The organism is Streptomyces sp. NK08204 (genome assembly GCF_020400585.1).
Classification (GTDB): domain Bacteria; phylum Actinomycetota; class Actinomycetes; order Streptomycetales; family Streptomycetaceae; genus Streptomyces.
In genome coordinates this window covers 1-115,343 of the sequence record NZ_JAINVF010000013.1, presented here as the reverse complement: position 1 = coordinate 115,343, position 115,343 = coordinate 1, and the positions used below count along the sequence as shown (strand labels likewise).

At 71.2% G+C, this 115,343-nt stretch carries 92 protein-coding genes and 5 pseudogenes (1 of these 97 running past the window's edge); 40 read left to right on the top strand and 57 right to left on the bottom strand.

Going from position 1 to position 115,343, the window contains the following annotated elements; all coding sequences use genetic code 11:
• Window positions 1-211, top strand: the 3' portion of a protein-coding gene (gene cobI / locus K7G59_RS20920) for a precorrin-2 C(20)-methyltransferase (protein WP_225836399.1). It extends 521 nt beyond the left edge of the window; the window shows 211 of its 732 coding nt (coding positions 522-732); its start codon lies off the left edge, out of view; the stop codon is at window positions 209-211.
• A 41-nt stretch (window positions 212-252) separates the two neighbouring features.
• Here the strand turns inward: cobI and K7G59_RS20915 are convergent, their stop codons facing one another.
• Window positions 253-981, bottom strand: a complete 729-nt coding sequence (locus tag K7G59_RS20915; protein WP_225836397.1) for a ZIP family metal transporter — start codon at window positions 979-981, stop codon at window positions 253-255.
• A 154-nt stretch (window positions 982-1,135) separates the two neighbouring features.
• On the opposite strand from K7G59_RS20915, the gene cobM reads away from it, so the two are divergent.
• From cobM to cobC, 6 genes are read left to right on the top strand one after another with little or no spacing between them, the layout of a single operon-like run.
• Window positions 1,136-1,954, top strand: coding sequence for a precorrin-4 C(11)-methyltransferase (cobM, locus tag K7G59_RS20910; RefSeq protein WP_225836396.1), 819 nt, complete (start codon window positions 1,136-1,138; stop codon window positions 1,952-1,954).
• Window positions 1,951-3,198 carry a precorrin-6y C5,15-methyltransferase (decarboxylating) subunit CbiE gene (gene cbiE / locus K7G59_RS20905; protein ID WP_225836394.1) on the top strand — a complete coding sequence of 416 codons (1,248 nt, stop codon included), beginning with the start codon at window positions 1,951-1,953 and terminating at the stop codon, window positions 3,196-3,198. Before cobM ends, cbiE begins: the two co-directional genes overlap by 4 nt.
• Complete coding sequence (gene cobJ / locus K7G59_RS20900; RefSeq protein ID WP_225836392.1) at window positions 3,195-4,910, top strand: precorrin-3B C(17)-methyltransferase; 1,716 nt, start codon at window positions 3,195-3,197, stop codon at window positions 4,908-4,910. The genes cbiE and cobJ overlap by 4 nt, the downstream gene beginning before the upstream one ends.
• 5 nt (window positions 4,911-4,915) lie before the next feature.
• Window positions 4,916-5,506, top strand: coding sequence for a precorrin-8X methylmutase (locus tag K7G59_RS20895; RefSeq protein ID WP_225836546.1), 591 nt, complete (start codon window positions 4,916-4,918; stop codon window positions 5,504-5,506).
• Complete coding sequence (locus K7G59_RS20890; protein WP_225836390.1) at window positions 5,503-6,423, top strand: sirohydrochlorin chelatase; 921 nt, start codon at window positions 5,503-5,505, stop codon at window positions 6,421-6,423. The genes K7G59_RS20895 and K7G59_RS20890 overlap by 4 nt, the downstream gene beginning before the upstream one ends.
• The gene (cobC, locus tag K7G59_RS20885; protein WP_263976564.1) at window positions 6,413-7,459 is read left to right on the top strand and encodes an Rv2231c family pyridoxal phosphate-dependent protein CobC; all 1,047 of its coding nucleotides are present in this window, start codon (window positions 6,413-6,415) and stop codon (window positions 7,457-7,459) included. Before K7G59_RS20890 ends, cobC begins: the two co-directional genes overlap by 11 nt.
• Window positions 7,460-7,485: 26 nt before the next feature.
• Here the strand turns inward: cobC and K7G59_RS20880 are convergent, their stop codons facing one another.
• The 5 genes from K7G59_RS20880 to K7G59_RS20860 form a co-directional block, all read right to left on the bottom strand.
• A complete protein-coding gene (locus K7G59_RS20880; protein ID WP_225836389.1) occupies window positions 7,486-8,394 on the bottom strand; it encodes an SCO1860 family LAETG-anchored protein in 909 nt (302 codons plus the stop codon).
• A 143-nt stretch (window positions 8,395-8,537) separates the two neighbouring features.
• Window positions 8,538-9,629, bottom strand: coding sequence for an amidohydrolase family protein (locus tag K7G59_RS20875; RefSeq protein WP_225836388.1), 1,092 nt, complete (start codon window positions 9,627-9,629; stop codon window positions 8,538-8,540).
• Window positions 9,630-9,671: 42 nt separating this feature from the next.
• A complete protein-coding gene (locus K7G59_RS20870) occupies window positions 9,672-10,466 on the bottom strand; it encodes an amino acid ABC transporter ATP-binding protein (protein ID WP_225836386.1) in 795 nt (264 codons plus the stop codon).
• Window positions 10,463-11,296: an amino acid ABC transporter permease gene (locus tag K7G59_RS20865; protein ID WP_225836385.1), complete on the bottom strand. Its 834-nt coding sequence runs from the start codon at window positions 11,294-11,296 to the stop codon at window positions 10,463-10,465. Before K7G59_RS20865 ends, K7G59_RS20870 begins: the two co-directional genes overlap by 4 nt.
• A complete protein-coding gene (locus K7G59_RS20860) occupies window positions 11,293-12,138 on the bottom strand; it encodes a transporter substrate-binding domain-containing protein (RefSeq protein WP_225836384.1) in 846 nt (281 codons plus the stop codon). Before K7G59_RS20860 ends, K7G59_RS20865 begins: the two co-directional genes overlap by 4 nt.
• Window positions 12,139-12,603: 465 nt before the next feature.
• Between K7G59_RS20860 and ectA the strand changes: the two genes are divergently transcribed.
• From ectA to thpD, 4 genes are all read left to right on the top strand, one after another.
• Entirely contained in the window at window positions 12,604-13,122 is a 519-nt protein-coding gene (ectA, locus tag K7G59_RS20855; RefSeq protein ID WP_225836383.1) for a diaminobutyrate acetyltransferase, read from the top strand.
• Window positions 13,123-13,135: 13 nt separating this feature from the next.
• On the top strand, window positions 13,136-14,407 hold the full coding sequence (ectB, locus tag K7G59_RS20850; RefSeq protein WP_225836382.1) for a diaminobutyrate--2-oxoglutarate transaminase: 1,272 nt from the start codon (window positions 13,136-13,138) through the stop codon (window positions 14,405-14,407).
• Window positions 14,408-14,498: 91 nt separating this feature from the next.
• Window positions 14,499-14,903 (top strand): ectoine synthase, encoded by a 405-nt coding sequence (locus tag K7G59_RS20845; RefSeq protein ID WP_225836381.1) that lies wholly within the window; start codon window positions 14,499-14,501, stop codon window positions 14,901-14,903.
• A gap of 6 nt (window positions 14,904-14,909) precedes the next feature.
• The gene (gene thpD / locus K7G59_RS20840; protein WP_225836380.1) at window positions 14,910-15,800 is read left to right on the top strand and encodes an ectoine hydroxylase; all 891 of its coding nucleotides are present in this window, start codon (window positions 14,910-14,912) and stop codon (window positions 15,798-15,800) included.
• A gap of 138 nt (window positions 15,801-15,938) precedes the next feature.
• On the opposite strand, the gene K7G59_RS20835 is transcribed toward thpD, so the two are convergent.
• The 14 genes and pseudogenes from K7G59_RS20835 to K7G59_RS20780 all read right to left on the bottom strand — a co-directional run bounded on the left by K7G59_RS20835 (window position 15,939) and on the right by K7G59_RS20780 (window position 46,705).
• Window positions 15,939-16,979, bottom strand: a complete 1,041-nt coding sequence (locus K7G59_RS20835; RefSeq protein WP_225836377.1) for a ketoacyl-ACP synthase III family protein — start codon at window positions 16,977-16,979, stop codon at window positions 15,939-15,941.
• A 192-nt stretch (window positions 16,980-17,171) separates the two neighbouring features.
• Entirely contained in the window at window positions 17,172-18,551 is a 1,380-nt protein-coding gene (locus tag K7G59_RS20830; protein WP_225836375.1) for a cytochrome P450, read from the bottom strand.
• A 485-nt stretch (window positions 18,552-19,036) separates the two neighbouring features.
• Window positions 19,037-20,116 carry an alpha/beta hydrolase gene (locus tag K7G59_RS20825; RefSeq protein ID WP_225836373.1) on the bottom strand — a complete coding sequence of 360 codons (1,080 nt, stop codon included), beginning with the start codon at window positions 20,114-20,116 and terminating at the stop codon, window positions 19,037-19,039.
• Complete coding sequence (locus K7G59_RS20820; protein WP_225836371.1) at window positions 20,113-22,407, bottom strand: thioester reductase domain-containing protein; 2,295 nt, start codon at window positions 22,405-22,407, stop codon at window positions 20,113-20,115. The genes K7G59_RS20825 and K7G59_RS20820 overlap by 4 nt, the downstream gene beginning before the upstream one ends.
• Before the next feature lie 35 nt (window positions 22,408-22,442).
• Entirely contained in the window at window positions 22,443-33,008 is a 10,566-nt protein-coding gene (locus K7G59_RS20815; protein ID WP_374114258.1) for an SDR family NAD(P)-dependent oxidoreductase, read from the bottom strand.
• 75 nt (window positions 33,009-33,083) lie between these two features.
• Window positions 33,084-33,371: pseudogene (locus tag K7G59_RS35395) on the bottom strand (hypothetical protein); the annotation flags it as partial.
• 165 nt (window positions 33,372-33,536) lie between these two features.
• A pseudogene (locus K7G59_RS35390) lies at window positions 33,537-36,443 on the bottom strand (beta-ketoacyl synthase N-terminal-like domain-containing protein); the annotation flags it as partial.
• A gap of 133 nt (window positions 36,444-36,576) precedes the next feature.
• Window positions 36,577-38,280: a fatty acyl-AMP ligase gene (locus K7G59_RS20810; RefSeq protein ID WP_225836367.1), complete on the bottom strand. Its 1,704-nt coding sequence runs from the start codon at window positions 38,278-38,280 to the stop codon at window positions 36,577-36,579.
• A 2,066-nt stretch (window positions 38,281-40,346) separates the two neighbouring features.
• Window positions 40,347-41,408, bottom strand: a complete 1,062-nt coding sequence (locus K7G59_RS35085; protein ID WP_225836366.1) for a LuxR C-terminal-related transcriptional regulator — start codon at window positions 41,406-41,408, stop codon at window positions 40,347-40,349.
• A gap of 570 nt (window positions 41,409-41,978) precedes the next feature.
• Window positions 41,979-43,040 (bottom strand): aminotransferase class V-fold PLP-dependent enzyme, encoded by a 1,062-nt coding sequence (locus K7G59_RS20800; RefSeq protein WP_225836364.1) that lies wholly within the window; start codon window positions 43,038-43,040, stop codon window positions 41,979-41,981.
• A 114-nt stretch (window positions 43,041-43,154) separates the two neighbouring features.
• Entirely contained in the window at window positions 43,155-43,871 is a 717-nt protein-coding gene (locus K7G59_RS20795; protein WP_225836362.1) for a DsbA family oxidoreductase, read from the bottom strand.
• Window positions 43,872-43,937: 66 nt separating this feature from the next.
• Window positions 43,938-44,453, bottom strand: a complete 516-nt coding sequence (locus K7G59_RS20790) for a GNAT family N-acetyltransferase (protein ID WP_225836360.1) — start codon at window positions 44,451-44,453, stop codon at window positions 43,938-43,940.
• 84 nt (window positions 44,454-44,537) lie between these two features.
• Complete coding sequence (locus K7G59_RS20785) at window positions 44,538-45,146, bottom strand: DUF1349 domain-containing protein (RefSeq protein WP_225836359.1); 609 nt, start codon at window positions 45,144-45,146, stop codon at window positions 44,538-44,540.
• A gap of 29 nt (window positions 45,147-45,175) precedes the next feature.
• On the bottom strand, window positions 45,176-46,705 hold the full coding sequence (locus K7G59_RS20780; RefSeq protein WP_225836358.1) for an aldehyde dehydrogenase (NADP(+)): 1,530 nt from the start codon (window positions 46,703-46,705) through the stop codon (window positions 45,176-45,178).
• A 191-nt stretch (window positions 46,706-46,896) separates the two neighbouring features.
• On the opposite strand from K7G59_RS20780, the gene K7G59_RS20775 reads away from it, so the two are divergent.
• Window positions 46,897-47,670, top strand: coding sequence for an IclR family transcriptional regulator (locus K7G59_RS20775; protein WP_225836357.1), 774 nt, complete (start codon window positions 46,897-46,899; stop codon window positions 47,668-47,670).
• A 66-nt stretch (window positions 47,671-47,736) separates the two neighbouring features.
• Window positions 47,737-49,191, top strand: coding sequence for a penicillin-binding protein 2 (locus tag K7G59_RS20770; protein WP_225836356.1), 1,455 nt, complete (start codon window positions 47,737-47,739; stop codon window positions 49,189-49,191).
• 25 nt (window positions 49,192-49,216) lie between these two features.
• On the opposite strand, the gene K7G59_RS20765 is transcribed toward K7G59_RS20770, so the two are convergent.
• The 4 genes from K7G59_RS20765 to K7G59_RS20750 form a co-directional block, all read right to left on the bottom strand.
• Window positions 49,217-50,668: an NCS2 family permease gene (locus tag K7G59_RS20765; RefSeq protein ID WP_225836354.1), complete on the bottom strand. Its 1,452-nt coding sequence runs from the start codon at window positions 50,666-50,668 to the stop codon at window positions 49,217-49,219.
• A gap of 385 nt (window positions 50,669-51,053) precedes the next feature.
• Window positions 51,054-51,851, bottom strand: a complete 798-nt coding sequence (locus K7G59_RS20760) for an HAD family acid phosphatase (protein ID WP_225836352.1) — start codon at window positions 51,849-51,851, stop codon at window positions 51,054-51,056.
• 223 nt (window positions 51,852-52,074) lie between these two features.
• Window positions 52,075-52,341: a GlsB/YeaQ/YmgE family stress response membrane protein gene (locus tag K7G59_RS20755; protein ID WP_225836350.1), complete on the bottom strand. Its 267-nt coding sequence runs from the start codon at window positions 52,339-52,341 to the stop codon at window positions 52,075-52,077.
• A 277-nt stretch (window positions 52,342-52,618) separates the two neighbouring features.
• Window positions 52,619-54,001 (bottom strand): NAD(P)/FAD-dependent oxidoreductase, encoded by a 1,383-nt coding sequence (locus K7G59_RS20750; protein ID WP_225836349.1) that lies wholly within the window; start codon window positions 53,999-54,001, stop codon window positions 52,619-52,621.
• Window positions 54,002-54,518: 517 nt separating this feature from the next.
• Between K7G59_RS20750 and K7G59_RS20745 the strand changes: the two genes are divergently transcribed.
• The 3 genes from K7G59_RS20745 (at window position 54,519) to K7G59_RS20735 (ending at window position 58,367) form a co-directional block, all read left to right on the top strand.
• The gene (locus K7G59_RS20745; RefSeq protein WP_225836348.1) at window positions 54,519-55,058 is read left to right on the top strand and encodes a TetR/AcrR family transcriptional regulator; all 540 of its coding nucleotides are present in this window, start codon (window positions 54,519-54,521) and stop codon (window positions 55,056-55,058) included.
• Between the two features lie 134 nt (window positions 55,059-55,192).
• Complete coding sequence (locus tag K7G59_RS20740) at window positions 55,193-56,689, top strand: protein kinase (protein ID WP_225836347.1); 1,497 nt, start codon at window positions 55,193-55,195, stop codon at window positions 56,687-56,689.
• Between the two features lie 172 nt (window positions 56,690-56,861).
• On the top strand, window positions 56,862-58,367 hold the full coding sequence (locus K7G59_RS20735; protein ID WP_225836346.1) for an APC family permease: 1,506 nt from the start codon (window positions 56,862-56,864) through the stop codon (window positions 58,365-58,367).
• Window positions 58,368-58,548: 181 nt separating this feature from the next.
• Here the strand turns inward: K7G59_RS20735 and K7G59_RS20730 are convergent, their stop codons facing one another.
• Both K7G59_RS20730 and K7G59_RS20725 read right to left on the bottom strand, forming a co-directional pair.
• Complete coding sequence (locus K7G59_RS20730; protein WP_225836345.1) at window positions 58,549-59,301, bottom strand: MBL fold metallo-hydrolase; 753 nt, start codon at window positions 59,299-59,301, stop codon at window positions 58,549-58,551.
• Window positions 59,302-59,412: 111 nt separating this feature from the next.
• Window positions 59,413-60,003: a TIGR03086 family metal-binding protein gene (locus tag K7G59_RS20725; protein ID WP_225836344.1), complete on the bottom strand. Its 591-nt coding sequence runs from the start codon at window positions 60,001-60,003 to the stop codon at window positions 59,413-59,415.
• Between the two features lie 99 nt (window positions 60,004-60,102).
• Here K7G59_RS20725 and K7G59_RS20720 point away from each other — a divergent pair, with 99 nt between their 5' ends.
• Together K7G59_RS20720 and K7G59_RS20715 are read left to right on the top strand one after the other, a co-directional pair.
• Window positions 60,103-60,501, top strand: a complete 399-nt coding sequence (locus tag K7G59_RS20720) for a nuclear transport factor 2 family protein (RefSeq protein ID WP_225836343.1) — start codon at window positions 60,103-60,105, stop codon at window positions 60,499-60,501.
• Window positions 60,502-60,577: 76 nt separating this feature from the next.
• Window positions 60,578-61,819, top strand: coding sequence for an MFS transporter (locus K7G59_RS20715; RefSeq protein WP_225836342.1), 1,242 nt, complete (start codon window positions 60,578-60,580; stop codon window positions 61,817-61,819).
• Here K7G59_RS20715 and K7G59_RS35385 read toward each other — a convergent pair.
• A pseudogene (locus K7G59_RS35385) lies at window positions 61,708-62,442 on the bottom strand (hypothetical protein); the annotation flags it as partial. The gene K7G59_RS20715 and the pseudogene K7G59_RS35385 sit on opposite strands and share 112 nt — an antisense overlap.
• Window positions 62,443-62,744: 302 nt before the next feature.
• Between K7G59_RS35385 and K7G59_RS20710 the strand changes: the two are divergent.
• Entirely contained in the window at window positions 62,745-63,554 is an 810-nt protein-coding gene (locus K7G59_RS20710; protein WP_225836340.1) for an NAD(P)-dependent oxidoreductase, read from the top strand.
• A 78-nt stretch (window positions 63,555-63,632) separates the two neighbouring features.
• On the top strand, window positions 63,633-64,829 hold the full coding sequence (locus K7G59_RS20705; protein ID WP_225836542.1) for a TerD family protein: 1,197 nt from the start codon (window positions 63,633-63,635) through the stop codon (window positions 64,827-64,829).
• Window positions 64,830-64,953: 124 nt separating this feature from the next.
• Here the strand turns inward: K7G59_RS20705 and K7G59_RS20700 are convergent, their stop codons facing one another.
• Window positions 64,954-65,520 (bottom strand): TetR/AcrR family transcriptional regulator, encoded by a 567-nt coding sequence (locus K7G59_RS20700; RefSeq protein ID WP_225836338.1) that lies wholly within the window; start codon window positions 65,518-65,520, stop codon window positions 64,954-64,956.
• A gap of 153 nt (window positions 65,521-65,673) precedes the next feature.
• On the opposite strand from K7G59_RS20700, the gene K7G59_RS20695 reads away from it, so the two are divergent.
• On the top strand, window positions 65,674-67,125 hold the full coding sequence (locus K7G59_RS20695; RefSeq protein ID WP_225836336.1) for an MFS transporter: 1,452 nt from the start codon (window positions 65,674-65,676) through the stop codon (window positions 67,123-67,125).
• Window positions 67,126-67,446: 321 nt separating this feature from the next.
• On the opposite strand, the gene K7G59_RS20685 is transcribed toward K7G59_RS20695, so the two are convergent.
• Both K7G59_RS20685 and K7G59_RS20680 read right to left on the bottom strand, forming a co-directional pair.
• The gene (locus tag K7G59_RS20685; protein ID WP_225836539.1) at window positions 67,447-68,886 is read right to left on the bottom strand and encodes an alkaline phosphatase PhoX; all 1,440 of its coding nucleotides are present in this window, start codon (window positions 68,884-68,886) and stop codon (window positions 67,447-67,449) included.
• Window positions 68,887-69,101: 215 nt separating this feature from the next.
• Window positions 69,102-70,529: a hypothetical protein gene (locus tag K7G59_RS20680; protein ID WP_225836334.1), complete on the bottom strand. Its 1,428-nt coding sequence runs from the start codon at window positions 70,527-70,529 to the stop codon at window positions 69,102-69,104.
• Between the two features lie 266 nt (window positions 70,530-70,795).
• Here K7G59_RS20680 and K7G59_RS20675 point away from each other — a divergent pair, with 266 nt between their 5' ends.
• On the top strand, window positions 70,796-72,622 hold the full coding sequence (locus K7G59_RS20675) for an endonuclease/exonuclease/phosphatase family protein (RefSeq protein WP_225836332.1): 1,827 nt from the start codon (window positions 70,796-70,798) through the stop codon (window positions 72,620-72,622).
• Between the two features lie 17 nt (window positions 72,623-72,639).
• On the opposite strand, the gene K7G59_RS20670 is transcribed toward K7G59_RS20675, so the two are convergent.
• From K7G59_RS20670 to K7G59_RS20660, 3 genes are read right to left on the bottom strand one after another with little or no spacing between them, the layout of a single operon-like run.
• On the bottom strand, window positions 72,640-72,852 hold the full coding sequence (locus tag K7G59_RS20670; protein ID WP_225836330.1) for a hypothetical protein: 213 nt from the start codon (window positions 72,850-72,852) through the stop codon (window positions 72,640-72,642).
• On the bottom strand, window positions 72,849-73,541 hold the full coding sequence (locus K7G59_RS20665) for a hypothetical protein (RefSeq protein WP_225836328.1): 693 nt from the start codon (window positions 73,539-73,541) through the stop codon (window positions 72,849-72,851). The genes K7G59_RS20670 and K7G59_RS20665 overlap by 4 nt, the downstream gene beginning before the upstream one ends.
• Complete coding sequence (locus tag K7G59_RS20660; protein WP_225836326.1) at window positions 73,538-73,678, bottom strand: hypothetical protein; 141 nt, start codon at window positions 73,676-73,678, stop codon at window positions 73,538-73,540. The genes K7G59_RS20665 and K7G59_RS20660 overlap by 4 nt, the downstream gene beginning before the upstream one ends.
• Before the next feature lie 177 nt (window positions 73,679-73,855).
• Between K7G59_RS20660 and dapA the strand changes: the two genes are divergently transcribed.
• The 3 genes and pseudogenes from dapA to K7G59_RS20645 all read left to right on the top strand — a co-directional run.
• Window positions 73,856-74,758: a 4-hydroxy-tetrahydrodipicolinate synthase gene (gene dapA, locus K7G59_RS20655; RefSeq protein ID WP_225836325.1), complete on the top strand. Its 903-nt coding sequence runs from the start codon at window positions 73,856-73,858 to the stop codon at window positions 74,756-74,758.
• A 163-nt stretch (window positions 74,759-74,921) separates the two neighbouring features.
• Window positions 74,922-75,641, top strand: coding sequence for a VOC family protein (locus tag K7G59_RS20650; protein WP_225836324.1), 720 nt, complete (start codon window positions 74,922-74,924; stop codon window positions 75,639-75,641).
• A 135-nt stretch (window positions 75,642-75,776) separates the two neighbouring features.
• Window positions 75,777-75,903 (top strand): annotated as a pseudogene (locus K7G59_RS20645) (IS110 family transposase); the annotation flags it as partial.
• Between the two features lie 277 nt (window positions 75,904-76,180).
• Here K7G59_RS20645 and K7G59_RS20640 read toward each other — a convergent pair.
• The 3 genes from K7G59_RS20640 to snpA all read right to left on the bottom strand — a co-directional run bounded on the left by K7G59_RS20640 (window position 76,181) and on the right by snpA (window position 77,791).
• Complete coding sequence (locus K7G59_RS20640) at window positions 76,181-76,744, bottom strand: SMI1/KNR4 family protein (RefSeq protein WP_225836323.1); 564 nt, start codon at window positions 76,742-76,744, stop codon at window positions 76,181-76,183.
• Between the two features lie 139 nt (window positions 76,745-76,883).
• Window positions 76,884-77,018: a hypothetical protein gene (locus tag K7G59_RS34745; protein ID WP_263976563.1), complete on the bottom strand. Its 135-nt coding sequence runs from the start codon at window positions 77,016-77,018 to the stop codon at window positions 76,884-76,886.
• A 50-nt stretch (window positions 77,019-77,068) separates the two neighbouring features.
• A complete protein-coding gene (gene snpA, locus K7G59_RS20635) occupies window positions 77,069-77,791 on the bottom strand; it encodes a snapalysin (RefSeq protein WP_225836322.1) in 723 nt (240 codons plus the stop codon).
• Window positions 77,792-78,453: 662 nt separating this feature from the next.
• Between snpA and K7G59_RS20630 the strand changes: the two genes are divergently transcribed.
• The gene (locus tag K7G59_RS20630; RefSeq protein ID WP_225836321.1) at window positions 78,454-78,870 is read left to right on the top strand and encodes a hypothetical protein; all 417 of its coding nucleotides are present in this window, start codon (window positions 78,454-78,456) and stop codon (window positions 78,868-78,870) included.
• Window positions 78,867-79,010 carry a hypothetical protein gene (locus K7G59_RS20625; RefSeq protein ID WP_225836320.1) on the top strand — a complete coding sequence of 48 codons (144 nt, stop codon included), beginning with the start codon at window positions 78,867-78,869 and terminating at the stop codon, window positions 79,008-79,010. Before K7G59_RS20630 ends, K7G59_RS20625 begins: the two co-directional genes overlap by 4 nt.
• 422 nt (window positions 79,011-79,432) lie before the next feature.
• Here the strand turns inward: K7G59_RS20625 and dapD are convergent, their stop codons facing one another.
• The 12 genes from dapD to K7G59_RS20565 all read right to left on the bottom strand — a co-directional run bounded on the left by dapD (window position 79,433) and on the right by K7G59_RS20565 (window position 90,180).
• The gene (dapD, locus tag K7G59_RS20620; protein WP_225836319.1) at window positions 79,433-80,419 is read right to left on the bottom strand and encodes a 2,3,4,5-tetrahydropyridine-2,6-dicarboxylate N-succinyltransferase; all 987 of its coding nucleotides are present in this window, start codon (window positions 80,417-80,419) and stop codon (window positions 79,433-79,435) included.
• A gap of 73 nt (window positions 80,420-80,492) precedes the next feature.
• Window positions 80,493-81,029 (bottom strand): TetR/AcrR family transcriptional regulator, encoded by a 537-nt coding sequence (locus tag K7G59_RS20615; protein WP_225836318.1) that lies wholly within the window; start codon window positions 81,027-81,029, stop codon window positions 80,493-80,495.
• Window positions 81,029-81,352 (bottom strand): multidrug efflux SMR transporter, encoded by a 324-nt coding sequence (locus K7G59_RS20610; protein WP_225836316.1) that lies wholly within the window; start codon window positions 81,350-81,352, stop codon window positions 81,029-81,031. The genes K7G59_RS20615 and K7G59_RS20610 overlap by 1 nt, the downstream gene beginning before the upstream one ends.
• A gap of 100 nt (window positions 81,353-81,452) precedes the next feature.
• A complete protein-coding gene (locus K7G59_RS20605) occupies window positions 81,453-83,486 on the bottom strand; it encodes an NAD(+) synthase (protein ID WP_225836314.1) in 2,034 nt (677 codons plus the stop codon).
• Between the two features lie 90 nt (window positions 83,487-83,576).
• On the bottom strand, window positions 83,577-83,909 hold the full coding sequence (locus K7G59_RS20600) for a metal-sulfur cluster assembly factor (RefSeq protein ID WP_225836312.1): 333 nt from the start codon (window positions 83,907-83,909) through the stop codon (window positions 83,577-83,579).
• Window positions 83,906-84,373: a Fe-S cluster assembly sulfur transfer protein SufU gene (gene sufU / locus K7G59_RS20595; protein WP_225836310.1), complete on the bottom strand. Its 468-nt coding sequence runs from the start codon at window positions 84,371-84,373 to the stop codon at window positions 83,906-83,908. The genes K7G59_RS20600 and sufU overlap by 4 nt, the downstream gene beginning before the upstream one ends.
• A 15-nt stretch (window positions 84,374-84,388) precedes the next feature.
• Window positions 84,389-85,645 (bottom strand): cysteine desulfurase, encoded by a 1,257-nt coding sequence (locus tag K7G59_RS20590; protein ID WP_225836309.1) that lies wholly within the window; start codon window positions 85,643-85,645, stop codon window positions 84,389-84,391.
• On the bottom strand, window positions 85,642-86,406 hold the full coding sequence (gene sufC / locus K7G59_RS20585; RefSeq protein ID WP_225836307.1) for a Fe-S cluster assembly ATPase SufC: 765 nt from the start codon (window positions 86,404-86,406) through the stop codon (window positions 85,642-85,644). Before sufC ends, K7G59_RS20590 begins: the two co-directional genes overlap by 4 nt.
• Window positions 86,407-86,413: 7 nt before the next feature.
• The gene (locus K7G59_RS20580; RefSeq protein ID WP_225836305.1) at window positions 86,414-86,731 is read right to left on the bottom strand and encodes a non-heme iron oxygenase ferredoxin subunit; all 318 of its coding nucleotides are present in this window, start codon (window positions 86,729-86,731) and stop codon (window positions 86,414-86,416) included.
• Window positions 86,728-87,948 (bottom strand): Fe-S cluster assembly protein SufD, encoded by a 1,221-nt coding sequence (gene sufD / locus K7G59_RS20575; RefSeq protein WP_225836303.1) that lies wholly within the window; start codon window positions 87,946-87,948, stop codon window positions 86,728-86,730. Before sufD ends, K7G59_RS20580 begins: the two co-directional genes overlap by 4 nt.
• A gap of 61 nt (window positions 87,949-88,009) precedes the next feature.
• Window positions 88,010-89,431, bottom strand: coding sequence for a Fe-S cluster assembly protein SufB (gene sufB, locus K7G59_RS20570; protein ID WP_225836302.1), 1,422 nt, complete (start codon window positions 89,429-89,431; stop codon window positions 88,010-88,012).
• Window positions 89,428-90,180, bottom strand: coding sequence for a metalloregulator ArsR/SmtB family transcription factor (locus K7G59_RS20565; protein WP_225836300.1), 753 nt, complete (start codon window positions 90,178-90,180; stop codon window positions 89,428-89,430). The genes sufB and K7G59_RS20565 overlap by 4 nt, the downstream gene beginning before the upstream one ends.
• Window positions 90,181-90,362: 182 nt before the next feature.
• On the opposite strand from K7G59_RS20565, the gene K7G59_RS20560 reads away from it, so the two are divergent.
• Genes K7G59_RS20560 through K7G59_RS20545 form a run of 4 tightly spaced genes read left to right on the top strand, consistent with a single transcriptional unit; the run spans window position 90,363 to window position 94,022 of the window.
• Window positions 90,363-91,175 (top strand): aminoglycoside N(3)-acetyltransferase, encoded by an 813-nt coding sequence (locus K7G59_RS20560; RefSeq protein ID WP_225836299.1) that lies wholly within the window; start codon window positions 90,363-90,365, stop codon window positions 91,173-91,175.
• Between the two features lie 31 nt (window positions 91,176-91,206).
• Window positions 91,207-92,184 carry an ABC transporter ATP-binding protein gene (locus K7G59_RS20555; protein ID WP_225836297.1) on the top strand — a complete coding sequence of 326 codons (978 nt, stop codon included), beginning with the start codon at window positions 91,207-91,209 and terminating at the stop codon, window positions 92,182-92,184.
• Window positions 92,185-92,237: 53 nt separating this feature from the next.
• Entirely contained in the window at window positions 92,238-92,963 is a 726-nt protein-coding gene (locus K7G59_RS20550; protein WP_225836537.1) for an ABC transporter permease, read from the top strand.
• A gap of 48 nt (window positions 92,964-93,011) precedes the next feature.
• On the top strand, window positions 93,012-94,022 hold the full coding sequence (locus K7G59_RS20545; RefSeq protein WP_225836293.1) for a heme A synthase: 1,011 nt from the start codon (window positions 93,012-93,014) through the stop codon (window positions 94,020-94,022).
• Between the two features lie 18 nt (window positions 94,023-94,040).
• Here the strand turns inward: K7G59_RS20545 and K7G59_RS20540 are convergent, their stop codons facing one another.
• The 3 genes from K7G59_RS20540 to K7G59_RS20530 all read right to left on the bottom strand — a co-directional run bounded on the left by K7G59_RS20540 (window position 94,041) and on the right by K7G59_RS20530 (window position 96,641).
• The gene (locus tag K7G59_RS20540) at window positions 94,041-95,153 is read right to left on the bottom strand and encodes an amidohydrolase family protein (protein WP_225836291.1); all 1,113 of its coding nucleotides are present in this window, start codon (window positions 95,151-95,153) and stop codon (window positions 94,041-94,043) included.
• Window positions 95,154-95,251: 98 nt separating this feature from the next.
• Window positions 95,252-95,572, bottom strand: coding sequence for a hypothetical protein (locus K7G59_RS20535; RefSeq protein ID WP_225836289.1), 321 nt, complete (start codon window positions 95,570-95,572; stop codon window positions 95,252-95,254).
• Between the two features lie 79 nt (window positions 95,573-95,651).
• Window positions 95,652-96,641, bottom strand: coding sequence for a heme o synthase (locus K7G59_RS20530; protein WP_225836535.1), 990 nt, complete (start codon window positions 96,639-96,641; stop codon window positions 95,652-95,654).
• 381 nt (window positions 96,642-97,022) lie between these two features.
• Here K7G59_RS20530 and tkt point away from each other — a divergent pair, with 381 nt between their 5' ends.
• From tkt to K7G59_RS20500, 6 genes are all read left to right on the top strand, one after another.
• A complete protein-coding gene (tkt, locus tag K7G59_RS20525) occupies window positions 97,023-99,110 on the top strand; it encodes a transketolase (RefSeq protein WP_225836287.1) in 2,088 nt (695 codons plus the stop codon).
• Between the two features lie 33 nt (window positions 99,111-99,143).
• Window positions 99,144-100,262, top strand: coding sequence for a transaldolase (tal, locus tag K7G59_RS20520; protein WP_225836285.1), 1,119 nt, complete (start codon window positions 99,144-99,146; stop codon window positions 100,260-100,262).
• A 1-nt stretch (window position 100,263) separates the two neighbouring features.
• Window positions 100,264-101,802 carry a glucose-6-phosphate dehydrogenase gene (zwf, locus tag K7G59_RS20515; protein WP_225836283.1) on the top strand — a complete coding sequence of 513 codons (1,539 nt, stop codon included), beginning with the start codon at window positions 100,264-100,266 and terminating at the stop codon, window positions 101,800-101,802.
• Entirely contained in the window at window positions 101,799-102,881 is a 1,083-nt protein-coding gene (gene opcA / locus K7G59_RS20510) for a glucose-6-phosphate dehydrogenase assembly protein OpcA (protein ID WP_225836281.1), read from the top strand. The genes zwf and opcA overlap by 4 nt, the downstream gene beginning before the upstream one ends.
• On the top strand, window positions 102,878-103,660 hold the full coding sequence (gene pgl, locus K7G59_RS20505) for a 6-phosphogluconolactonase (protein ID WP_225836279.1): 783 nt from the start codon (window positions 102,878-102,880) through the stop codon (window positions 103,658-103,660). Before opcA ends, pgl begins: the two co-directional genes overlap by 4 nt.
• A 206-nt stretch (window positions 103,661-103,866) precedes the next feature.
• Window positions 103,867-104,361, top strand: a complete 495-nt coding sequence (locus tag K7G59_RS20500; RefSeq protein WP_225836277.1) for a lamin tail domain-containing protein — start codon at window positions 103,867-103,869, stop codon at window positions 104,359-104,361.
• Between the two features lie 42 nt (window positions 104,362-104,403).
• Here the strand turns inward: K7G59_RS20500 and K7G59_RS20495 are convergent, their stop codons facing one another.
• The 5 genes from K7G59_RS20495 to K7G59_RS20475 all read right to left on the bottom strand — a co-directional run bounded on the left by K7G59_RS20495 (window position 104,404) and on the right by K7G59_RS20475 (window position 111,038).
• Window positions 104,404-105,243, bottom strand: coding sequence for a carbohydrate ABC transporter permease (locus K7G59_RS20495; protein ID WP_225836276.1), 840 nt, complete (start codon window positions 105,241-105,243; stop codon window positions 104,404-104,406).
• A complete protein-coding gene (locus tag K7G59_RS20490) occupies window positions 105,240-106,592 on the bottom strand; it encodes an ABC transporter permease subunit (RefSeq protein WP_225836274.1) in 1,353 nt (450 codons plus the stop codon). The genes K7G59_RS20495 and K7G59_RS20490 overlap by 4 nt, the downstream gene beginning before the upstream one ends.
• Window positions 106,593-106,600: 8 nt before the next feature.
• On the bottom strand, window positions 106,601-107,926 hold the full coding sequence (locus tag K7G59_RS20485; RefSeq protein ID WP_225836273.1) for an ABC transporter substrate-binding protein: 1,326 nt from the start codon (window positions 107,924-107,926) through the stop codon (window positions 106,601-106,603).
• Window positions 107,927-107,980: 54 nt separating this feature from the next.
• Window positions 107,981-109,597, bottom strand: coding sequence for a glycoside hydrolase family 13 protein (locus tag K7G59_RS20480; protein ID WP_225836270.1), 1,617 nt, complete (start codon window positions 109,595-109,597; stop codon window positions 107,981-107,983).
• 169 nt (window positions 109,598-109,766) lie between these two features.
• On the bottom strand, window positions 109,767-111,038 hold the full coding sequence (locus tag K7G59_RS20475; protein WP_225836268.1) for an ABC transporter substrate-binding protein: 1,272 nt from the start codon (window positions 111,036-111,038) through the stop codon (window positions 109,767-109,769).
• 123 nt (window positions 111,039-111,161) lie between these two features.
• On the opposite strand from K7G59_RS20475, the gene K7G59_RS20470 reads away from it, so the two are divergent.
• From K7G59_RS20470 to K7G59_RS20460, 3 genes are read left to right on the top strand one after another with little or no spacing between them, the layout of a single operon-like run.
• The gene (locus tag K7G59_RS20470) at window positions 111,162-111,677 is read left to right on the top strand and encodes a PadR family transcriptional regulator (protein WP_225836265.1); all 516 of its coding nucleotides are present in this window, start codon (window positions 111,162-111,164) and stop codon (window positions 111,675-111,677) included.
• Complete coding sequence (locus tag K7G59_RS20465; RefSeq protein ID WP_225836262.1) at window positions 111,674-112,426, top strand: ABC transporter ATP-binding protein; 753 nt, start codon at window positions 111,674-111,676, stop codon at window positions 112,424-112,426. Before K7G59_RS20470 ends, K7G59_RS20465 begins: the two co-directional genes overlap by 4 nt.
• Before the next feature lie 51 nt (window positions 112,427-112,477).
• On the top strand, window positions 112,478-114,760 hold the full coding sequence (locus tag K7G59_RS20460) for an FtsX-like permease family protein (RefSeq protein WP_225836260.1): 2,283 nt from the start codon (window positions 112,478-112,480) through the stop codon (window positions 114,758-114,760).
• Between the two features lie 20 nt (window positions 114,761-114,780).
• On the opposite strand, the pseudogene K7G59_RS20455 reads toward K7G59_RS20460, so the two are convergent.
• Window positions 114,781-115,343 (bottom strand): annotated as a pseudogene (locus K7G59_RS20455) (glucose-6-phosphate isomerase); the annotation flags it as partial.

Genomic DNA, 115,343 nt, shown 5'->3' with positions numbered 1-115,343 from the left:
CGTGGCGTACAAGTTCGGGCGGCAGGCCGCCGAGGTCGCCGAGGCGCTGCGGGAGACCGGGCGGATCGGGGACGCGGTGTGGGGGTCGGCGCTGGGGCTGGAGGAGGAGTCCATCCGGCCCGCCTGCGACCTCGACGGCGGCCCGCTGCCGTACCTCTCCACGCTGATCGCGCCGCCGCGGCGCGACGGCGGGCGGGGCGGGAAGCTGTGACCCACGTCCGGGACCGGGTCGTGACCCATGTCCGGGGACGGTCAGCCGGTGATGCCGACCACCAGCCAGATGAACGCCGCCCCGGCCACCGTGCACAGCAGGGTGGAGCGGGCGGGGTGCTCGTGGTGCGCCTCGGGGAGGATCTCGGCGGCGGCGAGGTAGAGCAGTACGCCGCCGAAGAGGCCGAGATAGCCGCCGAGCACCGGTTCGGGCAGATGGAAGAAGGCGGTCGACAGCGCGCCCGCGAGGGGTGCGCAGGCATCGGCCACGAGCATGCCGATCGCCCGGCGGCGCGCGTTGCCGTACAGGCTGGTGATGGTGAAGGTGTTGAAGCCGTCGGCGAAGTCGTGCGCGATCACGGCCAGCGCGACGGCCAGGCCCATGTCGCTGCCCACCTGGAAGGCCGCGCCGATCGCCACGCCGTCCATGGCGCTGTGGCCCACCATCGCGCCGGCCGCCGTCAGTCCCACCTCGGGCGCCCGGTGGTGGTGCTCGTCGCCGCCGTGCGCGGCCTGGCGGGCGGCGAGCAGACGTTCCACCAGATGGGCCAGCAGGAAGCCGGCGACGAAGAGCAGCAGGGCCACCGGTACGCCGAAGACCACGTGGTTCGCCGCGTGCAGCGCCTCCGGCAGCAGGTCCAGGCCGACCACGCCCAGCATGAGGCCGCCGGCCAGCCCCAGGACGAGATGGCGACGGTCGGTCACACGCTGTGCCGTCCAGCCGCCGGCCAGCGTCATCAGGAACGCGCCGAGCGCGACGAAGACCGCCATAGGCCCTTGCTATCCGATGGAGGCGGCTGTGCGCACATCGGACGCCGTCGCCGTCCGCCCAGACCCTGACGTTCCGCCTGTTCCCCCTGTTCCGCCGATCTCCTGTTCCCCAGTCGAGTCACATTCGACGCCCCGCACGAGAGGACCACTTCCCATGGCCGATGCCCCCACCGGCAAGGTGACGTTCGTCGGCGCCGGCCCCGGCGCCGCGGACCTGCTGACGTTCCGCGCCGCGCGCGCGATCACGGAGGCGGACGTGGTGATCTGGGCGGCCAGCCTGGTCCAGGCGGAGGTCCTCGAACACGCCCGCGAGGACGCGGAGATCCTGGACTCGGCGGCCATGTCCCTGGAGGACGTCGTCGCCGTCTACCGGCGCGCCCACGCCGAGGGCCTGAAGGTCGCCCGCATCCACTCCGGCGACCCGGCGCTGTGGGGCGGCACGCAGGAGCAGCTCGACCGGTGCGCGGAGATCGGGATCGCCACCGAGGTCGTACCGGGCGTGTCGTCCTTCTCGGCGGTCGCCGCGCTCGCCCGGCGTGAGCTGACCATTCCCGAGGTCGCGCAGTCCGTGGTGCTGACCCGGCTGGGCGGCGGCAAGACGCCGATGCCGCCGGGCGAGGAAGTACGCGAGTTCGCCCGGCACGGCACCACCATGGCGATCTTCCTGTCGGCGGCGCGCAGCGGCCAGCTGGTGCGGGAGCTGCTGGAGGGCGGCTACCCGGAGACCACTGCGGTGGTCGTCGCCTACCAGGCGACCTGGCCGGAGGAGCTGATCGTGAAGTGCACGATCGGCACGCTGGAGGAGACGGTCAAGGAGCACAAGCTCTGGAAGCACACGCTGTTCCTGGTCGGCCCGGCCCTGGACGCCCACGGGACACGATCGCACCTGTACCACCCGGGTCACTTCCACGGCTTCCGCAAGGCGGACCCCGAGGCGCGCAGGGCGCTGCGCGAGCGGGGCGCGAGCACATGATCACCGTGGTGGGTACGGGCACGGGCGGGCCGGTGCCGCAGGACGTGCTCGCCGGCGCCGCGCTGGTCGTCGGCGGGCGGCGGCACCTGGAGGCGGCGGGGCTGCCGGAGGGCGTGGAGCGGGTCGTGCTCGGACCGCTGGCGCCCGCGCTGGACGTGGTCGCGGAGTACATGGGCAAGGACCTGCCCGTGGTGGTGCTCGCCTCGGGCGACCCCGGGTTCTTCGGGATCGTGCGGGTGCTGGCCGAGCGGTTCGGGGCCGGACGGCTGGACGTGCGGCCCGGGGTGTCCTCGGTGGCGACGGCGTTCGCCCGGCTCGGGCTGCCCTGGGACGACGCGACCGTGGTCAGTGCGCACGGCCGGGACCTGCGCACGGCCGTCAACGTCTGCCGGGCGCGGCCCAAGGTCGCCGTGCTGACCGGGCCCGGGTCCGGGCCCGCCGAACTGGGTGCCGCGCTCGCCGGCCACGACCGGGTCCTCGTCGTGGCGAGCGCGCTCGGCGATCCGGAGCGCGAGCGCGTGGAGCGCGTGACGCCCGCCGAGGCCGCGGCCCGGGACTGGGGTACGGCGGTCAGCGTCGTACTGTGCCTGGACGAGGACCGGGCGCTCGGTGCCGTGCGCACGGTCGCGGGCCTGCCGGCGCACCCCGGGCGATGGGCGCTGGACGAGAGCGGGTTCGCCCACCGGGACTCGATGATCACCAAGTTCGAGGTGCGGGCCCTCGCCCTGGCCCGGCTCGGGCCGCGCCCGGGCGACCTGGTGTGGGACGTCGGCGCGGGCTCGGGCTCGGTGGCCGTGGAGTGCGCGCGGCTCGGCGCGGCCGTCGTCGCCGTCGAGAAGGCCCCGGACGGCGTCGAGCGGATCCGGGCGAACGCGCGCGCCCACGGCGTGGACGTGCGGGTGCTGCACGGTGCCGCGCCGAAGGCGCTGGCCGGGCTGTCCGGTCCGCACGACGACCCCGACGCCGTGTTCGTCGGCGGCGGGGGGCGCGAGCTGCCCGCCATCGTCGCCGCGTGCGCGCGGCGGGCGCGGCGGAGCGTGGTCGTGGCGATGGCCGCGCTCGACCGGGTGCCGGCGGCGCGCGAGGCGCTGACCGGTGCCGGTTTCCGCTGCGACGGAGTGCTGCTCCAGTCGTCGCGGCTGGCGCCGCTGCCGGGGGATGTCACCCGGCTCGCGGCGACCAATCCCGTGTTCCTGCTGTGGGGCGTCAGACCCACGGCGTCGAGTGAAGGAGTTTCCGAGTGATCGGCCTCATTTCCGCCACCGCGGCGGGGGCGGCGGCGCGCGACCGGCTGGCCGCGGCGTGGCCGGAGCGTACGCGGGTGTACGACGGGCCCGTCGGCGAAGCCGTGCGGGCCGCGTTCGCGGAGTGCGAGCAGCTGGTGTGCTTCCTCGCCACGGGCGCGGTGGTCCGGCTGCTCGCCCCGCTGCTCGGTGACAAGGCCGCCGACCCCGGTGTGGTGTGCGTGGACGAGGGCGGCCGGTTCGCGGTGTCGCTGATCGGCGGGCACGGCGGCGGCGCCAACGAACTCGCCCGCGAGGTGGGTGCGGTGCTGGGCGCCGGGCCCGTGGTGACGACGGCGACGGACGCCGTCGGGCTGCCCGGTCTGGACACGCTCGGTCTCCCCTTCGAAGGCTCGGTCGCGGCGGTCTCGCGGGCCCTGCTGGACGGCGAACCGGTCGCCCTGGAGGTGGAGACGGCGTGGCCGCTGCCGCCGCTGCCGACGTCCGCGCAGGGGTCGTACACGATCCGGCTGACCGACCGGGACGTCGCGCCGGGCGAGCGCGAGGTGCTGCTGCGCCCGCCGTCCCTGGTGGTCGGCGTCGGCGCCTCCAGGGGCGCGCCGGTGGACGAGGTGCTGGGGCTGGTCGGGGACGCGCTGCGCGAGGCGGGCCTGTCGCCGAAGTCCGTGGCCGAACTCGCCACCGTGGACGCCAAGGCGCAGGAGCCGGGCATCGTGGCCGCCGCAGAGCGGCTGGGGGTGCCCCTGGTGACGTACTCCGCCGAGGAGCTGGCGGCCGTGTCGGTGCCGAACCCCTCGCACGCGCCGCTCGCGGCGGTCGGGACCCCGTCGGTGGCCGAGGCCGCCGCTCTGGTGGGCGGTGGTGAACTCCTCGTTCCCAAGCGGAAGTCGGAGCGTGCGGACGGGCAGCCCGCGATGGCGACCTGTGCGGTCGTCCGGCGGCCGGGGCGCGGACGGCTCGCGGTGGTCGGCCTCGGGCCGGGTGCCCGGGATCTGCTCACCCCGCGTGCGGCGGCCGAGCTGCGGCGGGCCTCCGTGCTGGTGGGGCTCGACCAGTACGTCGACCAGATCCGCGATCTGCTGCGGCCGGGCACCCGGGTGCTGGAGTCGGGTCTGGGCGCGGAGGAGGAGCGGGCCCGTACGGCGGTCGCCGAGGCCCGCAAGGGGCACGCGGTGGCGCTGATCGGCAGTGGGGACGCGGGCGTGTACGCCATGGCCTCCCCCGCGCTCGCCGAGGCCTCCGACGACATCGATGTGGTCGGGGTGCCCGGGGTCACGGCCGCGCTGGCCGCCGGGGCGATCCTGGGTGCGCCGCTGGGCCACGACCATGTGTCCATCAGCCTGTCCGATCTGCACACGCCGTGGGAGGTCATCGAGCGGCGGGTGCGCGCGGCGGCCGAGGCGGACCTCGTCGTGACGTTCTACAACCCGCGCTCCCGGGGCCGCGACTGGCAGCTGCCCAAGGCGCTCGGCATCCTCGCCGGGCACCGGGAGCCGACGACGCCCGTGGGTGTCGTCCGCAACGCCTCACGGCCGGACGAGTCGAGCCGGGTGACCACGCTCGGCACGCTGGATCCGGCGTCGGTCGACATGATGACGGTCGTCACCGTGGGCAACACGGCGACCCGGAACATCGCGGGCCGCATGGTGACCCCGCGCGGCTACCGCTGGCAGGAGAGCACGCAGGTGAGCACGGAGGAGGGCGCCCAGTGAGCAGTGTGACCCGTGTGGTCCATCCCATCGAGGAGGAGTCCTTCCGGCGGCTGCGCGCCCGCCTGGACACCTCGCATCTGCCGCCGCTGACCCGGGCGGTGACGGAGCGGGTCATCCACTCCGCCGCCGACCTGGAGTACGCCTCCGATCTCGTCATGGACGAGGGTGATCTGGTGAAGGCGCACGCCGCGCTGCACGCCGGGGCGCCCGTCGTCGTGGACGTCGAGATGGTGGCCGCCGGGATCACCCGGCGCGAGACGGTCTGCCGTCTGGCGGACGCCAGGTCCGGTCCGGGGCTGACCCGTTCGGCCCATGCCGTCCGGCTCGCCTACGAGCAGGTCGGGCCGGGCGCCCTGTGGGTGATCGGCTGTGCGCCGACCGCCCTGGAGGAGCTGCTCGTCCTGGACGCCTCCCCGGCGCTCGTGATCGGCCTGCCCGTCGGCTTCGTCGGTGCCACCGAGTCCAAGGCCGCGTTGCGGACGAGCGGGCTGCCCGCCGTGAGCAACGTGTCCGAGAAGGGCGGCTCGGCGGTCGCCGCCGCCGCGCTCAACGCCCTGCTGTACCACCCCGTTTCACCGTTCGAGGAGACATCGTGACCACCCCGCCGCCCGCCCTGCTCATCGCCGGCCACGGCACCCGGGACGAGGCAGGAGCCGAGGCCTTCCGCGACTTCGTCCGGGAGCTGGGCCGCCGCCACCCCGAACTGCCGGTCGCGGGCGGCTTCATCGAGCTGTCCCCGCCGCCGCTGGGCGAGGCCGTCACCGAGCTGGTCGAGCGGGGCGTACGGCGGTTCGCCGCGGTGCCGCTGATGCTGGTGTCCGCCGGGCACGCCAAGGGGGACATCCCCGCCGCGCTGGCCCGCGAGAAGGAACGGCACCCGGGCATCTCGTACAGCTACGGCCGCCCGCTCGGCCCGCATCCGGCGCTGCTGAGTGTGCTGGAGCGGCGGCTGGACGAGGCGCTCGGCGGCGGTCCCCGGACGCCCGCGGACCGGGCCGATGTCACGGTGCTGCTCGTCGGGCGGGGCTCCACCGACCCGGACGCCAACGCCGAGGTGTACAAGGCGGCGCGGCTGCTGTGGGAGGGCCGCGGGTACGCCGGCGTGGAGACGGCGTTCGTGTCTCTGGCGGCGCCGGACGTACCGAGCGGCCTGGACCGGTGCGCGAAGCTGGGTGCCAAGCGGATCGTCGTCCTGCCGTACTTCCTGTTCACCGGCATTCTGCCGGACCGGGTGCGGCAGCAGACGGAAGACTGGGCGGCGGCCCGTCCGGAGGTCGAGGTGCGCTCGGCGGACGTCATCGGGCCCGAGCCGGAGCTGCTGGACCTGGTGATGGAGCGGTACGAGGAGGCCGTCAAGGGCGATCTGCGCATGAACTGCGACTCGTGCGTCTACCGGATCGCGCTGCCGGGCTTCGCGGACAAGGTGGGGCTGCCGCAGCAGCCGCACTTCCACCCGGACGACGACGGCCACCACCACCATCACCACCACGGTGGGCACTCCCATGCCCACTGAGCACGATCTGCGGCACCACGGGGACGTGGAGGTCCGCGACGGCGGGGCGGCGCTGGTCGACCTCGCCGTCAACGTCCGCGCGGACACGCCCCCGCGGTGGCTGCGGGAGGAGATCAGCACCTCGCTGTCGTCCCTCGCGGCCTACCCGGACGGGCGGGCCGCGCGGGCGGCGGTGGCGGCGCGGCACGGGCTGCCGGTGGAGCGAGTGCTGCTGACGGCGGGCGCGGCGGAGGCGTTCGTCCTGCTCGCCCGCGCCCTGAAGGTGCGTCAGCCGGTTGTGGTGCACCCGCAGTTCACCGAGCCGGAGGCGGCGTTGCGGGACGCGGGGCACACCGTGCAGCGGGTGCTGCTGCGGGAGGAGGACGGCTTCCGGCTGGATCCGGCGGCCGTTCCGAAGGACGCCGATCTGGTGGTGATCGGCAACCCGACGAACCCGACCTCGGTGCTGCATCCGGCCGGGGTGATCGCCGCACTCGCCCGTCCGGGGCGGACGCTGGTGGTCGACGAGGCGTTCATGGACGCGGTGCCGGGCGAGCGGGAGGCGCTGGCCGGGCGGACGGACGTGCCCGGCCTGGTCGTGCTGCGCAGCCTGACCAAGACCTGGGGTCTGGCCGGGCTGCGCATCGGCTACGTCCTGGCCGCACCGGACACCATCGTCGGACTGGAGCGGGCCCAGCCGTTGTGGCCGGTGTCCACGCCGGCGCTGGCCGCGGCGGAGGCGTGCGTGGCGCCGCGGGCGCTCGCGGAGGCGGCGCACGCGGCGCACCGGATCGCCTCGGACCGGGGTCACCTGGTGGCGGGGCTGTCCGCGTTCGCCGACCGGGGTGTGCGGGTGGCCGGTCCGGCGGAGGGGCCGTTCGTCCTCGTCCGTATGCCCGGGGCCGCCGGGGTACGGCACCGGCTGCGCGAGCTGGGCTATGCGGTCCGGCGGGGGGACACGTTCCCCGGGCTGGACGAGGACTGGGTGCGCGTGGCCGTACGCGACAGGGCCACGGTGAACGGATTCCTGGCGGAGCTGGAGCGGGCACTGGGCTGACCCCGCCGGGAGTTCCGGGGGCTCTGTCAGCCCTTCCTGCGGCGGGCCAGTGCCGTCACTCCCCCGCCCACCAGCAGCAGTGCCACCGCGCCGCCGGCGATGTACGGGGTCGCCGGGCTGCCGCCCGTCTCCGCCAGGTCCGCCTGGGCGGGAGCACCCTGGGGGCGGACGTCGGCCGCCGGGTCGTGGCTCGGCACGGGGTGCCCGGTGGGCGGGGCCGCCGGTGTCTCGCAGGTCGCCCTGGCCAGGGTGACCGTGCCCTCCACGTCGGCGACGTTCAGCTTCAACGGGTTGACGGAGACCTTGAGTTCGAGGGCGGTGGCCGCTGCCGTGAAGGTCGCGGTGCGGCGCTGGGCGAGGTCGAGGCGGACCTCGCCGACGCCGGGCACCTTCACCTCGGTCGGGCCGCCGGCGGTCAGTGTGATGCGCTTGCCGAGGACCGTGACGGCGCCGAGGACGTCGGCGGAGGCGACGGGCCGCTTGCCGACCTCGCAGGTCGCGCGGGCGGTGACCGCGTCGGCCTCGATCAGGGACAGCAGGGGCAGGCCGGGCACGTGCAGCCTGGCGTGGAGGAGCCGGACCGAGCCCTCGGCGCGCCGGTCCGTGACCGTGGCCCTGGCGCTGGCGACGTCCGCGCCGAGCACGGTGAAGGGTTTGCCGCCGTCGACGCCGTCGAGGCGGGCGGACAGGGCCGTCCGGTTCGCGCTCTGCGGTGCCCGGACCTCGTTGAGGGAGACCGCGAGCGGGACGTCCACGGTCTTGTTGAGCAGGGACACGTCGAGACCGGTGCGCAGGACGACGGCGGAGGCGCGACCGTGGTCGGTGGTCGCGTGTGCGGCGCCCGCGCCCAGGACCGCGGGACCGGCGGCCAGGGCGGTGACCGTCGCGACGGTGGCGAGACGGCGCGCGGGCATGCGGAAGTTGTCGGTGTTCAAGGTGGTGGGACCCCCAGACGGAACGTGCTTGGGACCCGTCAACCATGTACGCACTGTGGGTGAACGGTCAGCGATCCTGGGTTACTTCACTCGAACGTGGACATTCCGCACGCCTCTTCGAATCGCCGGGTACTGGTGTTCCCCTACTCGACCACGACCCCGTTGAGCACGACCCGGCGCGGAGCCGCCAGCACCCGTACGTCCTGCCGCGGATCGCCCTCGTAGACCACGAGGTCGGCCGGTGCGCCCTCCTCCAGGCCGGGGCGGCCCAGCCAGGCGCGGGCGCCCCAGCTCGTCGCGGACACCGCGTCGACGGACGGTATGCCCGCGGCGACCAGTTCGGCGACCTCGGCCGCGACCAGGCCGTGCGCCAGCGAGCCGCCCGCGTCCGTGCCGACGTACACCGGGATCCCGGCGTCGTAGGCACCGCGCACGGTGTCGTAACGCCGCTCGTGCAGCCGCCGCATGTGCGCCGACCAGCGCGGGTAGCGGTTCTCGCCGCCGGCCGCGAGCGTCGGGAAGGTGGCGATGTTGACGAGCGTCGGGACGATCGCGACCCCGCGCTCGGCGAAGAGCGGGATCAGGTCCTCGGTGAGGCCGGTCGCGTGCTCGATGCAGTCGATGCCCGCCTCGACCAGGTCGCGCAGGGAGTCCGTCGCGAAACAGTGTGCGGTGACGCGGGCGCCGAGCCGGTGGGCCTCGGCGATGGCGGCCTTGGCCGCCTCGTGGGGCCAGCAGGCGGCGAGGTCGCCGAGGTCGCGGTCGATCCAGTCGCCGACCAGCTTGACCCAGCCGTCGCCGCGCCGGGCCTCCTGGGCGACGTACGCGACGAGTTCGTCCGGCTCGACCTCCCACGCGTAGTTGCGGATGTAGCGGCGGGTGCGGGCGATGTGCCGGCCGGCCCGGATGATCTTCGGGAGGTCGTCGCGGTCGTCGATCCAGCGGGTGTCGGAGGGCGAGCCCGCGTCCCGGATGAGCAGGGTGCCGGTCTCCCGGTCGGTCAGCGCCTGCTTCTCGGCGGCCTCCGCGTCGACCGGTCCCTCCGCTCCCAGGCCCACGTGGCAGTGCGCGTCCACCAGGCCGGGCAGCGCCCAGCCCTCGACGGTCGTGATGTCGCGGGCGCCGGCGGGACGGTCGTAGCAGACGCGTCCCCCCACCACCCACAGCTCGTCACGGACGTCTTCGGGTCCCACCAGGACCCGGCCCTTCACGTGCAGCACCGCGCGTTCGCTCATGTACGGCACCTTAGTGAGCCGGGCCGGTGCCTGGTGAGTGAGTTACGCCTCGGTCTTTCCCACCTGGTCCGAGGTCTCCTCCTCCACCTCGGCCATCGCCGGGTCGAGCAGGCGGGAGAGGAAGTGCCGGGTGCGCTCGTGGCTCGGGTTGCCGATGACCTGCTGGGGGCTGCCGTCCTCGACGATCACGCCGCCGTCCATGAAGACGACCCGGTCGGCGACCTCGCGGGCGAAGGTCATCTCGTGGGTGACGACCATCATGGTCATGCCCTCGTCCGCGAGCATGCGCATCACGGCGAGGACGTCCCCGACGAGTTCGGGGTCGAGCGCGGAGGTCGGCTCGTCGAAGAGCATCACCTCGGGCCCCATGGCGAGGGCGCGGGCGATGGCGACGCGCTGCTGCTGGCCACCGGAGAGGGAGGAGGGGTAGGCCTCGGCCTTCTCGGTCAGGCCGACCCGGGCCAGGTTCTCGGCGGCGGTCCTCGCGGCGGTCGCCCTGTCCCGCCCGAGGACCCGGCGCTGGGGCAGCGTGAGGTTCTCGGTGACGTTCAGATGCGGGAAGAGGTTGAACTGCTGGAAGACCATGCCGATACGGCGGCGGACGGCGTCGATGTCGACGTCCGGGTCGGTGACCTCGGTGCCGCCGACGAAGACCTGGCCCTTGGTGGGCTCCTCCAGCAGGTTGACGCAGCGCAGCAGCGTCGACTTGCCGGAGCCGGAGGGGCCGATCACGCAGACGACCTCGCCCTGGCCGATCTCCAGGTCGATGCCCTTGAGGACCTGGTTGTCGCCGAAGGACTTGTGCAGGTCCCGGACGCGGATCTCGGGGCGGGTCACTTGATCTCCTTCTGGGCCTTGGCCTCCAGACGGCGCACGACGAAGCCGAGCGGGATGGTGACCAGCAGGTAGCACAGGCCCGCGACCAGGATCGGCGTGGAGTTGGCGGTGGTACTGGCCAGGTCCCGGCCGAACTTGGACAGTTCGCGCTCCTCCAGGGTCACGCCGAGCAGCAGCACCAGGGAGGAGTCCTTGAAGAGCATGATCAGCTCGTTGGTGAGCGGCGGGAGGATGATCCGGAACGCCTGCGGGATGATGATCGAGATCATCGCGCGGGCAGGTGAGAAGCCCAGTGAACGGGCCGCCTCCATCTGTCCCTTGGGCACCGCCTGGATGCCGGCGCGGAAGGTCTCCGCCATGTAGGCGGCGCCGATCAGTCCGAGGCCGAGGGCGGCCTTCCCGTAGGTGCCACCGGGGATCTCCGTGCCCGGGAAGGCCAGCGGTACGGCCACCGCGATGAAGACGAAGATCAGCAGGGCGGGCAGGCCGCGGAAGATCTCGATGTAGAGGCCGGCCAGCCAGCGGTACGGGCCCACGGAGGACAGCCGCATCAGTGCGACGACGAGGCCGAGCGCCAGTCCGACGGCAAAGCCGGACACCGTGTACAGGACGGTGTTCTTCAGCGCCAGGGTGATGACGTCGGGCCACATCTGCCGGGCGATGTCGCCCTGGGCGAACTGGTTCTGCAGCCGGCCCCAGTCCGCCGTGACCGCCAGGGCGGTCACGGCGGCGACGAAGACGACGTACTGCACACCGCGGGACAGACGGCGCTTCTGGCGCCGGGTCAGGCCCTTCTTCTTCGGCTGGAGCCGGACCTCGGTGTCGGTCATGACGCGGCGGGAGAGGCCACGGAGGCGTCGTACGGGCCGATCCACTGCTCGTAGATCTTCTTGTAGGTGCCGTCGGCCTTGGCGCCCTTGATCGCCTTGTTGACGGCGTCGAGCAGCGCCTTGTTGCCCTTCTTGACCGTGAAGCCGTACTGCTCGCCGGTCTTGAGGTTGTCGACGATCTTGAACTTGTCCGCGTTGGCCTTGTCCTTCAGCCAGCCCTGGACCACCGGGTAGTCGATGACGACGGCCTGGACCTGGCCGGTGCGCAGGCCGTTGAGGACGGCGTCGGAGGACTCGAAGGAGACCGGGTCGAAGCCCTTGCCCTTGACGTAGTCCTCGCCGGTGGTCTGCGCCTGGGCGCCGAGCTTCTTGCCCTTGGCCTTGACGTCCGCGAGCGAGGTGAGGCCGCTGTTCTTGTCCACGAGGACGGCCTGGGTGGCCTCGAAGTACGGGTCGGAGAAGTCGACGTGCTTCTTGCGCTCGGGGGTGATCGTCATACCGGCGGCGGCCAGGTCGCACTGGCCGGAGTTGAGGAACGCGCCGGTCTTGAAGTTCTCGAACGGCGTGTCGAGGATGTCCTGCTTGACGCCGAGGTCCTTGGCGACGAGGTCGATGAGGGAGACGTCGAAGCCCTGGACCTTGCCGTTCACCTCCGACTGGAACGGCGGGTACGGCAGGTGGGTGCAGGTGGTCAGCTGACCGCCCTTTGCCAGGTGAACCCCCTTGACGGTGGTCTTGCCGCTCCCGCTGTCCGAGGAGCAGCCGGCCACGACGAGCGCGAGCGCGGCGGTCGCGGTGGTGGCGGCCAGGAAGCGGGTCCGGCGCCCGAGCGGCGTATTCATGGGGGTCTCCTATGAGTGAACTGTGGGTTCCGATTATAAGGAAAGATTTGAGTCTCTCAAATCAAACCCATGGTTTGAGGCCCGTGTGACCTGAGAACGGTGGAATTGATCATGCGGCGACCCCCGCCGGGGGTGGAGCCTGGGCCGGGGACGCGTCCGCCCGGCCGCGGCGCGCCGCCGGAACCGCCGGCCCTGGAATTCAAACCAGCTTCACCATTCCCGACCGACTTTATTGCCGTCGATTCACCTATTGATTGACGACAGCTTCCCGTTTTCTTCTGCCCGCTTTTTCGGAGGCTAAACGGGGGAGATTTCCAGCGGATTCAGAGGCTGTGACACGCTCCACAACGGAGGGGTTTTGTCCCGATTTAAGCTGGGGCAATCCAGGCATTCCGCATTGGATCACGTCCGTAGCGAGAACCCCGCTCGTGCATTTCTGAATCCCCCTCGCTAAATTCGTGCCGCATGACTGCCGCACCCGCAGACCTACTCATCGACCGACCGACGGTGTCCGACGGAGCCGCGCTCTGGCGTCTCGCCAAGGACTCGAAAACCCTCGACCTGAACTCGTCGTACAGCTATCTGCTGTGGTGCCGGGACTTCGCCGGCACCTCCGCGGTGGCGCGCGGGGCGGACGGGGAGCCGGTCGGTTTCGTCACCGGGTACGTGCGGCCCGACCGGCCCCGCACCCTGCTCGTCTGGCAGGTGGCCGTGGACCTGGCCCAGCGGGGCCGCGGTGTCGCCGCCGCACTGCTGGACGGACTGACCGCACGGCTCGTCGCCGAGCGCGGCATCGCAGAGGTGGAGACGACCATCAGCCCTGGCAACACCGCCTCCGAGCGCCTGTTCACCTCGTACGCCGCCCGCCACGGCGCGAACGTCAGCCGCGCGGTGCTGTTCCCGGCCGGCCTTTTCCCGGACGGCCCGCACGACCCCGAAGTCCTTTACCACATCGGCCCGTTGACCCCCCGTACCGCGCACTGAGGAGCAAATCACCGTGACCATCACCCAGCCCGACCTCAGCGTCTTCGAGACCCTGGAGTCCGAGGTGCGCAGCTACTGCCGCGGCTGGCCCACCGTGTTCGACCGTGCGCAGGGCAGCCGGATGTACGACGAGGACGGTCATGCGTACCTCGACTTCTTCGCCGGTGCCGGCTCACTCAACTACGGCCACAACAACCCCGTCCTCAAACGGGCGTTGATCGACTACCTGGCGCGGGACGGCGTCACCCACGGCCTGGACATGTCGACCACCGCCAAGCGGACCTTCCTGCAGACCTTCCAGGACCTGGTGCTGCGCCCGCGCGACCTGCCGTACAAGGTCATGTTCCCGGGGCCGACCGGCACCAACGCCGTCGAGTCGGCGTTGAAGCTGGCCCGGAAGGTGAAGGGGCGCGAGGCGATCGTGTCGTTCACGAACGCCTTCCACGGCATGTCCCTGGGCTCCCTCGCCGTCACCGGGAACGCCTTCAAGCGGGCCGGCGCCGGTATCCCGCTGGTGCACGGCACCCCCATGCCGTTCGACAACTACTTCGACGGAACCGTCCCGGACTTCCTCTGGTTCGAGCGGCTGCTGGAGGACCAGGGCTCCGGCCTCAACAAGCCCGCCGCGGTGATCGTGGAGACCGTGCAGGGCGAGGGCGGCATCAATGTCGCCCGCCCCGAGTGGCTGCGCGCCCTCAAGTCCCTGTGCGAGCGGCAGGACATGCTGCTGATCGTCGACGACATCCAGATGGGCTGCGGTCGCACGGGGGCCTTCTTCTCCTTCGAGGAGGCGGGCATCACGCCCGACATCGTCACCGTGTCCAAGTCGATCAGCGGCTACGGGCTGCCGATGTCGTTGTGCCTGTTCAGGCCCGAACTGGACGTCTGGGACCCGGGCGAGCACAACGGCACCTTCCGCGGCAACAACCCCGCGTTCGTCACGGCGACCGCCGCGCTGGAGACGTACTGGACCGACGGCTGCGCCATGGAGAAGCAGACCCGCGCCCGGGGCGAACAGGTCGAGCAGGGGCTGATCTCCATCACCGAGGAGAACCTCGCCGATGTGTCGGAGTACCGCGGGCGCGGTCTGGTGTGGGGCCTGGAGTTCCACGAGAAGGCGCGGGCCTCGCGGGTCGCCCGGCGGGCCTTCGACCTCGGGCTGCTCATCGAGACGTCCGGCCCGGAGGGCGAGGTCGTCAAGCTGCTTCCCGCCCTGACCATCACCGCCGACGAACTGGACGAGGGCCTGAGCGTCCTCGCCCGCGCCGTCCGCGAAACCGTCTGACCGGCCGGGACCGACAGGCCCGACCGACAGCACCGACAGCACCGACAGCACCGACAGCACCGACAGCACCGACAGGAGAGAGCACAGCACTGTGATCGTCCGATCGTTCAAGGACATCGAAGGCACCGACCGGCATGTCAGGGCCAAGTCCGGCACCTGGGAGAGCAAGCGGATCGTCCTCGCCCGGGAACGGGTCGGCTTCTCCCTGCACGAGACCGTTCTGTACGCCGGCACCGAGACGTCGATGTGGTACGCCAACCATGTCGAGGCCGTGGTCTGCGTCGAGGGCGAGGCCGAACTCACCGACCACGAGACCGGGCGGACGTACACGATCACGCCCGGCACCCTGTACCTCCTCGACGGGCACGAGCGGCACACGCTGCGCGTCAAGGAGGACTTCCGCTGCATCTGCGTGTTCAACCCGCCGGTCACCGGACGGGAGGACCACGACGAGAACGGCGTCTATCCCTTGCTCACCGAGCCCGAGGAGGTGTGACATCCCATGACCACGACCGTCAGCGATCTCTACCCCACCCGCGGCACCACCGAGGTGACCGTGCCCCGGCAGGACCCGGTCGTCTGGGGCTCCCCGGACACACCGGGGCCGATCACGACCGCCGGCCTGCAGGCGTACGAGCGTGACGGCTTCCTCGCCGTCGACCAGCTGATCACCCCGGACGAGGTCGAGGTCTACCGGCGGGAACTGGACCGGCTGGTCACCGACCCGGCGGTCCGGGCCGACCAGCGCTCGATCGTCGAGCCGAAGTCGAAGGAGATCCGCTCCGTCTTCGAAGTGCACCGGCTCAGCGAGGTGTTCGCGAACCTGGTGCGCGATCCGCGGGTGGCCGGCCGCGCCCGGCAGATCCTCGGCTCGGACGTGTACGTCCACCAGTCCCGGATCAACGTCAAGCCGGGCTTCGGCGCGAGCGGCTTCTACTGGCACTCGGACTTCGAGACCTGGCACGCCGAGGACGGCCTGCCGCACATGCGCACGGTGTCCGTCTCGATCGCGCTGACCGAGAACCTCGACACCAACGGCGGGCTCATGATCATGCCGGGCTCGCACCGGACGTTCCTGGGCTGCGCCGGGGCCACGCCCGAGGACAACTACAAGAAGTCGCTGCAGATGCAGGACGCGGGCACCCCGTCCGACGAGGCGCTGACCTCGCTGGCGGACGAGTACGGCATCCGCCTGTTCACCGGCAGGGCCGGCTCCGCGACCTGGTTCGACTGCAACTGCATGCACGGCTCCGGCGACAACATCACGCCGTTCCCGCGCAGCAACGTCTTCATCGTCTACAACAGCGTCGAGAACACGGCGGTGGAGCCGTTCGCCGCGCCGGTGCGCCGGCCGGAGTTCATCGGGGCCCGGGACTTCACCCCCGTGCAGTGAGTCCACACCACCGCGTCCGCCGCTGATCCGGCGGTGCAGCGGCGGCGCCCCGCCCCCATGCGGGCATGCCCCGGCCGGTATCCGCCTGTCGGGGCATGCGCGCGGTGGGGCGGCCGGGTGCCGAGGCCCGGTGCGGGCTCATGCCCAGGCCGGAACGTCCAGGATCTCCAGCACCGCCGCGCTCCAGGTGAAGCCGAGACCGACCCCGAAGACCAGCACGAGGTCACCGGCAGCCGGCCGGCCGCTCTCGACGAGGTGGTTCAGGTTGACCAGCTGGTCGGCGGCGCCGATGTGCCCGATCTCGCGCCCCCACTCGTAGACGGTCTTCGTGTCGTCGATGCCGAGCAGCTTGTAGAAGCCGTTCTCCACCAGACGCGCGCCGGTGTTGGGGTGAAGCACGTACGCGATGTCGGCGAGCTCGACGTCGGCGTCCCGCAGCGCGGTCTCGACCATGGCGAGCAGATTGCCGCCCATCCGCGCGATGATCGTGCCTTCCGCCCCCTCCTCCATCGTGGCGGCATAGGCGACCTTCCGCTCCCGCAGGTCCACCGGCCGGCCGCCCAGGAACGGTCCCGCCGACCAGCCCGCCGTGCCGCGGTAGATCGGCTCCAGCGTGGCGTCGGAGAGCGTGGCGGTGGAGCGCACCCGGGCGAAGCCGGTACTGGAGGTGAGCACCACGGCGCCCGCGCCGTCGCCGAAGACCTGGGAGTCGTCGCTGGTCCAGCGGTCGAAGTACGGCAGGCGGAAGGAGTCCCCCGCCGTCACCAGCGCGGCGCTGCCCGGGCGGGCGGTCACCCAGGAGGCCGCCAGCTCGAAGGCGATCAGCGAGCCGTTGGACCCCTGGCGCACCTCGGCCACCGCACCGGTGCCGCCCACCGAGTTGTCCTGGACGTATGAGGCCGGCTGCCAGAAGTCCTGCCCCTGGTGGCCGAAGCAGGCGTGCACCACCAGCCCGAACTGCGCCTCCTCGCACCCCGAGCGGGCCACCGCCTGGCGCGCCGCCGCGGCCGCCATCACCGGCGGTGCCTCGTCCGGCCGGGCGACCCGGACCGCGCGAATTCCGTTCGCTTCCGCCGCATCGGCGGCGTACAGGCCGGCGGCGACGGCGGTTTCCGCCTTCTCGACCGCTTCGGGAAGGTACGCGCCGACTCCGGCGATGTAGAGCTGCTCCCAACGCATGGGTACCTCTGATCGTGCTAGATGGTGGGTGGTCGACTCCACCTCGGGTGGAGTGCGGCCGCTCGCGCGAGACCGTCGGGCGCGGCGATCTCGCGGGCCGGGCCGAGTACCGCTACCGAAGACCTGACAGGCCTCCGGTCGGACTTTCCGTGCGCGCCCGGACCTCGGACGCGCGCACGGACGAAAACCGCGCTATGCGGGACGCAGCCGGCAGCGGACGGGGGTCTCCGTGCGAAGAGTGACCCCGTAGGTGACGGGAACGTGTTCGTCCACCGCGTCCAGTTCGTACTGCCGCAGGATCATCGCAAGGGCCGTCACCGCCTCCAGCATGGCCAGATGCTTGCCGATGCATGCGCGCGGGCCGCCGCCGAAGGGGAACCAGGCATAGCGGTGCCGGGCTTTCTCCCGCTCCGGTGTGAACCGCTCGGGATCGAAGCGTTCCGGCTCGTCCCAGTAGCGCGGGTGCCGCTGCGTCACCCAGGGCGAGACCAGCACCTCGGCTCCCGCGGGAATCGTGTAGCCGTCGATCTCGGTGGCGGCGACTGCGTTTCGCGTGACGAAGGCACCGGCCGGGTAGAGACGCATCGACTCCTTGACCACCCAGCTGAGGTAGCGGAGTTCGTCCATGTCGGAGGAGACGGGCGCACGGGTCCCCAGCACGCGCCGGGCTTCCTCGCGGGCGCGCTCCTGTGCCTCGGGGTGCCGGGCCAGCAGGTGCAACGCCATGGCGAGCGAGGTCGATGTCGTCTCGGTGCCGGCGAGCAGGAACACCAGTGCCTGGTCGCGGGTCTCTGCTGCGTCCAGCTTGCCGTCCTCCGCGTTCTGAGCCTGGACCAGCAGTGTGATCATGTCCTCCGCCGCCGACGTGTCCGCCTCCGCTCGCCGCTTTCCGATGACCCGGTCGCACACCGCGTACAGCTCTTCCGTGGCGGCGGCGGCCCTGCGGTTCATGGGCGTCGGCCAGGTGCGCGGCACACTGACGAACGAGTAGCTCCGACGCTGGATGTAGTCGCCGATGACGGGAAAGCAGCGTGCCACGACATCGAGGGCGGCCTCGAAGTCCGCGCCGAAGAGGATGCGGACCGTGATGCGCTGGGTCAGCCGCGACATGTCCTCGACCAGTTCCACCGTGTCGTCCGGCGCGTTGTCCCAGGCGGTGAGCAGTGCCTGGGTCTCCTCGGCGATCTCCGCGGCGTAGCTGTCGACCCGGCGCTGTGTGAACAGCGGCTGCAGCAGCCGACGCTGACGCTGATATATGGCGTCCTGACTGGTCAGCAGGTTGTTGCCCGCCGTCTCCCGGACCTCCTGGTAGAAGCGGCTGTCCTTGCGGAAGTTGGTCGCCTCGGTCGCCAGGACCTGCTGGGCGCCCTCGGCGGAGAAGACCGCGTAGATCTCCTTGCGCAGCCCGGGCGGCCCTGCGGTGAAGCGGACCAGGTCACCGTAGTCGCGTCGCGCGTCCAGGAAGAGATCGAGAGCGCCGCGCCTGAGTTCGAGCATCGAGCCGAGCAGCGGCGAGCCCGCGGGCCCGGGTACCACTGCGGACGTCTTGCCGGGCGGAACGGTCGTGGACATGAGAGTGCACTCCTAGGGAGGGAGGAGCGGTCGCGCCGGATTTCGCGCACGCTCGGGATGCTGGGTGAGGCGGGCGCTACGGGGTGACGGACGCGCCGGCCGAGAGGAGTCGGTCGATCGCCGACGTCACCGCGGCGGGTCTCGCCACCGGCGGTTCGTGACCGGCGCCGACGAGGCGGACCACGGCGTCCGGGCAGGTGCCGTCTCCTCGATCGTGTGCGCCCTGCCGTCGCTTTCGCCGTACCCACGCAGATCCGGCCGGGTCACCCGTCGCTGCGCGGCGAGGTGAGCCATCCGGTGGTCCCAGCGGTGTCGGCCGGCCGTCCATCGGTGGACGAGCACCGGCGGGACACCGTCGTGGCGGTCCTCGTCGTCGAACGTCGGCCGGGCGCGTCCGACTTCGCATCGAGCCATGGCGTCGTGCCCTCCTGCGTCGTGATCGAGGCCGGCGTGGGAGTGCGGGTCCTTCGCTCGGTCACCGACGCTCAGTCACCGGTCCTGCCGAGGAAGTCGAGGACGTGTCCGAACACGTCGAGCGCCGCGCCACGACCGATGAACATGTCGAGGTGGCCGTAGCCGGGGACCTCGGTGTAGGTCACGTCCAGCTGCGGCTGCCTGGCGGTCAGCACCTCGTGGCAGAGCTCCTGCGAGTTCAGCCAGAGTCCGTTCTCGCTGCCGGACAGCAGCAGCACGGGGCAGTCGATACGAGAGGCCTGGTCGAGGGCGTTCGCCGGCAGCGCGCGGTAGCGGTCGTCACCGTGGTGCCAGCGCACGACGCTGCGCGCCAGTGCGATGCGCCGCAGATGCGGCCAGATCCACAAGGGTGCCGGGCCCATCAGCTCAGCCAGCCGGTTGTGCGTGGCCGCCGAGAGATTCTCGTGCACGAACAGCGAAGCCCCCATGCCCCAGGCGGAGTTGTGCAGGATCTGGCAGGTGGGGTCCGGACAGGTCGCCTTGCGGGAGGCCAGGGCGAACAGCAACGTGTGACGCGACCGGAAGCCGACCTTGCGGAAGTCCACGGGTACGTGGTCCATGCGGGACCGCAGCAGCTCGCTGCCCAGGGTCATGCGCAGCGAGGTCCGTCCGGCCAGCTTCGGCGTCAGGAACACGCCCTGCGCCACCACGCCGGCGAGCCCGGGCACCAGGCCCGCGGTCATGCTCATCGACAGCGCGAGCGCGCCGATGCAGTGCGCCACCACGAACAGCGGCCGGGTGCCGATCCGCTGCCGGATGCGCGCCACGGCCTCGGGGATGTCATACAGGGCGACGTCGTCATAGGTGTACCGACGCCCCGTCTCGTTGTAGGGAAGGCGGCAGCTGCCGCGCCAGTCCAGCAGCCACGGCTCGTAACCCGCGTCCAGCAGTACCTCGACCAGGTTGCGGGTCTCGGGCAGCAGGAACATGTCGGACGAGGCGGTGTGGCCGTGCAGCAGCAGTACGGCGGGCCGGTCGGTGTCGTCGGTGGCGACCCGGGTCAGGCCGAGCCTGAACCCGTCCTTGGTGACGAACGGCATCTCTTCCACGCGCGCCTCCGCGAGGCGTGCGTACAGCGGTCGCAGGGTCATCGCGGGCGCTCCGTCAGTGTCAGGTTCCGGCGTATGTCGAGCAGGTCCGCACCCACCCGGGTGAACGGGCCGAGCAGTCCGATGCCGATTTCCCGGCCGAACCAGAGCAGCCACGTCAGCTTGGCGATCCGCTGCTCCTGGGGGGACAGGCGCGGGTTCACACGGATGCCGTCGATCTGTTCGCGCAGGTAGCTCTCGGCCGGCACGACGACCTCACCTGCCAGGTGGGCGGGCTCGCCCGCACGGCCGATCGCCACGGTCAGTGCTCGCGTCTGCCGCCACAGATCACGCCGGGCGCGGGCGAACTTCCGGCCCTCCAACCACCAGCGCTGCCCGTCTGCGTCGCGCAGCGTCAGCCGGTACCTGAGCAGCGGGTGGCGCAGGCCGTGCCGCTCCGGGATCCCCTCCTGCGGCCGGACCCAGAGGTCACCGTGCTCCACCACGAGCGGCTCCGCATGCATCAGAGTGCAGCGGAGCTCGCCTGCGACGTCGACCCGACGCTCGCGGATGAGCTGGTACATGCTGGCGATCGACAGGGTCAGCGACAGCGTGCAGGCACTCTCGGCGGGTTGGCCCGCAGGACCCAGGCTCCCCTCCATCGTCTCGGAGAACCAGAGGTACGGCGTGTCGGCCCGCTCGGGCAGCCGGGCGAGACCGTCGTGCGCCAGCCTCTCGAACGTCTTCAGCTGTGCCTGGGTGTCGTACCGCGCGGCGGGTGTGAGGCCCTGCGCGGCCACGAAGGCCTCGGTGCGCCTGCCCGTGGCCGCGGGTCCCGTCAGCGTCGCTTCGCACAGCTTCAGTGCCGTCGGGCTCTGCAACACCCGTGTCAGGAAGTCGAGTTCGGGTATCGGCTCGGCCTCGAGACGGGTCAGGGTGTCGGCTCGCCACTCGTCCCAGTCCTGCACCCGGACGTTCATGCCGCCCAGGCTCATGTCCCGCACGACGTCGTCGAGGGTGTTCGGGGTGCCGGTCAGGTTGTAGTTGTATCCCCAGGCGCTGGGCTCACAGATGACGGCCACCGCCACTCGGCTCACCCAGTCCACGGGGGCGGCGTTGAGGTAGCGGAACGCGGGGACGCTGCGGAAGCGGCTGAAGGCCGAGAGCAGCCCGCTGCTGAGGTCCTGGGAGTTGTAGGCGCCTGTCCTGGTGTGCCCGCCGATACCGCCTGGCCGCAGTACCGTGACCACCAGACCGTGATCACGGGCCCGCCGCAGTGCGGCCTCCGCGGCCCACTTCGACTTGTCGTAGCCGGCGACGAGGCGGTCGATGTGCGCGAGGGGGTCGTCCTCGCCCATGGAGGCGATGCCGACCTCGTTGAACACCGCGATCGACGAGATGTGGTGCAGCGGCTTGGGCCGTCCGGCCGCCGCCAGTTCCGCCAGCGCGAGCGCTCCCAGCACGTTGCTCTGCCGCAACGACGGGTAGCCGCGCAGGAAGTCCACCGCCGCGCCCACGCTCACGACCGCGTCCAGCTCCTGGGCCAGCTCGTTCCATCGATCGGCCGTCAGGCCGAGGTTCGGCTTGCGGAGGTCGCCCGGCAGGACGCTCACCCGCCTGCGGATCTCGGCGGACCACGGCAGTGAGTAGCCGGTCAGCGCCGCACCGAGGCGCTGGAGCCCTTCCGACTCGTCGCCGGCGCGCACCAGGCAGTACACGTGCGCGTCGCTGTGCCGCAGCAGATCGAGGAGCATGTGGCCGCCGAGGAAACCCGTCGCTCCGGTCAGCAGCACGCGGCGGGGCGGGACGGGCTCCGGGGGAGCCGCCCACGGCAGGTCGTCGGCGAGGGCCAGGTCGGCCAGGATGAGGTCGAGGTCGTCGTCCCCGGTGCTGGCACGTACGGCGCGGGGCGCGGGCGTGGGCCGCTTGGAGTCGTCGGCTCCGTTGGCTGCGAGCCAGCGCTCGGCGAGACGCCGCGGCCGGGCGTCGGCGAACACGTCGTCCAGGGTGAGCTCCACCCCGAGCTCGCGGGCCACTGACGCGACCAGTTCCACTGCCCCGACGGACGTTCCGCCCGCCTCGAAGAAGTCGGTCTCCGGCCCCACCGCCGCCTCCAGGTGGCGGCCGGCCAAGGTGGCGATGGCCGCGGCCAGTTCGTCCGCGTCTTTCGGCCGTGCGACCTCCGCGGCTGTGCGCGCCGCCGGTCGGGGGGCCGCTGGGGCCGCTGAGGGGAGCACTCGTGCGAGCAGGTCCGTCACGCTGAGCGCGGTTCCGCCCCGCTCGATGGCCTCGCCGATCAGCCGCTGACCGGGATCTGCTGCCCGAGCCGGCCTGTCCTCGTTGTTCTGCTGCACGGGGAGCCCTTCGCCGTGTGTGTCTGTGTTCGCCATCACTGCTGCCAGGACCGGAACGCCCGCAGGTGCTCCGGAGTCGTCACGAGTTCCAGGAGCCTGCTGTCCTGGTCGCCGCCGCCGAGCGCGGCCACCAGGCGCCGGGCCGGAATGTTGCGGGGCGTCTGCGAGGCCGTCAGGCGCACCTTGCCGCAGTCGAGGTCGTCCGCCCGGTCCGCCAGCCACTGCAGGAACCTCTCCTCGGCGCCGCGCCCCAGTACCCGGCAGCTGAGCATCCAGGCGAGGACGTCCAGCTGGTCGCCGTCCTGGCGGACCGCGACCAGCCCGATCTGGCCGTAGTCTCCGAACCGGTCGCGGGCTGCGGCGATCCACACCTCGCCCTGCTGCCGCCAGCGCTCCAGGTCGCCGTCGTCGCCCGACCGGGCGTGCAGGGTGAACTGATTGGTGCGGCGGACGAGTTGTGCCGCACGCGGCACGTCGTCACCGGTCAGCGGCCGGATGTCGACCTCCAGTCCCAGCTGGTCGAGGAACTCCTGGAAGCCGGCCTGCCCACGCGCCGCCTCACGCTGCTGCTCCTGCTCGTAGAACGCGGCGCGCAGGGAGTCCTCGGCGGTCGCCGCCGCCGGGACGAGCGGCCACAGCCGGGACAGGAAGGACTCCAGTTCGTCGACGGCAGGGCAGGTCACCGAAAGCACCTCGGGCAGTGCCGAACGCACGGCGGCGATCTCGACCGGGTTGTCGTCGAGGAACAGGAAACTGTCGACGCCCAGGTTGAGCGTCCGCGCCGCCTGCGCCAACCGCTCGGACTTACGACCCCATTCCGCGGAGATCACGCTGAAATGCTCAGCCCGCAGAACGCTCTCCGGGCGGTCGAGCACCGCTCGCACCGTGGCTTCGTCGTTGTTGCTGACCAGCATCAGCAGGGTTCCGGCGTCCCGCCACTGGAGCAGTCGGCGGGCCAGCAGCGCGCGGGCACCCCCCAGGTCCACGCCGTCGGGGCCGCTTTCCCCGGCCACACCGCTCCACAGCGTCTCGTCTCCGTCCACGGCGATCACCTTCGGCGGCGTGCGGCGCACGGCCTCGGCCGTCTCGGCCAGCGTGAGCGCAACCGCCGCCTGGAACTGCGGCGTGAACGGCAGATGCGCCAGCTGGTCCGTCCTGTCGTCGAAGACTTCTGCGACCTCGTGGTGCCGTGTCCAGTCGTCGGGCAGCAGGAGCGCGAAGCCGGGAAGCTCCGACAGCTCGGACGCCACGTCACGCTCCCAGCGCTCCAGCCGCTCGTCACGGTGTGCGCTGGGCAGGAAGCCGACGATCAACGGCTTCCTGCTCCGCTCGGACAGGGCCCGCAGAGCGGCGGGATACTGCGTGCGGAGCTCGGCGAGAAGGGCGTCGTCCACATGGCCGAACCGTTCCAGGTCGGCCGCCCTGAGCAGCACCACGCCCAGCGCCGTCGACGGGTCGGCGAAGACCCCCGAGGGGTCCTGCAGGCTTGCCAGCACCTGGTGGTAGGGCGCTTCCGCGACCGAGACCGGCGCCGCCCCACCGCCGTCCGCCCCGTCGCCGCCCGCCCTGTCGCTCAGCGCCATCTGGCACAGCAGGGGCAGGTTGCCCAGCGCGAACGTCGCCGCGACGGCGACACAGAGCTGAGCGGGTGTGGTGTCCGGGCGCTCGGGCGCCGGGCCCTCCACCATGGCTCCGGTACGGGCCGGGGCGGTGGGATCCTCGGCGGCCTCGGCGAGCAGCCGCAGGAAGTCCTCCCCGAGCGCCGTGCTGGTGGCCTCGTCCAGGATGTCGAGGCTGTAGTCGAGCCGGAGCCGGCCGGCGTCCGGTGTCATCGTCACCATCAGGTCGAGATCCGAATAGCCCGTGCCGGCCGGCAGGATCTCCAGATTCGTGAGCCGGACCGCCGAGGACCGCACGTAGTTGAAGTACACCTCGACCAGCGGCGCGTTCGGCCGGTACAGCCCCTGCGCGACGAGTGTCGACAGGGTGTCCGAGAACATGGCGCCCTTGGCCAGGACTCGCTCGAGGTGACGGTCGCTGCGGCGCAGCACATCCTGGACGGCCTCGTCGCCGGCGGCCTGTGCCGGGAACGGCACCGGCACACCGAAGAACCCCAGCGCACCGTCGGCGTCGGCATGGATCCGGGTGTCGACGGGGACAGCGAGGACGAACCGGTCGCGTTCCTGCCGCCGGGCGAGCAACACGGTCAGTACGCCCAGACAGAACGCCGCCGGCGTGATCGCGAGCCGGCTCGCCTGATCCGACACCCGTGCCATCAGCCGGTCGGGCAGCGTCAGGGTCACGCTGCCGGCCCGGTACGAGCGTTCGGCAGGGCGCTCCTTCGCGAGGGTCAGGTCGAGTCGGGCGGCACCGATGAAGGACTCGTGCCAGTCGTCCGTCGTGCCGTCCGAGCCGTCCGAGCCGTCCGAGCCGTCCGAGCCGTCCGAGCCGTCGGCCGGAGCCTGCTGGGTCTGGGCTTCGAGCAGCAGGTCGATGTCGCGGTTGGTCACGGCGTCCCCCAGCGTCGCCCCGGCGAGCTCCGCGTCGATCTCGGCCGTCACCAGGAGCAGCGACTGCAGATCGCTCACGCTGTGGTGGGCGCAGAAGAGCAGCGTCTGGCCCTCGTCCCCGCCGTCGAGCAGCTCGAAGCGCCACAGCGGAGCGGTGGTGAGGTCGAACGGCTGCTCCACGAGCGCCCGCAGCCTGGCGTCGACATCGAGTTCCGCGCCGTCGCCCAGCTCGGTCCAGCGCAACAGCCGCGACGCGGGCACGTGCTTGTCGATGCGCAGCTGCTGCTCGCGTCCTTCACCCGCGACGATCGCGGTGCGCAGGGCCGCGTGACGTGCGGCGAGCCGGGTCAGCACGCCGGTCAGGCGTTCCTGGGTGGCCTGCGCTCCGAGTCGGACGGCGACGCCGACGGCGTGGGCGGAGCCCGGTGTGCCCTGCTGTGCGCTGCGCACCAGACGGGTCACGTCACGGGGCGCGGGCCGCAGCTCGGTCTCGGGAACGTCGCCCGCCGGCTGCCGCTCGTCGGGAGCGGTGGCGGGCCTGGCCGGGCTGCCCTGTGCCGTCAGCGCGGAGAGCAGCAGCTGTGCGAGGCCTCGGATGTCCGCGGCCGAGAAGGCCGCAGTCGTGGGCAGCTCGACGCCGAGATCACGGACGAAGGAGTTGCGCAGCCTCACCGTCATCAGGGAGTCGAGACCGAGCGCCTTGAGGGAGGCGGTGGGGGTCGCCTGCGGCAGGCCGCCCACCACCTCGCCGACCATCTCCCGCACATAACCCTCGAGCAGCTCCCGCTGCTCACCGGCGGTCGCCGCGCCGAGCACCCGGGCCACCAGTTCGTCGGAGTCCGGCCCAGCGGCCGGCGAGGTGATCAGCCCCCGCAGCATCGGCCGCGACCGGGCCACGTCCGGATCGAGTGCCAACGCCTCCCAGTCGAGCCGGGCGGGAACCAGCTGACGGAGTCCAGTCATGGACAGCACGCGCTCGAACAGGTCGCCGCCCTCCTCGGGGGAGAAGGCGACGAGGCCCGACCGGCGAGTGCTCTCGGTCCGGGTCGCGGACTTGGTGACCAGGCCGACACCTGCCCAGGCGCCCCAGTCGAGGCTGAGAGCCTGCCGGCCCGCCAGGGCGAGGTGGTGCGCCCAGGCGTTCTGGAAGGCGTTCGCCGCGGAGTAGGGGCTCTGCCCTGCCGAGCCGAGGACTCCCGCCACCGAAGAGAACAGGACGAGGCTCTCCGCCTCGGGCACCAGCCGGGTGAGCAGAACCGTGCCCAGCACCTTCGGGGCGAGCACCCGCAGCACCCGTTCGTCGGACAGGTTCGCCACGGTGGCGTCGTCGACGACACCGGCGGCGTGCACGATGCCGGTGATCGGACCCAGCTCGCGGACGCGGTCCAGCGCCGCCGCGAGGCCCTGCGGATCCGCGACATCGGCGCGAGCCAGGTGCACGGTGACGCCGCGCGCACGCAGTTCCTCGGCCCAGCTCTCCGCCTCGGCATCGGGCGCGGAGCGGGTCATCAGGGCCAGGCGGCGTACGCCGCGGTGTACCAGGCGCTCGGCGGCGACGCGGCCGAGGCCGCCCAGTCCTCCGGTGATCAGGAACGTACCGTCAGTCGCCGGTTCGCCGTGCCCGACGCCGTCCTGGCGGCTGCGCACGAGGCGCGGCACGAGGCGACCGGACTCGCGCAGTGCGACGAGGTATTCGTCGTCCGCCTGCAGCAACTGCGTGAGCAGGGCGTCCACCCCACCGGAGGGCGGCAGGTCTATCAGCGTCGTCGCCAACTGGGGGTACTCCTGGGCCAGGGCCAGACCGAACCCCCAGGCGAGCGCCTGCTCAGGCGCGGTCACCTCGCTCCCGCCGGCAGGCTGGGTGCCCCGTACGACCAGGAAGAGGCGCGGCACCCGGCCACGCCGGCCCTGCGTGAGCACCCGGGCGAGGTGAAGGGTGCTCAGACACCCCAGTGCCGCGGCCTCCTCCGCTGTCTCGACCGAGTCGACCCCAGGGGCGTCCAGCGAGAACAGGTGGACCACCTGCTCGGGCCCGCCTGCGGGGAAGGCCTCGTCGAGCAGCCGGGTCAGGTGCTGCGGGTTCTGCGGATCGATCCGGAACCGGCCGGGAGCCTCGGCGGCGAACGTGTCACCCTTCACCGCCACCACATGGGGCAGCGGGCCGAGCAGCGCGCTCAACCGAGCTCCCACCCCGCGGTCGTCGGCGAGGATCAACCAGGGACCCTGAGCAGGCTGCGCCTGCGCGGTGGGCCTCGGCTGCCATTCCACTTCGTACAGGGACGCGTCGAGCGGAGACAGCGCGGACAACTCGAACTCCTCGATGCGCAGTACTTCCTGCTCCTGCTCGTCGAGCAGCAGCAGGTCCAGCGTGACGGCGTCCCGGTCCACGGCCCGCAGTCGGCAGGCCACCCAGGCAGGTGCGGTGCGCGGCTTCGAGAACCGCAGACGCCCCACGCCGGTGGGTACCAGTGCGCGGCCCTCGGGCGCGCCCAGCGGCAGCGCGGCCGTGTGGAAGGCCGAGTCGAGCACCGCGGGATGCAGCAGGTACCCGCCGCGCGGTGAGACGGCCAGCCTGCCCAGCGCGGTGGTTTCGGCTTGCCAGCCCTGCTCCAGACGGCGGAAGGACGGACCGTAGTCGATTCCCAGCGCGGTGAGCGCGGCGTAGACACCAGACAGGTCGGCTTCGGCGGGGCACTGCGCGCGCAGCGCTTCGAGGGACCCGTCCCACGCGTCGCCGGGCCGGGTGCGGGTGCCGGCGCCCTCCTCGGCAGCGGCGCCCAGGACGACACGCCCGGATACGTGCCGTGTCCACCCGGACCGCGACTCGCTCGGCACCGTGGAGGCGATGGTGAAGTCCCGGCCGGCGTCATGTTCCGGCTGCAGGACCAGCTGCAGCCGGACACCCTGCCCGGCCGGCAGCTTCAGGGGTGCCTCGAACCTGACGTCGGCCAGCCGCACCTCCTCGCCGTCCCGGAGACCGGAGGCCGCCTCGAGCGCCATCTCCAGGAAGGCGGCCGCGGGCAGCCACACCTCGCCGGCCACGCGGTGATCGAGCAAGTAGCCGAACTGGCTGTTCTGCGTGTCGAGATCGGTCTGGAAGATGTGCCGGCCTGGCGCGTCACTCGCCTCGATCCGCGTGTCGACGAGCGGTGTGCGGCCCGCACCGGAGGGCAGGGCCGGGGCAGCCGTCAGCCAGTAGCGCTCCCGCTCGAAGGCGTAGGTGGGGAGTTCGGCGAGGGCACCGGTGGGATGCTGGGCCGACCAGTCGGGCTCATGTCCCACGCTGTACAGCCGGCCGAGATGACGCAGCAGACTGTCCCGGCCGCCGGCGTCGCGCCGCAGCGAGCCCACGCTCACCGCGGCGACTCCGCTCTCCTGCGCGACCGACTCGATGGCCGCGCCGAGCGTCGGATGCGGGCTCAGTTCCACGAAGTACCGGTAACCGTCCTCCAGCATGCGGCGTACGGTGTCGGCGAACCGCACCGGTCGGCTCAGATTCGCGTACCAGTACTCCGCGTCGAGCCCGTCACCGGCGGTGGGCTCCGCAAGGACCGTGGAATAGAACGGGATCGACGTGTGCCTGCCTCGCACCTCCGACAGTTCGGAGACCAGCTCCGCACGCAGCGGAGCCATGAGCGGGCTGTGCGACGCGAACGGGGTCGTCAGGCGCCGGACGGGGACCCCCTCCTCGGCGAGCTCGCCCTGAAGGCCGGTCAGCGCATCGATGTCGCCGGACACCGCGATGGACCCCGCGCTGTTCACGGCACCGACGAACAGCCGCCCCTGGTAGGCGGTGAGACGCTCCTCGACCTCGGACAGCGGCAGTTCCACGGAGATCAGGCCGCCCCTGCCGGCCAGCGGTACGACGGCACGAGCGCGCCGGGTCACCACGGCCGCGGCGTCGTCGGCACTCAGTGCGCCGGCCGCGTATGCGGCTGCGATCTCGCCCAGGCTGTGGCCGACCACCGCGTCCGCAGAGACTCCGAGGGACTGCCAGGCCGCGGCCAGAGCCGCGTTGAAGGCGAACAGTGCCGGCTGCAGGATGTCGGTGCGTTCGAGATCGGGGGCCTTGGCCGCTCCGCGCAGGGCCTCCAGTACCGACCAGCCGGCGTGCCGGCGGATCGCATCGTCCAAGGCCGACAGCGCTTCCCGGAACGCCGTCGACTCGGTCAGCAGCTCGCTGCCCATGCCGGGCCACTGACCGCCGTGCCCGGAGAAGACGAACGCGACCTTGCCCGCCGGTGTCTCCCGCGCGGGTGACCGTATGACGTCCGGGTGGACACGGCCCTGCGCCACCGCGTCGAGGCCGGCCAGGAGACCGTCCCGGTCGCTCGCCAGCACCGCCGCGCGGCGCTCGAAGTGGCTGCGGCGGCGGGCCAAGGTGTAGCCGATGTCGCGCAGTGCCGGCCCGCTGGAACCGAGTGCGCCCAGGTGAGCGGCGAGACCGGTGGCCTGGCCGCGCAGGGCGGCGTCGTCGCGCGCCGACAGCACGAACAGCTGCCGGGGCGCGGTGCCCTCGTCCGTTCCGTCGGACGGATCGGACTGGTGGGCCGCCGTCTCCTCCCGGGCTTCCTCGACGATCACGTGCGCGTTCGTGCCGCTGATCCCGAAGGCGCTGACGCCGGCCCGCCGCAGTCGCGGGCCCGACGGCCAGGCCACATCCTCCTGGAGCAGCTGCAGTTCACCGCTGTCCCAGTCGACGTGGCGGCTGGGTCGCTCGGCGTGCAACGTGCGCGGAAGACTCCCGTGCCGCAGCGCCAGCACGACCTTGATCAGGCCTGCGACGCCCGAAGCCGCTTGCAGGTGGCCCATGTTGGACTTGAGGGAACCCAGGTACAGCGGGCGGCCCGTGGGGCGGGAAGCGCCGAACACCGACATGAGGGCGTTGGCCTCGATCGGGTCGCCGAGTGTCGTGCCGGTTCCGTGCGCCTCGATGTAGTCGATGTCCGCGGGCGCCAGCCCGGACAGATCCAGGGCCTTTCGAATGACCTGTTCCTGGGCCGGGCCGTTCGGTGCCGCGAGGCCCTGACTGCGCCCGTCCTGGTTGACCGCGGTGCCACGCAGCACCGCGAGCACCTGGTCGCCGTCCCGGCGCGCGTCCGTCAGCCGCTTGAGCACGACCATGCCGGCCCCCTCGGCCCAGACGGCTCCGTCCGCGTCGTCGGAGAACGACCGGCACCGGCTCGTCGGGGACAGCCCTCGCAGGCGGCTGAACTCCACGAAGGTCTGCGGAGTCACCATCAGCGTCACACCGCCGGCCAACGCCAGGTCGCACTCGCCCGAGCGCAGCGCCTGCGCGGCCAGGTGCACCGCCACCAGTGAGGAGGAACAGGCGGTGTCCACGGTCAGGGCGGGGCCATGGAGCCCGAGGGTGTAGGCAAGCCGGCCGGAGGCCACGCTGAGGGCGGATCCGGTGCTGACGTAGCCGTCCAGCTGGTCGAGACGGGAGCCCGCCAGGTAGTCGCTGCCGAACATGCCGACGTACACGCCGGTCGTGCTTCCGGAGAGCTGGGCCGGCACGATCCCGGCGCGCTCCAGCGCCTCCCACGTGGTCTCCAGCAGCAGGCGCTGCTGCGGGTCCATCGCCGCGGCCTCGCGCGCGGTGATCCCGAAGAAGGCGGCGTCGAAGGTCTCGATGTCCTGCAGGAACCCGCCCTCCCGGGCGTAGGTCTTGCCTTCGGCCTCCGGATCGGGGTCGTAGAGGGACTCGACGTTCCAGCGCTGCGCGGGGAACGGGCCGACGACATCACGGCCGTCTTCGAGTACCTGCCACAGCACCCCGGGATCGTCGGCACCGCCCGGCAGCCGGCAGGCCATGGAGACCACGGCGATGGGCTCGTCGGAGGTGGACTCCCGCCGCGTGGGGTCTGCCGCCCGCCTGCTCTCCTGGGCGTCGGACCTGAGCACGGTGCTCACCAGGTGGTCCGCGAGCCGGACCGGCGTCGGGTGGTCGAACAACAAGGTGGCCGAGAGCCGGGCGCCGATCCGGGCGCCGATGCGGTTGCGCAGCTCGACGGCCATCAGCGAGTCCATCCCCCGCTCGCTCAGGGGCTGGTCCCCGCGCAGCTCGTCGGGAGAGCGGAGTCCCAGCACGCGTGCCGCCTCCGCACACACCACGGCGAGCACCCGCTCGATCCGCTCGGCCTGGGGGAGCCTGGCGAGCCGGGCCGCGAATGCGTCGTCCCGTCGCGCGGGCTTCTCGGGAGGCAGCAAGGACCGCCACAGCGCGGTCGCGCCGCCCTCGCGGGCCAGCGCATCGCGCAGCCCTCGCTGGTCCAGAGCCCACGCGACCAGATGCGGCGCCCGGCGCAGCAGTGAGCGTTCGACGAGCCCGCACGCCTGATCCGGCGACAGGGCGCCGTGGCCGAGCCGCGCCATCCGCTCGAGATCGGCGTGGTCGGCCGCCAGGCCGGTGCCGGCCCATGCGCCGAACGAGACCGAGACCCCTGGCAGGCCGAGCGCCCGCCGGTGGTGGGCAAGTCGGTCGAGGAAGACGTTGGCGGCCGCGTAGTTGCCCTGCCCAGGGCTGCCCACGACCCCCGCCGCCGACGACACCAGGAGGAAGAGATCCAGTGGATCGTCCGTCGTGAGGTGGTGCAGGTTGATCGCCCCCGCCACCTTGGGGCGCAGTACCCGGGCGAACCGCTGCGGTGTCTGTTCGACGAGTACGCCGTCGTCCAGCACGCCGGCGCAGTGCACGACACCGCGCAGCGGGCGGGCCTGGCCGATCACCCTGGCGAGCTCCTCGGCGTCCGCCACGTCGCATGCCGCCACCTCGACCTCGGCACCGAGCGCGGACAGCTCCGCGGTCACCTCGGCGCTGCGCGGGTCTTCGGGGCCCCGCCGCGAGGTCAGCACCAGCCGCGCGACTCCGCGCGAGGCGAGCCACCGTGCGATGTGGACGCCGACCCCGCCGAGACCACCGGTGACCAGCACGGTGCCGTCGGTGGGCACCGGGCCGTCGGGCGGTGGCGGCTCCGCGGCGGTGTCCGTCAGCGGCTCGCGCCGTGCCTCGGGCGTCGCCCGGTCGTCCGCGCTCCGGCTGCGCATCAGCCGCGGGACGAGCAACGCGTCACCGCGCACCGCGAGTTCGGGTTCGTCCGAGTCGGCCACGAGCCGGCTCAGCACGGGCCACGGAGTACGCACGGCCTCGAGGCCGTCGAGGTCGATCAGACGAAGTCCGAGCTCCGGGTGTTCCGAGCGCGCGGTGCGGGCCAGGCCCCACAGCGCCGACTGGGCGAACCCCGAGGCGGGTGCTGTCGCGTCGGTCGCAACCGCGCCGCAGGTCACCCAGAGGACGCGAGAAGGCAGCTGCTCCGGCGGCAGGGCGAGGAGCGACTGGAGGTCGGCGAGCCCGGCGCTGGTGAGCTCCTGCACGTACTCGGCCGTGCCGGTGTCCGCTCCGGGCAGGGGCCAGAAGCGGACGAGGGTCTCGCCGGCGGCATCGGCCACGGCGTCGGCCGTGCGGATCCCCGCCGCTTCGAGGCCCTGCCGGGCCGCAACGGCGTACGGGTGTGAACTGTCCCCGGCCACGGTCCACTTGTCGTCCCGCGGCTGCGCTCCGGCGGTTTCGGGGACCACCGCGGTCCAGACCACCTCGTAGAGGCAATCGTCCGCGCGGGAGCCCCGCACATCTGACGGGTTCACCGCGCGCAGGCGCACATCCGTCAGACAGCCCGCGGGGAAGCCGTCGGAGTCCCAGAGCCGCACGTCCAGGACGACCTCGTCCGCGGAGCCGGCTGTCCGCCGGACGGACGCGATCACGTCCCCGGAAGCCCCGGGCCGCAGCACGTACTGTCCGACCGAGAACGGCAGCAGCACTCGGCCCTGCTCCTCGAAGGCCGCCGCCACGTGCAAGGCGGCATCCAGCAAGGCCGGATGGACCGGATATCCCTCCATGTCGTCGCGCTGGGGCGACGGGAGTGAAAGACGGGCCAGCAGCTCGTCGTCCCCCGTGCGCACGGCCGACGCGACGCCCTGGAACGCGGGGCCGTAGCCGAGGCCGCCCTCGGCCAGGCGCGCGTAGGTCTGCGGATCCCAGCACGGCTGCGCACCGTCCGGCCACCTCGGCGGTGCGCCCGCGTCCGTCACGGCCGGCTCACTCGCCGTCGCAGCGGCGTTCTGCACCCAGCCCGCGAGCTCCTGCCCACGCGGCCGGCTGTACACCGCGACCTCGAGCGGATCCTGCGGGCCCGCGGCGACGACCTCCACGGAAACCTCGACGGAGCCGGAGCGCGGCAGCACCAGCGGGGCGAGAAGCAGCACGTCGGTGAGGTGAGCCGGCTCCTCGGGGCGGGCCGTCTCCAGCGCGGCACGACACAGCTCCGCCAGTGTCGTGCCCGAGACGACCACCTCGCCGAACACCGTGTGGTCGACCAGCCAGTCGGCTGTGCTCGGGGACCACTCGTTGCGGAAGGTCCAGCGGGTGGCGTCGACCGAGCGGAGCTCGATTCCGAGCAGAGGGTGCGCGGAACGGGGCAGGAAGCCGGATGAGCCCGAGGCCGGATCGGGGTCGGTCCAGTAGCGCTGCGGTTCCCACGCATAGGTCGGCAGCCGCGCCGGCTCCCCGTCCGTCGCGGGTGCGATGCGCCGCCAGTCGATCATCCGCCCGTGGGCATGCAGTTCGGCCGCGGCCCGATCGAGACAGGCCACCGCGTCGTCGTCGCGCCGCAGGGAGCCGACCACTGTCAGCTCATGGCCGGCGTCCTCGCCGATGGTCTGCACCGAGGTGACGAGCGACGGGTGGGGGCTCAGTTCGACGAAGTACCGGTAGCCGTCGGCCACCATGCGTTCCACGGTCGACGCGAACCGGACGGGCTCGCGCAGGTTGCGGTACCAGTAGTCGGCCTCCAGCTCGTGCCGGACCGGCTCTTCGGTGACCGTCGAGTACCACGTGACCGACGTCGGGTAGGTGACGATGCCGTCGAGGTCCGCCAGGAGTGCCTCGCGCACCGGCTCGACCTGCGCGCTGTGGGATGCGTAGTCCACCTCGAGGGCCCGGGTGAACACCTGCTCCTTCTCCAGCTCGGCCAGCAGGGCGGCCAGGGCTTCCGACTCCCCGGCCACCACGGTGGCCCGGCCGCTGTTCACCGCGGCGATCGACACCCGCCCGTCCTGGTCCCGCAGCCGGGTCTCGACCTCGCTGCTGGGCAGGCCCACGACGGCCATGCCGCCGGCCCCGACGACACCGGCCAGTGCACGGCTGCGCAGGGCGACCACGGCTGCCGCGTCGCTGAGGCTGAGCGCCCCGGCGACGCAGGCCGCGGCGACCTCGCCCTGACTGTGTCCCACCACGGCGTCCGGCCGCACACCGTTCGCGCGCCACACCGCGGCCAGGGCCACCATGACGGCGAACAACACCGGCTGGACGACGTCGACCCGCTCCAGGGACGGCGCGTCGGCATCCCCTCGCAGCACGGCCGTCACAGACCACTGGGTGTGCTCGCTCAGGGCGGCGTCGCAGCGGTCGAGTTCGTCCGCGAACAGCGGGGAGCGGGCCAGCAGGTCACGGGCCATGCCCGCCCACTGCGCGCCCTGGCCGGGGAAGACGAAGGCCAGCTTGCCCGGTGCCGACACCCGGTGCGGCCCGGCCACGAGCTCCGTGGCGGGCTCCCCGGCTGCCAGGCCGCGCAGACCGCTCACGAGCTCGTCGCGATGACGCGCCGCGATGACGGCCCGGTGCTCGAAGTGCGTCCGGTGGTGGGCAAGCGTCGCAGCGATGGCGGGCAGGGGAAGTCGCGGGTCCGCCGTGACGGCGTCGAGGAGGCGACGGGCTTGCGCGTGCAGTGCCGGCTCGGTACGGGCGGACAGCGGGAACAGCACGAGCTGTGAACCTTCGCCGTCCGGCCGGCGGGAGGGCTGTACCGCTGCCGGCTCGGCCTCGGACGCCACGGGGACGTCGGGCGCCTCCTCCAGGATCACGTGCGCATTGGTGCCGCTGATCCCGAACGCGCTCACGCCGGCGCGTCGCACCCGGTGGCCGCGGGGCCAGGCTTGCGCCCGGCTCAGCACCTGCATGCCGGCACCGGCCCAGTCGACCCGCTCCGTCGGGTTGTCGGCGTGCAGGGATGCCGGCAGCAGCTCGTGCTGGAGTGCCAGCACGGTCTTGATGACGCCGCCGATTCCGGCCGCGGCCTGCATGTGGCCGACGTTCGACTTGAGGGATCCGACGCCGAGGGGATGTTCGGCCGGCCGGCCCGGGCCGAAGACGGTGCCGAGGGCGTCGCCTTCGATCGGGTCGCCCAGCAGCGTGCCCGTGCCGTGCGCCTCCACGTAGTCCACGTCGTGCGGAGCGAGACCGGCGGCGTCCAGGGCGGCTCGGATGACGCGCTGCTGCGCCAGGCCGTTGGGGGCGCTGAGCCCTTGGCTCCGGCCGTCCTGGTTGATGGCTGTGGCCTTGATGACCGCGAGGACCCGATCGCCGTCCCGGTGCGCATCTCTGAGCCGCTTGAGCATCACCAGCCCGCAGCCCTCGGCCCACACCACGCCGTCCGCGTCGCTGGAGAACGGCTTGCACTGCCCGGAGGGCGACAGCCCGCGCAGCCTGCTGAACTCGACGTGGCCGCGCGGAGTGACCATCAGTGTCACGCCGCCGGCCAGGGCGACATCGCACTCTCGGCTCGCCAGCGCCCGCGCGGCCAGATGCAGCGCCACCAGGGAGGAGGAGCAGGCGGTGTCCACCGTCACGGCCGGACCCTGCAGGCCGAGGGCGTAGGCGATCCGTCCGGAAGCGACACTGGTGGCCGAGCCCGTGCCGACGTGCCCGTCCAGCTGCTCCAAGCCGGCCGAGGCCAGATAGCCGCTCTGGTACAGGCCGATGTACACACCGGTGGAGCTGCCGTTCAACGCCCCGGGGAGCATGCCGGCGTTCTCGATCGTCTCCCAGGACGTCTCCAGCAGGAGGCGCTGCTGGGGGTCCATCGCCGCCGCCTCGCGGGGCGAGATGCCGAAGAACGAGGCGTCGAAGCGGTCGATGTCCGACAGGAAGCCGCCTCGCAGCGAGTAGGCCTTGCCGGAGACCTCGGGGTCCGGGTCGTACAGCGACTGGGCGTCCCAGCGGCCGGCCGGGACGTCGCTGATCACTTCCTCACCGGAGGCCAGGAGCCGCCACAGCTGGTCGGGGGTGTCCGCGCCGCCGGGGAAGCGGCAGGCCATCGAGATGACGGCGATCTCGTCCGCCGCCTCAGCGGCCACCGGCACTCGGGGCGGAGCCGGCGTGGCCGGCCCCGCGGACGGGTGATCCGGGCCCTTGCCGGCCACCGCCTCGGCGACCTCGGCGATGCTGGGGTGGTTGTAGAACAGAGACGGTTCGAGGTCTCGGCCGATCCGCAGGGACAACCTGCCCACCAGTGCCACCAACTCACGTGACCCCAGGCCGAATTCGGCAATCGGACGGTCGACCGCGATCTCGGTGGGAGCAACGCCGGTACGGTCGGCGACAGCTTCGGTCAGCCAGCCCCGGACCGCCTCCGGTGTGTTGTCGATGGACGCGCCGCTCGCGTCCTCGGGAGCCGGCGAGAACGTCATGTCGGCTGGGTCGACAGGCGGCTCGGGCGACTTGTTCTCAAGCATGATGGCAACCGTTCTCGCGGGCTCGTTCAGGGGTCTGCGGCGCGATCCGTCGTGCGGCGATCGACCTGGACAGTCGGCGGGTCAGTGGCTACTCGGCGGGGCGGCCCGCCGGCTCGAGTACGGCGAGCGTTCCCTCGAGGTAGGCAGCCCGGGAGGCCTGGCGCTGGATCTTCCCACTGGACGTCTTGGGGATGGATCCGGGCTTGATCAACACCACGTCCCGCAACGACAGGTCGTGGGTCTCGCTGATGGTGCTGCGGATGACCGCCGAGATCTCGCCGATCTCGGGCATGGCATCCGGCGACGCTTCCGCGACGATGACGGGTCGTTCGCCCAGCGAGCCGTCCTCGACCGAGAAGGCGGCGGTGCAGCCCGGACGCACGGCCGGGTGAGACATCTCCGCGGTCAGCTCCAGGTCCTGGGGGTAGTGGTTGCGTCCGTCGATCACCAGCAGGTCTTTCACACGGCCGGTGACGAACAACTCGCCGTCCCTCATGAATCCCAGGTCGCCGGTCCGCAGGAAGCCGCTCCTGCCGTCGCGCAGCGATGCCTGGAAGACCTCGCGGGTCTTCAGCGTGTTGCGCCAGTAGCCGCGCGCGACACTCGCGCCGGAGACCCAGATCTCCCCGCCCTGGCCCTCGGGACACTCCTCCTGCCGGTCGGGATCGGCGATCACCACCGGCATGCCCGGGCGGCCGCAGCTGACCACCTCGGCAGCGTCTCCGGGCCTGCCCGACACCGTCGGCGCCTCGTCCACGGAACCCCCGCTCACCATGAGCGTCGCCTCGGCAAGCCCGTAGCACGGGTAGAAGGCCTCATGCCGGAACCCGGCACGCGCGAACGTGTCGGAGAACCGCCGCAGCGTCGCGGCGCGGACCGGTTCGGCACCGTTGAATGCCACGCGCCAGGTGCTCAGGTCGAGGCGGTCGAGGAGCTCAGGGGTGGCGTCCCGAAGACACAGCTCATAGGCGAAATTGGGCCCGCCGCTGGTGTGCGGCCGGTACCGGGAGATGGCATCCAGCCAGCGCTCGGGCCGCTGCAGGAAGTGCAGCGGTGAGAACAGCGTGGAGGTGGCGCCGAGATGGATCGTGTTGAGCACCGGGGCGATCAGCCCCATGTCGTGGTAGACGGGGAGCCAGCTGACATAGAGCTCTCCACCGTGCGCCGCGATCGCGTCCGGCGTGTGCCCCATGCGTTCCGTCATGACCCGTTGGTTGTCGAGCAGGTTCCCGTGGGTCACCACCACGCCGCGCGGCGCCGAGGTCGAACCCGAGGTGTACTGGAGGAAGGCGACCGAATCCGAGGTGATGTCGGGTTCGCGCCAGTCCCCCGCGGCCTCGTCATGGAATTCCTCGGTAGCCACGCAGGTGATGTCGGCGAGTCCGGTGAGGGCGTCCAGGGCCGGGCGCAGGGCGTCGAGGATCTGGCGGGTGCCGAGAATCACCTCGACGTTCGCGTCGGCGATCAACCGCTGCATACGGTTCAGGGCGCGGTGGTTCTGCGAGCGCCCTTGCGGCGGCACGCCCGGAACGGCTATGACGCCCGCCGCCAGGCAACCCATGTAGCCGCATATGAAGTCCAGGCCCGGCGGATACAGGAGCAGTGCCCGGGAGCCGGCCAGTCCGCGCCGCTGAAGCCATGAGGCGATGGCCTTGGCACGCCCGTCGAGCTGACCGTACGTCAGCGTGTCCACGGAACCGTCACATTCACCGGTGGTCAAGTACCGGTAGGCGATCCGGTCGGGCTCGTCCGATGCGCGAGAGGTCAGCACTTCCACCAATGACCGAACCATCTGCAAGACCCACCTAGTCTGGCGATTTTGGGGACGGGCTGCTGGGCGTACCACGGCGAGGCCACAGGAGGCCGTTCGGCTGCGCAGTACTCGGCGCTCGGCACGCCCACACTATTGGCCCCACCATCGCATTTCTCTTAGCCCGTCGGGCTATTGACGGACCGCCAGGAAGCTGCATGGCACGAAGTCCCCCCGGGCCCGTGCCGACCCGGTCGGTGGGACAAGCACGGGCTTCCAGGAGCACGTCCGGGACGGCACGTTCGCGCAGGCCTTGGTCCGGCCGCGGGGCTGCAGCGCGCACGCGACGGCCGCCTGCGCAACCCGGTCACCGGCGCCCCGAAGGCCGGACGGCGCCCCCGCGTCGCCGCCGCCTTCCGCCCCGGCGCGCAGGTCCCAGGACTCCCGCCGGTTCTCCTCGGCCGCACCTGATCGCCAAGCCGCCCGTGATCGCGAAACCGGCAACCGGCTCAACCCTCGCGAACACTCCGGTACGCCGTGCCGTGTTCCGGACCGCCGGAAGGCTGCATGCCGCCGACGCTCCCGGCACACACGCGAGGACCACGGGGGACAAAGTGCCGTGCAGGTTCATGACGTTCCTCGGGCCCTGTTCTCCCAGTGGCCGGCTGCGCCAGGCTGGATGCGCACAGAGCCCTGAGACACAGTCGTCGTTCACGATCGGCAGACTCCATGACGCGCGTGATCGCGCTCCTGCTTGGATCTCTTCACGCGCTTGGGGGGCGCCACGGTGCGCGCCACGGTGCTGAGCTCCACGGCACCGGCGGGAGCGGTGATCACGAGCTCGGCCGGACGGGACGCCACCTCCCCCGCCTCGACCGGAGGGGAATGACCAACGCTGCCGAGCGGTAGATCACCTGCCACGAGCAATGACGGGAACAGAGAGCATTGGCCCAGCAGTCAGTTCCGGTCACCGTGTTGGACAGCGCCATCGTTCTGGGTCCCGCTGCTGGAACCCGGACCGGCCACCAAGAACTCGTGCGCCGCTCTCGCATGTGGCAGCGGGTCCTGCGGGAGCGGAAGGGCCGGCGCGAACCAGCGCCCGCGGTCTCGGTCCGCAGGGCCCTCGAGTCCGGCCTCGGCGGTCGGCCCGGAGTCGCGGCGATCGTGCAGCGGGCGAGCGGTCGGACCACCTACCTGAGGGTGACGGGATCAGGCCGTTCACAGTGGACCGGCATCAGGTCCCTGGCTGATCTCGCATGCATCGGCCCGACAGCGGCAGCACCTGACGGGCCCGTGGATGTGTCGGGGCTCCTGCGGCCGTGGTGCGGCCTGCTGGCGCCCGGCAGCTCATCTCGCCTCTCACCCACCGGCCCCTACGAAACCAGGCTTGTCGTTTGCCCCTTGTCCGGGGAGCGCGAGAGCCGCGGCTGGGGACAGAGCGAAGCCGGCTCAGCTCTCTCGGCCGTTCTCGGCGGACTGAGGATGCTGGCTGCCGAGTCCTGTCCGTCCGATGGACTGCTGCGCGCGAACTCGGTTGGCGCCGCGGGGCCGTCCGAGCTCCACTGGCTGCTGGACGGCGCCCTGAGCCTTCTGGCCAGAGTCTCGACGGTGACGCAGAGACAGCAGCTCCCACCGCCTGTTGCCTGGCCGAACGCCACTCGTGGGTTCGCCTCGCCGGCCCGCGATTGGCATCTGGTGGTCCGCTGCGTCACGCAGCTCCCCGGCAGTTGGTGCACAGCACAGCTGGTTGACCGGAAATCGGGCGTCCAGGCGCCCGCGGAGTGGGGATGCTGCGTCGAAGACGCTGCTCGGCGCGCTGTGGCCGCCGCTCGGACAACCGGGGTCGGCTCGCCGTCTGAAGGGTCGCCGTCTGAAGGCGCGCCTGAAGGGCCCCCAGAACAGTGCGTGCCGTCGGCGAGCTGCCTGCTGACCGAGCTCGACCCGGCCTCGCTGATGCAACTGGCTTCCGGCATCCTTCAATGCCTCCGTCCAGCCAGGCTCAGGGTCCTGGGCGTCCGAGTCCTGGCCGATGCTCTGCTGGGCCGCCCGCAGATCGCGTGGGGACCGGTGTGGTTCGGCTGACGAATCACACCGGTCCGCGCACGGCATCACCGCCGAGAGAGCCTCAGTGACGTCTCCGAAACGCTGACCGCCTCGTCGTCGAGCAGTCCCGCCCGCATCGCGAGCACCCCGGCCTGGAACCGACTGGACGCTTCCAGTTCCTCCATGACTTCAGCGATGTGCCGCCGGCAGGTCCGTACCGAGATGCTCAAACGGTGCGCTATCAGTTCGTCCTTCGCACCTTCCGCGAGGTACCTGACGATGGCCCGCTTCATCTCGCTCCGGGCCGCGCCGTAACCGATCCCCGACGGCGAACGGTCCTCGAAGGGGACAGCGGTGGACCATGCCTGCTCCAGACCCCGGTACAGGAAATCGACCGTCGAGGGCTCCCGGACGGCGACGGCACCGTCGGACCCCATGCGGTCCGGGATGAACGCGACCTCGCGGTCGAAGATGACGATCCGGTCCGGAATCTCCTCGCAGGTGCGGATCTCGCAGCCCTCCGCCGCGAGTTGTGTCAGCCGGTGACGCATCATCGAGCTGACCCGAACGGGATGCTGGTAGAGCGTACGCATCCGCACGCCGCGGCGGAGCAGTTCGAGGCCCTGCGGGAGCGACCGCTCTATCGCACGCTCGGAGAAAATGCCGGGATGCGCGCTGAAGACTTCAACGGAACACGCTCGTGCTTCCTTCGCCAGAACCGACCGAACGCTTTCGGCATCACTGATGACATCAATGGCCTCCCGCCGATTCCTCGCCTGTCGACTTTGGAAATAGAGTGAATTTAAGGACAGTAACTGAGACTTCAGGCCCCCGACCTGCTGCTCACGTTCCTTGATGTCCACCTCGATCGGATTGACGACTTCCGCGATCGCCGACTCGGGGCTGACAGGAAGAAGAACATCGGGCTCGGACAGCGAGCTTCGCAGCAGGCTCAGCTCGATCAGAGTCCGCAGTGCATCGCTGACATCCGCAACCGATCCCCCGATCCCGGGCGCTGCCTCGAGCGCCTCCGCGCGGGATATGCCACCGCGCCTCAAAGACCATTCGTAAAGCTTCACCGCCACTGGCGAAAGTACCGAGTACCACCCTTTGTCCGAGTCGTTCACTTACAAGCCCCCGTTATCGTCCAGGCTGCCCTGACCGGCCTTCCGCCGACGCGCCATCAGGCCATAGCGTACTCAAGGTGTCAAGTCAATTGGCCCACGCTCGCCGCAACCCGCCCCTCACCGACAATCGGAAATGCACCACTTTGCAATCCGATGATCGATTCACCCGGGGGGAGGATTTCACCGGCCCCGTCCGACGGATCGCCGGTGCTTTATCATCGTTACTGATCATGCGTTGTCTTTCAGGCGAATCGGCAAGATCACCCCTTCTACCGGCAAGGCCGCGAAGTCGGACCGCCCGGTGAATGAATCGCTTGAGGCGCCGGGTGGCGGGTCGGCCGTCCCTGGGAAGTTCTCAACACCGAGGCCGGGCCTGGACCGGGACCGGACGGACCGCGGGGTTCCGCCGCACCGGCATGGGCTTTACCCGGCACGGTCCGGCGCCGGCATCACACCGTTCCCGCGCAGCAACGTCGTCATCGTGTTCAACAGCGCGCCGGGGGCCGGGCTCCCGCTGATCCCGGCCCGGGTCCTCCTCGTGGGGGACGGGAGGCTCCGGCCCGGGTGTCGTCAGCCGGACAGCGCGTCGAGCAGGCGGTCCACGTCCGCGGACGTGTTGTAGAGGTGGAAGGCCGCGCGCAGATTGCCCGCGCGGTCGGAGACCTCGATGCCGGCACGGCTCAACTCCGGTTGGCGACCGCCCAGTCCGGGCACCGAGACGACGGCCGAGCCGGGGGCGGGCACCGGTTCGTGGCCGAGGCCCGCAAGGCCGGCGCGGAACCGGTCGGCGAGGCCGGCGGCGTGCTCGTGAAGGACGGGCACCCCGATCTCCTCGATCAGTTCGAGGGAGCGGCGCAGCCCGGCGTAGGTGAACAGGGCGTGGGTGATGTCGAACCGCCGGGCGGAACGGGCGAGTTCGGCGACCGGGCCGTAGCAGCTGGCCCACGGCACCTCGCCCGCGACCCAGCCCGAGAGCACGGGGGTGAGCCCGCCGAAGTCATCAGGGACCGTGAGGAAGGCCGCGCCGTGCGGGCCGACCAGGAACTTGAAGGAGACGGTGGCGGTGAAGTCGTAGGCGGCCGCGTCCATCGGCAGCCAGCCCGCGCTCTGGGAGAAGTCGACGTAGGTACGGGCGCCGTGCTCGCGGGCGGCCTCTCGTACGGCGGCCAGGTCGGCGATCCGCCCGTCGGCCGACTGGGCGGCGCTGAGGGCGACCAGCGCGGTGCCGGGGCGCACGGACTCGGCGACCCGCTCCAGCGGCACCGTGCGGACGTTGAGGTCGCCGCGGACGTGGAAGGGGTTCAGCACGGAGGTGAAGTCGTCCTCGACGGTGAGGACTTCGGCGCCGGCGGGCAGCGAGGCGGCGATCACGCCGGTGTGCGCGGCGACCGAGGCGCCCGCCGCGACCCGGGTGGCGGGGACGCCGGCGAGCCGGGCGTACGCGGCCCGGCAGGCCTCCACGTCCTCGTACAGCGGGGCCAGCGGCCGGCCGTGGGCCCGCAGCAGTGCCGCCTCGTGCAGGGCCGCGACGGTACGGGCCGGCAGCAGGCCGTTGCTCGCGGTGTTGAGGTAGGTGGTCTTCGGGGTGAACTCGGCGCGGACGAGGCCCGCGAACGTCTCCGTGGTCTCCATGGGTCCACTGTGCGGCCCCATGAAGTCGTAGTCCATCGGGAATTTTTACGGGGTTTCGCTAAGCACTGCTTATAGATCCACGCCGAGCTGCGGATTCTTCGAGGCCCTTGACGCTCAGCTCTGAGGAACGGCGCACCCGTCCGGGCCGCAGGCCTCCGCGTCGCCCGGGTCGACCAGCTTCAGCGGGGAGCGCTCGCCCCACGCCTGGGTCAGCGCCCGGGTGAAGACCTCGGCGGGCTGGGCGCCGGAGACGCCGTACGTGCGGTCGAGGACGAAGAAGGGCACGCCGGTGGCGCCGAGCTCGGCGGCCTCGCGTTCGTCGGCGCGGACCTCGCCGGCGTAGGCGGCCGGGTCGGCGAGCACCGTGCGGGCGGCCTCGGCGTCCAGGCCGGCCTCGACGGCCAGCTCCACCAGGCGCTCGTCGCCCTCGGTGAATACGGAGCGCTCCTCGGCGAAGTTGGCCCGGTACAGGATCTGGATCAGCTCGTCCTGCCTGCCGTGCTCCTTCGCGAAGTGCAGCAGGCGGTGCATGTCGAAGGTGTTGCCGTGGTCGCGGCCCCGGGTGCGGTAGTCCAGGCCCTCGGCGGCGGCCTGGGCGCCCAGGTTGTCCTCGCCCGCCCGGGCCTGCGCCTCGCTCATCCCGTACTTGCGGGTGAGCATGGTGATCACCGGCTGGACGTCGCCCTTGGCGCGGCCCGGGTCCAGCTCGAAGGAGCGGTGCACCACCTCGACCTCGTCGCGGTGCGGGAAGGCAGCCAGCGCCTTCTCGAAGCGGGCCTTGCCCACGTAGCACCAGGGGCAGGCGATGTCGCTCCAGATCTCGACGCGCATGTCTTCGGCTCTCTCCAGGTCGTACGGGCGCGGAGGCTCTCCCCGGGCCGGTACGTGAACGTTCAATCAGCTGCGTTCATTCCCGGGGGTCACGCGAAAGTGCAGGTACAGGTGGTGGGCATCCTCGGCGGGCGGGCTCTCCGGGTCGGGGAGCCAGCCCTGGCGGGCGTAGAAGGCCTGGGCGCGCCGGTTGTCCGTGTGCACCTCGAGTACGGCCGTCCGCCTGCCGTCGGCCCGCCACTGCTCCACGCAGGCCGCGTGCAGCGCCGTCCCGATGCCGGCGCGCCAGTGGCCGGGGTCGACGTGGAACTGGAAGAGCTTGACCTTGTCCGCGGGTGCGCCGTCCGGGGTACGGAAGGACGCGATGCCCACGATCCGGCCGTCCTGGACGGCGCACAGGACGTGGGCGTCGGGGCGCTCGATGGAGCCTCGCCAGGCCTGGCACCAGTCCACCTCGGACGGGGGGAGGCCGTCCGGGTAGTACGTCGAGCGGGCCCGGACGTGCAGATCGGCGATGGCCTCGGCTTCGACCGGCAGGGCGGTGCGGATCACCAGGGCGCCGGTCACGCGTTCACTGATCACGCAGGGGAGGACGAGCCGGCACCGGCCGCGGTTCCGCATGGGGGCGGTCTCAGCCGCCGTCCCCGGGTCAGCCGCCGGCCCGGGTCAGCTGCCGTCTCTCAGGTCCCGCGGCCAGGCGGGCCGGAACTCCATGTGGTCGTAGGTGACCACGCAGCCCTCCCCCAGCGGCGACTGGGTCATGAAGCCGACCAGCGCCGCGTCCGTCTCCTTCTCGTCGCCGAGGGTGAAGAGCCGGACGAACGACCAGCGCTCGCCGTCCCGGGAGGCGTGGAAGGCGAAGGCACGGCCGGTCCGGCTGACCCGCAGCCACACCGAACTCCCCTCGACGGTGAAGGAGTTGGCGTCGTCGGAGTGTCCCCGGGTGACCACCGTGCAGACGGTGGGCAGGTCCGGGGAGTACTCCAGGCAGAGCTTGGCCCAGGCCCGTTCGCCGACGTGGACGTAGAGCACGCCCGCGTCGAAGGCGGAGCGGAAGCCCACGGTGACCCGGGCGATCAGCTGGAAGTCGCCGTGGGGCGCGCCCAGCAGCCGGGGGGCGTCGGAGGCGGGCTCCAGCGCCTCCCCGGTGGGCGTCACGAACCGGTCCTGCCGGGGCCCCGCCCACCCCGTGAGCACACCGTCCTCGTAGGACCAGTGGCCGTCAGGCCCGTAGGTGCGCAGGGCAAAGGGCAGTTCGGGGAGTTCCATGTCCATGGTCCGATTGTCGCAGCGGGCCGTCGGCGTCACCGCTCCAGGACCCCGTCGAACCGCCGTGGAACACCGAGGGGGTTGTCGTCGCGAAGTTCCTTCGGCAGCAGCGCCTCGGGCGTGTTCTGGTAGGCGACCGGCCGCAGCCACCGCTCGATGGCCGTACCGCCCACGGACGTCGACGTGGAGGTGGTCGCCGGGTACGGCCCGCCGTGGTGCTGGGCGGGGGCGACCGCCACGCCCGTCGGCCAGCCGTTGACGAGCACGCGGCCGGCGAGCGGGGTGAGTTCGGCGAGGATCTCCGCGCCCCGGCCCGCGCCTGCGGCCTCCTCCTGCGACAGCTGCACGGTCGCCGTGAGGTTGCCGGGCAGGCGGGACAGGACGGCGGCGGCCTCGGTGTCGTCCTCGTAGCGGGCCACCACCGTGACCGGGCCGAAGCATTCCTCCAGGAGCACGTCGTAGGCCCCGCCCTCGGTCAGCCGGCGCGCCGGCACCGTGAGGAACCCGGCGCCGACCGTGTGCTCGCCGCCCGCGCCGGGAGTGACCGGGGACTCCACGTCGGGCAGTCCGGTGCGTTCGACCACGCCCGCGAGGAAGTTGTCCCGCATGCGGTGGTCGAGCAGCACTCCGGGCTCGGTGTTGCTGACGGCGTCGGTGAGGGCCTTGACCAGGCCGTCACCCGCGGCCCCGGCCGGCACCAGCACCAGGCCGGGCTTCACGCAGAACTGGCCGACGCCGAGGGTCATGGACCCGGCGAGCCCGGCACCGATGGCCTCCGCGCGCTGGGCCGCAGCGGCCTCGGTGACCAGGACCGGGTTCAGCGAGCCCAGCTCGCCGTGGAAGGGGATCGGCACGGGGCGCGCGGCGGCGGCGTCGAAGAGGGCCCGGCCGCCGCGTACGGAACCGGTGAAGCCGGCGGCGGCGATCTTCGGGTGCCGGATCAGCTCGACGCCCGCTTCGAAACCGTGCACGAGGCCGATGGCGCCCTCGGGGATGCCGTGTCCGGCCGCGGCCCGGCGCAGCACCCTGGCGACCAGCTCGGACAGTGCCGGGTGGTCGGGGTGGGCCTTGACGACGACGGGGCAGCCCGCGGCCAGGGCGCTCGCGGTGTCGCCGCCCGCGACGGAGAAGGCGAAGGGGAAGTTGGAGGCGGAGTAGACGGCGACGACGCCGAGCGGGACCTTGTAGCGGCGCAGGTCCGGGACGGGCGGGGTGGCGGTGTCGTCGGGGTGGTCGATGACGACGTCGAGGAAGGCGCCCTCGTCGACGATGCCGGCGAAGGCCCTCAGCTGGTAGGTGGTGCGGGCCAGTTCGCCGGTCAGCCGGACCGGGCCGAGGGCGGTCTCGGCGTCGGCGGCCTCGATGAGCTGGTCCCGGGCCGCCTCCAGGCCGTCGGCGGCCGAGCGCAGGAAAGCGGCCCGGACCGTGCGGTCGGCGAGGGCGCCGCGCGCGGCGTGCGCCGCGTCGACCGCCTCGTCCACCTCCTGGGCCGTGGCCTCCACCGCAACCTGTTCGCGCTGCTTCCCGGTGCGCGGGTCGACACTCCAGACTGGTGCTGCTGCCACGCGGGTCCCTCCCGGTAAGACCGACCGCTGTATCGCCGCACCGCTTCTGCCGCTCGTATCGCTGTACAGGGGTCAGCCATCAGAGGCGTTCGATATGCTGAACGCCGTCTCTGATGATGAATATGCTGCTCGGAGACTACATACGTCGGGTCCTCAATATCCAGGCCCCGGTCGCGGAGGGGTCAAGGGCGATGTCGGCAGGGGAGTCAGGGGCCGGGGCGCAGGTCAAGTCCGCGGTACGCACGGTGGAATTGCTCGAGTTCTTCGCGGGCCGGCCCGGGATGCACTCCCTCGCGGCCGTCCAGGAGGCCGTGGGATACCCGAAGTCCAGCCTTTACATGCTGCTGCGCACGCTCGTGGAGCTGGGCTGGGTGGAGACGGACGCCACGGGCACGCGGTACGGCATCGGGGTGCGGGCGCTGCTCGTGGGCACGTCGTACATCGACGGCGACGAGGTCGTGGCCGTGGCCCGGCCGACCCTGGACCGGCTCTCCGACGACACGACCGAGACCATCCATCTGGCCCGCCTGGACGGGACGAACGTCGTCCACCTCGCCACCCGCCAGTCGCAGCACTACCTGCGCCCCTTCGCCCGGGTGGGCCGCCGGCTGCCCGCGCACTCCACCTCCCTGGGCAAGGCGATCCTCGCCACGTACACCGACGAGCAGGTGCGCAGGCTGCTGCCGGAGACCCTGCCCGCCCTCACCGGGCACACCGTCACCGACCGGGAGAAGCTCATCGAGGAACTGCACCAGGTCCGCGAGCACGGCTTCGCGGTGGACCGGGAGGAGAACACGCTGGGCCTGCGCTGCTTCGGCGTCGCCATCCCCTACCGCACCCCGGCGCGCGACGCGATCAGCTGCTCCGTACCGGTGGCCCGGCTGACCCCCGCCCACGAACAGACGATCAAGGACGCGCTGTTCGACGCCCGCGACCGGCTGACCCTGGCGACCCGGCGTCTGTGAACTCCCGATGAGAAAACCGGGCGTCCGGGAACGCCCGGCCCCGTCTGCACCGTCTACACGGTCGGGATGAACAAGACGATCAGGCGGGCGTCCGTCTTCGCGCTGCTGCTCGTGCTCGCTCTGCTGGTCAGGGCGACCTGGGTGCAGTTCTACGACGGCAAGGCCCTCGCGGACGACAACGACAACCGGCGCAACGCGATCCAGACGTACGCGCAGCCGCTGGGAAACATCATCGTGGCCGGTGACCCGATCACCGGCTCCGCCCGGACGAAGAGGGGCGACCTCGCGTACAAGCGCACCTACGAGGACGGTGAGCTGTACGCGGCGGTGACGGGCTACGCCTCGCAGTCCTACGCCCCGACCCAGCTGGAGGGCATCTACCAGGATCTGCTCAACGGCACCGACTCCCGGCTGAAGACCGTGACGGACACGCTCACCGGCCGGCGCTCCGACCCGGGCGACGTGGTGACGACGATCGACCCGGCCGTGCAGAAGGCGGCGTACGCCGCGCTGGGCGGCAAGAAGGGCGCGGCCGTCGCGATCGACCCGAAGACCGGCAGGATCCTCGCGGTGGCGTCGACCCCGTCGTACGACCCGACGCGACTCACCGACGCCAACACGGCCGGCTCCGCCTGGAAGAGTCTCAACGCGGACAAGGACAAGCCGCTCATCAACCGCGCACTGCGCCAGCCGCTGCCGCCGGGTTCGACGTTCAAGCTGGTCGTCGCGGCGGCGGCGCTGGAGGACGGCCGCTACAAGAGCGTCGACGACCCCACCGACAGTCCGGACCCGTACACCCCGCCGGGCACGACGCGGGCGCTGGTGAACGAGAACAGGTCGGCCCCCTGCAAGAACGCCTCGATCAGGGTCGCCCTGCGGTACTCCTGCAACAACGTCTTCGGCAAGATGGCCGTCGACCTCGGTCAGGACGAGGTCAGGGACATGGCCGAGAAGTTCGGCTTCAACGACGACCGGCAGGACGTCCCGGTGCGCGCCTACGCCAGCGTGTACCCCTCGGACATGGACAAGCCGCAGACCGCGCTGTCCGGTATCGGCCAGTTCGACGTCACCGCGACCCCGCTCCAGATGGCCATGGTGTCGGCTGCCATAGCCCATGACGGCACGTTGGTCTCGCCGCATATGGTGTCGCGGATCACCGACAACGGGGGTGACGTGCTCGAGAACTATGACGACGACGCCGGCACCCGGCGGATCGTCAGCTCCTCCACCGCCGCGCAGCTGCGGTCGGCGATGGAGACGGTGGTGAAGGACGGCACCGGTACGAACGCGCTGATCGACGGGGTGACCGTCGGCGGCAAGACCGGTACCGCCCAGCACGGCGAGAACAACAGCAAGACGCCGTACGCCTGGTTCACGTCCTACGGCACATCCGGCTCCAGCGGCAAGGAGGTCGCCGTCGCCGTCATGGTGGAACAGTCGGACGCGGCCCGCTCGGAGGTCAGCGGCAACGGGCTGGCCGCGCCGGTGGCCAGGGCGATGATGCGGGCCGCGTTGACGTAGGCGGCGCCCCAGCGGGCGCCCGCGCTCACTTGACGCCGAGGAGCTGCTCCACCGGGTCGATCGCGAAGTACACCAGGAACAGCGCCGAGACGCCCCACAGCAGCCAGTTGACCTCCTTCGCCTTGCCCACGGCCGTCTTGATGACGACGTAGGAGACGAAGCCGGCGCCGATGCCGTCGGTGATGGAGTAGGTGAACGGCATCGCCGCGATGGTGAGGAACGCGGGCACGGCGATCTCGTAGTCGTCCCAGTCGATGTGCTTGACGTGGGTCATCATCAAGAAGCCCACTGCGATCAGCGCGGGCGCCGCCGCCTGCAGCGGGACGATGGTGAGCAGCGGGGTGAGGAAGAGCGCCAGGCCGAACAGCGCGCCGGTGACCAGGTTGGCGAAGCCGGTGCGAGCGCCCTCGCCGACGCCGGCCGCGGACTCGATGTAGGCGGTGTTGGAGGAGGCGGAGCCGAGCCCGCCGGCCACGGCGGCGGCGCCGTCGATGAAGAGCACGCGGCCGATGCCGGGCACCTGCCCCCGCGCGTCCAGCAGCCCGGCCTCGGCACTGATGCCGACGATGGTGCCCATGGCATCGAAGAAGTCCGACAGGATGAGGGTGAAGACGAGCAGGACGGTGGTGAGGACGCCCGCCTTCGCGAAGCCGCCGAACAGGTCGAAGTGACCGATGAGCCCGAAGTCCGGGGCGGCGACGATCTTGTCCGGGACCTTCGGGGTGGTCAGACCCCAGCTCTTCACGTCGGCGACGGCGTCGATGGCGATCGCGACGACCGTCATGGTGACGATGCTGATGAGGATCGCACCCTTCACCTTGCGGGCGAGCAGCGCGATGGTCAGCAGCACACCGAGGCAGAAGACGAGCACGGGCCAGCCGGTGAGGCGGCCGGTGGCGCCGAGCTGCACGGGCACGGTGGTGTGCGCGGCGTCCGGGACACGGCTGACGAAGCCCGCGTCGACAAAGCCGATGAAGGCGATGAACAGGCCGATGCCGACGCCGATGGCCTGCTTCAGCTGGTGCGGGATGGCGTCCATGATCGCCTTGCGGAGTCCGGTGAGGACCAGCAGGCAGATGACGACGCCTTCGAGGACGACCAGCCCCATCGCGTCGGACCAGGTCATCAGCGGGGCGAGCTGGAAGGCGACGACGGCGTTGAGGCCGAGGCCCGCGGCGATGGCGAGGGGCAGGTTGCCGCCGACACCCATGACGATCGTCATCACACAGGCCACCAGCGCGGTGGCGGTGACGAGTTGGCCGGTGTCGAGGTGGTGGTGGTACTTGTCCTCACCGCTGCCCAGGATGATCGGATTCAGGACAAGGATGTAGGCCATGGTGAAGAACGTGGCGAAGCCGCCGCGTATCTCCCGGCCGAAGCCTGATCCCCGTGCGGAGATCGCGAAGTAGCGGTCGACGCCGTTGCGGGCAGGTGGCACGGCGCCCGGCCGCTGGTCCGCCTTCTGCGTCTGGGACATGGTCCAACTCCTCGTCGCCTGGTGAGCGGTGTGCGGATGCTGGCTGGATTGTTCCCCCACCGAACCGGTTTCAGGTTTTCACCGTGTTACGGAATACGGTTCGCATCCCCACCCACTGTTCGACCACCCGCACGACTGCGGCGAGGAGAGAGCCGGGGGGTGCCGAACTCACCTGTCCGGCCCGTCGGCTGACGCGCGGCGTGGTCGCCGGCCTCGCCCGCACCCGGACCCGCGGCGCGGTGCGCGAGCGCCGCCGGATGCGCTGCTCCGGTCGCACCACGACGCCGCGGGCGGCTCGCACGACGGACCAGGTCCTCGAGCCGCCCGCGGCCGGCCGGAACGGCCGGAAAGAGGGCCGGAAGGCGCCGCAGGGCGCCGGGAGGCGTCAGGACACGAAGTACGTCGGGTTCGGCAGCTTGTAGGTGCGGTCGGCGTGGCCGCCGTCCAGGTCCGAGTACTGGTCGCCGAAGTTGGCGATGATGTCGTACCCCAGGTCGTCCTCGATGTGCTCGCGCGTGCCGGACTTGTACTGCACGGTGGTGCAGTTCCAGGCGCCCGGGGTGGCGCAGTCGCTCAGGTAGGCCGGCGGGTTGGCCTTGTCCTTGAGGAACATGTGGTCGGTGTCGAGGTTGACGTCGGCGCCGATCTTCTTCAGGTTCGCGACGGCGGCGGCGCGCTGGGACTCGCCGAGCCCGGAGTTGTAGAAGACCTCTACGCCCTTGGACTCGGCGTACCGCACCAGCTCGGGGCTGCCGAAGACCGCCGGGCGGTCGGCGCGGTTCACGTAGTCGGCCCACGTGGCCGGGTTGAACGTGTAGTTGTAGCGCTTCTCGTAGTCGAGGCTGAGCAGCAGCGTGTCGTCGATGTCGAAGACGACGGCGGGCTTCTCGCCCCGGTGCTGGGCCTTGCGGGCCGCCTTGTCGATGTAGCGCATGGCGTCGGCGTCGATGTCCGCCAGGTCCTGGGCGTACTGGCTGTCCGGGGAGGCCTGGTAGACGCCGCTCGCGTCGGCGTGGGTGCCGTAGTAGGTGTCGATGTCCTTGACCAGGAGGCCGATGTTGTACGGCTCCTGGGTCGAGTTCGCCGTCGTCTGGTCGGCGGTGGCCGCTCCGGCCCCGTAGAGGGCGCCACCGGCGAGGGCGCAGGCGGCGGTGACGGCCGCGATCCGCAGTGATTTATGCATGACAGGTTTCTACGCGCGTCACCCGGGGTAGCGCGAGACCCGTTGCCCGATCGATATCAAGCCATGGGCCGAACGGGCCTCGCACGCCGTCCCGTTGCCGCCAGTTCATCGTGGCGCCGGTGGTCGTACCGCCGGTGGTCAGGAACGTGGGGGACGGCAGGGACCGTTGGGGAACGCCTGCCCGGACGACGGTGTCTTCGGCGAGCCCCACCGCAACCGCGTGTCAGTCGCGGGAGTTGCCGGCCAGGCTGCGGTAAGCGATGAGCAGCACCAGGGAACCGGCGATCGCGGCGCCCCAGGTGTAGAGGTCGAAGAAGTCTTCCTCCACCGGGCGGTCGAGGAAGCGGGCGGAGAGCCAGCCACCGACGAAGGCGCCCGCGACGCCGGTGAGAGTGGTGGCGAACAGGCCGCCCGGGCTACGGCCGGGCAGCAGTGTCTTGGCGATGCCTCCGGCGAACAGGCCGAGGATGATCCAGCTGATGATGCCCATGCGTTGTCGTTCCTCCCGTCGGGTCGGGGTCCGTGCAGAGTGCGCCGGAGACCGACACTTGGTTCGTTTGATCAGGAAGCACTGGTCGTGCTTGGTCGGGTGGTAGGGGGATGGAGGTGCCGCGGTGGCAGGTGGGGCAGGCGCCGGTCCGGACGGCGCGGAGTGTGGGCGGCTCGCGGACGCCCCGGTGGGGGCCCAGGCGGCGCCGCGTCCGTGGGGGTGGGGGCCGGCCGTTGGCGGATGCAGCGGGCGTGGGCGCCGCCCGGGGCCGGCTCTTTCAGTCCGCGATTTCCTTCGCGGCGCGGATTCCTGAGAGGTAGGCGCCGTGGACGGTCTGGTACGAGGCGCGGTGCGTCGCCTCGCCGGCGAAGTGCACACGCTTGTCGACGCTCGCGGCGAGATGGTCACGCATGGCCGGCGTGGAGCCGATCCTGTTGTACGAGTACGAGCCTCGCGCGTACGGGTCGGATGCCCAGCGGGTGATCTGGTAGTCGAGCGGGGCGGGGATGTCGCTGCCGAAGACGGTTCTCAGCGTTCCCATGGCGCTGTCGACGATCCGGGTGTCGCTCCAGCCTTCGATCGTACGGCCGAAGTCGGCGGCGTTGAAGCCGAGCAGCACCGGCTTGCCGGTGGGGCGGGTGATGTTGATCCACTGTTCCCACCGGCCGTACCCGTCCACCTCCGGCACATAGGTCATCCAGTCGGTGTCCGGCCAGAACACCTCGGGGAACCGCAGGTAGCACTTGTTGAGGACGCCCGTACCGAGCTTGGCGATGGCGGTGCGCTTGCCCGCGGGCAGACCGGGCCCGAACGTGACCGCGCCGCTCTGCAGGACACCGAGCGGCAGCGTCACCACCACATGGTCGGCGTCGAAGGTGCCCTTGTCGGTGGTGACGGTGACACCGCTCGAGTCCCAGTCGATGTGCTCGACCACGTGCCCGGTGCGGATGGACAGCCCGGAGGCGAGCAGATCGGTGATCTGGCGGTAGCCGCCAGGGAACAGCACGTCCTTGCCCTTGATGTCCGCGCCGCTGTCGAAGTACAGGGCCGACATCTGGTTCACGCTGCCCGAGTACTCGTGCTCGTAGTCGTTGAGCCCGAAGGAGGCCAGGGCCTTGTCGTGGTCGGACAGTGAGGACCAGTGCAGGGCGCGCTCCACGACGCTGCGCACCGACGCGTCGCTGTCCGCGTTGTCCTGGTACGCGGCGAGAGCGTCCTCCATCTTGGTCTGCCAGCGCTCGATCGCCCTTTCCTGGGCGTCGCCGGCCTCGCTGCCGTCGGGCAGGTAGTCGGTGGAGCTGTCGGGGTCGGTCACGACCGTCCGCGCCTTGGCCTTCGCGGCCAGTGCGGCGATCGGGTTGTTGTCGATGCCGTGGATCCAGGAGGCGCCGAGGTCGAGCGGGACGCCGGCCCATTTCTCGCTGGTCCAGATGCGGCCACCGATCCGGTTGCGCGCCTCGAGGACCACCACGTCCTCACCCTGGTCGGCGAGGCGGCGGGCCGCGGCCAGACCGCTGATCCCGGCTCCGACGACGATCACCTTGTGACGGTCGGACGAGGCCGATGTGGAGCCCTCATCGGCCGGACCGACCCTGCAGGCGGCCAGAGGGGTGAGCGCGGCGCCCAGGCTCGCGCTCTGCAGGAAGGATCGACGGTGCATGGTCATGGGTATGCCTAACTGTGGTCTGGCTGCTACGAGCGTGGGCGAGGAACGCCCGGCCTGCGCGGCGCGCTGCGGGAACGAAGCCGACCAGGCCTGAGCGGCAGCGGCGCTCGTGTCGCGGGCCGCGTCGAGGCCGATGCGTGTGTCCGGCGTCCGATCCGACCGCCCGCTACGCGGAGCCGGCGACCGTGCAGGCGGTCAGTTGCCACTCGCCGGCCGTTGGAGCATGGCCGGAACGGGCAGGTGCATCAGTGACGCCGCATCTGTGCGACGTCGTCGGCGCAGAGTGCAGAACAGTCTCGTGCGGTGGCCCGGCCGCCCTGCTGGAGGCCGGGGTCCCCGCCACGAAAGCCCGGCGGGCTGCGACGAGGAGACGGTGCAGCACTGCGGTTGGCCGCAGAGCCGGTCAGGCCGCGGGACAACAGAGGCACCCCCTTCAGTACAATCCCACTGACGCAGCAGAGCATACATTGAAGCAATGATGCTTCAAAAGAGACATTGGAGATGACGCTACATGCGTATCCCCGCGGCGGAGGTACTGGAGTCAGCAACGGCGGTCCTCGCCAAGGACCGGGGGGCGTCGATGCAGGTCATCGCTGCCCGAGCGGGGATCAGCCGGGCCACCCTGCTCCGCTTGTTCCCCACCCGCCAGGTGTTGGTCCAGGCGATGGCGGAGAAGATCCTGGACGACTGCGACCGGGTCCTGGCCCAGGCCGAAGCCGACACCGCGCCCGTGGAGCAGGTGCTGGCCGCAGTGGTCGCCGAGTACACGCCGTTCGCCCAGCTGTGGAATTTCGTCTACGTCGAGCCCGATGTCCTGGGCGTGCCCGAGGCCAGCGAGCGGGCCGGGGCGATCTTCAGGCGGACCGTCTCGCTCGTCGAACGCGGCCAGAACGCCGGGCTGCTGAGGGGCGACATGCCGGCCACCTGGCTGGCCTCGACGTTCTGCGGCCTGGCCGAGACCGCCTGGGAGCTGACGCTCGAAGGCCACATGGGCGCCCGCCAGGCCCCGGACTTCATCAACGCGATCCTGCTGCACGGCGTGACCGCCTGACGATGCTCGCCATCAGGCCCGGCTGGACGGCCACGTCAACGCCTGCTCAGCGCCCCGGCCGCCGGGCAGTGCTGATCGGTCCGTCGAGATCACGACATAAGCTGCGCCGGAATCTGGACCACGGGGAGGCATGAGTGGGGCGGGAATCCATACTCGACGGCCGTTACGAGCTGGTCGAAAAGCTCGGCCACGGCGGCATGGGGACGGTCCACCGAGGGGTGGACCGACGGCTGCGCCGCACGGTCGCGGTGAAACTGCTCTCCCCGGCGCTGGCCCACGACCCGCAGGCGCGAGCACGCTTCCGGCGCGAAGCCCACGCGGCTGCCGCGCTGAACCACCCGGCCGTGGCCACCATCCATGATGTCGGCGAAGAGCCACACCCGGACGGCGCGCGCCCCTACCTCGTCATGGAGTACGTCCAGGGCCCCACCCTCGCCGACGTCCTGCGGGACGGCCCGCTGCCCGTCGCCGACGCCGTCACCGCGGCGTGTGCGGTACTGGAGGCGCTGCGCCACAGCCACGAGTGCGGCATCGTGCACCGGGACATCAAACCCTCGAACATCATGCTCACCGGCCCCGGCACCGTGAAGGTCCTCGACTTCGGCATCGCCAAGGCGTTCACCGAGGGCGCCACCCGCATCACCGCCAGCGGTGCGGCGATAGGCACACCCGCCTACCTCTCCCCGGAACAGATCAACGGCATGGAGGTCGACCACCGGGCCGACCTCTACGCGATGGGCTGCCTGCTGCACGAACTGCTGACCGGCCGGCCCCCCTTCCTCGGCGAAACGCCGTTCGCCGTCATGCATCACCACCTGTACTCCGAACCCGAGCCCGTCTCCCTGCTCCGGGCCCAGGTACCACCCGCCGTGGAGAGCGCGATCCTGCGCGCCTTGCGCAAGGATCCGGCGGAACGGTTCGCCGATGCGGAGCAGATGCGCACAGCCCTCACCGACGCCCTGGCACAGGCCGCGATGCCGACCGTCCAGGCCGCCACGCCACGGCCCCCAGCCACGCAGTCCGGCGGCCGAGCCGCTCCTCAGGACAAGCCCCGTATCCCGCTGCGCCCTTCCACCGACGGAGCACTGGCGCTGCTCGGATGCCTGCTTTCCCTGCTGTGTGCACACGGCCAACTGGTCGACACCGCCCACTTCGGCCGGATCGCGATCGCGGCCGGCGTGCTCGGCCTGGCGACGCTTCCCTGGTCGACACGCGTGTCGTGCGTGCTGGGGTGGGGACCGGTGGCCGAGGCCGTGGCGGTCAACTCCGAACTGCGGCGCGCCGAGGTCGGGTGGGACAGGTCCTACATGGCCATCGCCGCCCTGCTGGCACTGGCCGCCGCCTGCTGCCTCGTCCACGCGGTACGCGGCCGGGGGCGCGGCGTCGGAGCACTGGTCGCCTTCTGGTTCAGCGCCACCGCGTCGATCTGGTACTTCCTCGACGACCTGCACAAGCTCTTCGTCTTCTACCTGCTGCTGTCGCTGGTGGCCCTTGCCGGCGTGTCATGGGAGACCGTCGAACTCGTGCGGCGCCGGGCCGGGGACAGGCGGGCAGCGCCGGACGAATCGCCCGCCGGTGCGACGCCCGGCCGCCGGCTCACGCCCGCGGGGACCCGGAACACCAGGGCATGACGAGGTCGTCCGCCCGGCTGTGGTCTCCGGCCAAGGAGGCGCACGACCCTCGTCAGTGGTGCTGATCTACGGCGACGCGGAGAGAAATCGCTCAGCCCGTCGCCCGTCGTCGTCTGTCTGATCGAGGTGAAGAATGCGACCGAACCCGGCTGTTCCGACCGGGGCAGCTCCGGTGGTTCAGCCGCTGTCCCCGCCCAGGCGGGTGAAGCTGACGCCCCTGGTGGCGCTGATCTTCTTCAGCGTCTCCGGCGGCGCCTACGGCATCGAGGAACTGTTCTCCACCTCCGGTCCCGGAACGGGCCTGCTGCTGATCGTCGTCACGCCGCTGATCTACGGCATCCCGCACGCGCTGGTGTGCGCCGAGCTCGGCACAGCGATCCCCGTCGACGGCGGCTATTACCACTGGGTGCGGCGCGGGCTGGGGAACTTCTGGGGGTTTCAGCAAGGAGTGCTGGGCTGGCTGTGCAGCTTCGTGGACATGGCCGTCTACCCGGTTCTGTTCACCAGCTACCTGCAGCCCATGGCGACCTGGATCACGCCGGGCCAGCACGTGCTCTTCGCCGTCGGCCACCTTCAGTTCGACCTGAACTGGTTCGTCTGCCTCGCCGTCATCGCCGTCTTCACGCTGGTCAACCTGATGGGCGCGGCCCGGGTCGGCGACTTCTCGGTCGTCTTCGCGATCGTCTGCCTCACCCCGATGCTGTTGCTGAGCGTCGTCGGCTTCGCGCATCTGTTCAGCCACGGCACGAACCCGGCCATGGAACTGACCAGCCGGCCGGACCAGTCGGTGGGCAACGCCTTCGGTGCCGGGCTCTTCCTCTCCATGTGGAACTACAGCGGCTGGGACAGTGTCTCGGCCTTCGCCGGCGAGACGGAGAACCCGCGCAAGCACCTGCCGCGGGCGCTCGCCCTCTCGGTCGTGGTCATCGCCGTCGGCTACCTGCTGCCGGCACTCGCCTCGCTCGCGGTCGGACCGACCGGCCCGGTCGGCTGGAAGAACTGGCAGAGCGGTTCCTTCTCCGACGTGGCCAAGGCCCTGGCGGGACCGTGGCTGCAGATCGCGGTGACGGTCGGCGGCATGTTCGCCTCGGTGGCGATGTTCTCCGCGCTGCTCGCCTCCAACGCCCGCATACCCTTCGTGCTGGCGAAGGACGGCTACTTCCCGGCGGGGCTGGCGAGGAGGAGCGCACAGCGGCAGGTGCCGGTCGTCGCCGTCATCAGCTCGTCGGTGATCTACGCGCTGTTCTGCCTCAGCAGCTTCGGCAACCTCATCATCGTGGACGTCTTCCTGACCAACGTCACGCTGCTGCTGCAGGTCGCCGCACTCATCGCGCTGCGCGTACGCGAGCCGGAACTGGAGCGTCCGTACCGCATCCCCGGCGGGGCCTTCTCGCTTTCGCTCATCAGCCTGAGCCTGACGGGCGTCTGCGCTTGGGCGGCCTGGCAGCAGTACGCGCAGAACGGCACCCAGGCGGTGACGTACTGCCTCCTCGCCGTGGGCGGCTCCACACTGCTCTACTTCCCACTCGCCTGGCGGCACCGTGAAGGCCGCTGCCGGCGGCGACCGCCGGCAGCGGCATGCGGGGTTCCACGGTCGACACCCACCGCTCCTGGGGAGCTTCACGCAGGGCCTGCTCCACGCGTCAGCCGTCCGCAGAACCGCCGCGCACCTGGATGACAGCGCCGGCGGTGGCGTTCTCACGGGTCCCCGGCCTGGCCGGCCACCGCGCGGGCGCCGGGCACCTGAGCCGCCCCACCCGGCCGGGGCGCCCCTCGCCCCGGCCGCCCTCGCCTCCCCGGAAGCGAGGCAGGAGGGGCCACACCGTTCGTCAGTGCTCACGGCGAAGAAGCCGGTCGGCTCAGAAGGTTCGGATGTCGCCCTCGACCGCGGTGGAGGTGGGCCGCCCGGAGACCTCGGCGGCACGCGCGGTGGCCGCCTCGCGGGTGAGGGCGGGCCCCACATGGGTGACGAGCAGCTCGCGCACCCGCGCCTCATGGGCCACCCGCCCGGCGTCCTCCGGCGTCAGATGCACCTGTTCGCCTCCGTGATGCGCGTCGATGTCCGCCTCGCACAGGAAGAGGTCGGCGCCGATGGCGAGTTCGGTGAGGGCGGGGCAGGGGCCGCTGTCTCCCGAGTACGCGAGCACGCTGCCCTGGCACTCGGCGCGCAGTCCGTACGCCTCGGTGCCGTGGGCGACGGCCCGGGTGGTCAGCCGGAGGTTCCAGTGCCGGACGTCGTGGCCGTCGTACAGGGGCCGGAAGTCGAAGACGTTCTTGAGGAAGTCGACGTCCGCCCGCCCGAAGAAGCCGGCCAGCCGCCGGGCGCAGTCCTGCGGGGCGTACAGGGGGACGGGGGCGGCCGGGGTCATCGCGCCGTACGCGAAGGCGTAGGCGGCACAGAGCAGGTCGGCGGTGTGGTCGGCGTGCAGGTGGGAGATCCAGATCGCGGTGAGCCGGGCGGGGTCCGTGTGCCGCTGCAGCGCGGCGAACGAACCGGGGCCCGCGTCCACCCACACCTCGGCACCTCCGCCGGAGAGCAGATACCCGGAGCAGGGGCGGTCCGGGCCGGGATGCGGGGAGGCGGTGCCGAGGACGGTGAGCGTGATGGGCATGAGGGGAGAGTACGACGCCGAGCGCACGGCCCATGGACGTCCCACCGGGCACGCCGGTCCAGGTGCTCATGCCGGTCCTGGCGGGCCGCTCGCGCGGCCGGCCAGGACCGGTCAGGCGGTCGGGCCGGGCCATCCCGGGTCCCGGCCGCTGAGGCCCACCGCGCGGTCCAGCAGCGGGGCGCCGGACGGGACCGGGACGACCCGGCCGAAGGCGCCCTCGCCGCGGCTCGGGTCCTGGGCCATGCCGAGGAGGAAGCCGTGACCCGATTCCAGGGCGGCCCGGTCGGGCTCGTAGGGCACGCCGATCGCGCGGGCCAGGTCCCAGCCGTGGATCACCAGCTCCTCGACGGCCACGGCACCCGCGACCGCGCCGGGCAGGGGCACCCCGCCGGCGCGGGTGTCGCCGGTCCAGGCGGCCGGGTCGCGCCAGGCGTCGGCCAGCTCGGCCAGCGCCTTGGGCAGCTCCTCGCGCCAGCCGGGCCCGAGGTCCGGCACGTGGGCGTTCGGGCTGGTGTCGGTCGTCGGCCCGAAGTCCTTGCGGGCGGCGTCGCGGAAGGCGACGGACAGCCCCTGGACGTGGGCCAGCAGGTTCCGCACGGCGTAGTCCGGGCACGGCGTGGGCGCCGAGAGCTGCTCGTCCGTCACGGTCTCGGCGAGCCGCGCCACGATCCGCGTCTGCGGGCCCAGGTCGACGATGGTCATTCCTTGCTCCTTATGGGTTCCCATACAAGTACGCAGGGGTGACCGACGGGCGCCCGGAAACTCATCGGTGCCGGGCGCGGGCGCTGTTACGGTGACGCCGTGTCCAAGATCGAGGTAGACGCCCTGACCGCCGACTTCTTCGGCGCCTTCGACAACCGGGGCGGCAAGACCCCCGACGTGGACCGGATACGCCGGCTGTTCCTCCCCCAGGGCGTCATCGCCTGTACCGGGCCTGGATTCGCGGTGTACACGGTCGACGAGTTCATCGAGCCCCGGCGCACGCTGCTGACCGACGGCCGGCTGACCGAGTTCTGCGAGTGGGAGACCGCCGAGCGGACCGAGATCGTGGGCGGCCTGGCGTCGCGGACCGGGGAGTACCGCAAGTCCGGGATCATGAACGGCGAGCCGTTCGAGGGCGCCGGGACCAAGCACCTGCAGTTCGTGCGCACCCCCGAGGGCTGGCGGATCGCGTCACTTGCCTGGTACGACCAGCCCTGACCTCCGGTACGGCCGCCCGGGTCTAGGGCACCTTCCCGATCCCTGGGCACCCCCCTTAGCACCACGATCGTCGGGCATGACGACTTCCTGGACCGTGACCCGCGTGCTGCGGGACCGCAATGCGGGGCTGTACCTGGCGAGCGTGGTGGTGTCCGGCTTCGGCACCTCCGCGCTGTGGCTGGCATCGGGCGTGTGGGTGAAGGACCTCACCGGTTCCAACGGCCTCGCCGCGCTGTGCATGCTCGCCATGTGGGCGCCCACCCTCGCGGGCCCGGCGCTCGGCACGATCGCCGACCGCGTGCGGCGCAAACCGCTGCTCATCGCCACCGAACTGATCCTGGCCGTGCTGCTGCTCACGCTGTGCACGGTGGACTCCCCGGGGCGCCTGTGGCTGCTGTTCGCCGTGCTGTTCGTGTACGGCATCGCCGGTGTCGTCCAGTACGCCGCCTCCTCGGCCCTGGTGGCCGCCGCGATCGGCCCCGACCTCCTCGGTGACTTCAACGGGCTGCGCATGACCGCCAACGAGGGCATGAAGCTGGTGGCCCCGCTGACGGGCGCCGCCCTGTACGCGGCGTACGGCGGGGCGAGCGTCGCCGTGCTGGACGCGATCAGCTGCGTGTGCGGTGCCGGGTTGTGCGCGCTGCTGCGCGTGCGCGAGGAGCAGCCCGTGCCCACCGGCGAGGGCTGGCGCAAGGAGACCGCCGACGGCGTCCGGCACCTGTGGGGTCAGCCCGGGCTGCGGGCGCTGGTCCAGGCCGGTGGTACGACCATGCTCTTCGGTGCCCTGAGCAGCACGATGACGTACGCCGTCGTGGACCGCCTCGGCCACTCCCCTGCCTACGCGGGCGTGTTGTACGCCGTCCAGGGCGTGGGTTCGGTGGCGGTCGGGCTGGTGTCCGGGCCGGGGCTGCGGTGGCTCGGCGAGCGGCGGTTCGCGGCGGCGGGGATCGGGCTCGTGGCGGTCGCGGTGGCCGCACGGGCCGTTCCGTCGGACGCGGCGGCCCTGGTGTCCGCCGCCGCGATCGGCCTCGGACTGCCCTGTGTCCTGATCGCCGCGTTCACCGCCGTGCAGAGCGGGACGCCGGGTCCGCTGCTGGGCCGGGCGACGGCCACCGCCAACACGCTGATGTTCGCGCCGAACGTGCTCGGGCTGGCCGTCGGGGCCGGCCTGGTCGAACTGGCCGGCCCGGGGCTGCTGCTGCCCTTCTACGGCCTGGGGCTGCTCGCCGCGGCGGCCTCGCTGGCCACGTCCGCCCAGCATGCCGACAGCGCCTCGCGTGCCGCCGCGAGGTCCGGGTCCGACGCCAACGCGGCGTGACGCAGGCGCAGTTCCGTCGCCCCCCGCACACGGCGCGCGTGCCGCGTCTGCCGCGAGGGTGGCGGGGCCGGCGCGCATGCCGGAGACGATCGTGGAGCCGGCGGCCGGCACCGCCCGTTCGTGCGCCTGTTCGGTGAAGGGTGCCGGCAGGGCCGTGCCCCCCGTGCACGGCACCACCGCTCCGTCGGCCACGGACAGGATGCGGGCGGGGTGGACACCCGGGTCGGCGCCGCAGTGGTGGGAGACCGGGTCGGCGGCAGGACCGGGAAATCCCGGGGCGCGGCCGTACGGCGGCGACGGCCTCCTCCTGGAGGGTGCGGGCGGTCGTCGTGCGCCAGGCGCGTGTGGCCACCGTCGTGTTCCTCGCCGAGCAGCTTCCCGACCGTCGGCCGGCCGCTGTCGCCGCCGTGCGCCGCGCCCCGCGGCAGCGGTTCGGCGTGGCCCGTACGCAGGGGGCCGGCTCCTCCGCGTCCGGGCCCTGTCTGCCGTACCCGGGCCGGCAGTCGTGGCAGAAGCGCCGCGCGATCAGGTACCGCGGCCTCCCCGAGGCGGACGCCGGAGGTCATGGCGTGGGCGGGCAGATGCTGGAGGCCGTACCGGCCGCGCGACTGAGCGGCCCTTCCGGTTCGCTGAGCCGGCGGCGAGCGGGGCCGGGGTCAGGGGCGCTCCCTCCTGGGGTGCGGGTCCTCGGCACTGCCCCGTGCCAGGAGTGCAGGGTGCCGACCGTGTCCACCTTTCCGAACGCCCACATCACGAGCCCGATCAGAGCGGGTCGAGCGGGCAGACGAGCAGCACGGCCATGGATCTCCCCTTGTCCGGGGAGCCCTTGACGAGGCTCGCCGCCGCTCCCTAGCGTGCCCACGCAGGTGAACACCCTCCCTGCACGCGACCGTCGCTGCCGCCGGAGAGGTCAAGGAGTCCGAGGATGCCCGCTCCCCGCACCGTCCTGCTCACCGGCGCCGCCGGCCGGCTCGGCACCCAGATGCGGTCCCTGCTGCCGGAGTACGGCTACACGCTGCGCCTGTTCGACGTGCGGCCCGTGGGCGGCGAACCGGACGCGATCACCGCGGACCTCGCGGACACCGGCGCGCTGCGCGAGGCGGTGCGCGGCGTGGACGCGATCCTGCACCTCGCGGGCATCTCCCTGGAGGCGCCCTTCGAGAAGATCCTCAAGTCGAACATCGAGGGCACCTACCACCTCTACGAGGCCGCCCGCCGGGAAGGCGTGCCCCGCATCGTCTTCGCCTCCTCCAACCACGCCGTCGGCTTCACCCCTGCCCCGCGCCCGGGCGAGCCGCTGATCCCGGTCGACACCCCGCGCCGCCCCGACACCTTCTACGGCCTGTCGAAGTCCTTCGGCGAGGACCTGGCACAGCTCTACTGGGACAGGCACGGCCTGGAGACCGTCTCCGTGCGCATCGGCGCCTGCTTCCCGGAGCCGAACAGCGTGCGCAACCTCTCGGTGTGGATGAGCCCGGCCGACGGCGCCCGCCTCTTCCACGCGGCCCTGACCGCCGAGGGGGTCGGTCACACCGTCGTCCACGGCTCCTCGGCCAACACACGTCTGTGGTGGGACCTGTCGGGCGCACGCGCGCTCGGCTACGACCCACAGGACGACTCCGAACCGTACGCCGAGAAGCTGATCGCCGAACAGGGCGACCTGGACCCCACGGACCCGGCCCACATCCACCTGGGCGGGCGCTTCGTGAACGACCCGCCGATCTGGCCGTACTGAGCCCTGGACCGATCGGAGGTCGTGGCATCGGTAAGGGAACGGTAAAGCGATCTCGTTCGTTCACCCGGCATGACAGCTATGACCCCAGGCTCGAACATCGCCCTCGCCGCCGCCCGCGTGACGGTGGACGTCGCCGCTCCGGTGCGGCTCGACGTGTCGGGCCTGCTGCTCACCGCCGACGGCAAGGTGCGCTCCGACGACGACTTCATCTTCTACAACCAGCCGACCGGTCCGGGCGTGACGTACCGGTCCGGCGGAGGTGCCGCGCCCGACGCGATCACGGTCGACACCGGCGCCGTGCCGCCGGACATCGACAAGATCGTCGTCACCGCGAGTCCGGACGCGGCCGGGCAGACCTTCCAGGGCATCGAGCCGACGGCCACGGTCCGTGACGCGGACGGCGGCTCGGTACTGGCCACGTTCACCCCGCCGCAGCTCGGCACGGAGACCGCGCTGGTGGTCGTGGAGATCTACCGTCGGGGCGGCGCCTGGAAGGCCCGCGCGGTCGGCCAGGGGTACGCCGACGGTCTCGCGGGTATCGCGACCGACTTCGGGGTGACGGTCGAGGAGCCGGCCTCCGCCGCGCAGCCCGCGCAGCCCGTCAGCCCGCCGCCGCCCGCCATGCAGCCCCCGGTCGCCCCGCCGGTCCCGCAGATGTCCCCTCCCCCGGCCCCGCCCGCCCCGGCGCCGGGCACGGGGAAGATCAGCCTCGACAAGGGCCGGGTCAACCTGCGCAAGAACCAGACCGTGTCTCTCGTCAAGGGCGGCCGTCCGCTGCTCTCCCAGGTGCAGATGGGCCTCGGCTGGGAGCCGGCGTTCCATGCCGCGGACATCGACCTGGACGCCTCGGTCATCGCCTACGGCCCGCAGCGCAACCACGTCGACAGCTGCTACTTCGGCAAGCTGACGATCCTGAAGGGCGCGGTCAGACACTCCGGTGACAACCTCACCGGCGAGGGCGCGGGCGACGACGAGGTGATCACGGTCGACCTCGGCCGCCTTCCGCAGGAGGTCAGCGGCCTGGTCTTCACGGTCAACTCCTTCTCGGGGCAGAAGTTCACCGACGTCGCCAAGGCGTACTGCCGCCTGATGGACGCCGCCACGGGAGAGGAACTGGTGCGCTTCGACCTCACCAACGCCGAGCCGCAGACGGGCGTGATGATGGCCAAGCTCATCCGGCAGTTCTCCGGTGAGTGGGAGATGACCGCCATGGGCGAGTTCGTGCAGGCGCGGACGGTGAGGAACATGGTCGAGCCGGGAGCACGGGCGCTGTAGCCGCACAGCCGCGGGCCCTCGCGCCCCAGGGCGGCGCGGGTGGGCGGCGCAGGTGAGCGCGCCCACCCCGGCCTGCCCGCCCCGGCTTGACCCGGCCCGACGCCGGGCCCGGGATCCGTTGCGGCTACGGCCGCAGTCCCTCCGTCAGCAACGACAGATACCGCCTGATCTGCCGGCCCTGCCCGTTCGCCAGCTCGGAAGCCGTGGCCACCCCGTGCGCCAGCCGCAGCAGCTCGATGGCGTCGAGGTCGGTCCGTAGGGTGCCCTCCGCCTGGGCCGCCGCCACCAGCCGGTTCGCCGCGCCCTTCACCGCAGTGCCGCACGCCGTCAGTGTGGACGAGCTGCCGTCCGTGACCGCCGAGCCCAGCAGCGCCTTGAGCCCGCGCACCTGGATCGTGGCGACACACAGCTCGTTCAGCCACTCCGCCAGCGCCTCGCCCGGCGGAAGTTCCTCCGCCAGCTCGTCGGCCCTGCCGCCCAGCGCCTCGATCCGGTCCACGTAGGCGGCCTCCAGGAGTGCCTGCCGGGTCGGGAAGTGCCGGTAGAGCGTGCCCGAGCCGACGCCCGCCCGCTTGGCGATGTCGTCGAGTGACGCGTTCTCCCCCTGCTCGGCGAAGGCTTCCGCCGCCGCCTTCAGCAACCGCTCGTAGTTCCGCCGAGCGTCCGCGCGCATGGGCCTGACCTGCGTCATCCAGTATCTCCTTGCAAACCGGGGACTCTCTCCGTATTTTGTCGAGCACTAAACGGAGACAGTCCCCGATTACCGTCGCCGTGCTCCGTGGGCAGCTGAAGCGCTGCCCGCGCACGCCGTCGCACCCGGGGACGCCCAGACCGGGAGACCCTCATGTCCACCCCGTCCAGCCTGTCCACCACGGCCGACGCGCCGTCCACTGTCCCGCCGCCCGCGAGGCTCGGCACCACGCTCCTCGTCATCGTCACCGCTTACCTGATGGTCGGCCTCGACTCCACCGTCGTCAACGTCGCGCTGCCCGACATCCAGCACGGCCTGCACTTCAGCCCCACCGGGCTGTCCTGGGTGCTCAACGCCTACACCCTCTCCTTCGGCGGTCTGCTGCTGCTCGGCGGTCGCGTCGGGGACATCGCCGGCCGCCGCCGCACCCTCACCGTGGGCGTCCTGCTGTTCGCCCTGTCCTCGCTGCTCGGCGGCCTCGCCACCGAGGGCGGCTGGCTGCTCGCGGCCCGCGCGCTGCAGGGCCTCGGCGCCGCCCTGATCGCCCCCAGCACTCTCGCCCTGATCACCACCAACTTCCCCGAGGGACCCCGCCGTCACCACGCGCTGAGCGTCTACTCCTCGATGGCCGGCATCGGCGGCTCGGTCGGTCTGGCCCTCGGCGGCATGCTGACCTCCTGGGCGTCCTGGCGCTGGGCCCTGCTCATCAACGTGCCCATAGGCCTGGCCCTCGTCCTCGCCCTGCCCCGGTTCGTCACCGAGACGCGGCGCCACGCGGGCCGGTTCGACCTGCCTGGCGCGCTCACCGGGACCGCCGGGACCTCCTCGCTGGTGTACGCGTTCATCCGTGTCTCGGAGGGAGGCTGGAGCGACAGCCGGGCCCAGCTCGGCTTCACCGCAGCCGCCGCGCTGCTGGCTGTGTTCACGCTGATCGAGGCACGGGCCGGGCAGCCGGTCATGCCGCTGCGGCTGTTCGCCGACCGCAACCGGGCAGGCGGCTACGCGAGCATCCTGCTGCTGCCCGCGGGCATGTTCGGCGCCTTCTACTTCCTCACCCTGATCTGTCAGCAGACCCTGCACTACAGCCCGTTGCGCGCGGGCTTCGCCTTCCTGCCGATGACCCTGGTGATGTTCACGACCGTACGACTGGTGCCGCGTCTGCTGGCCCGGTTCGGCGCCAAGCCGGTGCTGCTGACCGGGATGACGCTGCTCGCGCTCGGCGCCGGGTGGCTGTGGCGGTTCAGCCCCGGGGACGGCTACGCGGGCGGACTGCTCGGCCCGCTGCTGCTGTTGGGGCTCGGCGTGGGTCTGAGCTTCATGCCGCTGAACGCGACGATCCTGGCCGGCGTGGAACCCCGCGACGCAGGCGCGGCCTCCGGCCTGCTGCAGACCCTGCAGTGGCTGGGCGGCACGGTCGGACTGTCCGTCCTCATCACGGTGTACGGCACGGCGACCCGGCACGCCACCGGATCACCGGACACCGTCCTCGTCCACGGGGCGGCCCGGGCGTTCGGCGCGGGCACGCTGATCGCGCTCGCCGCACTGCTGGTGGCGGCCTCGGTGATCAGCGGCAGGCACAGGTCCGCTCGGAACAGGCACTCGTAGGCGGCAAGCGCCGGCCGGCCGCCGGGACGGGCGCGGGTCACGCCCCCACGGCCAGCCGGCGTCCCACGTGCTCTCCAGCGGGCTCGACCCTCCGGAAAGCGGAGTCCGGCAGGCCGCCGAAGGCGTGCCGGGTGCCCTGCCCGGCGGTCCGTGGCCCACCCGGTAGCCCTCCAGGTTCCAGGTGCCGACCGGGACGTGGGGCGGGATCCGGGGGGTCGTGCCACCCTGGTGCGCACAGGCCGAGACCGGCACAACCCCGTGTCGGCGCTCCGGCCCCTGAAGGCACGAGCGAACGCATGGGTCAGGACGCCGGAACCGGTGTCACCTCTGCCGCTTCCACGGGCCGGTGATGGCGAGCAGGATGCCGGGCTCCTGGATGCCGGCGAACAGGGTCGAGCCGTCGGGGGAGAAGGTGACGCCGGTGAACTCGCTGTACTCGGGCGCCTCTTCGGTTCCCACGTTGAGTTCGTTCCGGGCGATGGGGTAGGTACGGCCGCTGTCGGTGGCGCCGAACAGGTGCTGGACCCCCTCGCCGTCCTCGGCGATGACCAGGCCGCCGTACGGGGAGACGGTGATGTTGTCGGGGCCGTCGAAGGCACCGTCGGCGGCCGGAGCCGGGTTCACGCCGAGCAGGACCTTGAGGGTCAGGGTGCGGTGGGCCGGGTCGTAGAACCACACCTGGCCGTCGTGCTGGACGGGGCTCTCGGCGCGGGCGTAGGAGGAGACGATGTAGGCGCCGCCGTCGCCCCACCACATGCCCTCCAGCTTGCGGGCACGGGTGACCTCGCCGTCGGCGAACTGCTTGCGGACCGAGACCGTCCCGGCGTCACGGTCGGGGACATCCACCCAGTCGACCCCGAACACCGTGCCCGTCTTCGTGGCCCGGGACAGGTCGTCGACATAGTTGCCGCCGGAGTCGAAACAGCGGAAGGCCTGGAGGACACCGGCGTCGTCGGCGAGGGTGCGCAGCCGGCCCCGGCCGTGACGGAAGCCCTCCGGCGGGGTCCAGCGGTAGAGCAGGCCGTTGGGGCCCGCCGCGTCCTCGGTGAGGTAGAGGTGGCCGCGCCTGGGATCGACCACGACGGCCTCGTGGGCGTAGCGGCCGAGCGCCTTGACGGGCTTGGGGTCGCGGTTGGCCCGGCGGTCGGCGGGGTCGACCTCGAAGACGTAGCCGTGGTCCTTGGTCATGCCGTTCCGGCCGGCCTTGTCCTCGGTCTCCTCGCAGGTCAGCCAGGTGCCCCACGGGGTGTGGCCACCCGCGCAGTTGGTGGAGGTGCCGGCGACGCCGACCCACTCGGCGACGTGGTCGCGGCGCACCTCGACCACCGTGCAGCCACCGGCGGCGGCGGGGTCGTAGACCAGGCCCTCGGTGAGCGGCACCGGGTACTCCCAGGTGGTGCGCGGGCCCTTCAGTTCGTGGTTGTTGACGAGGAGGACGGCGCCGCGGGGGCCCTCGAAGGCGGAGGTGCCGTCGTGGTGGGAGGGGGTGAACTCGCCGGACTCCAGAGTGGTGCGGCCGCTGTAGGTGAGGATCCGGTACCTGAAGCCGGCGGGCAGGGCGAGGATGCCGTCGGGGTCGGGGACCAGCGGGCCGTACCCGACGCCGTGCTGCTCGTACTCCGACTCCTCCTCCCCGGCCCGGATGTCGGTGGACGCCAGGGCGCCCGGCGCCGTGGCGAGGGCACCGACGCTGCCCACCAGCGCGACTCCGGCTCCGGTGATCGCGGATTTCCTGGCGAAGTCCCTGCGGGTGAGCGGCATGCTGTCTCCTGTGACGGTGTGTGTGCCGTGGAGGGTCGTGGCGGTCATCGGTGCACCACGCACGTTCCCGCCCGCCTTTGAACGGGAGCTGAACACCTGCCTACGCGGGGGTCCCCGGTTCCATGAATCCGTACGACCCGCCCTCTACACGGCGCAAGCCGCTCCGCCGCTCGGCCCGTGTGCGACCCGCCCCCTCACGCGCGCCCCGCCGACCCTCAGCCCGCTTGCTGCGAGCGGGCCTTGAACGCCGCCTTCCGGGCCTCCTTCGCCACCTTCTTGTCCGGGTGCAGACGTCCCATCGCCTCCAGCACATCCGCGGTGGCCGGGTGGTCGACCCGCCAGGCGGCGGCGAAGAACCCGCTGTGCTGCGAGGCCAGCCCCTCCACCAGCGCCCGCAGTTCCTCGGAGTTCCCCTCGGCGGCCAGCTGCGCGGCGACCGTGTCGACGGTCAGCCAGAACACCATCGCCTCCGAGGGTGCCGGCACCCCGGCGGCGTCCCGCTCACTCAGCCACACCCGGGCCAGTCCACCCAGCTCGGGATCGTCCAGCACCTCACGGAGGGCAGGCTCGGCCTCCGCGCCGACCAGGGACAGCGCCTGCTGGCAGCGCAGCCTGCGCAGCGGCGCCCCCTCGTCCGTGCCCCGGGCCGCCGCCAGCAACTCCCGTGCCGCGGCGAGCGGTTCGCGCTGCTCCAGCCACCGCTCCGTCTCGGCACGCGCGGCCGACTGTCCGAAGTTCGCCATGCCGTCGAACAGCGCGTCCGCTCCCTTGTCGGCGAGTTCGCCCACCACCGGCGCTGCGAACCCGGCCTCCAGCAGCCGTGCCCGCAGCCCGTACGCGCCGAGCGGGGTCAGCCGGACCATGCCGTAGCGGGCGACGTCGGTGTCGTCGACGGGCGCGGCGGGCTCCTCGTCGGCGTCGGCCATCAGCGCCTCGTCCAGCGGCTGGTACTCCACGAGCCCGGCCGGCTCCAGCATCCGGAACTGGTCGTCCAGGCGCATCATCGCGTCGGAGACCTGCTCCAGGACGTCGTTGCTGGGGGCTCCCATGTCGCTGGGGACGATCATCGAGGCGGCGAGGGCAGGCAGCGGCACCGGCCGTTCTCCGGAGCCGTCCTCACTGACCGTCAGCAGATAGAGGTTGCCGAGGACGCCGTCGAGGAAGTCCGCCTCGGCCTGCGGGTCCCAGTCGAGTGACGCGAAATCGACCTCTCCTCCCTGGTCCAAGGCGTCGACGAGACCGTCGAGATCGGGCACGGCCGCGTCCGCGATGAGCGTCTCCAGGGCGGCGAGCCAGATGCCGAGCACGTCGTGCGGTGAGCCGCTGGTGAGCAGCGCGAGGCCCGCCCCGGCCGTCACGGTCCCGGCCTCCTCGTCGACGATGTCGACCAGGCCGGCGTCCACGGCGACCCGCCATGCCTCGCCGGCCCGGGCCACGGCGTCGTCACCGCTCAGTCCGAGCACCTCGGCGGCGGCCGGAAGCTGCTCCTCGACCAGTACGCCGCCCGCGTCCACGCGGGTCTCGGGGCCTGTCCAGCGGGCGAGTCGGGCGGCCCGGGAGAGAACGGGCGTGGACAGCGCGGCACGCGCCAGCTCCGCTTCGGGGTGCAGCCGTACGGGCGGCAGGGGGGAGCTGTCTGACATCGGCTGGTTCTCCTCGGACCGTGAACGGGCTCAGCCGCTCAGCCTAGACGGATTTCCACCGATGCCACCCGGTTCATCTCCTCGCCGGACTCCGTCCATGGCCGAAACCTTGACAACTCCCGGGGACAGGCAGGAGATTGACGCGCGTAGAAGTCGGGGGACAACTGTTCACTCTGCTCTACGCGTGTCACAGAGGGCTACGAGTCCCGCACGCTCTTCCGTTCCATCCTCGTCCCGGCGCTCACTCACGTCCCCGGAGGGATCCCTTGCCGAGCAGGTCTTCCGCGCGCCTCGCCGCGCTCACTGTCGCCGCCGTCTGTTCCGCCGCGTCGACCGTCGTCCTCACCTCGCCCGCGCACGCCGACTCGGTGCGCATCCACGACATCCAGGGCACGACACGCATATCGCCGCTGGCGGGCCAGAAGGTCACGGACGTGCCCGGCATCGTCACGGCCACCCGCGCCTACGGCTCGTCCAAGGGCTTCTGGCTCCAGGATCCGACGCCGGACGACAACCCGGCGACCAGTGAAGGGGTGTTCGTCTTCACCGGCTCCGCCCCGAAGGTCGCGGTCGGCGACTCGGTGAAGGTGGCCGGCACGGTCTCCGAGTACGTCCCGGGCGGCACCTCGTCCGGCAACCAGTCGGTCACCGAGATCACCAAGCCGGCCGTCACCACCGTCTCCACCGGCAACGAGGTCCCGGCTCCGGTCGTGATCGACGAGGACGCGGTGCCGGACGAGTACGCCCCCGGGGGCGACACCGCGGCCGGCGGCTCCATCAACGGCCTGACCCTGGACCCGTCGGCGTACGCCCTGGACTACTACGAGTCCCTGGAGGGCATGAACGTCCAGGTCGAGGACGCCCGCGTGGTCACCGCGACCAACCCGTACAGCGAGCTGTGGGTCACGGTGAAGCCGTGGGAGCACCGCAACGTCCGGGGCGGCACGGTCTACGGCTCCTACGAGTCCCAGAACACCGGCCGCCTCCAGATCGAGTCCCTTGGCTCGACCGCCGACTTCCCGAAGGCGAACGTAGGCGACACCCTGGAGGGCGCCACCACCGGCCCGCTGGACTTCAACCAGTTCGGCGGCTACACCCTGGTGGCCGGCAAGCTGGGCACACTGCAGAGCGGCGGCCTGGAGCGGGAGACGACCCGCAAGCAGTCGGGCCGCGAGCTGGCGGTGGCGACGTACAACGTGGAGAACCTCGACCCGTCGGACGGCACGTTCGACCAGCACGCCGCCGCGATCGTGAACAACCTGCAGTCGCCGGACATCGTGTCCCTGGAGGAGATCCAGGACAACAACGGCGCCACGGACGACGGCACGGTCGACGCGGACCGCACCGTGAACAAGCTGATCGACGCGATCGTCGCGGCGGGCGGCCCGACGTACGACTGGCGCTCCATCAACCCGGTCAACGACCAGGACGGCGGCCAGCCCGGCGGCAACATCCGGCAGGTGTTCCTCTTCAACCCGGAGCGGGTGTCCTTCGTGGACCGCGCGGGCGGCGACTCCACCACCGCGGTCGGGGTCACCAAGGTCGACGGCAAGGCGGAACTGACGGCCTCCCCGGGCCGCATCGACCCGGCGAACGCGGCCTGGAAGGACAGCCGCAAGCCGCTGGCCGGCGAGTTCGTCTTCCACGGCAAGACCGTGTTCGTCATCGCCAACCACCTCAACTCCAAGGGCGGGGACCAGGGGTTGACCTCCCAGTACCAGCCGCCGGTGCGCAGCTCGGAGATCCAGCGCCACGCCCAGGCGACCGAGGTGAACGCGTTCGTCAAGGACATCCTGACCGTCCAGAAGAACGCGAACGTCATCGCGCTCGGCGACATGAACGACTTCGAGTTCTCCGAGACCGCCCAGATCCTGGAGGGCGACGGCGAGCTGTGGTCGGCGATCAAGTCGCTGCCCAGGAGCGAGCGTTACACCTACGACTACCAGGGCAACCAGCAGGTCCTGGACCAGATCCTGATCAGCCCGGCGATCCGGCGCGGCTGCGACTTCGAGTACGACAGCGTGCACATCAACTCGGAGTTCAACGACCAGATCAGCGACCACGACCCGCAGGTGCTGCGCTTCCGCCCGTAGGGCCGAGCCGACCGGGGTCAGTGGTGGCGGCGGTGCAGCACACCGTGCACCGCCGCGGCCGCGCTCATGCGGACCTGCACCGCCATGGCCCCGGTCTTGTCCAGCAGGTCGGCGGCGCGGGTGCGTGCCCGTCCCGTCAGGTCCGCCCGCCCCGCGAGCCGGACCAGCGTGTGGCCGAGCCGGCTCCCGGGGTGCCCGGTGCGCCGGGGCGGTCTGCCGTGGTCCCTCACGACGGTCCGCCTCCGGTGCCGCGGTCGCCGAGCCGGGCGAGCTGGGTCTGGAACCAGTCGAGCCTGGCCTGCAGCAGGGCCGCCTCGGCGACGAGTTCGGGCACGTCCGGCACCGGAGCGGCGGACGGCGGCGGCTGCACACCGGCCTCGGTGCCGGCCCGCGCCACCACCCGCAGCCCCTCTCCGGCCAGCCGGGCGAACCCGGCGAGCGAGACGGACGTACGCCCGCGCCCGCAGCCTGCGCAGACGGGGGCCAGGGCCCGCCAGCCGGGCCTGCCCCAGCCCGCGTCGGCGAGCGCGACGGCGGTGGCGCCGCAGGCGCAGGGGCCGACCGTCGCCGTGCGCACCCGCTGGCGGGCGTAGCGGAAGCCGCGCTCGAAGCGGATGTAGGCGCCGAGCACGCAGACGTCGAGCAGGACCGCCGCCCGGTTCTCGGCGGTGCAGAGCAGGGCCTCGGCCGCCGCCCGGTCATGCACGCAGTGGAAGCCGCAGTCGCACAGACGCGCGGGCGGGCGGTGCCTGCGGCCGTAGACGCACGAGGCGTCGTCGAGGACGGCGTACGGCAGCGCGCCGCCGAGCGACACACCGGTGAACCCGGCCCGGACGCCGTCCTGGGACAGCACCGGGTGGGCGATCTTGTAGCCGGTCGGCGGCTCCGTCGGGCGTTCCGCCGGGAGCCGCAGTCTCATCGGGCGGCCGGAACCTCTTCGCGGGCCGGCTCGGCCGGTTCGGTGCGGACGGTGTCTTCGGGGAGTTCCACCTCGTCCTCGTGGACGAGCGGCTTCTCCTCCGCGATTCCGGTGGCCAGTGCCTTGCCGAGCTTCATGGTGCCTCCCATGACTCCCATGACCTGACGTCGGTGACTCTTGGGCCATAGTGACCCATGAGGGCCCGAGTTGGACATAGGCCCTCCGGCCACGCCCGGTACATCTCAGAAACTCTTATCGATATCTCTTAGAAGAATTAAGTAGAGCTTCACCGTCGAGGTGTCGAGACTACCCCCATGACGACGACACGCAAGCCCTCCCGCCCCTTCGGCCGCACGCTCTGCGCGATGATCACGCCGTTCACCGAGTCGGGCGCACTCGACCTGGCCGGCGCCCGGCGGCTGGCCGAGCACCTGGTGACGCGGGGCTGCGACGGTCTGGTCCTGAACGGCACCACGGGCGAGTCGCCCACCACGACGGACACGGAGAAGGCGGAGCTGATCGCGGCCGTGCGGGATGCGATCGGCGACCGCGCCTCACTGGTCGCGGGCGTGGGCACGTCCGACACCGGGCACACCGTGGAGCTGGCCCTCGCCGCCGCGAAGGCGGGCGCCGACGGCGTGCTGGTGGTGACGCCGTACTACAGCAGGCCGCCGCAGGAGGCGGTCGAGGCCCATTTCCTCCAGGTCGCGGACGCGAGCGAGCTGCCGGTGATGCTCTATGACATCCCGGGCCGCACCGGCACCCGGATCGAGCCGGAGACGATGATCCGCCTCGCCGCGCACCCGCGGATCGTGGCGGTCAAGGACTGTTCCTACGATTTCCTCGGCACCCAGAAGGTGCTCGCGCGCACGGATCTGGCGTACTACGCGGGCTGCGACGAGCACATCCTCGCCCTCTACGCGGTCGGGGCGGCCGGCTGTGTCAGCACGGTCGCGAACGCCGTGCCGGATCGCGTCGCCGCCGTCCTCGACGCCTTCGACGCGGGCGACACCGCCCGCGCGGCCGGACTCCAGCTGCGGGCCACGCCGTTGATCGAGGCGATGATGGGCGCGGGCCTGCCCGGCACGGTCACCGCCAAGGCCGTCCTGTCCCGCCTCCACCTGCCCGCGGGCCCGGTGCGCGCACCCCTGCTGCCCGCCGGCCAGGAGGCGGCCGACAGGCTGATGGCGGCGTACGAGGAGTGCGTGCGGACCTGACGCCCTCGCGGCGGCACGAAAAGATTCCTTGGCTCTGCAGTTCCAGCCCGGCTGTACGGAAACCCGACTGCGGGTGCCCCCGCCCTCCCCTTAAGCTTCCGGTCACGGGGCCGACGGTGCCTTGCCGACAGCGGCCGGTCAGTGGATCGGAGATGCACGGGACATGACTTCTCACCTGTTCGCGGTCTGCTTCGGCGCGAGCCGGCCTCTGCGTCTGGCGCAGTTCTGGTCCGGGGTTCTGGGTTGGGAACTGGCCGACGCCCACGACGGCGTCGCGCTGTTGCCCAGCGATGACACCGGGTTCCGCATCCGTGTCACCCGGAGCCAGGAGCGGAAGGCCGGACAGAACCAGATGCACTTCGACCTGACGAGTACATCCCTGGAGGACCAGCAGCAGACGGTGGCCAGGGCGCTGGCGCTCGGCGGACGGCACATCGACGTCGGCCAACGCCCGGAGGACGGGCACGTGGTACTCGCCGACCCTGAGGGAAACGAGTTCTGCGTCATCGAACCGGGCAACACATTCCTTGCCGACTGCGGCTTCCTCGGAGCGCTGGCCTGCGACGGTTCGCAGGAGGTCGGGTACTTCTGGAGCGAAGCGCTGGGGTGGCCGTTGGTCTGGGACCAGGACCAGGAAACCGCGATCCGCTCGCCGCACGGCGGTCCGAAGATCACGTGGGGCGGTCCGCCGGTGGCGCCGAAGAAGGGCAGGAACCGGCTGCATTTCGAGCTCGCTGCACCTGCCCACGCTGACCCGACGGCAGAGGTCGCACGACTGCTCTCCCTCGGGGCGACCCGGAACGACACCGGCCAGGACGAGGCCGGCCGGGTGGCCATGGCCGATCCCGACGGCAACGAGTTCTGCGTGCTGACGCCCAGGTAGCGCGGCAACAGACGTCCGTCATGACGGACCTGGTGCCCATGGGTACGTGCTGAACCACCACCCGGCACCCACATGACCTTGGCCGACGGCACAGGAGCGGCGGCGGAAGCGGAGAGGACGGGCCGGAACGGGGGCATCGACCGGCAGATCCGTGACGCCTTCCGCACCCACCCACAGATCGAGATCATCGACTCGCTGCCCGGCATGGTCCCCATCCTCGGAGCCGAGTTGGTAGTTGCCGCGGGCGACATGACCGCCCTAGCAGACGGCTTGACTCAGGCCGAAGCCACAGAGCCTCCAGCGTGGCTCAGGCCGGCGGGGGTGCAGCAAGGCACGCGCGCGCCTGATCAGCTCGGCGTGCCCGCCATCGTGGCTGACTTTCACCGACTGAGGCGCACAGACGTTCTCCGGGACGAGGTGCCGCCCTCACTGCTGGAAGGCGGCCCACGGCCTTGACTCGGTCATTGAACCTCCCGGCCAAAGTCGCTGCGCCGCCCACTCGTGCGTCTGCTGGACCGAACGCCCGTCGTCCCACCTCGTCACGCAGCGTCAAACCAAGGCTTGTTGGCAGCCCAGTGCTTAACCCAGCCGACGAATCCCGGCTCAGCCGTGGTGAACCCGAACTCGGCTCCGAACGGAGTGGCGCCTTCCCCGGTGATCAACCAGACGTGTCCACGATGCGGGCCGGTGACGACGAGGTGCCAGTACATGCCGCATCCGTCCGTCCCAAGGACGATTGACCCATGATCGAAGACTCCGTCCATGATCAAATCAGTGTTCTCCGACGGCTCTGAGTCGTCCTCTTCCCACAGCCACTGCGAGGTGAGGGGGAAGGGCCGGCTCAGGTCACGTTCCGGTCGGTCGACCCCCCAGTCATCGGGCAGCTCAGCCAGGCCCACCAACCCGCAGTCCGGCGGACCGGAGTACGAGCCGTCGGTGATCTCCGCAACGAAGGTCCGATAGGGCTCCGGCAGAACTATGCGGTGGTCCGCTTCGAAGGCCCACACCGCTTCCCAGCCCAGCGCGGATCGACCGCCGCCGTCAACAGCGAAGGCCGCACGGAGCACCGCGAGGTCATCGGGGTCTGCCTGCTCAAGATTCATGCGGCCATGGATACCAGTCAGCGGTGACAGCGGTTGAGTTCGAATCCTGCCGGGGGCACCGAGAGAAGGGCCAGCTCGGGAGGGGTTTCCTCCCAGGCTGGCCCTTCAGCGTTTCAGGGGTCGTGCCACAGACGTGCCACTACGGGCCCGCAGGGTCCTTCTCGGAGCGCTCGCAGGCCACTCCCCCGCCGCCCCGGATCATGGCACCGAGCCGGTCGGCGATGGCCCGGTCCCGGTCGTAGACCGCGCACTGGAAGCGGCCGCCTTTGAGCATGTGGCTGAAGCCATCCTCGACAGCGAGCCGCTTCCCACTTGGGAACGCGATCAGCTCCAAGGCGTGCTGTGGTGCGAACGCCAGGGGCCACTAGCGGGCTGGCGCCCCGCGCTCGGGGCCTGTGCGAGTCCGGTGGCCCACAGCTGGTCGACACGCGCGCGCTCGGTGGCGTTCGGGTAGCGGTTGGTGCAGGACGGGCCGGGGCCGCCGCCCGACATCAGCTCACTGCACGGCCCGCTGTAGTCGTCCGGCAGACCCAGTATGTGCCCGGTCTCATGGGTGACGACGCGGATCGAGTCGTACTGCCGGGTCTGGGCGTAGTCGATGAAGACGGAGCCGCGTCCGTGGCCATCGCTGGAGGCGTGGGACCCACGCGGGTCGTTGCCCTCGTAGTAGGAGAAGTCGGCACTGCCGCTCGAAGCCTCCTTCAGCTTGACGTTGGACTCGGAGCTGTTCCAGATCGAGGCCGCGCTCGATATCTGCGAACGGAAGCTCGGCGCCTTGGAGTCGTCGTAGTAGAGGGTCACCGCCTGCGCGTTGGGCTGGGCGGCGCGCTTCTGGGCGACCGACTTGAGCACAGCCTGGAAGAACGCCTTGTTGGTCGCAGCCTCCTCAACCGACCCGTCATACCGCGCCACGGAGCTACCGGCGGAAGCGGAGGGGGTAGCGGCCGACTGGGCGCTCGCCGGCACCGCCACGCCCAGCGCGCTGGAGGCCAGCCCCAGACCGAGAGCGAGGGCGAGGAGTTTCGGGGACGTTCGGAACAACTTCATGTGTGGGGGGCTCCTACTCACTCGGTGACGCCGAGGGCCACAGTGCGCGGTCGACTCGGCGTGAACACCGGTTCCGAACTGCAGCGACGTCCTGTGGGTCGTCATTCTTAGAACGGCTCGACAGGGCGCGCAACGGGTCCCATCCACTACGTCGCCTCGTAGGTCCCAGGACACCGCCAGGGCAGCGCGCGGGCCTCCGGTCAGCACGTGGCGACAGGAGGAAAAGCTGTCACGACGTCAGAAACCTTATGCCCGTGGGCAGCTGGCCTGCGGGCCGACCGGGCGGCGTTCCGGAACGCGCGACAGGATCCACACTCGGACTAAAACAGACAAATCACTACATGCTCACCACGCCGCATCTACTAAGCGCGCTGGTTGATCGCGGAGCACTGTGACTGACGTCACGAAATATGAGCTTCTGTCTCTTTCGCGCCCCACCGACCCCGAGTCGTCCCCCAGGGGTCACCCTCGACGTCAGGCGCCATCCCTCACCGCTGAGCCGCCGCCGCTCAGTCCTGACTGAGAAACCGCCGCTGCTCGACCACGCTTCAACTCAACCAGCACGGCCCCGGCCTCCCTGACGGCTGCTGACCTACACTCAGCCCATCAATCGGTGGTCGCCACCAGGTGCACCGGCCCGACGCTCGTCCCCAGGGACCTTCATGCGTGGCAGCAGTGACATCAAGATCTTGAACGCGACGATCAACGGTGGCAAGGACATAGTGATCGGCACGACCACCAAAACGATGTCGGCCACTGTGACGTCGAGCGCTCCGTCCAATATCAAGAACGTGTCGCTGGTGCTCTTCCACGGAACCCATCTGAACACCGATGACTTCGACGGCGTTCTGAATCCGACCACGAACCAGGCGGACTGCCAGGAGGTCAACGATGTGACCTCCACGTGCAAGCTCACCATCAGCGGCAACCCAACCCTGCTGAAGAACGCGACAGCGGGGACTGGGAAGGTCTACATCTCAGTCATCGCCAAGGACGGCAGCTGGTCCGACGCCGTCCCTTACTCCAGTGTCCGCATCTCCAGTTCTGCAAAGCGGGCACGGCCACCTACACCACGGTGAGGACGAAATACAGCGACTCCTCCGGCAACCTGAAGACCCCCATGCAGGCCTCCGTGGACGGCTACTGGCGCTACCGCTTCGAAGGTACGACGACAACCCCGGCGGTCACGTCCGCTGGCGACTACGTCGACGTCCGCTGAGTGACGCGAGGTCCGGCTGCGGGTCGCTCGGTCGTCCTGATCCCGCCCACCCTTGCTACGTATCACTGACTCAAGATCCGATCCCCGGCACTGACCCGGCTGCGTACCGTCGCCCGTGACCGAACCCAAAGGGGCCTCTCTGACATCTACGGCTGACATCGACGACCGCAGACGCCAGCGGCCTCCAGCAGTCGCCGACAGCAGAGCAAGCACCGCGGTCGCCAGCCACTGAGGCGACCCTCCCGAACTCCTGATGCGATGCTCACCATGGGGCTCCCCCCGCACACGGACGAGCGCCCTCCCGGGCCGTCCTCGGGCCGTGGAAGGGCGCTCAGTGATGACCGGCGTCGACAACTGCCGACAGCTCAGCAGCAGTCAGGACGCTGATCGATGAGGCGGCCACACGTCATGGCCGCCGTAGGTCAGTTGTGGCTGTGCAGGATGTCGTTCAGGCCGCCCCACACCGCGTTGTTCGGGCGGGCCTCGACCTTGCCGGTGACCGAGTTGCGGCGGAAGAGGATGTTGGAGGCGCCGTTGAGCTCGCGGGCCTTGACGATCTGGCCGTCGGGCATGGTCACGCGCGTGCCCGCGGTGATGTAGAGGCCGGCCTCGACCACGCACTCGTCGCCGAGCGCGATGCCCACGCCCGCCTCGGCGCCGATCAGGCAACGCTCGCCGATGGAGATGATCACGTTGCCGCCGCCGGACAGCGTGCCCATGGTGGAGGCGCCGCCACCGATGTCGGAGCCGTCGCCCACGACGACACCGGCGGAGATGCGGCCCTCGACCATGGAGGTGCCGAGGGTGCCGGCGTTGAAGTTGACGAAGCCCTCGTGCATGACCGTGGTGCCCGCGGCCAGGTGTGCGCCGAGGCGGACCCGGTCGGCGTCGGCGATGCGGACGCCCTTGGGGGCGACGTAGTCCGTCATGCGCGGGAACTTGTCGATCGAGGTGACCTGCAGGTGCAGGCCCTCGGCGCGGGCGTTCAGCCGCACCTTCTCGATGTCGTCCACGGCGACCGGGCCGAGCGAGGTCCAGGCGACGTTGGCGAGGAGGCCGAAGATGCCGTCCAGGCTCTGACCGTGCGGCTTGACCAGGCGGTGGGAGAGCAGGTGCAGACGCAGGTAGACGTCGTGCGTGTCGATCGGCTTGTCGTCGAGGGAGGCGATGACCGTGCGGACCGCGACGACCTCGACGCCCCGGCGGGCGTCCGGGCCGACGGCCGCGGTAGCGCCGCCGCCGAGCAGCTCCGCGGCCTGCTCGGCGGAGAGCCGCTCGGTGCCGGAGGGGCCCGGCTCTGCCATCAGCTCGGGGGCGGGGAACCAGGTGTCGAGAACGGTGCCGTCGGCGGCGATCGTGGCGAGGCCGGCGGCGACGGCGCCGGTGGTACGGGAAGCAGTGTCGGTCATACGGAAAACCTAACGTGGGGGCGGTCGTGGGGGCGAACCCGTCCGAGCGGCGTCTCAGGTGCCGGGCGCGGGTTCAGGGGATCACCCGGGCCAGCACATCACGGGCGTACGCCTCGTCGTAGGAACCGCCCGTCAGCAACACCTGCAGACAGATCCCGTCCACCAGTGCGAGCAGCGCCCGGGCCGTCACGGGATCGACGCGGGCGGCCAGGCGTTCGGCCGTGTCCTCGGTCCACTGGGCGGCCACCGGGCGCAGTGCGGGGCGGCGCAGGGCGGCCAGGTACAGCTCGTACTCCAGCTCGACGCCCGGCCGGTCGCCGCCCAGCCACTCGCCGAGGACCCGGGCGAGACCGGCCGCGAGGTCGGCGTCGGCGTCGTCCAGTACTCCGCTCGCGTCGAGGACGCCCGCGAAGCCCTCGGTGGCCCGGCGCAGGGCCGCGACCAGCAGGTCGTCCAGAGTGGCGAAGTGGTACGTCGTGGAGCCGAGCGGGACGTCGGCCTCGGCCGCGACCGAGCGGTGGCTCAGACCGGCGATGCCCTTCTCCCCCACCACCCGGATCGCCGCGTCGATGATCCGCCGGCGCCGGTCGGGGTCGTAGCGGCGGGGCATCAGTGCGTCGCCCCGCCCATGTTGAGGACCACCACTCCCCCGACGATCAGCAGGATCCCGGCGACCTTCGTCAGGGACAGCCCCTCGCCGAACAGCAGCAGGCCGAGCACGGCGATGGCCGCGGTGCCGACGCCGGACCAGATCGCGTACGCCGTGCCGATCTGCACGGTCTTGAGGGCCTGGGCGAGCAGCGCGAAGGAGACGAGGTAGCCCAGGGCCGTCGCCACCGAGGGCCACAGCCTGCTGAAGCCCTCGGTGTACTTCAACGCCGTCGTCGCGGCGACCTCGGCGGCGATGGCGCCGGCGAGCAAGAGGTATCCCATGTGTACGAGCGTACACATCGTGTGTGTACGCCCGTACACATCAGCCCGTCAGCCCGTCAGCCCGTCAGCCTGTCGGTCGCCGTCCGTCGGCCTGAGCCCGTCAGCCCTTCGGCACGCGGTCCAGGTCGTGCAGCCAGGCCCGTGCGTTGCCGTCGGACGGTGCCCGCCAGTCGCCGCGCGGGGAGAGGGAACCGCCCGCCGAGACCTTCGGTCCGTTCGGCATGGCCGACCGCTTGAACTGCGCGAAGGCGAAGAAGCGGCGGCAGAACACCTCCAGCCAGTGCCGGATCTCCGGCAGGTCGTAGGCCACCCGCTCGGCCTCCGGGAAGCCGGGCGGCCAGGCGCCCGCCTCCCGGTCGTGCCAGGCGTGCCAGGCCAGGAAGGCGATCTTCGAGGGCCGGAACCCGTGCCGCAGCACCTGGTAGAGGGTGAAGTCGTGCAGCGCGTACGGGCCGATCTTCGACTCGGTGGACTGCATTTCCTCCCCCGGCACCAGTTCGGGGCTGATCTCCGTGTCGAGGATCGCGGCCAGTGTCTTGCCGGTCTCGTCGTCGAACTGGCCGCTGCTGATGACCCAGCGGATCAGGTGCTGGATCAGCGTCTTGGGCACCCCGGAATTGACGTTGTAGTGGCTCATCTGGTCGCCGACGCCGTACGTGGACCAGCCGAGCGCCAGCTCCGACAGGTCGCCGGTGCCGAGCACGATGCCGCCGCGCTGGTTGGCGAGCCGGAACAGGTAGTCGGTGCGCAGGCCGGCCTGCACGTTCTCGAAGGTGACGTCGTACACCGGCTCGCCGGAGGAGAACGGGTGCCCCATCTCCTTGAGCATGAGACGTGCGGTCGGTGTGATGTCCAGCTCGGCCGCGGTGACGCCGAGGGCGCGCATCAGCTTGTGCGCGTTGTCCTTGGTGTGGTCGCTGGTGGCGAAGCCGGGCAGGGTGAAGGCCAGGATGTCGCTGCGCGGGCGGCCGGCGCGGTCCATCGCGCGGGCGGCGACGATCAGCGCGTGCGTGGAGTCGAGGCCGCCGGAGACGCCGATGACCACCTTCGGCCCGCCGATCGCCGCGAGCCGCTGCTGCAGACCGGCGACCTGGATGTTGTACGCCTCGTAGCAGTCCAGGGCGAGCCGCTCAGGGTCGGCGGGTACGAACGGCAAGCGCTCGACGCGGCGGCGCAGGCCGAGGTCGGCCGTCGGCGCGTCGAGGCGGAAGGACACCTGGCGGAAGTCACCGGTGCGGGCGCCGTGGGTGCGGCGGTTGTCGTCGAACGTGCCCATCCGGGCGCGCTCCTGCCGCAGCAGGTCCAGGTCGATGTCGGCCACCGCGTACTGGTCGCCGAGCGGGAAGCGCTCGGTCTCGGCCAGCAGGGCGCCGTTCTCGTAGATCATCGTCTGGCCGTCCCACGACAGGTCCGTGGTCGACTCGCCCAGCCCGGCCGCCGCGTAGACGTAAGCGGCGAGGTAGCGCGTCGACGCCGACCGGCACAGCAGCCGCCGGTCCTCGGCCCGGCCGACGGTGATGGGACTGCCGGAGAGGTTGACCAGGAGGGTCGCACCGGCCAGCGCGGCCTCGGCGCTCGGCGGCACCGGCACCCACATGTCCTCGCAGATCTCCGCGTGCAGCACCAGCCCGGGCAGGTCCGCCGCCGCGAAGAGCAGGTCGACGCCGAACGGGACGTCCGCCCCGCCCACCCGGATCGTGCCGCCGCGCTCGTCGTCGCCCGAGGCGATCTGGCGCTTCTCGTAGAACTCGCGGTACGTCGGCAGGTACGACTTGGGCGCGACGCCGAGGACCCGGCCGCGGTGCACGACCACGGCGCAGTTGTAGATCCGGTTGCGGTGGCGCAGCGGGGCGCCGACGACGAGCACGGGCAGCAGGTCCGCGGATTCCGCCACCACGGTCGCCAGGGCCGTCTCGACTTCGTCGAGGACCACGTCCTGCAGCACGAGGTCCTCGATCGAGTAGCCGGACAGGCAGAGTTCCGGGAAGACGGCGACGGCGACGCCGTCCTCCGCGCACCGGCGCGCCTGCCGCAGCACCGACTCGGCGTTGGCCCGCGGGTCGGCGATGGCGGCGTGCCCGGTGCAGGCGGCGACGCGGGCGAAGCCGTGCTGATAGATCGACCAGAAGTTCAAGGCGACGACTCCAAGAGAACCGGGAGAACCAGGAGAAAGAGAGAAGCGGCGGCACCGGTCAGGTGCCGCCGCACGTGCGCATCGCAGATGTCAGACGTTGAACCCGAGCGCCCGGAGCTGCTCGCGGCCGTCGTCCGTGATCTTGTCGGGGCCCCACGGGGGCATCCAGACCCAGTTGATGCGCAGTTCGCTGACCAGGCCGTCCGTGGCGGACTTGGCCTGGTCCTCGATGACGTCCGTCAGCGGGCAGGCCGCCGAGGTCAGGGTCATGTCGACGGTCGCGATGTTCGACTCGTCGACGTGGATGCCGTAGATCAGCCCCAGGTTGACGACGTCGATCCCCAGCTCGGGGTCGACCACGTCCATCAGGGCCTCGCGAAGCTCCTCCTCGGAGGCGGGCTTCATCTCAACGGTGTCGGTCATGCCGTCTTCCTCTCGGCTTCGGCGCCACCCAGCACCTGGGCCGTCGCGTCCTTCCACGCCATCCAGCTCAGGAGGGCGCACTTGACCCGGGCGGGGTACTTGGAGACACCGGCGAACGCGACCGCGTCCTCCAGGATGTCCTCCATCGCGTCGTCCGGCTCGATCCTGCCCTTGGACTGCATCAGCTCCAGGAAGGTCTCCTGGATCTTCTGCGCCTCGGTCAGCTCCCTGCCGACGAGCAGTTCGTTCAGCACGGAGGCGCTGGCCTGGCTGATGGAGCAGCCCTGACCCTCGTACGAGACGTCCGCGATCCTGGTGCCGTCGTACTTCACCCGAAGGGTGATCTCGTCTCCGCAGGTCGGGTTCACGTGGTGCACCTCGGCGTCGCCGTCCCTCAGACCACGCCCGTGCGGGTTCTTGTAGTGGTCCAGGATGACGTCCTGGTACATCGAGTCCAGCTTCACGGTGTCGAACGCCTCTCAGCCGAAGAAGTTCCGAACGTGCTCCAGCCCCTCGACCAGAGCATCGATCTCGGCGGGCGTGGAGTACAGATAGAACGACGCTCGCGTGGTCGCGGGAATTCCGTAGCGCAGGCAGACGGGACGCGCGCAGTGGTGGCCGACACGGACCGCGATGCCCTGCTCGTCGAGGACCTGGCCCACGTCGTGCGGGTGGATGTCGCCGAGGGCGAAGGAGATCGCGGCCCCTCGGTCCTCGGCCGTCGTCGGGCCGATGATGCGCAGGTCCGGGACCTCGGCCAGGCGCCTGACCGCGTATTCCGTCAGTGCGTGCTCGTGGGCGAGGATCTTGTCCATGCCGATCGAGTTGAGGTAGTCGATCGCCGCGCCCAGGCCGACGGCCTGGGCGATCGGGGGCGTGCCCGCCTCGAACTTGTGCGGCGCGGGGGCGTACGTCGAGGAGTGCATCGACACCGTCTCGATCATCTCGCCGCCGCCGAGGAACGGGGGCAGGTCCTCCAGGAGTTCCTGGCGGCCCCACAGGACGCCGATGCCCGTCGGGCCGCACATCTTGTGGCCGGTGAAGGCCACGAAGTCGGCCTGGAGGGCCTGCACGTCCACCGGCATGTGCGGCGCGGCCTGCGAGGCGTCGATGCACACCAGTGCGCCGACCTCCTGTGCGCGGCGCACGATCGCCTCGACCGGGTTGACCGTGCCCAGGATGTTCGACACCAGCACGAAGGAGACGATCTTCGTCTTCTCCGTGATGATCTCGTCGATGTTGGACAGGTCCAGGCGGCCGTCGTCCGTCAGACCGAACCACTTCAGCTTCGCGCCCGTGCGCTGCGCGAGCAGCTGCCACGGCACGATGTTGGAGTGGTGCTCCATCTCCGTGATGACGATCTCGGTGTCGCGGTCCACCCGGTAGGGCTCGTCGGCCCAGCCCAGCATGTTCGCGACGAGGTTCAGCGACTCGGAGGCGTTCTTGGTGAATATCACCTCGTCGCGGCTCGGCGCGTTGATGAACTCGGCGACCTTGTCACGCGCGCCCTCGTACAGCGCCGTGGCCTCCTCGGCGAGCACATGCACACCGCGGTGGACGTTGGCGTTGTGCTGCTCGTAGTACTCGTTGAGCACGTCGAGCACCTGGCGCGGCGTCTGCGAGGTCGCCGCGTTGTCCAGGTAGATGAGCTTCTTACCGTCGTGGATCACGCGGTCCAGGACGGGGAAGTCCTTACGGATCGCCTCGGTGTCGAGGAGGCCCGGCAGCTGTGTCACGCGGATGCGCCACCCTTCACGTATGCCTCGTAGCCCTCGTTCTCCAGCTTGTCCGCCAGCTCGGGGCCGCCGGACTCGACGATGCGGCCGCCGGCGAACACGTGGACGTGGTCGGGCTTGATGTAGCGCAGGATGCGCGTGTAGTGGGTGATCAGCAGGGTGCCGACCTCACCGGTCTCGCGGACGCGGTTGACGCCCTCGGAGACGATGCGCAGCGCGTCGACGTCCAGGCCGGAGTCGGTCTCGTCCAGGATCGCGACCTTCGGCTTGAGCAGCTCGAGCTGGAGGATCTCGTGGCGCTTCTTCTCACCGCCGGAGAAGCCCTCGTTGACGTTGCGCTCGGCGAAGGAGGGGTCCATGCTGAGGCGCTCCATGGCCTCCTTGACCTCCTTCACCCAGGTGCGCAGCTTCGGGGCCTCGCCGCGCACGGCGGTGGCGGAGGTGCGCAGGAAGTTGGAGACCGAGACGCCGGGAACCTCGACCGGGTACTGCATCGCCAGGAACAGGCCCGCGCGGGCGCGCTCGTCGACGGACATCTCCAGGACGTCCTCGCCGTCGAGGGTGACGGAACCGCTGGTGATCGTGTACTTCGGGTGCCCCGCGAGGGAGTAGGCGAGGGTGGACTTGCCGGAGCCGTTGGGGCCCATGATGGCGTGCGTCTCGCCCTGCTTCACGGTGAGGTCGACGCCCTTGAGGATCTCCTTCGTGGCGTTGTCGGCCTCGACGGTGACGTGCAGGTCTCGGATTTCAAGCGTTGCCATGGGTGCCTCAGGACTCCTGGGTGACGGAGACGAGAACGTCGTCCCCTTCGATCTTTACGGGGTATACGGGGACGGGGCGCGTCGCGGGGAGGCCGGACGGCTTGCCGGTGCGGAGGTCGAAGCGGGAGCCGTGCAGCCAGCACTCGATCTGGCAGTCCTCCACCTCGCCCTCGGAGAGCGAGACGTTCGCGTGGGAGCAGATGTCGTAGATCGCGAACACCTCGCCCTCGGTCTTCACGACCGAGACCGGCGTGCCGTCGAGTTCCACCCGGTGCGGGGTGTCCTCCTCCAGCTCGCCCAGCCCACAGGCGCGTACGAAGGTCATGCGACGGAAGCCTCCAGCTCCTCCTCGATCCTGGCGAGGAGGCGCTCCTCGATGTCGGCGACACCGATCTGCTGGACCAGCTCGGCGAAGAAGCCGCGGACCACGAGACGGCGGGCCTCGTGCTCCGGGATGCCGCGGGCCATCAGGTAGAAGAGCTGCTCGTCGTCGAAACGGCCGGTGGCGGAGGCGTGGCCGGCGCCGACGATCTCGCCGGTCTCGATCTCCAGGTTCGGCACCGAGTCGACCCGCGCGCCGTCGGTGAGGACCAGGTTGCGGTTCATCTCGTAGGTGTCCGTGCCCTCGGCCTTGGCCTCGATGAGCACGTCACCGATCCACACCGCGTGCGCGTCGTCGCCCTGGAGCGCGCCCTTGTAGACGACGTTCGACTTGCAGTGCGGGGCGTTGTGGGTGACCAGCAGGCGGTGCTCCTGATGCTGCCCGGCGTCGGTGAAGTACAGGCCGAACAGCTCGGCCTCGCCGCCGGGGCCCGCGTAGGTGACGCGCGGGTGGAGACGGACCACGTCACCGCCGAAGGTGACGACGACCGACTTGAAGGAGGCGTCCCGGCCGATCAGCGCGTTGTGCTGGGCGACATGGACGGCCTTGCCGTCCCAGTCCTGGACGGAGACGACGGTCAGCTTGGCGCCGTCGCCCAGGATGTAGTCGACGTTGGCGGCGAGCACCGCGTCACCGGTGTGGTCGATGACCACGACGGCCTCGGCGAAGGCACCCAGCTCGATCACCTGGTGGCCGAAGCGGGTCCCGCCCTCGCCGTGCACCGCGATGCGGATCGGCTCGGTGAGGACGGTCTCCTTCGGGACGGTCACGACGCCCGCCTGCTGGAAGGCGGAGTACGCCTGGGCGGCGACACGGTCCACCGGGGTGCCCGCCTTGCCGAGCCGCGCGTCGTCACGGCCGACGGTCTCGACGACGACGCCCTCGGGGGCCTCGACGGCGACCTTCACGCCCTGTCCGTTCTCCACGGCGGTGCCGTCGTGCAGACCGCGCAGGCGCTCCAGCGGGGTGAACCGCCACTCCTCCTCACGGCCGTGCGGGACTGGGAAGTCCGCGACGTCGAAGGACGGGGGCGCGCTCATGCGCGAGACGACGGTCGACTCCGCGGCAACCGCGATCGAGCCGGCGGTGGTGCTCCCCAGCGGTGGGGGTCCCCCCGCTCGAGCGGAGCCGAGAGTGGGGGAGTTCTGGACCTCAGCCATGGCTGTCGTTGTGCTCGCTTTCCTTTACGTATGTGGCCTGACGGGGACTGCGGACCGGCGGTCAGCCGACCGCGCCCTCCATCTGCAGCTCGATCAGCCGGTTGAGCTCCAGCGCGTACTCCATGGGCAGCTCCTTGGCGATCGGCTCGACGAAGCCGCGCACGATCATCGCCATGGCCTCGTCCTCGGACAGGCCGCGGCTCATCAGGTAGAAGAGCTGGTCCTCGGAGACCTTGGAGACGGTGGCCTCGTGGCCCATGGACACGTCGTCCTCGCGGACGTCGACGTACGGGTACGTGTCCGACCGGGAGATGGTGTCGACCAGCAGCGCGTCGCACAGCACGTTCGACTTCGATCCGGCGGCGCCCTCACCGATCTCGATCAGACCGCGGTAGGACGTACGACCGCCACCGCGCGCGACCGACTTGGAGACGATGTTGGACGACGTGTTCGGCGCCATGTGGACCATCTTGGCGCCCGCGTCCTGGTGCTGGCCCTCGCCCGCGAAGGCGATGGAGAGGGTCTCGCCCTTGGCGTGCTCGCCCATCAGGTAGACGGCCGGGTACTTCATCGTCACCTTGGAGCCGATGTTGCCGTCGATCCACTCCATGGTCGCGCCCTCGTAGGCCACGGCGCGCTTGGTGACCAGGTTGTAGACGTTGTTCGACCAGTTCTGGATGGTCGTGTAGCGGCAGCGGGCGTTCTTCTTGACGATGATCTCGACGACCGCGGAGTGCAGCGAGTCCGACTTGTAGATCGGGGCGGTGCAGCCCTCGACGTAGTGCACGTAGGCACCCTCGTCGACGATGATCAGGGTCCGCTCGAACTGGCCCATGTTCTCCGTGTTGATACGGAAGTAGGCCTGGAGCGGGATCTCCACGTGGACGCCCGGCGGGACGTAGATGAAGGAGCCGCCCGACCACACGGCGGTGTTCAGCGAGGCGAACTTGTTGTCACCGGCCGGGATGACCGTGCCGAAGTACTCCTTGAAGAGCTCCGGGTGCTCCTTCAGCGCGGTGTCGGTGTCGAGGAAGATGACACCCTGCTCCTCCAGGTCCTCGCGGATCTGGTGGTAGACGACCTCCGACTCGTACTGGGCGGCGACACCGGCGACGAGGCGCTGCTTCTCGGCCTCCGGGATGCCCAGCTTGTCGTAGGTGTTCTTGATGTCCTCGGGCAGGTCCTCCCAGGACTCCGCCTGCTTCTCCGTGGAGCGCACGAAGTACTTGATGTTGTCGAAGTCGATGCCCGACAGGTCCGAGCCCCAGTTCGGCATGGGCTTCTTCTCGAAGAGCTTCAGGCCCTTCAGGCGCAGCTTCGTCATCCACTCCGGCTCGGACTTCTTGGCCGAGATGTCGCGGACGACGTCCTCGTTCAGGCCGCGCTTCGCAGCGGCACCGGCCTCGTCGGAGTCGGCCCAGCCGTATTCGTACTTGCCCAGGCCCTCGAGTTCGGGGTGAGCAGTCTCCGTGGGGAGAGTCATGCGGGGTTCCTCCCGGCCGTGCTTGCAGAAGCGTGGTGGCTCTGGTGATCGGTCTTCGAAATCTTGGGGATGAACGTCGTACAGACGCCGTCACCGTGGGCGATGGTCGCCAGTCGCTGGACGTGGGTTCCCAGCAGTTCGGCGAAGATCTCCGTCTCGGCCTCGCACAGCTGCGGGAACTGTTCCGCGACGTGCACGACCGGGCAGTGGTGCTGGCAGAGCTGCTCGCCGACCGGTGCGCTCCGCGCCGTAGCAGCGTACCCGTCGACGCTGAGGGCCCTGGCCAGAGCCTCGGCGCGCTCCTCCGGGCCGGCGGCCTCGATCGCCTCGCGGTAGGCGCGCGCCTGCGCGGCGATCCGGGCGCGGGCGAAGGCGGCGACCGCCTCGGGACCGCCCTCCCGCTCGGCGATCCAGCGCAGCGCGTCCGCGGCGAGCTTGTCGTAGGACTGGTCGAAGGCGTCCCGGCCGCAGTCGGTGAGCGCGAAGACCTTCGCGGGGCGGCCGCGCGTGCGCGTGCCGTAGACCCGCTGCTCGCGCGCCTCCACGACGTCGTCGGCGACGAGCGCGTCCAGATGGCGCCGCACAGCCGCCTGGGTCAGCCCCAGCCGGCCGGCCAGCTCGGCGACGGTCGACGGGCCGTGGTCCAGGATGGACCTCGCGACCCGGTTGCGCGTCGAGTGCTCCCCGGTCGCGAGCTCCTCCTGGGGGGTCCCCACCGGGGTCTCCCGAGCCTCGCCGACGTTTTTCACAACGCCATTGTTGCGTAATTCCGCGGAACCTGACAAGGCGCGTCCCGATCACCGGACGGTGCCCTGCATCACTTAGGCATACCTAATGCGACCTGCGGAAACGATCTTCTGATCGATCATCGCAGGTCCCCACCGGTCAATTCGGTGGCGCCCGTCGCCCCCGTCGGGAAGACTTCCGGGCCATGTCCGAACCCGCTCCGGCCGGCCCTCTGGTCACCCGCGACGCCGTGTCCGCACAGCTGCGCCTGCTGGGCGTCGAGAACGGCGAGATCCTCCTGGTGCACTCCTCGCTCAGCGCGCTCGGCTGGGTCAACGGCGGGGCCGTCGCCGTCGTCCACGCACTCCTCGACGCCCTCGGCCCCTCCGGCACGCTCGTCGTCCCCACTCAGACCGGCGACCTGTCCGACCCGGCCACGTGGGGAAACCCGCCGGTGCCCGAGGAGTGGTGGGACAGCATCCGCGCCACCATGCCGCCGTACGACCCCCTGGTCACCCCCTCGCGCGGGGTCGGTGTGATCCCGGAGACCGTGCGGACCTGGCCCGGCGCCCTGCGCAGCGCGCATCCGCAGACTTCCTTCGCCGCGCTCGGACCGCACGCCCGGGAGATCACCGACGGCCATGCCGCCGACTGCCGGCTCGGGGAGCGCAGTCCGCTGGCCCGCCTGGAGCGGCTGGGCGCCCGGGTCCTGCTGCTCGGCGCGGGCTACGACGCCTGCACCAGCTTCCACCTCGCCGAGTACCGGACACCGGCACCGCTGGTCGAGGTCGGCCGGCCCGCGCCGGGCGGCGGCTGGGAGACGGTGATCGAGGTGTCGGTCAGCTCCGAACGGTTCGACGAGCTGGGCCATGACTTCGAACGGGACCGGCCGGTCGTACGGGGCACGGTCGGCGCGGCCGACGCCCGGCTGTTCCCGGTGGCGGACGCCGTCGCCTACGCCGAACGGTGGCTGCCGCTGCACCGGCCCCTGGAGGACTTCCCCTACCCCCACGCCTGAGCCACCCGCATGCTCCCTAGACTCTGGACCCATGCGAAGTGAGCCCGCCCGCCCGTCTCCCGACCACCATCCCTCGAGGAGACGCTTCGCGCCGCACCCACTCATCGAGGTCCAGGCCCTGGTGAAGCGGTACGGAACGAAGACCGCGGTGAACGGCCTCGACCTGGTGGCCCAGGCGGGTGTGACCGCCGTGCTCGGCCCCAACGGGGCGGGGAAGACGACCACCGTGGAGACCTGCGAGGGCTACCGCACGCCGGATTCCGGCACGGTACGCGTCCTGGGCCTCGACCCGGTCCGGCAGGCCGCCGAGCTGCGGCCCCGCATCGGCGTGATGCTGCAGTCCGGGGGCGTCTACTCCGGCGCCCGGGCCGACGAGATGCTGCGGCACATCGCCAGGCTGCACGCCCACCCCCTGGACGTGGACGCGCTCGTCGAACGCCTCGGGCTCGGCTCCTGCGGCCGTACCTCCTACCGGCGCCTGTCCGGCGGCCAGCAGCAGCGGCTGGCGCTCGCCATGGCCGTGGTCGGCCGGCCGGAGCTGGTGTTCCTGGACGAGCCCACCGCAGGCCTGGACCCGCAGGCCCGCCGGGCCACCTGGGAGCTGGTGCGGGACCTGCGCGCCGACGGCGTCTCCGTGATCCTCACCACGCACTACATGGAAGAGGCCGAGCAGCTCGCCGACGACGTCGCCATCATCGACGGCGGCCGGGTCATCGCCCAGGGCTCCCCGGAGGAGCTGTGCAGGGGCGGCGCCGAGAACACCCTGCGCTTCACCGGCCGCCCCGGCCTCGACCTGGGCTCCCTGCTCAAGGCGCTCCCGGCCGACTGCACGGCGGCCGAACTGACCCCGGGCGCGTACCGGGTCGTCGGCGGTGTCGACCCCCAGCTGCTTGCCACGGTCGCCTCGTGGTGCGCCCAGAACGGGGTGATGCCGGAGCGGATCTCGGTGGAGCGGCACACACTGGAGGACGTCTTTCTGGAGCTGACCGGCAAGGAGCTGCGCTCGTGACCACCACGACGGGTACGTACACCCCGAAGCCGGGTGCCGCCCCCCTGCCCCGCATGATCGCGGCGCAGGCGGTCCTGGAGACGAAGATGCTGCTGCGCAACGGCGAGCAGCTGCTCCTGACGATCGTCATCCCGACCCTGCTGCTGGTGCTCTTCAGCTCGGTCGACATCGTCGACACCGGCGCCGGCGAGGCCGTGGACTTCCTCGCCCCGGGCATCCTGGCCCTCGCGGTGATGTCGACCGCGTTCACCGGACAGGCCATCGCGACCGGCTTCGAGCGCCGCTACGGCGTGCTCAAGCGGCTCGCCTCCTCGCCCCTGCCCCGCTGGGCCCTGATGACCGCGAAGACGGCGTCCGTGCTGGTCACCGAGGTCCTCCAGGTAGTCCTGCTGATCGTCATCGCCCTTGCGCTGGGCTGGTCCCCGCACGGCGGCGGGGCCGGCGCGGCCGCCGTCGTGCTCCTGCTGATCCTCGGTACGGCCGCCTTCAGCGGGCTCGGCCTGCTCATGGCGGGCACGCTCAAGGCGGAGGCGACCCTGGGCGCCGCCAACCTGGTCTTCCTGCTGCTGCTCGTCGGTGGCGGGGTCATCGTGCCGCTGGAGAAGTTCGGGTCCGCCGGGCAGCACGTGCTGGGCCTGCTGCCCGTCTCCGCGCTCTCCGACGGCCTGCGGGACGTTCTCCAGCACGGCGCCGGAACGCCCTGGGGCGACCTGGGGATCCTCGCCGCGTGGGCGGTCGTGGCCCTCGCCGCTGCGGGCCGCTTCTTCCGCTGGGAGTAGTCGGCCAAGGCCCACCCTCGTGAACGCGTGCACAAGCGGCAGCCTACGATGGGGGGCGTGCCAAAGCTGAACCCCGCCGACGCCGCAGCGGCGCTGCGCAACCCCCTCGCCTTCATCGCCGAACGCTGGACCCCGCAGCCCCGGACGGTCCAGCGGGCGGCCCTCGCCGCGCTCGTCATGGCGGTGGTCATCGTCGTCACCGGCGGCGCCGTCCGACTGACCGGCTCGGGCCTGGGCTGCCCGACCTGGCCGACATGCACCGACAACTCGCTGACCACGACCCAGGCCATGGGCTTCCACGGCGCCATCGAGTTCGGCAACCGCATGCTGACGTACGTGCTGTGCGCGGCCGTCGGCTGGGCGATCATCGCCGCGCGCTCCGAGAAGCCGTACCGGCGCAGCCTCACCCGGCTGGGCTGGGCCCAGTTCTGGATCGTCATGAGCAACGCGGTGCTCGGCGGCATCGTCGTCCTGGTCGGTCTGAACCCGTACACGGTCGCGGCGCACTTCCTGCTGTCCACCGCGCTCATCGCCGTCGCCACGCAGATGTGGCAGCGCACCCGCGAGGGTGACGCGCAGCCGCGTCCGCTGGTCGGCAAGGCCGTGCAGCAGCTCGTGTGGTTCCTGGTCGCCGCCTCCGGGCTGCTCATCGCGGCCGGCACGGTGGTGACCGGCGCCGGGCCGCACGCGGGCGACTCCAAGGAGGTCGAGCGGATCCAGATCGACTGGACGACGGTGGCCAAGGGACACGCGGTCCTGGCCTGGATCGTGGTGACGCTGACCTTCGCCCTGTGGTTCGTCCTGAAGGCGGTGGACGCGCCGAAGGGTCCGCTGGACCGGACACGGGAGCTGTTCCTGATCCTGCTCGCGCAGGGCGTGATCGGCTACGTCCAGTACTTCACGCACCTCCCCGAACTCCTGGTGGGCGCACACATGCTCGGTTCTACGGTGATGTGGGTCTGGGTGCTGCGTGTGCTTCTGTCACTGCGCGAACGCCCCGAGTCCGTGGCCGGCCTGCCCGGACCGTCCGCCGAGGTGACGGTCGCCACGCACGCGTAGCGGCGTGGCGAGCAGTTTCTAGGCGGCGCCCAGCCCGTACACCCGCCGGGCGTTGTCCGCCGCGACCATCCGTGCCACCCGTCGGGCGTCCCCCAGGGACCAGGCGCCCTCGGTCACCCAGGTGCCGAGCACCCGGCCCAGGGACTCGCGGAACAGACGGGCGCCGACCACGTGCAGCTCGGGCAGGCCATGGGCGCCGCTGGAGAAGAGGATCTTGCCGAAGGGGGCCAGTTCCAGGATCTCGGCGAGGATGGTGGCCGCGCGGGCGCCGGTGTGCGCGAGGGCCGCGCCGGAGTCGGCGTACACGTGCGGGAAGACCCCGGCCAGGTGGGCGGCGTGCCGGTGGTACGGGTAGCCGTGCAGCAGGACCAGGTCGGTGCCCAGGCCCGCCGTGGCCCGGACGAAGTCCGCGAGCAGCACGGGGTCCCTGCGGTCGATGCGCGAGCCCGGCTCGCCGAGCCCGGCGTGCAGCTGGAGCGGCAGGCCCGAGGCGACCGCGATCCACAGCAGATGCCGCAGCAGCACCGGGTCCGTCAGCGCTCCGCCGACCCGCCGCCCGGCCAGCCAGCGGCCCGCCGCACCCCGCACCTCCCCCGGCCCCGGCGGCTCCGGCGCGAGCGCCAGGCCGTGCCGTAGACCCGCGACGGAGGTGAAGGCGACCGCGTTCGCGGCGGCCCCGTGCACCGATTCCGCGAGGTTGGCGAGGAACGACTCGACCGTGCCGGAGGTGTCGGCGACCTGCTCCGCGAGCAGTTCGAGCCGGACGATCTCCCGTGCCTCGGCGTCGCCCGTGGAGGCCATCTCGGCGGGGCCGGTGAGGTCGCCGGGCAGGCCCGTGTCGACGAGGTAGGTGGTGATGCCGCTGCCGCGCAGCAGTCTGCGGCCCGCCTCCAGGGCGCCGAGTTCACGGCGCCGGGCGAGATACCGCGCGGGCGGGCAGTGCGGTTCCAGCCCCAGGAGCGGCGGACACCAGCGCCGTACGGCGAAACCGGTCTGGGTGTCGAAGAGGGTGGTGCCCGGCGCGGGTGGCCCCTCGGTGCGCGCCAGCTGGGCCTCGAAGGTGCCGAGGCCCAGCTCGGTTCGCAGTACGCCGTGGCAGTACTGGTCCACGAGGGACGGCGTTTCGATCATTCCGACTCCCCGCCGGGACGTAGCGCTGCGCTGGCTCACACGTCCTAACGGGTGCACGGGGTCCGAGGTCGCGGTCCAACCGGCCCCGGGGCCGGCTGTCAGCCGCCGATCTGCATGCCCGCCATGCGCTTCCACTCGTACGGCCCCGTCTTGACCTTCGCCGCGAACTCCCCGTCGAAGGACTCGTGGAGGGTGATACCGGCCTTCTTGACCGCCTGCTCGGCGATCTCGACGCTGGGGGCCACCAGGTTGCCCCATTCACCGTCCTCGCCGACCAGGGCGATCCGGGCGCCGCGTTCGCCGATGTAGGCCACCTGGCCCTCGGCGCCGCCGTGCGTCTTGGAGAAGGCGCTGATCTGCCGGGCGAGCTTCGCCGCCTTGCGCTCGGCCTTCGCGTCAACCTGCTGCGTGTCTGCCATGCTCAGGATGCTACTCACGCGTAGATCCACTGGCGAGAGCATGCCTGTGTGACATAGGTCGGTGGCCGTGTGACGTACGTCAGCGCAGGAAGGGGTCCACGGCGACCGCGACGAAGAGGATCGACACGTAGGTGATCGACCAGTGGAACAGCCGCATCTCCTTCAGCTTCGCGCCGGTCACCTCGGCCTTCGCACGGTTCTGCAGCCCGTGCGCCTCCCACAGCCAGAAGCCGCCGGCCGCGAGGGCGACCGCCGTGTAGAACCAGCCGGTGTAGCCGAGCGGGGTGAGCAGCAGCGAGACGGCGACCATGACCCAGCTGTAGATGACGATCTGCCGGGCCACCACCTTGTTGGAGGCGATGACCGGGAGCATCGGCACGCCCACGCGCGCGTAGTCGTCCTTGACCTTCATGGACAGCGGCCAGTAGTGCGGCGGCGTCCAGAAGAACATGACGAGGAAGAGGATGACCGGCGCCCACGACATGGAGTTCGTGACGGAGGACCAGCCGATCAGCACCGGGAGGCAGCCGGCGATGCCGCCCCACACGATGTTCTGCGAGGTGCGCCGCTTGAGGATCATCGTGTAGACGACGACGTAGAAGAGGAGCGCTCCGAGTGACAGCCAGGCGCTCAGCCAGTTGACGGTCAGCCCGAACAGCAGCGTCGAGACCACCGCCAGGGTGATGCCGAAGGCCAGGCACTCGCGCGGGCTGACCATGCCGGTCACCAGCGGACGCTGCGAGGTGCGGTCCATCAGGGCGTCGATGTCCCGGTCGATGTACATGTTCAGCGCGTTGGCGCCGCCCGCGGAAAGGTAGCCGCCGACGCAGGTGAGCAGGACCAGCTTGAGGTCGGGCACACCCTGCTGCGCCAGGAACATCACCGGAACGGTGGTGATGAGCAGCAACTCGATGATCCGCGGCTTGGTCAGCGCTACGAACGCCTTGGCACGGGCCCCGAACGGCCGGTGAACCGGGCCCTGGCTCGCACCACCGAGCTCCCCCATGGCCTTAACGGCATGGGCGGTGCCCCCATCCGCTGGACGGGATTCGACGGCCGTCACGCACACCCCTGACAGAGACATCCCAGCGAGCCTCCCCGTGTGAAGTGCCGGTAAAGAAGGCTCGCGCGTACCACGCCACTGTAGACGTTGCCCATACCCCGGCCTTCGCGGGGGTGGGGTCGTGTTGGCGGAGGTCGCATGAGAGGTGCCCTCTGGCTCGATTGAGCGGTCAGATGAGCGCCTCTTTATTCATGTGCCAAATGCGCTGTCGGCCAGTCGGGAGGCGGATCGCGCGGAGTCCCGGCAGTCTGTGATTACGCGAAAAAACGCACGTCCTTACGAGGGTAGGCTCGACACGGCCGGTGGGCAGGCAGTGCACCGGCGGCCGGGGTGGGCACGTGCCCCGAAGACCGGCGACCGACATGTGGAGAGGAGCCCTGAGCCAGGGTGAGCACCAAGCCGACCACCACAGACCTCGAGTGGACCGACCTGGACCAGCGGGCCGTGGACACCGCCCGGGTCCTGGCCGCCGACGCCGTACAGAAGGTCGGCAACGGCCATCCCGGTACGGCGATGAGCCTGGCCCCGGCCGCCTACACCCTCTTCCAGAAGGTGATGCGGCACGACCCGGCCGACCCGGAGTGGGTCGGGCGCGACCGCTTCGTGCTGTCTGCCGGACATTCGTCCCTGACCCTCTACACCCAGCTGTACCTGGCCGGTTTCGGCCTGGAGCTGGACGACCTGAAGGCCTTCCGGACCTGGGGTTCGAAGACCCCCGGTCACCCGGAGTACGGGCACACCAAGGGTGTGGAGACCACCACCGGCCCGCTCGGCCAGGGCGTCGCCAACGCGGTGGGCATGGCGATGGCCGCCCGCTACGAGCGCGGTCTGTTCGACCCGCAGGCCCCGCAGGGCGAGTCGCCCTTCGACCACTTCATCTACTGCATCGCCGGTGACGGCTGCCTCCAGGAGGGCATCGCCGCCGAGGCGTCCTCGCTGGCCGGTCACCAGAAGCTCGGCAACCTGATCCTGCTGTGGGACGACAACCACATCTCGATCGAGGGCGACACCGAGACGGCCGTCTCCGAGGACACCGCCCTGCGGTACGAGGCCTACGGCTGGCATGTGCAGCGTGTGGAGCCGAAGGAGAACGGCGACCTGGATCCGCGGGCGATCTACGCCGCGATCCAGGAGGCCAAGGCCGTCACCGACCGGCCGTCCTTCATCGCGATGCGTTCGATCATCGCCTGGCCCGCCCCGAACGCGCAGAACACCGAGGCCTCCCACGGCTCCGCCCTCGGCGACGAGGAGGTCGCGGCCACCAAGCGCGTCCTCGGCTTCGACCCGGAGAAGACCTTCGAGGTCTCCGACGAGGTGATCGCCCACACCCGCAAGGCGCTGGAGCGGGGTGCCCAGGCGAAGGCCGAGTGGGAGAAGTCCCTGCAGCTGTGGCGGGACGGCAACGCCGAGCGCGCGGCCGAGTTCGACCGGATCAGCAAGGGCGAGCTGCCCACCGGCTGGGAGGAGAAGCTCCCGGTCTTCGAGCCGGGCAAGGGCGTGGCGACGCGTGCCGCCTCCGGCAAGGTGCTGCAGGCGCTCGGCGCGGTGATCCCGGAGCTGTGGGGCGGTTCGGCCGACCTCGCCGGGTCGAACAACACCACCATCGACAAGGACAGCTCCTTCCTGCCCGAGGGCAACCCGCTGCCCGAGGCGAACCCGTACGGCCGCACCATCCACTTCGGCATCCGCGAGCACGCCATGGGCGCCGAGATGAACGGCATCGCCCTGCACGGCAACACCCGCGTCTACGGCGGCACCTTCCTCGTCTTCTCCGACTACATGCGCAACGCCGTGCGCCTGTCGGCCCTGATGCACCTGCCGGTGACGTACGTGTGGACGCACGACTCCATCGGTCTCGGCGAGGACGGCCCCACCCACCAGCCGGTGGAGCACCTGGCCTCGCTGCGCGCGATCCCGGGCCTGAACATCGTCCGCCCGGCCGACGCCAACGAGACCGCGATCGCCTGGCGCGAGATCCTCCAGCGCTACACCAAGGAGTTCGGCAAGGGCCGGCCGCACGGACTGGCGCTGACCCGGCAGGGCGTGCCGACCTACGAGCCGAACGACGACGCCGCGCGCGGCGGTTACGTCCTGTTCGAGGCGGAAGGCGGCGAGCCGCAGGTCGTCCTGATCGCCACCGGTTCCGAGGTGCACCTGGCCGTGGAGGCGCGCGAGCAGCTGCAGGCCGACGGCATCCCCACGCGCGTGGTGTCCATGCCGTCCGTGGAGTGGTTCGAGGAGCAGGACCAGGGGTACCGGGACTCCGTCCTCCCGCCCTCGGTGAAGGCCCGGGTCGCGGTCGAGGCGGGCATCGGCCTGACCTGGCACAAGTACGTCGGGGACGCGGGCCGCATCGTCTCGCTGGAGCACTTCGGTGCCTCCGCCGACGGCAAGGTCCTCTTCCGGGAGTTCGGTTTCACCGCCGAGAACGTGGCCGCGCAGGCCCGGGAATCCCTCGCCGACGCCCAGCGCTGACGCTCATATACGACACGTAGGAGATGTAATTCCATGACAGACGCACTCAAGCGCCTCTCCGAGGAGGGCGTCGCGATCTGGCTGGACGACCTGTCGCGCAAGCGGATCACGTCCGGCAACCTCGCCGAGCTGATCGACCAGCAGCACGTCGTGGGCGTCACCACCAACCCGACGATCTTCCAGAAGGCGATCAGCAGCGGCGACGGATACGAGCAGCAGCTCGCCGACCTGGCCGCCCGCAAGGTCACCGTCGAAGAGGCCATCCGCATGATCACCACGGCGGACGTCCGCGACGCCGCCGACATCCTGCGCCCCGTCTTCGACGCCACCGACGGCCAGGACGGCCGGGTCTCCATCGAGGTCGACCCGCGCCTGGCGCACAACCCCGCGGCCACCATCGCCGAGGCCAAGCAGCTGGCCTGGCTGGTGGACCGCCCCAACACCCTGATCAAGATCCCGGCCACCGAGGCGGGTCTGCCGGCGATCACCGAGGTCATCGGCCTCGGCATCAGCGTCAACGTCACGCTGATCTTCTCGCTGGAGCGCTACCGCGCGGTCATGGACGCCTACCTCGCCGGTCTGGAGAAGGCCAAGGAGCGCGGCCTCGACCTGTCGCTGATCCGTTCCGTGGCGTCCTTCTTCGTCTCGCGCGTGGACACCGAGATCGACAAGCGGCTGGAGGCGCTGGGCACCGACGAGGCCAAGACGCTGCGCGGCAAGGCCGCCGTCGCCAACGCGCGCCTGGCCTACCAGGCGTACGAGGAGGTCTTCGCCTCCGACCGCTGGAACGCACTGGAGAACGCGGGCGCCAACAAGCAGCGTCCGCTGTGGGCGTCGACCGGTGTGAAGGACCCGGCGTACCCGGACACGCTGTACGTCACCGAGCTGGTCGCGCCGAACACGGTCAACACCATGCCGGAGGCCACCCTGGAGGCCACCGAGGACCACGGCGAGATCACCGGCGACACCGTCACCGGCACCTACGAGCAGGCCCGCGCCGACATCGACGCGGTCGAGAAGCTCGGGATCTCGTACGACGACGTGGTCCAGGTGCTGGAGGACGAGGGCGTCGAGAAGTTCGAGGCGTCCTGGAACGACCTGCTGAAGTCGACCGAGGCGGTTCTGCAGCGCCTCGCCCCCTCGGAGGGCTGAGTTGTCACCCCTCGTCGGTTCCGGAGCGAACCCGCTTCGTGACCCCGCCGACCGACGGCTCCCGCGTATCGCGGGGCCGTCCGGCCTGGTGATCTTCGGCGTCACGGGCGACCTGTCCCGCAAGAAGCTGATGCCCGCGGTGTACGACCTCGCGAACCGAGGTCTGCTGCCGCCGGGTTTCTCCCTGGTGGGCTTCGCCCGCCGTGAGTGGGAGCACGAGGACTTCGCCGCCGAGGTCCACGACGCCGTCAAGGCGCACGCCCGTACGCCGTTCCGGGAGGAGGTCTGGCAGCAGCTCATCCAGGGGATGCGCTTCGTCCAGGGCACCTTCGACGACGACGAGGCGTTCGAGCGGCTGCGCGCCACCATCGAGGAGCTGGACAAGGCGCAGGGCACGGGCGGCAACTTCGCCTTCTACCTGTCGGTGCCGCCGCGCTCCTTCCCGGTCGTCATCCAGCAGCTGAAGAAGCACGGCCTGGCCGACCAGGAGGGCGGTTCCTGGCGGCGCGCGGTCATCGAGAAGCCGTTCGGCCACGACCTGGAGTCGGCCGAGGAGCTGAACAAGGTCGTGCACGAGGTGTTCACCCCGGACCAGGTGTTCCGGATCGACCACTACCTCGGCAAGGAGACCGTCCAGAACATCCTGGCGCTGCGGTTCGCCAACACGATGTTCGAGCCGATCTGGAACCGGTCCTTCGTGGACCATGTGCAGATCACCATGGCCGAGGACATCGGCATCGGCGGCCGGGCGGGCTACTACGACGGCATCGGCGCCGCCCGTGACGTCATCCAGAACCACCTGCTCCAGCTGCTCGCGCTGACCGCGATGGAGGAGCCCGCCTCCTTCGACGCGGACGCGCTCGCGGCGGAGAAGACCAAGGTGCTCGGCGCGGTCCGGCTGCCCAAGGACCTGGGCAGCAGCACCGTGCGCGGACAGTACGCGGCCGGCTGGCAGGGCGGTGAGAAGGTCACCGGCTACCTCCAGGAGGAGGGCATCGACCCCAAGTCGAAGACCGACACCTACGCCGCGATCAAGCTGGGCATCGACAACCGCCGCTGGGCGGGCGTCCCCTTCTACCTGCGCACCGGCAAGCGGCTCGGCCGCCGGGTCACCGAGATCGCGGTCGTCTTCCAGCGCGCCCCGCACTCCCCCTTCGACCACACGGCGACGGAGGAGCTGGGCCAGAACGCGATCGTCATCCGCGTCCAGCCGGACGAGGGCATCACGGTCCGCTTCGGCTCCAAGGTGCCCGGCACCTCGATGGAGATCCGGGACGTCTCCATGGACTTCGCCTACGGCGAGTCCTTCACGGAGTCCAGCCCGGAGGCGTACGAGCGGCTCATCCTGGACGTGCTGCTCGGCGACGCCAACCTCTTCCCGCGCACCGAGGAGGTCGAGCTGTCCTGGAAGATCCTCGACCCGATCGAGGAGTACTGGGACAAGCACGGCAGGCCCGCGCAGTACCGGTCGGGCACCTGGGGCCCCACCGAGGCGGACGAGATGCTCGCACGAGACGGACGGAGCTGGCGCCGGCCATGAAGATAGACCTGACCGGAACCACCGCCGGAGAGATCAACAAGGCGCTCGTGCAGGGCCGCCGCGCCATCGGCACACCCGCCGTCGGCATGGTCCTGACCCTTGTCATCGTCACCGACGAGGAGAACGCCTACGACTCCCTGAAGGCCGCCAACGACGCCTCGCGCGAGCACCCCTCGCGCACGCTGGTGGTCATCAAGCGGGTGTCCCGCAGTCCGCGCGACCGCACGTCCTCCCGGCTGGACGCCGAGGTGCGGGTGGGCGCGGACGCGGCCACCGGCGAGACGGTGGTGCTCCGGCTGTACGGCGAGGTCGTCGACCACGCCGACTCCGTGGTGCTGCCGCTGCTGCTGCCGGACGCCCCGGTGGTCGTGTGGTGGCCGGTGAACGCGCCGACCGACCCTGCGAAGGACCCGCTGGGTGCGCTCGCCCAGCGCCGGGTGACCGACTCCTACGCCGCCGAGCAGCCGGTGCGGGAGCTGTCCGCCCGCGCCGCCGCCTACACGCCCGGCGACACCGACCTGTCCTGGACCCGGATCACGCCGTGGCGTTCGATGCTGGCGGCGGCCCTGGACCAGGTGACGTGCGAGGTGCAGGCCGTCGAGGTGGAGGGCGAGGAGTTCAATCCCAGCTGCGAGCTGCTGGCGATGTGGCTGGCGGACCGGCTGGAGGTCCCCGTCCGGCGCTCCCTGTCGTCCGGCCCCGGTCTGACGGCGGTCCGCTTGGAGACCGACGGCGGCCCGATCGTCCTGAACCGTGCCGACGGCTCGCTGGCCACCCTGTCCATCGAGGGCCAGCCCGCCCGTGCGGTGGCGCTGAAGCGGCGGGACACCGCCGAGCTGATCGCGGAGGAGCTGCGCCGGCTCGACCCGGACGACACCTACGCGTCGGCGCTGCGCTACGGCGTGGAGCGGCTGGACACGGTGCCGGAGCCGGCTTCCGCGGAACCGGTCGCCGGGCCGGAGCAGGTCGCCGGGCCGGTCGCGGTGCCGGAACCGGTGGAGGAGGCCGTGAAGGCGCCCGCGAAGAAGGCGGCGGCCAGGACGGCCACGGCTCGGACGAAGAAGGCGGCGGCGAAGTGAGCACTCCCCAGCTGGTCGTGCACCGCGACAAGGACCTGATGGCGCAGGCCGCCGCGGCCCGCCTCATCACCAAGATCGTGGACGCGCAGGCCTCCCGGGGCCGGGCGTCCGTGGTCCTCACCGGGGGCCGCAACGGCAACGGCCTGCTGGCCGCGCTGGCGGCGGCCCCGGCCCGGGACGCCATCGACTGGGGCCGCCTCGACCTGTGGTGGGGCGACGAGCGCTACCTCCCCGAGGGGGACCCGGAGCGCAATGTCACGCAGGCCCGCGAGGCCCTGCTGGACGCGGTGCCCCTGGACCCGGCACGTGTGCATGCCATGCCTGCCTCCGACGGCCCGTACGGCGCCGACGTGGACAGCGCGGCGGAGGCGTACGCGACGGAGCTGGCGAAGGCGGCCGGGCCGGAGAACCACGGCGCGGTGCCCACCTTCGACGTGCTGATGCTGGGCGTCGGCCCGGACACCCACGTGGCCTCGCTCTTCCCGGAGCTGCCGGCCGTGCGGGAGACCGAGCGCACGGTGGTCGGCGTGCACGGAGCGCCGAAGCCCCCGCCGACCCGGATCAGCCTCACCCTGCCCGCGATCCGCTCGGCCCGCGAGGTATGGCTGCTCGCGGCCGGGCAGGACAAGGCGCAGGCCGTGGCCATCGCCCTGTCGGGCGCGGGTGAGGTGCAGGCCCCGGCGGCGGGCGCGTACGGCCGGCAGCGCACCCTGTGGCTGATGGACGCGGCTGCGGCTTCGCAGCTGCCCCGGTCGATGTATCCGCCGGCGTCGCCGTGAGCCGGTGCATCCGTGAGCCGGTGAATTCGTGAGCCGGTGAATTCGTGAGGAACAAGGGCGGCAGGGGACGACTCCCCTGCCGCCCTTGTGCATGAGCTGGCTCTCCCTCACCAGGCAGCCACATGTTCCCCACGGAAAATTCATACAGCGGTCAACTTTTGTGTAGGCTCCCTGGCGCTGCATTCACACCACTGAGGGGGGACCTCATGCGTATACGCTCCGCGCTGGCCGCCGCTGCCACGGCCGGAACCCTTGCCGTCGTCGCCGCGGCCCCGGCCCAGGCCACCGAGTACTCCTCCGCCCTGAAGATCAAGGGCGCCCAGTACGACGCACCGGGGCGGGACTCCAACAGCTGCACCACGGGCAACACCGAGGACGAGTACGTGACGATCAAGAACTACTCGGGCAGCACGACCGTCAACCTCAAGGGCTACGTCGTCAAGGACGCCGCGGGGAACCACTTCACGTTCCCGTCCAACCACTACCTCCAGCCCGGCGACTACGTGCGGCTGCGCGGCGGCCACGGCACCGACTCGGACGCCGGCAACGTCGTCTACCGGCAGAGCTGCAACTTCATCTGGAACAACGACAAGGACACCATCTACCTGTACAAGCCGTCCGGCGCCCACGCGGACACCCACGCCTACACCAAGTACGGCAACGACCCGGACGGCAACGGCTACATCACCTTCCACGGCTGACGCCGCGGTCTGCCGGCACAGGCACCCCGCGGGCGGGCTCCGTCACTTGACCGAGCCCGCCATCACTCCCTGCACGAAGTGCCGCTGGAAGGCGAAGAACACCACGACCGGCACGATCAACGACAGGAACGCGCCCGGCGCCAGGACGTCGATGTTGCTGCCGAACTGCCTTATTTGGGACTGGAGTTCCACGGTCAGCGGCTGGGACGAACTGTCGGCGAAGAGCAGGGCCACGAGCATGTCGTTCCAGACCCACAGGAACTGGAAGATGGCGAGCGAGGCGATCGCGGGCCGCCCGACCGGCAGGACCAGACGCGTGAAGATACGCCATTCGCTGCCGCCGTCCATGCGCGCCGCCTCCAGCATCTCCTTCGGCATCTCCGCGAAGTAGTTGCGCAGCAGGAACACCGCGAAGGGCAGCCCGTAGGCCACGTGGAAGAGGACCACACCCGGGATCGTGCCGAACAGCCCCAGCTTGCCGAAGAGTTTGGCCACCGGCAGCAGGCCGATCTGCACCGGCACCACCAACAGGGCCACCACCAGCAGGAAGAGGGGCTCTCGGAGCGGGAAGTCCAGCCAGGCGAAGGCGTATCCGGCGAGCGCGGCGATGACGACGACGAGCGTCGTGGCCGGGACCGAGATCAGCACCGTGTTCCAGAAGGCCTGCGTGATCCCGGCGTTCTTCAGCAGCGCCGAGTAGTTGTCGAAGGACATCTGGCCGGGACTGGACAGGGCCGTCCACCAGCCGCCCTTCGCGGTGTCCCGGGGCGAGCGCAGCGAGGAGACGAACAGGCCCGCGAGGGGGGTCAGCCAGATCAGGCCGATCACCACGAGGAAGGCCTGCACCAGGCCGTTGCCCAGACCCCGCCTGATCGCGTTCATCGCTGACTCCTTCGGAAACGGCGGACGTTGAAGACCATCGCGGGGACCACCAGGATCAGCAGCAGCACGCCGAGGGCGCTGCCGAGGCCCTGGTTGTTGCCGCCGCCGAAGGACACGAGCCACATCTGGGTGGCGAGGACCGTGGCGTCCTCCTGCACCGGTCCGGGCGCGATGATGTAGACGAGGTCGAAGACCTTCATCACGTTGATGACAAGGGTGACGAAGACGACCGTGAGGACGGGTGCCAGCAGCGGGACGGTGATGCGGCGGAAGATCTGCCACTCGTTCGCCCCGTCCATCCGGGCCGCCTCCAGCGCGTCCCGGGGCAGCGTGGACAGGCCCGCGCCGATCAGCACCATCGCGAAGCCCGTCCAGATCCACAGGTACGCGCCGATGATCGCCGGTGTGACGAGGGTCGGGCCGAGCCAGGAGACGCCCTGGTAGGGCGGGGCGAAGTTCGACTCGGGCAGCTTCACGGTGTAGGAGCCCGCGTGCAGGGAGGGGAAGCGGAAGGAGCCGTCGGCCGCGGTGGTGGTGCTCGCGACCCTCCGCCCGTCGCGCAGTGCCTCGACGCTCATGCCGGGCAGGCCGCTCTCGCGCGGGTCGACCTTGCCCTGCCTGCCGCCCCCGCCGGGGGTGAAGTCCAGGTAGACGACTCCGCGCAGTTCGCCGGGCGCTGTCTTCCTCGCGGCCGCCGGAAGGGCGGGCGAGGCGTTCTTCGGCAGGTCCTTGGGCAGCACGCCGACCATCGGCAGGGTGACCGCTTCGCCCGGCGATGCGGTCGTGCGGTACGAGCCGTCGCGGTCCTGGGTGAGCGCCCCCGTGCGTCCGCGTGCCGTCGGGTACCTGGACGTGTCCTTGAAGACGTCGTGGACGGAGACGACGGCCGCGTTGAGCACGCCCTTGTCCGGGTCCTCGTCGTAGGCGAGCCGGAAGATGATGCCGGCGGCCAGGAACGACACCGCCATCGGCATGAAGAGCAGGAGCTTGAAGGCGGTGGCCCAGCGGACCTTCTCGACCAGGACGGCCAGGATCAGGCCGAGGCCGGTCAGCAGGGCCGGGGCGACGACGACCCAGACGGTGGTGTTGCGGATGGCCTTCAGGGTCGCCGGGTCGCGGAACATCTCGGTGTAGTTGTCACCGCCGACGAACCGGGTGCCGGAGGCGTCGAAGAAGCTGCGGCCGACGGAGAACAGCACCGGGTAGACGACGAGCGCGCCGAGCAGGAGCAGGGCGGGGAAGACGAAGAGCAGGGCAGCCAGCCGGCCGCGCCGCCGGCCGCGGCGCGCGGGCGCCGGGCCGGCGGCCCGCGGGCCCGCCTGCTGTTTCACGAGCGTGGTGGTGGTCATGGCTCCGCTCAGTTCCGGTAGGCCTGGGCGGCGGCGGATTCGAGCTTCGCGGCGGTGCTCTTCGGGTTCGACGGGTCGCGCAGGAAGTCCTGGAGCAGCTTCCACTCGCCCGTGCCCTTGGTGCCGCCGAAGGCCGCCGGTGCCTGGTCCGACATGTCGAAGCGGACCGTGTCGCCGGCCTCCACCAGGGACCTGGCGGTGGCGCGGGTGACGTCGTCACCGTAGGAGGCGAGGTCGAGCTTCCTGTTCGGGGACAGGTAGCCGCCCGCCTTGGCCCACACGGCCGCCGCCTCGGGGGTGGCGAGGTACTCCAGGAGCTTCATGCCGGCCTTGGCGTTCTTGCCGTCCTTGAGGACCACGGCCGCGTCGCCGCCGCTGACGACCGGTGCCGTGCCGCCGTCGACCGCGGGGAAGGGGAAGAAGTTCGCGTCCTTGCCGATGGCCTTGCCGAACTGGTCATGGGCGACACCGGCCACGAAGTCGCCCTCGTAGACCATGCCGGCCTCGGGCTCGGGCCCGAACACCTTCTCCACCGAGCCCGGGAAGTCGGTGTTCAGCGCCTCCTTCCTGCCGCCCGCGATCAGCTGCTTGTCCTGGAACAGCTTGCCGAGCGTGGTGAGGGCGCGGACCACGCTCTCGTCGGTCCACTTCAGCTTGTGCGTGGCGAGGGCGTCGTACTTCTCGGGTCCGGCCTGGGAGAGGTAGACGTTCTCGAACCAGTCGGTGAGCGTCCAGCCGTCCTGCCCGGCCACGGAGAAGGCGGCGAGCCCGGAGTCGGAGACGGTGTGCCCGGCCTTCAGCATCGCGTCGTACGTCGTCGGCGGCTTGACTCCGGCCTGGGCGAGAGCGTCGGGGCTGTACCAGACGGTGGACTTGTGGGCGGCCTTGAAGTACAGGCCGTAGAGGGTGCCGTCGACGCTGCCGTACTTCTTCCAGACCGGCGCGTAGTCGGCGTCGACGGTCTGCTCGGCGGTCGGGGACAGCGGCTTGAGCCAGCCCTTCTCGGCGAACTGCTGGAGCACGCCGACCTGCGGGACCATCACCACATCGGGCGCGTTGCCGCCCTCGATCTTGCTGCCGACGACGGTGGAGACGTTGTCGCCGGTGGACACGAACCGGGTCTTGGCGCCGGTCTTCGCGGTGAACGCGTCCAGGACCTTCTGGAAGTTCTTCTGCTCATTGCCGGACCAGACGCCGGCCACGGTGACCGTCTGGCCACTGAGTGCCTTCTCGCCGCCGCCCGCGGAGGCGTCGTCGCCACCGCAGGCGGTCGCGCCGAGCGCCAGGGCGAGGGTGGTGCAGGAGGCGAGCAGGGTCGTACGTCGTCGCATCATCGTCGATGTCCCTTCGGGGGTGTGGGATGTGCCGGAGGATCAAGAGGGGGTCGCTCAGGCCGGCCACCAGGCCGCCGTCGAGCCGGGCAGCACCCCGGCCGGGCAGGGGCCGCTGGAGAGCAGGGGGGTGCCGGTGACCGGGGCCGTGGCGGGGGACGTACCGAAGTTGACGGCGCAGACGAGGCCGTCGCCGCGGACGAAGGCGAGGACGTCCGGCGGGGTGTCCAGCCAGCGCAGCGTGCCCTCGCCCAACTGGGGGAGCGAGGCGCGCAGTTGGAGGCCGTCGCGGTACAGGTGCCAGAAGGAGCGGGTGTCGGCGAGGGCGCGCTCGGTGGCGTACTCGGCGAAGTAGTCGGGCTGCGGCAGCCACGGCTTGGCAGCCTCGGCACCGGAGGTGAAGCCGAACGGGGAGGCCTGACCGGACCACGGCAGCGGCACCCGGCAGCCGTCGCGGACACGGGCACGGCTTCCGGTGCGGTGGAAGATCGGGTCGGTCAGCACGTCGTCGGGCAGGTCGACGACCTCCGGCAGCCCCAGTTCCTCGCCCTGGTAGATGTACGCGGCCCCGGGCAGTGCCAGCATCAGCAGCGCGGCGGCGCGGGCGCGGGCGGCGCCGAGACCGCTGCCCTCCGTGGCGGGTTCGCCGTAGCGGGTGACGGTGCGGACCTGGTCGTGGTTGTTGAGGACCCAGGTGACCGTGGAGCCGGTGCCGGCGATGTCCTGCATGGCCTCGGAGACGACCTTGCGGAAGGCGTCGGCGTCCCAGGGGGCGCTGAGCAGGTCGAAGAAGAACGCCTGGTGCAGTTCGTCAGGGCGGACGTAGAGGGCGTGTTCCCGGGCGGTCGGTACGGACACCTCGCCGACGAGGAGGCGTTCGCGGCCGTCGCGGTCGGCGTACTCCTCGCACAGGGAGCGCCAGCGCCGCCAGACCTCGTGCACCTCGGGCTGGTTCCAGGCGAGCGGGTTGACCGAGTCTCGGGTGCGGGCGTCGGCCTCGGGGTCGTCGGAGTCGGGCAGTTCGGGGTGCTTGAACAGTCCGGCGGCGACGTCGATGCGGAAGCCGTCGACGCCCCGGTCCAGCCAGAAGCGCAGCACCCTGTCGAACTCGGCGGCGATCTCGGGCGTACGCCAGTTCCAGTCGGGCTGCTCGGGCGTGAACATGTGCAGGTACCACTGGCCCGGCCGGCCGTCAGCCTCGGTGACGCGGGTCCAGGCCGGGCCGCCGAACATGGAGTGCCAGTTGTTGGGCGGCTGGGAGCCGTCGGGGCCCCGGCCGTCGGCGAAGTGGAAGCGGGCGCGGGCCGGGCTGCCGGGTGCGGCGGCGAGCGCCTCGCGGAACCAGGGGTGCTCGCTCGAGCAGTGGTTGGGGACGATGTCGAGGAGCACCCTGATGCCGAGTCGCCGGGCGGCCGTCATCAGCAGGTCGAACTCGGCGAGGTCGCCGAAGACCGGGTCCACGCCGCGGTAGTCGGCGACGTCGTAGCCGTGGTCGTGCTGGGGCGAGGGGTAGAACGGGCTCAGCCAGATGCCGTCGACGCCGAGCTTCTTGAGGTACGGCAGTCCGGCCCTGACCCCGGCGAGATCGCCGATGCCGTCGCCGGTGCTGTCCAGAAAGCTGCGGACGTAGACCTGGTAGATCACCGCGTCACGCCACCACTGATGCCTGTTCAACCCTGTGGACCTGTCTGTGCGCAAGGGATGTTATGCATGCATGTTAGGTAGGCGTCACGCGAAGGTGTCAATGAAGTGAACCGAAGCTACCGGTGAGTTGACGGACTAATCCGGGGCAAATTGCCGCAACCTGAACGCGGTCGTGATGACAGCGTTACCTAACATGTAACTAGCGGCGGGCGATGGCGTCGAGCTCGCGCGCGAGTCGGCGCACGGCCTGCGCGGGCGTCTGCCGCCCGGTGAGTGCGTCCTGCACGACCGCCTGCACCGCCAGGCTGACCTGGTCGTAACGCGGACTCTTGGGCCGTGGGGCGGCCGTGAGCACGGCGGTGCGCAGCGTCGGCAGATACGGGAACCGTCGTACGAGCGCGGGGTCCTCGTACAGCGCGGCGCGCACCGGCGGCAGGGCGCCCCGGGTGAGGACCTGGCGCTGGACACGCTCACCGGTGAGGTACGCGATCAGCCGCGCGGCGGAAGCGGGGTACCGGGCGTGGGCGTTGACGGCCAGGTTGGAGCCGCCGAGGACGCTCGTGCCCGGCCCGTGCGGCCCGGGCAGCGGTACGACTCCGATCTTCCCGGCAACCCGGGAGCCGGGGGCCGAGGCCACGGCGTAGGCGTAGGGCCAGTTGCGCAGGAAGAGCAGCCGGCCGTCCTCGAAGGCCTGCTTGGACTCCTCCTCCTTGTACGTCAGCGCCCGCCGTGGGATCCAGCCCTCGCGCAGGCCCCGGGCGAGGAACCCGATGCCCTCGCGGGCGGCGGCCGAGTCGACGGTGACGCGGGTGCCCTCGTCGCCGAGGATCGAGCCGCCCGCCGAGTACACGGCCTCGGCCGCGTTGACGGTCAGGCCCTCGTAGGGCAGGAGCTGACCCGCATACCCGTCGAGGCCGTGTCGGGGCGCGATGCTCTTCGCGTCGTGCTCCAGCTCGGCCCAGGTGCGCGGCGGCGCCACGCCCTCCTCGGCGAGCACGTCCTTGCGGTACAGGAGCAGTCCGGCGTTGGTGACGTACGGGACCGCGTACAGCCGTCCGTCGTAGGTGGCCGTGTCGACCACCGGCGGCAGGAAGCTCTTCAGCGGAAAACGGTCCCGGGGCAGCGGGCGGATCCAGCCGGCCGCCGCGAACTCCGAGGTCCAGTTCACGTCGATGTTGAGCACGTCGAACCGGCTGCGATCGCCACCGCGCAGGTCGGTGACCATCTGCGCATGGGTCTCGTCCGCGGAGTCCGGCAGCTCGACCAGGGTCACCCGCTCCCCGGGGTGGGCGCGGTTCCAGCCCTGCAACAGCGGGCCGAGATACCCCGTGAGGTCACCGGCGGTGGCCAGGGTGAGCGGGCCGCGAGCACTCGAGCCGGCCTCCTCGGCACGGGCGCCGGATGCGCCATGACCGCTCAGCAGCACGGCGAGAACGAGAAGGCCCCTACCGGCGGCGCGCATCCACCGCATAGGTTCCTCCTTGCACACCCGGCACCGGGCACCCTCGCCCGGGGTCAGACGCCATGTATACCTGTTATGTAATGGGCGATACTAGGGCTTGGAGCACATTGACCGGACAGGAGGACAGCACGAGTGCGTCTGCCCCTCCTGGCACTCCTCGCACGCGGCCCCGCCCACGGCTACGAGCTCAAGCAGGACCTTGAGCAACTGCTGGGCTCCGCGTACCCTCAGCCCAACGTCGGCCAGATCTACGTCACCCTCGGTCGCCTGGAGAAGACGGGACTGATCGAGGGCGAGAGCGTGGAGCAGTCCAGCCGGCCCAACAAGAAGGTCTACCACCTCACCGACGCCGGACGTGAGGCGCTGCACGTCTGGTTCGAGGAGACCGAGGACGAGCCGCGGGTACGGGACGAGTTCTTCATGAAGCTCGCGCTCGCCCCGCAGACCGGTCTCGCCGACCAGATCGCCCTCATCAACAGACAGCGGCGCCAGTACCTCAACACCATGCGCAACCTGTCGAAACTGGCCGCGGCCGAGAACCGGGACAACCGAATCGCCCATCTGCTGATCGAGGGCGCGATGCTGCACCTGCAGGCCGACCTGGACTGGCTGGAGCGGTGCCAGGAGGAACTGGAGGAGCTGGAGTGAGTGACGGCTCTGGCGTTGCGCTGCTTCGGGCCGAGGGCCTGGTGAAGACCCATCACGGCGAGGGCGCGCCCGCACGTGCCGTGCGCGGGGTCGACCTGAGCGTGGCGCGGGGCGAGTTCGTCGCGATCACCGGCCCCTCCGGAGCGGGCAAGTCCACACTGCTGCACCTGCTCGGCGGCCTCCAGAGGCCGGACGAGGGCAGCATCTGGCTCGACGGCCGCTGCACGGACTCCTTCAGCGAGGCCCGCTGGGCGGTGGAGCGCAGGAAGGCCATCGGGATCGTCTTCCAGTTCTTCAACCTGGTGTCGAACCTGTCGGTCGCCGACAACGTGGAGCTGCCCGCCCTGCTCGCCGGCGTCCCGCCGAAGCGGGCCCGGGCCGAGCGCGAGGAACTGCTCGCCGAGCTGGGGCTGCGGGGCAAGGAGCACAGCATGCCGGGTGAGCTGTCCGGCGGCGAGCAGCAGCGGGTCGCCCTGGCCCGTGCCCTGGTCAACCATCCGCCACTGCTCCTGGCCGACGAGCCCGCGGGCAGCCTCGACAGCAAGGGCACCCGCGAGGTGATGCGGCTTCTCTCCCGCTTCCACGGGCGCGGCCAGACCATCGTGCTGGTCACCCACGACGCCCGGCTGGCGAGCGCCGCCGATCGCGTGATCAGCTTCTTCGACGGCCGCATAGCCGACGACGCCGCACTGGACGGCGCGCCGTCCCGGAAGCCGGGGACATCGGGCGTGCTGGAGCTGAGGGACTGATCACGGTGGACGACCGACTGCCGCGCCGGCGCGGGACGAGGGGCTGAGCCCGTGCGTGCCACCTTGCGCTGGGCGCACTCCGATCTGCGCACGCACCGCGGCGAGGCGCTGTTCCTCACCCTCGCCACCGCCGGCATCGTCGCCTCGCTGCTGCTGGCCACCGCCCTGTTCGGTTACGCCACCAACCCCTGGGAGCGTGTCTTCACCCAGGCACGGGGGGCACATGTGTGGATCCACGCCGGGGGCTCCGCCGACGCCCGCCGGCTCGCCGGGCTGGACGGCGTCGAGTCCCTCGCAGGCCCCTACCCCACCCAGTCCGCCACCGTGGCCGACCGCGGTGCCCGTGCCGCCGTCGAACTGCGCGGCACCTCCCGCATGCCCTCCGTCGGCCGCCCGCTGCTCACCGCCGGGCACTGGCTGGATCCGGCCCGGCCGGACGGTGTGGTCCTGGAGAGCAGTCTGGCCCGGGCCCTGCTGGCCGAGCCCGGTGACACCCTCACCCTGCCCGGTACGCGGCGCACGCTGACCGTCGAGGGCATCGCCGACAGCGCCGAGCCCCGCTACAGGCCGGGTGAGCAGCCCGGCCTCGTCTGGGCGCTGCCGTCGGCGCTGCCTGCCCCGCGCGGCCAGGTGACGGGCCTGCGGCTGCACGATCCCGCCGACACCGACTACGTGGTCCAGCGTGCCGTCACCGTGCTGGGGGCGGGCGCGGTCGACGACGTCTCCACCTGGCAGCAGGCACGGTCCGAGGCACAGGGCGACAACCGGCTCCTCGGTCAGGTGCTCGGCCTGTTCGGGCTGGGTGCGCTCGTCGCCGCCGGGCTCGCCGTGCACGGGGCGATCGGCACCCGGGTGCGCGGCCACCTGCGGGACATCTCGGTGCTGAAGGCGATCGGCTTCACGCCCGGCCAGGTCGTCCGGATCTTCCTGCTCCAGCATCTGGCGTACGCCCTGCTCGGCACGGTGGCCGCAGCGGTGGCCATCGAGGCGCTGGGCAGCCGCATCCCGGGGCGGCTCGGTGACGCGGTCCGCGTGTGGCAGGGGCTGCCCGGACACGCGGTGGCGCTGTCCGCCGTGCCGGTGGGCGCGATGCTGTTCATCGCCCTGACGACGGGACTCGCCGCCTGGCGTGCCGGGCGGGTGCCACCGGTGCCGCTACCGCGCCCGTCGGGTCCGGCGGGCGGCCGGCTGACCGGCCTGGGCCGGCGTGCCCTCGGTCTGCGGCTGCCGGCCGCCCTGGTGCTGGGCTGCCACAAGGCGTTCGCGGGCCGTGGCCGGTCGCTGGCCACCGTGGCCCGGCTGACGCTGCCGCTGCTGCTGATCGTGGTGGCGCTCAGCGCCTGGACCACGCTCGACCGGTTCCACAGCAGCCCCGAGCGCCTGGGCCTGCCGACGGCCCTCGCGGTCCGCTCGGACGGCGCGGTGAGCGATGCGCGGGTGCGGTCCCTGCTGGCGGCGGACCACCGGGTCACCGCCGCCTACCCGGGCGTCGAGGTGGCCGCGCTGGTCCCCGGGCAGACCGGGACGATCGCCCTGCGCGGCCTCGGCACGCACTCCCAGCCCTACCCCTACACCCTCGCCGAGGGCCGGGCCGCGCACGGGCCGGACGAGGCGGTGGCCGGTCAGGGCCTGCTGGACCTGCTGGACGTGCGGGTCGGGGACTGGGTGCGGATGACGGTGGGCGAGCAGCCGCAGATCCTGCACATCGTGGGCCGCAGCATCGAACCGCAGAACGCCGGCCGGGTCGTGACGACGTCGCTCGACACCCTCCGCGAGAACGACCCCCGGCTGTCCCCCGCCTTCTACCAGCTCCGCCTGCGCCAGGGCGCCGACCCGCGGCAGGTCGCGGCCGGTCTCGCCGCGGCCGGCCACGGGCACCTGGACGTGCACACCGTGCCGAACCCGGCCGACGGGCTGTCCCCGCTGCGCGGAGTCGTCACCGGGCTGACCGCCGTGCTCGCCCTCATCGGACTCGTCGAGCTGCTCACCGCCATCGGCGGCAGCGTCCGCGAGGGCGAGCGGGACGTCCTGGCACTGCGGGCGATCGGCATGTCGCCTCGGCAGATCACCGCGATCACCGTCACGGCCACGGCCTGTACGACGCTGGCCGCGGCGGTCGCCGGTACCGCGCTGGGGCTGCCGCTGGCGCGCCGGCTGATCGACGCCCAGGGCAGCTCCAGCGGCATCGGCGCGGGAATCGCCCAGTCCCCCTCCCCCGGCCTGCTGCTCCTGGTCGGCGCCGCGGCCGTGCTCGGGGCCGCCGTGCTCGCCGCCCTGCCCGCGGCGCGGGCGGCACGGCGGCGTCTGGCGGACACCTTGAGCGCGGTGGCGTAAGCAGGGGCGGCCGGGGCCGGTCACCGTCCGCGCAGCTCCCGGTAGGTGGCGACCAGCGTCTTCGTGGACGCGTCCAGTCCGGCCACCTCCGTACCTTCGGTGAGTGCGGGTTCGACCTTCTTGGCCAGCACCTTGCCCAGTTCGACGCCCCACTGGTCGAAGGAGTCGATGTTCCAGACGGCGCCCTGGACGAACACCTTGTGTTCGTAGAGGGCGATGAGCTGGCCGAGAACGCGGGGGTTGAGTTCCCGGGCGAGGATGGTGGTCGTCGGCCGGTTGCCCCGGAACGTCTTGTGAGGCACCAGCTCCTCCGGCACGCCCTCCGCGCGGACCTCGTCGGCGGTCTTGCCGAAGGCGAGTGCCTGGGTCTGGGCGAAGAAGTTGGCCATCAACAGGTCGTGCTGCGCCTTGAGATCGTCGCTCAGCTCGGCGACCGGCTCGGCGAAGCCGATGAAGTCCGCCGGGATCAGCTTCGTACCCTGGTGGATCAACTGGTAGTAGGCGTGCTGCCCGTTGGTGCCGGGCGTGCCCCAGACGACCGGCCCGGTCTGCCAGTCGACCTGCTCGCCGTCGCGCGCCACGT

Bases quoted from the DNA above. Each gene is read 5' to 3' on its own strand.
- K7G59_RS20485 (WP_225836273.1), bottom strand. From the start codon at position 107,926: ATGATGCGACGACGTACGACCCTGCTCGCCTCCTGCACCACCCTCGCC.
- dapD (WP_225836319.1), bottom strand. From the start codon at position 80,419: ATGACCGACACTGCTTCCCGTACCACCGGCGCCGTCGCCGCCGGCCTC.
- K7G59_RS20545 (WP_225836293.1), top strand. From the start codon at position 93,012: ATGGGGGGCGTGCCAAAGCTGAACCCCGCCGACGCCGCAGCGGCGCTG.
- K7G59_RS20475 (WP_225836268.1), bottom strand. From the start codon at position 111,038: ATGCGGTGGATGCGCGCCGCCGGTAGGGGCCTTCTCGTTCTCGCCGTG.
- K7G59_RS20755 (WP_225836350.1), bottom strand. From the start codon at position 52,341: ATGGGCATCATCAGCTGGATCATCCTCGGCCTGTTCGCCGGAGGCATC.
- K7G59_RS20535 (WP_225836289.1), bottom strand. From the start codon at position 95,572: ATGGCAGACACGCAGCAGGTTGACGCGAAGGCCGAGCGCAAGGCGGCG.
- K7G59_RS20640 (WP_225836323.1), bottom strand. From the start codon at position 76,744: ATGAATCTTGAGCAGGCAGACCCCGATGACCTCGCGGTGCTCCGTGCG.
- cobC (WP_263976564.1), top strand. From the start codon at position 6,413: ATGCCCACTGAGCACGATCTGCGGCACCACGGGGACGTGGAGGTCCGC.
- K7G59_RS20785 (WP_225836359.1), bottom strand. From the start codon at position 45,146: ATGGACATGGAACTCCCCGAACTGCCCTTTGCCCTGCGCACCTACGGG.
- K7G59_RS20500 (WP_225836277.1), top strand. From the start codon at position 103,867: ATGCGTATACGCTCCGCGCTGGCCGCCGCTGCCACGGCCGGAACCCTT.
- K7G59_RS20600 (WP_225836312.1), bottom strand. From the start codon at position 83,909: ATGACCGACACCGTTGAGATGAAGCCCGCCTCCGAGGAGGAGCTTCGC.
- K7G59_RS20715 (WP_225836342.1), top strand. From the start codon at position 60,578: ATGACGACTTCCTGGACCGTGACCCGCGTGCTGCGGGACCGCAATGCG.
- cbiE (WP_225836394.1), top strand. From the start codon at position 1,951: ATGATCACCGTGGTGGGTACGGGCACGGGCGGGCCGGTGCCGCAGGAC.
- K7G59_RS20835 (WP_225836377.1), bottom strand. From the start codon at position 16,979: ATGCGTTGGGAGCAGCTCTACATCGCCGGAGTCGGCGCGTACCTTCCC.
- K7G59_RS20875 (WP_225836388.1), bottom strand. From the start codon at position 9,629: ATGAGCGAACGCGCGGTGCTGCACGTGAAGGGCCGGGTCCTGGTGGGA.
- sufD (WP_225836303.1), bottom strand. From the start codon at position 87,948: ATGGCTGAGGTCCAGAACTCCCCCACTCTCGGCTCCGCTCGAGCGGGG.
- K7G59_RS20750 (WP_225836349.1), bottom strand. From the start codon at position 54,001: ATGCACCGTCGATCCTTCCTGCAGAGCGCGAGCCTGGGCGCCGCGCTC.
- K7G59_RS20650 (WP_225836324.1), top strand. From the start codon at position 74,922: ATGACTTCTCACCTGTTCGCGGTCTGCTTCGGCGCGAGCCGGCCTCTG.
- dapA (WP_225836325.1), top strand. From the start codon at position 73,856: ATGACGACGACACGCAAGCCCTCCCGCCCCTTCGGCCGCACGCTCTGC.
- K7G59_RS20560 (WP_225836299.1), top strand. From the start codon at position 90,363: ATGTCCGAACCCGCTCCGGCCGGCCCTCTGGTCACCCGCGACGCCGTG.
- cobM (WP_225836396.1), top strand. From the start codon at position 1,136: ATGGCCGATGCCCCCACCGGCAAGGTGACGTTCGTCGGCGCCGGCCCC.
- K7G59_RS20860 (WP_225836384.1), bottom strand. From the start codon at position 12,138: ATGAATACGCCGCTCGGGCGCCGGACCCGCTTCCTGGCCGCCACCACC.
- K7G59_RS20680 (WP_225836334.1), bottom strand. From the start codon at position 70,529: ATGTCAGACAGCTCCCCCCTGCCGCCCGTACGGCTGCACCCCGAAGCG.
- K7G59_RS20795 (WP_225836362.1), bottom strand. From the start codon at position 43,871: ATGCGCGTCGAGATCTGGAGCGACATCGCCTGCCCCTGGTGCTACGTG.
- K7G59_RS20710 (WP_225836340.1), top strand. From the start codon at position 62,745: ATGCCCGCTCCCCGCACCGTCCTGCTCACCGGCGCCGCCGGCCGGCTC.
- opcA (WP_225836281.1), top strand. From the start codon at position 101,799: ATGAAGATAGACCTGACCGGAACCACCGCCGGAGAGATCAACAAGGCG.
- K7G59_RS20725 (WP_225836344.1), bottom strand. From the start codon at position 60,003: ATGACCATCGTCGACCTGGGCCCGCAGACGCGGATCGTGGCGCGGCTC.
- K7G59_RS20810 (WP_225836367.1), bottom strand. From the start codon at position 38,280: ATGGTTCGGTCATTGGTGGAAGTGCTGACCTCTCGCGCATCGGACGAG.
- K7G59_RS20550 (WP_225836537.1), top strand. From the start codon at position 92,238: ATGATCGCGGCGCAGGCGGTCCTGGAGACGAAGATGCTGCTGCGCAAC.
- K7G59_RS20700 (WP_225836338.1), bottom strand. From the start codon at position 65,520: ATGACGCAGGTCAGGCCCATGCGCGCGGACGCTCGGCGGAACTACGAG.
- K7G59_RS20765 (WP_225836354.1), bottom strand. From the start codon at position 50,668: ATGTCCCAGACGCAGAAGGCGGACCAGCGGCCGGGCGCCGTGCCACCT.
- K7G59_RS20825 (WP_225836373.1), bottom strand. From the start codon at position 20,116: ATGACCCTGCGACCGCTGTACGCACGCCTCGCGGAGGCGCGCGTGGAA.
- K7G59_RS20770 (WP_225836356.1), top strand. From the start codon at position 47,737: ATGAACAAGACGATCAGGCGGGCGTCCGTCTTCGCGCTGCTGCTCGTG.
- K7G59_RS20610 (WP_225836316.1), bottom strand. From the start codon at position 81,352: ATGGGATACCTCTTGCTCGCCGGCGCCATCGCCGCCGAGGTCGCCGCG.
- K7G59_RS20685 (WP_225836539.1), bottom strand. From the start codon at position 68,886: ATGCCGCTCACCCGCAGGGACTTCGCCAGGAAATCCGCGATCACCGGA.
- K7G59_RS20695 (WP_225836336.1), top strand. From the start codon at position 65,674: ATGTCCACCCCGTCCAGCCTGTCCACCACGGCCGACGCGCCGTCCACT.
- K7G59_RS20540 (WP_225836291.1), bottom strand. From the start codon at position 95,153: ATGATCGAAACGCCGTCCCTCGTGGACCAGTACTGCCACGGCGTACTG.
- K7G59_RS20630 (WP_225836321.1), top strand. From the start codon at position 78,454: ATGCGTGGCAGCAGTGACATCAAGATCTTGAACGCGACGATCAACGGT.
- thpD (WP_225836380.1), top strand. From the start codon at position 14,910: ATGACCACGACCGTCAGCGATCTCTACCCCACCCGCGGCACCACCGAG.
- K7G59_RS20615 (WP_225836318.1), bottom strand. From the start codon at position 81,029: ATGCCCCGCCGCTACGACCCCGACCGGCGCCGGCGGATCATCGACGCG.
- K7G59_RS20665 (WP_225836328.1), bottom strand. From the start codon at position 73,541: ATGAGACTGCGGCTCCCGGCGGAACGCCCGACGGAGCCGCCGACCGGC.
- snpA (WP_225836322.1), bottom strand. From the start codon at position 77,791: ATGAAGTTGTTCCGAACGTCCCCGAAACTCCTCGCCCTCGCTCTCGGT.
- K7G59_RS34745 (WP_263976563.1), bottom strand. From the start codon at position 77,018: ATGCTCAAAGGCGGCCGCTTCCAGTGCGCGGTCTACGACCGGGACCGG.
- K7G59_RS20580 (WP_225836305.1), bottom strand. From the start codon at position 86,731: ATGACCTTCGTACGCGCCTGTGGGCTGGGCGAGCTGGAGGAGGACACC.
- K7G59_RS20745 (WP_225836348.1), top strand. From the start codon at position 54,519: ATGCGTATCCCCGCGGCGGAGGTACTGGAGTCAGCAACGGCGGTCCTC.
- tal (WP_225836285.1), top strand. From the start codon at position 99,144: ATGACAGACGCACTCAAGCGCCTCTCCGAGGAGGGCGTCGCGATCTGG.
- ectA (WP_225836383.1), top strand. From the start codon at position 12,604: ATGACTGCCGCACCCGCAGACCTACTCATCGACCGACCGACGGTGTCC.
- K7G59_RS20775 (WP_225836357.1), top strand. From the start codon at position 46,897: ATGTCGGCAGGGGAGTCAGGGGCCGGGGCGCAGGTCAAGTCCGCGGTA.
- K7G59_RS20865 (WP_225836385.1), bottom strand. From the start codon at position 11,296: ATGACCGACACCGAGGTCCGGCTCCAGCCGAAGAAGAAGGGCCTGACC.
- K7G59_RS20830 (WP_225836375.1), bottom strand. From the start codon at position 18,551: ATGTCCACGACCGTTCCGCCCGGCAAGACGTCCGCAGTGGTACCCGGG.
- K7G59_RS20660 (WP_225836326.1), bottom strand. From the start codon at position 73,678: ATGAAGCTCGGCAAGGCACTGGCCACCGGAATCGCGGAGGAGAAGCCG.
- sufC (WP_225836307.1), bottom strand. From the start codon at position 86,406: ATGGCAACGCTTGAAATCCGAGACCTGCACGTCACCGTCGAGGCCGAC.
- sufB (WP_225836302.1), bottom strand. From the start codon at position 89,431: ATGACTCTCCCCACGGAGACTGCTCACCCCGAACTCGAGGGCCTGGGC.
- K7G59_RS20915 (WP_225836397.1), bottom strand. From the start codon at position 981: ATGGCGGTCTTCGTCGCGCTCGGCGCGTTCCTGATGACGCTGGCCGGC.
- K7G59_RS20555 (WP_225836297.1), top strand. From the start codon at position 91,207: ATGCGAAGTGAGCCCGCCCGCCCGTCTCCCGACCACCATCCCTCGAGG.
- K7G59_RS20490 (WP_225836274.1), bottom strand. From the start codon at position 106,592: ATGACCACCACCACGCTCGTGAAACAGCAGGCGGGCCCGCGGGCCGCC.
- K7G59_RS20730 (WP_225836345.1), bottom strand. From the start codon at position 59,301: ATGCCCATCACGCTCACCGTCCTCGGCACCGCCTCCCCGCATCCCGGC.
- K7G59_RS20760 (WP_225836352.1), bottom strand. From the start codon at position 51,851: ATGCATAAATCACTGCGGATCGCGGCCGTCACCGCCGCCTGCGCCCTC.
- K7G59_RS20705 (WP_225836542.1), top strand. From the start codon at position 63,633: ATGACCCCAGGCTCGAACATCGCCCTCGCCGCCGCCCGCGTGACGGTG.
- K7G59_RS20495 (WP_225836276.1), bottom strand. From the start codon at position 105,243: ATGAACGCGATCAGGCGGGGTCTGGGCAACGGCCTGGTGCAGGCCTTC.
- K7G59_RS20800 (WP_225836364.1), bottom strand. From the start codon at position 43,040: ATGGAGACCACGGAGACGTTCGCGGGCCTCGTCCGCGCCGAGTTCACC.